94 protein-coding genes and 1 tRNA gene (1 of these 95 running past the window's edge) are annotated in these 115343 nt (G+C 60.5%); 55 read left to right on the forward strand and 40 right to left on the reverse strand.

Going from position 1 to position 115343, the window contains the following annotated elements; translation table 11 throughout:
- Window positions 1-256: 256 nt before the first annotated feature.
- The 9 genes from U1A53_RS13785 to U1A53_RS13825 all read left to right on the forward strand — a co-directional run bounded on the left by U1A53_RS13785 (window position 257) and on the right by U1A53_RS13825 (window position 14542).
- Complete coding sequence (locus U1A53_RS13785) at window positions 257-1027, forward strand: aldolase/citrate lyase family protein (RefSeq protein ID WP_322281765.1); 771 nt, start codon at window positions 257-259, stop codon at window positions 1025-1027.
- Window position 1028: 1 nt separating this feature from the next.
- Complete coding sequence (locus U1A53_RS13790) at window positions 1029-4739, forward strand: DUF1553 domain-containing protein (RefSeq protein ID WP_322281767.1); 3711 nt, start codon at window positions 1029-1031, stop codon at window positions 4737-4739.
- Window positions 4740-4771: 32 nt separating this feature from the next.
- On the forward strand, window positions 4772-6049 hold the full coding sequence (locus U1A53_RS13795; RefSeq protein WP_322281769.1) for a DUF1501 domain-containing protein: 1278 nt from the start codon (window positions 4772-4774) through the stop codon (window positions 6047-6049).
- 261 nt (window positions 6050-6310) lie between these two features.
- Window positions 6311-8764 (forward strand): DUF1592 domain-containing protein, encoded by a 2454-nt coding sequence (locus tag U1A53_RS13800; RefSeq protein WP_322281771.1) that lies wholly within the window; start codon window positions 6311-6313, stop codon window positions 8762-8764.
- A 36-nt stretch (window positions 8765-8800) separates the two neighbouring features.
- Window positions 8801-10177: a DUF1552 domain-containing protein gene (locus tag U1A53_RS13805; RefSeq protein ID WP_322281773.1), complete on the forward strand. Its 1377-nt coding sequence runs from the start codon at window positions 8801-8803 to the stop codon at window positions 10175-10177.
- A 44-nt stretch (window positions 10178-10221) separates the two neighbouring features.
- Window positions 10222-11430, forward strand: a complete 1209-nt coding sequence (locus tag U1A53_RS13810; RefSeq protein ID WP_322281775.1) for a hypothetical protein — start codon at window positions 10222-10224, stop codon at window positions 11428-11430.
- Between the two features lie 110 nt (window positions 11431-11540).
- Window positions 11541-12824 (forward strand): hypothetical protein, encoded by a 1284-nt coding sequence (locus U1A53_RS13815; protein WP_322281777.1) that lies wholly within the window; start codon window positions 11541-11543, stop codon window positions 12822-12824.
- A gap of 47 nt (window positions 12825-12871) precedes the next feature.
- Window positions 12872-13342: a hypothetical protein gene (locus U1A53_RS13820; RefSeq protein WP_322281779.1), complete on the forward strand. Its 471-nt coding sequence runs from the start codon at window positions 12872-12874 to the stop codon at window positions 13340-13342.
- A 21-nt stretch (window positions 13343-13363) separates the two neighbouring features.
- A complete protein-coding gene (locus U1A53_RS13825; protein ID WP_322281780.1) occupies window positions 13364-14542 on the forward strand; it encodes a hypothetical protein in 1179 nt (392 codons plus the stop codon).
- Between the two features lie 105 nt (window positions 14543-14647).
- On the opposite strand, the gene U1A53_RS13830 is transcribed toward U1A53_RS13825, so the two are convergent.
- The gene (locus U1A53_RS13830; RefSeq protein ID WP_322281782.1) at window positions 14648-15883 is read right to left on the reverse strand and encodes a PDDEXK nuclease domain-containing protein; all 1236 of its coding nucleotides are present in this window, start codon (window positions 15881-15883) and stop codon (window positions 14648-14650) included.
- 72 nt (window positions 15884-15955) lie between these two features.
- Between U1A53_RS13830 and U1A53_RS13835 the strand changes: the two genes are divergently transcribed.
- Window positions 15956-19642: an FAD-dependent oxidoreductase gene (locus U1A53_RS13835; RefSeq protein WP_322281784.1), complete on the forward strand. Its 3687-nt coding sequence runs from the start codon at window positions 15956-15958 to the stop codon at window positions 19640-19642.
- A gap of 4 nt (window positions 19643-19646) precedes the next feature.
- Here U1A53_RS13835 and U1A53_RS13840 read toward each other — a convergent pair.
- A tRNA-Gly gene (locus tag U1A53_RS13840) sits at window positions 19647-19720 on the reverse strand.
- 141 nt (window positions 19721-19861) lie between these two features.
- Here U1A53_RS13840 and U1A53_RS13845 point away from each other — a divergent pair.
- The 8 genes from U1A53_RS13845 to U1A53_RS13880 all read left to right on the forward strand — a co-directional run bounded on the left by U1A53_RS13845 (window position 19862) and on the right by U1A53_RS13880 (window position 35313).
- Window positions 19862-20413: a serine/threonine-protein kinase gene (locus tag U1A53_RS13845; protein ID WP_322281786.1), complete on the forward strand. Its 552-nt coding sequence runs from the start codon at window positions 19862-19864 to the stop codon at window positions 20411-20413.
- Window positions 20414-20458: 45 nt separating this feature from the next.
- The gene (locus tag U1A53_RS13850; protein WP_322281788.1) at window positions 20459-23707 is read left to right on the forward strand and encodes a hypothetical protein; all 3249 of its coding nucleotides are present in this window, start codon (window positions 20459-20461) and stop codon (window positions 23705-23707) included.
- A 78-nt stretch (window positions 23708-23785) separates the two neighbouring features.
- Window positions 23786-28252 (forward strand): protein kinase, encoded by a 4467-nt coding sequence (locus tag U1A53_RS13855; RefSeq protein WP_322281790.1) that lies wholly within the window; start codon window positions 23786-23788, stop codon window positions 28250-28252.
- 104 nt (window positions 28253-28356) lie between these two features.
- A complete protein-coding gene (locus tag U1A53_RS13860; protein ID WP_322281792.1) occupies window positions 28357-29490 on the forward strand; it encodes a tetratricopeptide repeat protein in 1134 nt (377 codons plus the stop codon).
- 173 nt (window positions 29491-29663) lie between these two features.
- Window positions 29664-31433 carry a polyprenyl synthetase family protein gene (locus U1A53_RS13865; RefSeq protein WP_322281793.1) on the forward strand — a complete coding sequence of 590 codons (1770 nt, stop codon included), beginning with the start codon at window positions 29664-29666 and terminating at the stop codon, window positions 31431-31433.
- A gap of 71 nt (window positions 31434-31504) precedes the next feature.
- Window positions 31505-32983, forward strand: coding sequence for a sulfatase (locus U1A53_RS13870; protein ID WP_322281796.1), 1479 nt, complete (start codon window positions 31505-31507; stop codon window positions 32981-32983).
- A gap of 12 nt (window positions 32984-32995) precedes the next feature.
- Complete coding sequence (locus tag U1A53_RS13875; protein ID WP_322281798.1) at window positions 32996-34078, forward strand: HAMP domain-containing sensor histidine kinase; 1083 nt, start codon at window positions 32996-32998, stop codon at window positions 34076-34078.
- Window positions 34075-35313, forward strand: coding sequence for a response regulator (locus tag U1A53_RS13880; RefSeq protein WP_322281800.1), 1239 nt, complete (start codon window positions 34075-34077; stop codon window positions 35311-35313). Before U1A53_RS13875 ends, U1A53_RS13880 begins: the two co-directional genes overlap by 4 nt.
- Before the next feature lie 234 nt (window positions 35314-35547).
- Here U1A53_RS13880 and ggt read toward each other — a convergent pair whose 3' ends face one another.
- Together ggt and U1A53_RS13890 are read right to left on the reverse strand one after the other, a co-directional pair.
- Complete coding sequence (ggt, locus tag U1A53_RS13885; protein WP_322281802.1) at window positions 35548-37209, reverse strand: gamma-glutamyltransferase; 1662 nt, start codon at window positions 37207-37209, stop codon at window positions 35548-35550.
- A gap of 74 nt (window positions 37210-37283) precedes the next feature.
- Window positions 37284-37517: a PEP-CTERM sorting domain-containing protein gene (locus tag U1A53_RS13890; RefSeq protein ID WP_322281803.1), complete on the reverse strand. Its 234-nt coding sequence runs from the start codon at window positions 37515-37517 to the stop codon at window positions 37284-37286.
- 205 nt (window positions 37518-37722) lie between these two features.
- Between U1A53_RS13890 and U1A53_RS13895 the strand changes: the two genes are divergently transcribed.
- Window positions 37723-39045 carry a homoserine dehydrogenase gene (locus U1A53_RS13895; protein WP_322281805.1) on the forward strand — a complete coding sequence of 441 codons (1323 nt, stop codon included), beginning with the start codon at window positions 37723-37725 and terminating at the stop codon, window positions 39043-39045.
- Between the two features lie 75 nt (window positions 39046-39120).
- Window positions 39121-40158 carry a UDP-3-O-(3-hydroxymyristoyl)glucosamine N-acyltransferase gene (lpxD, locus tag U1A53_RS13900; RefSeq protein WP_322281806.1) on the forward strand — a complete coding sequence of 346 codons (1038 nt, stop codon included), beginning with the start codon at window positions 39121-39123 and terminating at the stop codon, window positions 40156-40158.
- Here lpxD and U1A53_RS13905 read toward each other — a convergent pair whose 3' ends face one another.
- From U1A53_RS13905 to U1A53_RS13945, 9 genes are all read right to left on the reverse strand, one after another.
- Window positions 40159-40905: a CAAX prenyl protease-related protein gene (locus U1A53_RS13905; RefSeq protein WP_322281808.1), complete on the reverse strand. Its 747-nt coding sequence runs from the start codon at window positions 40903-40905 to the stop codon at window positions 40159-40161.
- 12 nt (window positions 40906-40917) lie between these two features.
- Window positions 40918-42207: a tryptophan 7-halogenase gene (locus tag U1A53_RS13910; protein ID WP_322281809.1), complete on the reverse strand. Its 1290-nt coding sequence runs from the start codon at window positions 42205-42207 to the stop codon at window positions 40918-40920.
- Between the two features lie 4 nt (window positions 42208-42211).
- Window positions 42212-43582 carry a class I adenylate-forming enzyme family protein gene (locus tag U1A53_RS13915; protein ID WP_322281811.1) on the reverse strand — a complete coding sequence of 457 codons (1371 nt, stop codon included), beginning with the start codon at window positions 43580-43582 and terminating at the stop codon, window positions 42212-42214.
- A complete protein-coding gene (locus U1A53_RS13920; RefSeq protein ID WP_322281812.1) occupies window positions 43579-44856 on the reverse strand; it encodes an FAD-dependent oxidoreductase in 1278 nt (425 codons plus the stop codon). The genes U1A53_RS13915 and U1A53_RS13920 overlap by 4 nt, the downstream gene beginning before the upstream one ends.
- 7 nt (window positions 44857-44863) lie before the next feature.
- Window positions 44864-46198: a hypothetical protein gene (locus tag U1A53_RS13925; protein ID WP_322281813.1), complete on the reverse strand. Its 1335-nt coding sequence runs from the start codon at window positions 46196-46198 to the stop codon at window positions 44864-44866.
- Complete coding sequence (locus U1A53_RS13930; protein WP_322281814.1) at window positions 46195-46416, reverse strand: acyl carrier protein; 222 nt, start codon at window positions 46414-46416, stop codon at window positions 46195-46197. The genes U1A53_RS13925 and U1A53_RS13930 overlap by 4 nt, the downstream gene beginning before the upstream one ends.
- 77 nt (window positions 46417-46493) lie before the next feature.
- Window positions 46494-48632, reverse strand: a complete 2139-nt coding sequence (locus tag U1A53_RS13935) for a fused MFS/spermidine synthase (protein WP_322281816.1) — start codon at window positions 48630-48632, stop codon at window positions 46494-46496.
- 4 nt (window positions 48633-48636) lie between these two features.
- On the reverse strand, window positions 48637-49479 hold the full coding sequence (locus tag U1A53_RS13940) for a sugar phosphate isomerase/epimerase (protein WP_322281818.1): 843 nt from the start codon (window positions 49477-49479) through the stop codon (window positions 48637-48639).
- A gap of 53 nt (window positions 49480-49532) precedes the next feature.
- A complete protein-coding gene (locus U1A53_RS13945; protein ID WP_322281819.1) occupies window positions 49533-50810 on the reverse strand; it encodes a transcription antitermination factor NusB in 1278 nt (425 codons plus the stop codon).
- Window positions 50811-50918: 108 nt separating this feature from the next.
- Here U1A53_RS13945 and U1A53_RS13950 point away from each other — a divergent pair, with 108 nt between their 5' ends.
- From U1A53_RS13950 to U1A53_RS13960, 3 genes are read left to right on the forward strand one after another with little or no spacing between them, the layout of a single operon-like run.
- Window positions 50919-52085: a pyridoxal phosphate-dependent aminotransferase gene (locus U1A53_RS13950; protein ID WP_322281820.1), complete on the forward strand. Its 1167-nt coding sequence runs from the start codon at window positions 50919-50921 to the stop codon at window positions 52083-52085.
- 60 nt (window positions 52086-52145) lie between these two features.
- A complete protein-coding gene (gene cysK / locus U1A53_RS13955) occupies window positions 52146-53126 on the forward strand; it encodes a cysteine synthase A (RefSeq protein ID WP_322281822.1) in 981 nt (326 codons plus the stop codon).
- A 42-nt stretch (window positions 53127-53168) separates the two neighbouring features.
- The gene (locus U1A53_RS13960) at window positions 53169-54092 is read left to right on the forward strand and encodes a tetratricopeptide repeat protein (RefSeq protein WP_322281823.1); all 924 of its coding nucleotides are present in this window, start codon (window positions 53169-53171) and stop codon (window positions 54090-54092) included.
- An 82-nt stretch (window positions 54093-54174) separates the two neighbouring features.
- On the opposite strand, the gene U1A53_RS13965 is transcribed toward U1A53_RS13960, so the two are convergent.
- The 5 genes from U1A53_RS13965 to U1A53_RS13985 form a co-directional block, all read right to left on the reverse strand.
- Window positions 54175-55359 carry a DegT/DnrJ/EryC1/StrS family aminotransferase gene (locus U1A53_RS13965; RefSeq protein ID WP_322281824.1) on the reverse strand — a complete coding sequence of 395 codons (1185 nt, stop codon included), beginning with the start codon at window positions 55357-55359 and terminating at the stop codon, window positions 54175-54177.
- Between the two features lie 161 nt (window positions 55360-55520).
- Window positions 55521-57230, reverse strand: a complete 1710-nt coding sequence (argS, locus tag U1A53_RS13970) for an arginine--tRNA ligase (RefSeq protein ID WP_322281826.1) — start codon at window positions 57228-57230, stop codon at window positions 55521-55523.
- Window positions 57231-57298: 68 nt separating this feature from the next.
- A complete protein-coding gene (locus U1A53_RS13975; RefSeq protein ID WP_322281827.1) occupies window positions 57299-60637 on the reverse strand; it encodes a protein kinase in 3339 nt (1112 codons plus the stop codon).
- A 205-nt stretch (window positions 60638-60842) separates the two neighbouring features.
- Window positions 60843-61619 (reverse strand): biotin--[acetyl-CoA-carboxylase] ligase, encoded by a 777-nt coding sequence (locus U1A53_RS13980; protein ID WP_322281830.1) that lies wholly within the window; start codon window positions 61617-61619, stop codon window positions 60843-60845.
- A 118-nt stretch (window positions 61620-61737) separates the two neighbouring features.
- Complete coding sequence (locus U1A53_RS13985) at window positions 61738-61977, reverse strand: hypothetical protein (RefSeq protein WP_322281832.1); 240 nt, start codon at window positions 61975-61977, stop codon at window positions 61738-61740.
- Between U1A53_RS13985 and U1A53_RS13990 the strand changes: the two genes are divergently transcribed.
- From U1A53_RS13990 to U1A53_RS14005, 4 genes are read left to right on the forward strand one after another with little or no spacing between them, the layout of a single operon-like run.
- Window positions 61976-64813 (forward strand): ATP-binding protein, encoded by a 2838-nt coding sequence (locus tag U1A53_RS13990; RefSeq protein WP_322281834.1) that lies wholly within the window; start codon window positions 61976-61978, stop codon window positions 64811-64813. The two genes, U1A53_RS13985 and U1A53_RS13990, sit on opposite strands and share 2 nt — an antisense overlap.
- 16 nt (window positions 64814-64829) lie before the next feature.
- The gene (locus tag U1A53_RS13995) at window positions 64830-65264 is read left to right on the forward strand and encodes a hypothetical protein (protein WP_322281836.1); all 435 of its coding nucleotides are present in this window, start codon (window positions 64830-64832) and stop codon (window positions 65262-65264) included.
- Between the two features lie 50 nt (window positions 65265-65314).
- Complete coding sequence (locus tag U1A53_RS14000) at window positions 65315-66385, forward strand: hypothetical protein (RefSeq protein ID WP_322281838.1); 1071 nt, start codon at window positions 65315-65317, stop codon at window positions 66383-66385.
- Window positions 66386-66419: 34 nt separating this feature from the next.
- Window positions 66420-67514, forward strand: a complete 1095-nt coding sequence (locus U1A53_RS14005; protein ID WP_322281840.1) for a hypothetical protein — start codon at window positions 66420-66422, stop codon at window positions 67512-67514.
- Window positions 67515-67529: 15 nt separating this feature from the next.
- Here U1A53_RS14005 and U1A53_RS14010 read toward each other — a convergent pair whose 3' ends face one another.
- From U1A53_RS14010 to U1A53_RS14035, 6 genes are all read right to left on the reverse strand, one after another.
- Entirely contained in the window at window positions 67530-68456 is a 927-nt protein-coding gene (locus U1A53_RS14010; RefSeq protein ID WP_322281842.1) for a cation diffusion facilitator family transporter, read from the reverse strand.
- A gap of 6 nt (window positions 68457-68462) precedes the next feature.
- Window positions 68463-69155, reverse strand: a complete 693-nt coding sequence (locus tag U1A53_RS14015; protein ID WP_322281844.1) for an HAD hydrolase-like protein — start codon at window positions 69153-69155, stop codon at window positions 68463-68465.
- Window positions 69156-69261: 106 nt separating this feature from the next.
- On the reverse strand, window positions 69262-69825 hold the full coding sequence (locus tag U1A53_RS14020) for a hypothetical protein (RefSeq protein WP_322281845.1): 564 nt from the start codon (window positions 69823-69825) through the stop codon (window positions 69262-69264).
- 64 nt (window positions 69826-69889) lie between these two features.
- A complete protein-coding gene (locus U1A53_RS14025; RefSeq protein ID WP_322281846.1) occupies window positions 69890-70273 on the reverse strand; it encodes a hypothetical protein in 384 nt (127 codons plus the stop codon).
- Between the two features lie 5 nt (window positions 70274-70278).
- Window positions 70279-70737 carry a thioesterase family protein gene (locus tag U1A53_RS14030; RefSeq protein ID WP_322281848.1) on the reverse strand — a complete coding sequence of 153 codons (459 nt, stop codon included), beginning with the start codon at window positions 70735-70737 and terminating at the stop codon, window positions 70279-70281.
- Window positions 70738-70768: 31 nt separating this feature from the next.
- Entirely contained in the window at window positions 70769-71938 is a 1170-nt protein-coding gene (locus tag U1A53_RS14035; protein ID WP_322281850.1) for a cysteine desulfurase family protein, read from the reverse strand.
- An 86-nt stretch (window positions 71939-72024) separates the two neighbouring features.
- On the opposite strand from U1A53_RS14035, the gene serS reads away from it, so the two are divergent.
- The 5 genes from serS (at window position 72025) to U1A53_RS14060 (ending at window position 78828) form a co-directional block, all read left to right on the forward strand.
- Complete coding sequence (gene serS, locus U1A53_RS14040) at window positions 72025-73296, forward strand: serine--tRNA ligase (RefSeq protein WP_322281852.1); 1272 nt, start codon at window positions 72025-72027, stop codon at window positions 73294-73296.
- 5 nt (window positions 73297-73301) lie between these two features.
- The gene (locus tag U1A53_RS14045) at window positions 73302-74240 is read left to right on the forward strand and encodes a serine protease (protein ID WP_322281853.1); all 939 of its coding nucleotides are present in this window, start codon (window positions 73302-73304) and stop codon (window positions 74238-74240) included.
- Window positions 74241-74283: 43 nt separating this feature from the next.
- Window positions 74284-76143 carry a prolyl oligopeptidase family serine peptidase gene (locus U1A53_RS14050; RefSeq protein ID WP_322281854.1) on the forward strand — a complete coding sequence of 620 codons (1860 nt, stop codon included), beginning with the start codon at window positions 74284-74286 and terminating at the stop codon, window positions 76141-76143.
- Between the two features lie 84 nt (window positions 76144-76227).
- Window positions 76228-77184, forward strand: a complete 957-nt coding sequence (locus U1A53_RS14055) for a hypothetical protein (RefSeq protein WP_322281856.1) — start codon at window positions 76228-76230, stop codon at window positions 77182-77184.
- Window positions 77185-77226: 42 nt separating this feature from the next.
- On the forward strand, window positions 77227-78828 hold the full coding sequence (locus tag U1A53_RS14060) for an FAD-dependent protein (RefSeq protein WP_322281857.1): 1602 nt from the start codon (window positions 77227-77229) through the stop codon (window positions 78826-78828).
- Here U1A53_RS14060 and U1A53_RS14065 read toward each other — a convergent pair.
- The gene (locus U1A53_RS14065; RefSeq protein ID WP_322281859.1) at window positions 78814-79296 is read right to left on the reverse strand and encodes a low molecular weight protein-tyrosine-phosphatase; all 483 of its coding nucleotides are present in this window, start codon (window positions 79294-79296) and stop codon (window positions 78814-78816) included. The genes U1A53_RS14060 and U1A53_RS14065 overlap by 15 nt on opposite strands.
- Window positions 79297-79468: 172 nt before the next feature.
- On the opposite strand from U1A53_RS14065, the gene U1A53_RS14070 reads away from it, so the two are divergent.
- The 6 genes from U1A53_RS14070 (at window position 79469) to U1A53_RS14095 (ending at window position 85621) form a co-directional block, all read left to right on the forward strand.
- Window positions 79469-80590: a citrate synthase gene (locus U1A53_RS14070; protein WP_322281860.1), complete on the forward strand. Its 1122-nt coding sequence runs from the start codon at window positions 79469-79471 to the stop codon at window positions 80588-80590.
- A gap of 63 nt (window positions 80591-80653) precedes the next feature.
- Complete coding sequence (locus tag U1A53_RS14075; protein WP_322281862.1) at window positions 80654-82474, forward strand: hypothetical protein; 1821 nt, start codon at window positions 80654-80656, stop codon at window positions 82472-82474.
- A gap of 56 nt (window positions 82475-82530) precedes the next feature.
- Entirely contained in the window at window positions 82531-83568 is a 1038-nt protein-coding gene (obgE, locus tag U1A53_RS14080) for a GTPase ObgE (RefSeq protein ID WP_322281864.1), read from the forward strand.
- Window positions 83569-83574: 6 nt separating this feature from the next.
- On the forward strand, window positions 83575-84357 hold the full coding sequence (locus tag U1A53_RS14085) for an ABC transporter permease (RefSeq protein WP_322281866.1): 783 nt from the start codon (window positions 83575-83577) through the stop codon (window positions 84355-84357).
- Between the two features lie 96 nt (window positions 84358-84453).
- A complete protein-coding gene (locus U1A53_RS14090) occupies window positions 84454-85095 on the forward strand; it encodes an ATP-binding cassette domain-containing protein (RefSeq protein ID WP_322281868.1) in 642 nt (213 codons plus the stop codon).
- Window positions 85096-85183: 88 nt separating this feature from the next.
- Window positions 85184-85621, forward strand: a complete 438-nt coding sequence (locus tag U1A53_RS14095) for a hypothetical protein (RefSeq protein ID WP_322281870.1) — start codon at window positions 85184-85186, stop codon at window positions 85619-85621.
- Window positions 85622-85676: 55 nt separating this feature from the next.
- On the opposite strand, the gene U1A53_RS14100 is transcribed toward U1A53_RS14095, so the two are convergent.
- Entirely contained in the window at window positions 85677-87647 is a 1971-nt protein-coding gene (locus U1A53_RS14100) for a matrixin family metalloprotease (RefSeq protein WP_322281871.1), read from the reverse strand.
- A 104-nt stretch (window positions 87648-87751) separates the two neighbouring features.
- Here U1A53_RS14100 and U1A53_RS14105 point away from each other — a divergent pair, with 104 nt between their 5' ends.
- Both U1A53_RS14105 and U1A53_RS14110 read left to right on the forward strand, forming a co-directional pair.
- Window positions 87752-89215, forward strand: coding sequence for a DUF2868 domain-containing protein (locus U1A53_RS14105; protein WP_322281875.1), 1464 nt, complete (start codon window positions 87752-87754; stop codon window positions 89213-89215).
- Between the two features lie 23 nt (window positions 89216-89238).
- Complete coding sequence (locus U1A53_RS14110; protein WP_322281876.1) at window positions 89239-90759, forward strand: GTPase domain-containing protein; 1521 nt, start codon at window positions 89239-89241, stop codon at window positions 90757-90759.
- Window positions 90760-90789: 30 nt separating this feature from the next.
- On the opposite strand, the gene U1A53_RS14115 is transcribed toward U1A53_RS14110, so the two are convergent.
- The 6 genes from U1A53_RS14115 to U1A53_RS14140 are packed head-to-tail and all read right to left on the reverse strand — an operon-like array spanning window position 90790 to window position 94053.
- The gene (locus U1A53_RS14115; protein ID WP_322281878.1) at window positions 90790-91113 is read right to left on the reverse strand and encodes a type II toxin-antitoxin system PemK/MazF family toxin; all 324 of its coding nucleotides are present in this window, start codon (window positions 91111-91113) and stop codon (window positions 90790-90792) included.
- Window positions 91110-91355, reverse strand: coding sequence for a hypothetical protein (locus U1A53_RS14120; protein WP_322281880.1), 246 nt, complete (start codon window positions 91353-91355; stop codon window positions 91110-91112). The genes U1A53_RS14115 and U1A53_RS14120 overlap by 4 nt, the downstream gene beginning before the upstream one ends.
- Window positions 91330-92139 (reverse strand): diiron oxygenase, encoded by an 810-nt coding sequence (locus U1A53_RS14125; RefSeq protein ID WP_322281881.1) that lies wholly within the window; start codon window positions 92137-92139, stop codon window positions 91330-91332. The genes U1A53_RS14120 and U1A53_RS14125 overlap by 26 nt, the downstream gene beginning before the upstream one ends.
- Window positions 92140-92151: 12 nt before the next feature.
- Window positions 92152-93048, reverse strand: coding sequence for a 4-hydroxy-3-methylbut-2-enyl diphosphate reductase (gene ispH, locus U1A53_RS14130; protein WP_322281882.1), 897 nt, complete (start codon window positions 93046-93048; stop codon window positions 92152-92154).
- 49 nt (window positions 93049-93097) lie between these two features.
- On the reverse strand, window positions 93098-93400 hold the full coding sequence (locus U1A53_RS14135) for a transcriptional regulator (protein ID WP_322281883.1): 303 nt from the start codon (window positions 93398-93400) through the stop codon (window positions 93098-93100).
- Window positions 93397-94053 carry a hypothetical protein gene (locus U1A53_RS14140; RefSeq protein WP_322281885.1) on the reverse strand — a complete coding sequence of 219 codons (657 nt, stop codon included), beginning with the start codon at window positions 94051-94053 and terminating at the stop codon, window positions 93397-93399. The genes U1A53_RS14135 and U1A53_RS14140 overlap by 4 nt, the downstream gene beginning before the upstream one ends.
- Before the next feature lie 130 nt (window positions 94054-94183).
- On the opposite strand from U1A53_RS14140, the gene U1A53_RS14145 reads away from it, so the two are divergent.
- The 12 genes from U1A53_RS14145 (at window position 94184) to U1A53_RS14200 (ending at window position 105070) form a co-directional block, all read left to right on the forward strand.
- Window positions 94184-95338 carry a CAP domain-containing protein gene (locus U1A53_RS14145; protein WP_322281887.1) on the forward strand — a complete coding sequence of 385 codons (1155 nt, stop codon included), beginning with the start codon at window positions 94184-94186 and terminating at the stop codon, window positions 95336-95338.
- A gap of 6 nt (window positions 95339-95344) precedes the next feature.
- Window positions 95345-96397: a TlpA disulfide reductase family protein gene (locus tag U1A53_RS14150; protein WP_322281889.1), complete on the forward strand. Its 1053-nt coding sequence runs from the start codon at window positions 95345-95347 to the stop codon at window positions 96395-96397.
- Window positions 96398-96536: 139 nt separating this feature from the next.
- Window positions 96537-98309, forward strand: coding sequence for a GspE/PulE family protein (locus U1A53_RS14155; RefSeq protein WP_322281891.1), 1773 nt, complete (start codon window positions 96537-96539; stop codon window positions 98307-98309).
- A 39-nt stretch (window positions 98310-98348) separates the two neighbouring features.
- Complete coding sequence (locus U1A53_RS14160; RefSeq protein ID WP_322281893.1) at window positions 98349-99587, forward strand: type II secretion system F family protein; 1239 nt, start codon at window positions 98349-98351, stop codon at window positions 99585-99587.
- A gap of 19 nt (window positions 99588-99606) precedes the next feature.
- Entirely contained in the window at window positions 99607-100044 is a 438-nt protein-coding gene (gspG, locus tag U1A53_RS14165) for a type II secretion system major pseudopilin GspG (RefSeq protein WP_322281894.1), read from the forward strand.
- A gap of 35 nt (window positions 100045-100079) precedes the next feature.
- Window positions 100080-100580 (forward strand): hypothetical protein, encoded by a 501-nt coding sequence (locus tag U1A53_RS14170; protein ID WP_322281896.1) that lies wholly within the window; start codon window positions 100080-100082, stop codon window positions 100578-100580.
- Window positions 100577-100990, forward strand: coding sequence for a hypothetical protein (locus U1A53_RS14175; protein ID WP_322281898.1), 414 nt, complete (start codon window positions 100577-100579; stop codon window positions 100988-100990). Before U1A53_RS14170 ends, U1A53_RS14175 begins: the two co-directional genes overlap by 4 nt.
- 1 nt (window position 100991) lies before the next feature.
- Complete coding sequence (locus tag U1A53_RS14180; protein ID WP_322281900.1) at window positions 100992-101705, forward strand: prepilin-type N-terminal cleavage/methylation domain-containing protein; 714 nt, start codon at window positions 100992-100994, stop codon at window positions 101703-101705.
- Between the two features lie 12 nt (window positions 101706-101717).
- Window positions 101718-102656: a type II secretion system protein GspK gene (locus U1A53_RS14185; RefSeq protein ID WP_322281902.1), complete on the forward strand. Its 939-nt coding sequence runs from the start codon at window positions 101718-101720 to the stop codon at window positions 102654-102656.
- Window positions 102640-103857: a hypothetical protein gene (locus U1A53_RS14190; RefSeq protein WP_322281904.1), complete on the forward strand. Its 1218-nt coding sequence runs from the start codon at window positions 102640-102642 to the stop codon at window positions 103855-103857. The genes U1A53_RS14185 and U1A53_RS14190 overlap by 17 nt, the downstream gene beginning before the upstream one ends.
- The gene (locus U1A53_RS14195; RefSeq protein WP_322281906.1) at window positions 103854-104435 is read left to right on the forward strand and encodes a hypothetical protein; all 582 of its coding nucleotides are present in this window, start codon (window positions 103854-103856) and stop codon (window positions 104433-104435) included. Before U1A53_RS14190 ends, U1A53_RS14195 begins: the two co-directional genes overlap by 4 nt.
- Window positions 104436-104437: 2 nt before the next feature.
- Entirely contained in the window at window positions 104438-105070 is a 633-nt protein-coding gene (locus tag U1A53_RS14200; RefSeq protein WP_322281908.1) for a hypothetical protein, read from the forward strand.
- 96 nt (window positions 105071-105166) lie between these two features.
- Here U1A53_RS14200 and U1A53_RS14205 read toward each other — a convergent pair whose 3' ends face one another.
- The 4 genes from U1A53_RS14205 to U1A53_RS14220 form a co-directional block, all read right to left on the reverse strand.
- Window positions 105167-107677, reverse strand: a complete 2511-nt coding sequence (locus tag U1A53_RS14205; RefSeq protein WP_322281910.1) for a PSD1 and planctomycete cytochrome C domain-containing protein — start codon at window positions 107675-107677, stop codon at window positions 105167-105169.
- A gap of 137 nt (window positions 107678-107814) precedes the next feature.
- A complete protein-coding gene (locus tag U1A53_RS14210; RefSeq protein WP_322281912.1) occupies window positions 107815-108168 on the reverse strand; it encodes an EF-hand domain-containing protein in 354 nt (117 codons plus the stop codon).
- Window positions 108169-108319: 151 nt separating this feature from the next.
- Window positions 108320-109786 (reverse strand): PhoH family protein, encoded by a 1467-nt coding sequence (locus tag U1A53_RS14215; RefSeq protein WP_322281914.1) that lies wholly within the window; start codon window positions 109784-109786, stop codon window positions 108320-108322.
- 332 nt (window positions 109787-110118) lie between these two features.
- A complete protein-coding gene (locus tag U1A53_RS14220) occupies window positions 110119-110562 on the reverse strand; it encodes a pyridoxamine 5'-phosphate oxidase family protein (RefSeq protein ID WP_322281916.1) in 444 nt (147 codons plus the stop codon).
- A 100-nt stretch (window positions 110563-110662) separates the two neighbouring features.
- Here U1A53_RS14220 and U1A53_RS14225 point away from each other — a divergent pair, with 100 nt between their 5' ends.
- Genes U1A53_RS14225 through crcB form a run of 3 tightly spaced genes read left to right on the forward strand, consistent with a single transcriptional unit; the run spans window position 110663 to window position 112883 of the window.
- Window positions 110663-111934 (forward strand): AI-2E family transporter, encoded by a 1272-nt coding sequence (locus U1A53_RS14225; RefSeq protein ID WP_322281918.1) that lies wholly within the window; start codon window positions 110663-110665, stop codon window positions 111932-111934.
- The gene (locus U1A53_RS14230) at window positions 111928-112503 is read left to right on the forward strand and encodes a hypothetical protein (protein WP_322281920.1); all 576 of its coding nucleotides are present in this window, start codon (window positions 111928-111930) and stop codon (window positions 112501-112503) included. Before U1A53_RS14225 ends, U1A53_RS14230 begins: the two co-directional genes overlap by 7 nt.
- A 2-nt stretch (window positions 112504-112505) precedes the next feature.
- Window positions 112506-112883 (forward strand): fluoride efflux transporter CrcB, encoded by a 378-nt coding sequence (crcB, locus tag U1A53_RS14235; protein ID WP_322281922.1) that lies wholly within the window; start codon window positions 112506-112508, stop codon window positions 112881-112883.
- A gap of 5 nt (window positions 112884-112888) precedes the next feature.
- Here crcB and U1A53_RS14240 read toward each other — a convergent pair whose 3' ends face one another.
- The 4 genes from U1A53_RS14240 to U1A53_RS14255 form a co-directional block, all read right to left on the reverse strand.
- Window positions 112889-113191: a KH domain-containing protein gene (locus U1A53_RS14240; RefSeq protein ID WP_322281923.1), complete on the reverse strand. Its 303-nt coding sequence runs from the start codon at window positions 113189-113191 to the stop codon at window positions 112889-112891.
- A 6-nt stretch (window positions 113192-113197) separates the two neighbouring features.
- Window positions 113198-113443, reverse strand: coding sequence for a 30S ribosomal protein S16 (rpsP, locus tag U1A53_RS14245; protein WP_322281925.1), 246 nt, complete (start codon window positions 113441-113443; stop codon window positions 113198-113200).
- A gap of 109 nt (window positions 113444-113552) precedes the next feature.
- Window positions 113553-115004, reverse strand: coding sequence for a DUF1501 domain-containing protein (locus tag U1A53_RS14250; protein ID WP_322281926.1), 1452 nt, complete (start codon window positions 115002-115004; stop codon window positions 113553-113555).
- 8 nt (window positions 115005-115012) lie between these two features.
- Window positions 115013-115343: the end of a DUF1553 domain-containing protein gene (locus U1A53_RS14255; protein WP_322281927.1), read on the reverse strand. It continues 3008 nt past the right edge of the window; only the last 331 of its 3339 coding nucleotides appear in the window; its start codon lies off the right edge, out of view; the stop codon is at window positions 115013-115015.

Below are 115343 nucleotides of genomic sequence, written 5' to 3' on the forward strand. Positions count from 1 at the left end.
TGCTCTTCGACTACATCGAGACCTTCTACAACCCCGTGCGGCTCCACAGCGCCCTGGGCTTCCAATCCCCTGTGGCCTTCGAACACTCCATCCAAAACAACTAACCCAACTTTCCACGTCCACGTTTTCGAAGAAAGATCAAGAATGGCGGCAGTAGAATTCACTTCATTCTACTGCCGCCATTCTACTGCCCCCATTCTACTGCCTGTTGATCCTGCCCATTTTCACAAAACGATTTAGACTCCTCTGACACCCCATGGCTCCCCCTCTTCCCAAATCTAATCTCCAACTCGGCACCTGGTTGCAGACAGGCTCCCCCATCGTCGCCGAACTTGCCGATGCGAGCGGCTTCGACTGGTTGCTCATTGATCTCGAGCACGGCTGCGGCACTGAGGCGATGGTGCTGCCGCAGATTCAGGTCATTCGCCATGCCGCCGCCATCGTGCGTGTCGGTGCGCCGCATCCCGACCTCATCGCTCGCTCGCTGGACTGGGGCGCTGCCGGCATCATGGTGCCGATGGTTTCCTCGGCGGAAAAAGCCGAAGCCTGCGTGCGTGCCATGCGCTATCCGCCGCGTGGAGATCGTGGTCTGGCCGGGATGGTGCGCGCCTTTCAATACGGACTGCATCGCGACATGCCGACTCCTGTTTTTTACGCCCAGATCGAGACCATCGAAGGCGTGGAAAACGCGCGCGCCATCGCCGCCGTTGATGGGGTCGATGTGCTCTTCATCGGCCCGATGGACTTGAAACTTCACCTTCAATCCCACCCTGAACGCACCCAGATGGATTACGCTGCCTGCCTGCGAGAAGTCGCGGCGGCGGCCAGGGCGGCGGGCAAGGCTTGTGGTCTGCTTTGTCGTCAGACCGACGATTTTGCCGAACTACAAGCGCTCGGCTTCACCCATCTGGCCATCGAGACCGACATCACGCTCCTGCGCGAGAGCTACCGCAAAGTCATTCAACCTCTCCGCGCAGACCCAGCGGTCGTCGGACTACGGGACAATCCATCCATGCCTTCGAAATAACATGACATTGAGAACCACACTCGCGCTGTCTGCCATCTTCCATGGCCTGGGTTTTGGACTTCATGCGGATGATTCCAAGCCGGTGCTGCAACTGGATTTTGGTCAGGAAGAATCGGCACCTTTGATTGCTGTTGGCAACGTGGTGCGTGATCAGGCCGGGCCGCGTCCGCCGGAGTTTCCGGATTTTGAAGCGAACAACACGGCCATTCAGTTGAAGGGGAAGGGTGCCCGTTATGAAATCAAAGATCCGGGGCCGCAGAGCCCTTTTGATTTCACGAATGGCGATGCCATCACCTTGGAGTCGTGGGTGAAGGTGGACAAACTGAGCCCCGGCCAGCCGATGTATATCGTGGGCAAGGGGCGCACCAATTCCCCGCATTTTGCCCGCAACAATCAGAACTGGTCTTTGCGGGTCATCGGTGGCAGCGCGGGTCTGGCGCATCTCAGCTTTCTCTTTGCCAGCGCTCCAGAGCCCGGCGGCGGGAACACCTGGCACATCTGGAACTCGGAGGCGTCTTTCGAGATCGCGACGGGCTGGCATCACGTGGCTTTGTCGTATGAGTTCGGCAAACCCGACACCATGCGTGGATGGATTGACGGTGTGGCCACAGCGGGGGTGTGGGGAGTGGATGGTGCCACCACGAAGGCACCCGCAGTTGATGACGACGATGTTTGGATCGGCTCGTCTCAGGGCGGCAACGCGGGCAACAGTTTTCAGGGTTTTCTTGACGGGTTGGCCATCCATCGCCGCGCGTTGACCGATGCAGACATCGCGAAACATTGTCGGAGAAAAGAGGGTCCGCAGGTGGTGTTGCCCGCTGTCGCGAAAATGCCGGATCTCGGAAAGATCGACGAAGGAAAAGTGCTCATTCAGATCAACGAAGGGCACGCCGACTCCAACCGCCGGCCCAATTCTCTGGAGACACCGCAGGAAGCGGCCCGCTGGTGGGGAGACGCCTTCCTGCTGCCGCGTGTGCCGGTGCGATACGATGACTGGGGCATCCGGTCGAGCTGGGCAGCGCCGCTTTTGCTGCGCATGGCCGCAGACGTGAAACTGCCGGAAGGATCACACCGCATTCTGCTGCGAACCCGCGGCCTGTCCCGCCTCTGGATTGATGGCGAGTTGATCGCTGAAACCAAACCGGCGGTCGGCAATGGTGAAAATGGTTTCGACCCCGTGACGCCACTGGCGCAGCCGCCTCATCCCGGAGTTCGGGTCAAAGGCTACCATCAGCAGGAAGTTTTCGGAACGGCGAAGATGTCGCCCATAAAAACGACTTCCCGCGTGGTGTTGGAGTTGATCGTCGGAGGGAAAAATATGCGCACCGATACCGGGGAGGTCTGTGTCGCCCTTGAATCGGCGGGTGGTGATGCGTTCTCCATTCTTCGTGCGACGGGCAGGCCGGATCTTCCTTTGACGGATGCCCAGGTCGAGCCGGTCCTCGCCGAAATCGAAAGCTCGCTGGCCCGTTTTGACGACGCCAATCGACGTGAGGCCTCCAAATCCCGCGATGCGTTTTGGCAGAAGCGCCATGACATCGCCAAGGCATGGGTGAAGAAAAATCCAGCGCCCAAACCTCCCCGCGCAGGCCATCCCGTGGATGCCTTCATCGATGCGAAAATCGAAACCGCCCTCGCGGCGAGTGCCGCCACTTCAGACGCGGCGAGGCTTTTCCATGGCGAGGTGCTGCCGGTCCTGCGGGAGGAGTGTTTCCGCTGTCACGGCGAGAAAGACAAGGGCGGGCTGAAGCTGAACACGCGTGAGGCTGCCTTGCGCGGTGGTGATTCGGAGGTGCCCGCGATCATTCCGGGTGATCCGGCGGCCAGTGAGTTGATTGAGCGCGTTCGCACTGACGACGAAGATTTGGTCATGCCGCCCACCGGCGAGCGCCTCAGCAAAGAGCAAATCGCCCGGCTGGAATCGTGGATTCGCGACGGTGCCAAATGGCCGTCTCCACCGGTTGATCCTGGCAAGCTCGTCAAAACATCCATCACCTCGGATGCCGCTTTTCTCCGCCGCATTTATCTCGACACCATCGGTCTGCCGCCGGCTGCGAACGAGGTGAAGGCCTTCCTCGCGGACTCCGATCCTGACAAGCGCACCAAGCTTATCGACCGGCTGCTCGCCGATGAACGCTGCGCGGATCATGCGATGAGCGAGTGGCTGGATGCTCTCGCGGAGAACCCCACTTTGATCAATGCTTCGCTCAACAGCACCGGGCCATTTCGCTGGTTTCTCCACGATGCCTTGCGCGACAACAAAGCGCTCGACCGCATGGTCACGGAGCTGCTCATGATGCGGGGAGATGCCGCTCACGGAGGCAGTGCCGGCTTTGCCCAGGCGGCGGAAAACGATGCGCCCTTCGCGGCCAAAGGCCACATCGTTGCCTCCACGTTTCTCGGCATCGAGTTGCAGTGCGCGCGCTGTCATGATTCGCCCTATCACTCCACCACGCAGCGCGATCTCTTTTCTCTGGCCGCGATGCTGGAGCGCAAGGCTGTGACGGTGCCGAAAACCAGCCGCGTCCCTGCGGCGTTTTTTGAAAAGAAAGCCCGCGAGTCATTGATCCGGGTGACGCTGAAACCTGACGAATCCGTGACGCCAGTCTGGCCGTTTGCGGCTGTGACTGGTGTGGCGGAGAATGCCGACATTGACCGGCTCATCGAAAACCCGAAGGACACTCGGGAACGGCTCGCGGCCCTGCTCACCTCGCCGGAGAATCGTCGCTTCCCCCGCGTGATGGTGAACCGGATTTGGAAACGTCTCATGGGTGCGGGTTTTGTGGAACCGGTCCAAGATTGGGAAGGGCATGATGCAAGCCACCCAGAGCTGCTGGACTGGCTCGCGGCCGAACTGCTCACCGCAGACTACGATGTCCGGCACATCATCCGGCTCATTGTCACTTCGGCGGCTTATCAGCGTGAGGCAGGCTTGGAAAATCTGGCCGTCGCCGGTGCTGTTGAGCGCTTTTTCAATGCGCCAGCGCGGCGGCGTCTCACCGCTGAGCAGGTCGTGGACTCGCTCCACGCCGCAGCCGGGGCAGCCATCGATTCCGAACCCATGACCTTCATTCACGATGGATCCAAAACCTTGCAGACGCGGCAGGATCTCGGGTTTCCGCGTCGTGCCTGGATGTTCGCCAGCCTCAACAACGAACGGGACCGGCCCAGCCTGGCGCTGCCGCGAGCACAGGCTGCTGTGAATGTGTTGGAGGCCTTTGGATGGAACGGCTCCCGTCAGAAGCCAATTTTCGCGCGTGACACCGAACCGAACATGCTCCAGCCCGGCATCCTCGAAAACGGCATCCTCACCCAGTCCTTGTCGCGAGCGTCTTGGAAATCCGAACTGGCGAATCTGGCGGTGGAAGCGAAATCACCGGAAGCCTTGCTGGAGAGTTTGTTTCTCCGGTTTCTCAGCCGCATGCCGCTGCGCTCAGAACGGGATTCATTTCTCCCTGAGTTGAAGTCCGGCTTTGAAAAACGACTCATGCCCCCGGATCAAATCACGGAACCGGCCCCGCTGGAACCGCTTCGTCTGGTGACCTGGCTCAACCATGTGACACCGGACGCCAATACCATCCAGCAGGAGAACGAAAATCGGGTCCAGCGAGGCCCCAGCCCCGATCCGCGTCTGCGACCAGAATGGCGAGAAATTTACGAGGACATCATCTGGAGCCTGATCAACGACCGCGGTTTCGTCTGGATGCCCTGACCAACCAACAATCTGCCAACACTCACCATCCCATGAAGCGAAGACATTTTCTCAGAACCGGCGCCACCCTGGGGAGCAGCCTTGCCTTGCCGCACTCGCTCATGGCTGAGCCGACTTCCAAGCTCATTCGCGGAAACGCGGAGCACGTCATTTCGATCTGGCTGGGAGGCGGCATGGCGCAAACGGATACCTTCGACCCCAAACGAGTGGGCGACCCGAAAGCAAACAAACCTGGCTCCTACTATCCGTCCATCGAAACGGCGGTCCCTGGCGTGCGGGTGTGTGAGCATCTGTCCAAGGTGGCACCCCTCATGGACCGTGTGACTGCGGTGCGGACCATTCACCACGACGTCATTGATGAGCACGCGGCTGCCACCAATCGCATGCATACCGGGCGTCCCATCAGCGGCACGATCAGCTATCCCTCCATCGGCTCCATCATCGCCCACGAGCGCGGAGCCGTGGCCGACGATGCCCCGCCCTACGTCCTGATCGGCTATCCGAATGTCACGCGCGGGCCTGGATTTCTGGGAGCCCAATCCAGCTACCTCTACCTGACGGACACCAGTCGCGGTCCGGCAGGATTATCACTGCCTCCGGGGATGACACCGAATCGTCAGGCGCGTCGCGAACGCTATCTCACCGCCCTCCAGGCGAGCGCCGGAGCGACCGAAGACCGGCAGTTGAAAAGTTACGACGCCGCCATCGCGCAAAGTCTGAAACTCAGCGGCCCGGAGTTCAATCGCGCGTTCCAACTCGACTCCGAACCGGCTGGCCTGCGCAATGAATACGGCGGTGAGTTTGGGCAGCGATGTTTGCTCAGCCGGCGGCTGGTTGAACGCGGCGTGCGCTTCATCGAAGTCTCCCACAACCTGAACTTCATCAATGGAGCGGGCTGGGATACGCATAAAGAAAGCATTCTCCAGCAGCATGGGTTGATCAGAGAACTCGACATCGCCATGGCCGCATTGATCCGTGATTTGTCCGCGAAAAAGCTGCTCGATAAAACACTCATCATGGTCACCACGGAGTTCGGCCGGCCCCCAGAGTTCGACAGTGGGGGCGGGCGCGGGCATCAGGGCAGCGCCTTCACCTGCGTGCTGGCCGGAGGAGGTCTAAAACACAGCGGTGCCTGGGGTCAAACGGGTGACCTCTCGAAAGAGATTGTCGCCAATCCCGTCAGTGTTCCCGATTTCTTCGCCACCGTCTGCGCCGCCCTGGGCGTTGATTACCACAAGAACCTTTACGACGGAGATCGTCCCGTGCCGATCACGGATCAAGGAAACCCCATCGCATCTCTCTTTGCATAGTCAGAACCGATACCTCCATCGACTGCGCGGGCTTCAATCTGGAGTGGGTAGCCGCGCCATGAGTTGTGATTTCCCGCAGATTCAGGGAGGCCCGCAGATTTTTTTGAAGCTTTTGATCCAATTCCAATCTGTGGGCCTCCTTGAATCTGCGGGAGACAAATCTGAATTCACCAAAGATGATGACGTGATGCACCCCCTAGTTTTCGGGGGGAGCGCACTGCTAAGTATGCCGCCCCCAGGGCGTATGCATCTCACCCCACCATGACTTTTTGTTTTCGCTTTCGATCCTCATTCGCCGCCGCGCTCACCGTCTGCCTTGCCCTCGCTGGTGTCGTTTGTGCTGCTGAACCGTATGACACTTTCCTGGAGAAACACTGCATCAGTTGTCATGGCCCCGAGAAGGAGAAGGGGGATTTGCGCATCGACCAGCTCTCGCGCGATTTCAAGGTGGGTGCGGACACGCATCATTGGGCGGAGGTGATAGAGCAGGTCAATTCGGGCGAGATGCCGCCGAAGAAGGAGAAGAAGCCGACTCAGGAGGAAATCGCGGCGTTTGTGACGAGTCTTGATTCGCGCATCAAAGAGGGCCGGGCAGCGCGGATGGCGGCGCGGCCGGCGGTGTCGCATTACCGGCTGAGCCGGAAGGAGTATCAAAACACGGTCTATGACCTGCTCGGCGTGCGCTATGATCCGGCCAAGCCGGGGGAGCTGAATGAGGACACGCGCTGGCATGGGTTTGAACGTATCGGGTCGGAGCTTTCGCTCTCGCCGTCGCATGTGGATCGCTATTACCGCGCGGCGGAGCTGGTGCTGGATCGTGCGTTTCCTGCTGCGGCGTCGGCGGAGACTCGCAAGGTCCGCAAGACGGCGGCGGAGATTCGTTACGGCGGCGGGAAGGACCAGCAGGCGGCGCTGGATCGTTTCGGCATCAAGCGGCCGCTGCGTTATCTCCTTTTCCCCGGCACTGTCCAAAACGCGCTCTCGCCGAACTCGCTCGGCAAGACCGGCCCGGAGCATAGCGGGCTCTACAAACTGCGCATCCAGGCCAGCGGTATCCGACCGCTCGGCGGCCAGACGGCGCACTTGAGCATCGGCAAGCGCACGGGTGAGGAGACGGTGGATGGGCTCATCGAGTTTGACATCACGGCGCCGGAGGACAAACCGCAGGTCTATGAGTTCGAGGTGTTCCTGGAGATGCCCGCGACGCTGGACTTCTGCGTGGTGGCCACGGATGTGGTGGATCGCCGAGCTGGTGCGGCCTTCCGCAATGCGATCGGCAGCAGGAGCGGCTACATTTTCACGCACAGCAGCGAGACCTTGCTCTTAAATCCGAACGCGCCACAGATGTTCGATGACAAGGGCAATGGCCTCTTCTCCACGGTGCTGCTCGATTGGATCGAGTGGGAAGGGCCGCTGGTGTCGGAGGCTGAAAAAGCACGGCGCAATGATGTGGTGCCACCCGATGACGCGACGCCCGAGGTGGTGGCCGAGCATCTGCAACGCTTTGCCGAACGCGCCTGGCGTCGTGCGGTGAAAAAGGAGGAGTTGGAGCAGTATTTGCAATCCTATCGCACCGAGCGCGACGCGGGCGAGAAGCTGGCAGACGCGTATCGTGTCGCGTTGCAGGGCGTGCTGACCTCCCGGCATTTCATCTACCTCGTCGAGGGCGACACGGTGGCCCGCGAACGGCTCACGGACACGGAACTCGCCTCGCGGCTCTCGTATTTCCTCTGGAGTTCGATGCCGGATGACGCGCTCTTCACTGCGGCAAAAAGCAGCACGCTGAATGGCGAGGGCTTGAAGAAGGAAGTTGATCGCATGCTCGCCGACAGCAAAGCCAGCCGCTTCATCGACGACTTTGCACGCCAATGGCTGCAACTGCACCGCGTGGGCATGTTCCCGCCGGACAAGAAGCTCTACCCAGCCTACGACGCGTGGCTGGAGGAAAGCATGCGCTCGGAGCCGGTGGAGTTCTTCCGCGAGATGTTCGGCAAGAACCTGCCCATCGACGGCTTCATCCATTCTGACTGGACCGTGGCAAACGCGCGGCTCTGCGATTTCTACGGACTGGCAGAGCCGAAGAATGGCGGCTTCCAGCGAGTCTCGCTGAAGCCCGAGGATCGTCGCGGCGGTCTGCTCACGATGGGCGCTGTGCTCGGCCTGACCTCGGACGGCACACGGCAACGCCCGGTGCATCGCGGTGTGTGGCTCAGCGAGGTGGTGCTCGGCAAGACACCGCCACCACCGCCCGCCAACGTCCCCGCCATCGAGCCTCCAACGCCGCAAAGCCCCAAAGCAACGCTGCGCCAAAAGATCGAAGCCCACCGCAACGACGCAAACTGCGCCGCCTGCCACGCGAAGCTCGACCCACTCGGCCTCGCCTGGGACAACTACGACGCCATCGGCCAGTGGCGCACTCACGAGAAAGTCGCGGCTGGAGTCGGTGCGGACCCGTTGGTGAATCCCGCCGGTGAAATGCCCGACGGTCGTGCCTTCAAGGATGCCAACGAGTTCAAGCAGCGCCTCCTTGAAGACCGCGACGAACTCGCCCGCGCCTTCATCGACCACCTTTGCACTTACGGCCTCCGCCGCGCCCTCAGCTTTGACGATCAAGACGACCTCAAAGCCATCCATGCCGAAGCGAAGAAGAGCGAATACCGTATCAAGGACATCGTTCGCGCCGTTGCTCTCTCCGACCTGATGAGGAAACGCTAACAGCACCATCACTCCAAAACTCCAACACTCCATTTTATGAGCAACTATCTCTCCCAATCCTGGCTACTCAATCGCCGCCACGCGCTCAAGGCACTCGGCAGTTTCATCTCGCTGCCCATGCTTGAGTGCATGGTCCCGCTCCGCGCGGCGGAGAAAGTCACTGCCACGCCGAAGCGCAGCGCGTTCATCTACCTCGCGAACGGCGTCCACTCGCTGAACTACCAGATCACCACGGAGGGCAAGGGCTACCAGTTCTCCCGGTCGCTGAAGCCTTTGGAGAAGCATCGCGATGTGATCACGCCGATCAGCGGCCTGCATCATCCGGGAAGCCTCAGTCATCACCACAACTGCATCTCCGTCTGGCTCACCGGTGGGAAGCTCGGCCCATCGGATCGCAACACCATCTCCGTGGACCAAAAGATGGCGGAAATCACCGCGCTCCAAACTCGAGTCGCTTCGATGGAGGTTGCCCTCACGCAGGAATCCCTCGCTTGGACGGCGGATGGCGTGCGGCTGCCTGCGATGCGTCGTTGCAGCGAGATTTTCGCATCGCTCTTCGAAGAACCGAAAGGCGGCAAAACAGTCCAACGGCGGGCCTTGCGCCGCAAAGGCAGTGTGCTTGACGCCAACCTCGCGGAAGTGCGTCAGCTCGAGAAGAAGATGGGCTCGGAGGACAAAGGACGCATGCAGCAATACCTCACCTCCGTCCGTGAGGCAGAGATCCGCACGCGGCGGGCCGACACATGGCTCGATACGCCATTGCCCGCCGTCTCCGACGCCGACCGCAAGCGCACCAACCGTGACATCGCCGCCACCATGGCGGGCGATTATTTCCGCACCGTTTATGACCTCATGGTGCTCGCCTTTCAGACGGATGTGACCCGCGTGGCCACCTTCAGCATGGGCGGCGAAGGGGATGCTTTTTCCATTCCTGAAATCGGTATCACCGAGTCGCGCCACCAGCTCAGCCACCACGGCGGCGATGCCGGTTACATGGAGAAGCTCACCAACTACGACACCTTCGCCATCGAGCAGTTCAGCTACTTCCTCACCCGCCTCGCGGAGACCAAGGACCTCAGCGGCAAGCCGCTCCTCGGCTCCACGATGGCGCTCTTTGGCAGCGGCATGTCCTACGGTCACAGCCATGGCAACGCCAACCTCCCGCTCGTGTTCGCCGGCGGCTCCGACCTCGGCCTGAAGCATGGCAGCCACCTCGACTTCAACAAGACGGCCGCAGGATTCCAAGGCTACGCTCTCGGCGCGGACGGAGCGCTCACCACCGCGCATTACCAGCTCTGCAGCCGCCCCGCGAACACCGACGCCCACATGAGCAACCTGCTCCTCCTCATGGCCCAGCGCATGGGCGTGGAGACCGACCAGTTCGGCGACAGCAACAAGGTCGTCGCGCTGTGATGTTCTTTGTTCGTCGTTCTTTGTTCTTTGTTCTTGGTTTGTGCATGGCACACGCCGAGGAGGACGTGTTCCGCCCCGAAGCGGGAAAGTTCCCGCCTTTGGAAGAAGCGCACGCGTATCGCGGCGAACTCGTCTTTGTCGACCACGCGAACCGTCGCGGCAGCCTACGGGTGACATCGCCGGGCATCTTTCGCACCACAGCGCCCCATCCGTTCGCGTTGCTGCCTTATGCCGTCGTGCGTTATCACGGCGCACCGGCCGACCTGCGGGACATTCCACTGGGCACCATGCTGCATGTCCGCGCGTTCCTGCCGCCCGATCCGAAAACCTCCGCCGTGCCGGTCTTGCCGGTGAACAGTCGCGAAAAAACCAAAGCTGGAAATCTCGGCACCGCGCCCGCTGAAAACCACGTCCTGCTGCTCGAAGACGAGCCCAGCCACTGCCAGCGCGAAGGGCTCGTCTGGAAACTGAAGGAGCTGGAAATCAAAAACCGCGAAGGAACGATCCTCGCCGGCCGCGAAGCCCCCAAAGACGCCCACACGAAGCCCAGCGACGAAACGCTGACCTTCGATGCCGCCACGCGCGTCTGGCGCGGGCGCGAATGCCTCCGCATCGAGCACCTCATCTCTGAGGGCACTTGGCCCGCGGAAGAAAAAAAAGCTCTCGGTAGCCAAGCGGTGCAACTCGGCATCACCTGGCGGCCCACGCCCGGCGGTGTGTTCGGGCGTTTTCATCTCTCCGACATCTGGCTCGACGACGACGCGATGCAAAACGCCGCGCAGCTTCAAACCGAACTGCACAAGGCCTTCATCCGCAGCCGTTGGATGCCCGCGTGGGTCGATGCGGTCGAGTATGGGAAGTTCGGCCGCGCCACCGTGACCGCGACCTTGTTCGGCGGCATGGACGCCACGCTCTATGCCGACTTCAAACCAGGCATCACTGCTCTCATGAATGGCGTCGAAAACACGCTGAAGCACACCGAAGGCGGCACTGCTGGTCCCACGCAGATGGCTGCACGCGGGAAGCTCATGGAAGTCATCCAACTGCCCGGAAACGCGCCGCTCGGCAGTAGCGGCATTCAGATTCGATTCGAGACTGATCTCATCACCGAAGGAATGCGCCCCACGCGCATCGTCAAAGTCCGCCCGAATAGCTGGCCGGATGTCCACCTGCCACGCGAAGAATATCTCGGCAACGGAGCCTCCAACATCGACGAGCGCTTCCCGACACCGGCCATCTTTCCGAACTACTGATCCCATCACTGTCCCTTCATTCTTTTGTCCCCATTCTGCTGTCGAAAATGATCACTCCAACACTCCACTCATGCCCAGCGCCCGCCACTGAAGCTGGTAAAATATTCCGGGTGAAAAATGAAGACAGCTTCCTGAATCTTTTACCCCAAATCTTTTACCAACTGTGCCTCGGCCTCTCGCTGCTCACGACTGCCGCCACCGCCGCTGACGAACCCTTCCGCCCCGAAGCAGGTAAGTTCCCTCCTCTCGAAAAAGCGCACGCCTACCGTGGCGAACTCGTCTTCGTGGATCATGCGAACCGCCGCGGCAGCATCCGCGTGCAGGGGTCCGGCATGTTTTTCCGCAACGACCCGCACCCCTTCGCCTTGCTCCCTTACGCCATCGTGCGTTATCACGGCGCACCGGCGGATCTGCGGGACATCCCGCTCGGCACGGTGATGCACGTCCGCGCCTTTCTCCCGCCTGACCCGAAGACCTCCTCCGTGCCGGTATTGCCCGTCGATAACAAGAAGATCGACGCGAACCACAACCGTGGCACCGGCATCGCACCCGCTGAGAACCACGTCCTCCTGCTCGAAGACGAGCCCAGTCACTGCCAGCGCGAGGGCATGGTGTGGAAGCTCAAAGAAGTGGACCTCAAAAACAACGAAGGCATGATCATCGCCACTCTCGAACCGAAGCAAGGCGGCGACGGCAAGGCCAGCGAAGAAAAGCTGACCTTCGATGCCGCCACCCGCATCTGGCGCGGACGCGAAAGCCTCAGCATCGAGGAACTCATCGCCGAAGGCGCATGGCCTGCGGCGGGGAAGAAATCCCTCGGCAACCAACCCGTCCTGCTCGGCATCACCTGGAAACCCACACCCGATGGCATCTTCACCCGCTTTCACATCTCCGACATCTGGCTCGATGACATCTCCATGCAACGTGCCGCCAAGAACCAGACCGAAACGCACAAGGCCTTCATCCGCAGCCGCTGGATGGCCGCGTGGATCGACAACGTCGAGTATGGCAAGTTCGGCCGCGCCACCGTGACCGCGACCTTGTTCGGCGGCATGGACGACTCGCTCTACGCCGATTTCAAAAAAGATGTCCCCGCCCTGATGAATGCCGTCGAGAACACCTTGAAGCACACCCACGGGGCCTACGGACCTGCGCACATGGCCTCCAAGGGGCCCATCGTAGATGTCACCAAAGCACCCGGCGCGACACCCCTCGGCAGCAGCGGCATCCAGATCCGTTTTGACACCGACCTCATCATCGAAGGCATTCGCCCCGGCAGAGTCGTCCGTGTCCGTCCCACGAGCTGGCCCCAAGTCCAAGTGCCACGCGAGGAATACCTCAACGACAACCTCGAAGAGCGCTTCCCGACCCCAGCCATTTTTCCGAAATACTGACGCTTCGCTGTTCTGTTTCTTTGTTCGTCTAACCACGCAGCGCCCATATGACGAGAGCGAAATTCGAGCAAGCACTTCGTGGAGCATCCGAAGCATCGAGGCAGTTCGCTTTGACCGTGGTTACGAACGATTTGCCGACGGATTACCGATATGTGGTTTACTTGAACCAGTCCTTTGATGAGAGCCCACTGGAAGCAGACGTGACTGTTTATCCAGATGATCCATTGGGAGTCGGCGACCTCGGTTCGCCCCTTTCTACCGTTGAGGTCGTTCAGTTGCTGTGCCGAGATGATGCGGTGCCGGAGTGGGTCGACATTTCTGCTTACAGAGTCACTGACCGCTTCACGGTCTTCTCGTTGCATTGTTGCGGACGCTTTACATCGAACATCGAGCGGCTGTATTATGGCGACAGCGATCTCTGTCCGTTCGGCATCAAGAGTCCCGTGTTTCCGCCCAGATGGAAGGAAGCGCAGGGACGCTTCGACCTGAACACCACAAGAAGCCATGAGCCTCAGTAACACCAAAGGCGAACCAAGAACATGAAACACATCCTCCTGCTCCTCCTCGCCACCGTCTCCCTCTGCAACGCCGCTGACGGCCTGCTGCTCGATCTCATCGTGCCGCCGCGTGATGGCGACCGCTTTCTGCACGCGGAGTATTCCTGCTGGATCGCGGATGCCTCGAAGCCGGTGAAAGCGGTCATCATTCACCAGCATGGCTGCACCAATGCCTCGCCGGACAAGCATCCGCCGATCACCGGCGACTGGCACTGGCGGGCCTTGGCGTGGAAGCACGACGCCGCGTTGCTGGTGCCGATGTATCAGGTGGCCAAGGGCTGCGATGAGTGGAACGACCCCGACAGCGGCTCCGAACACGCCTTGCTCACCGCGCTGGAAGACTTCGCGCAGCGCTCGAAGCGGCCTGAGCTTAAAGACGCGCCGTGGGTGTTGTGGGGTCACTCCGGCGGCTCAAGCTGGTCCGCGCAGATGATCACGCGGCATCCGAAGCGCGTGCTCGCGGCCTCGTTTCGCGGCGGATGTCATAAGCAATTCGGCGTGCCGGAGTTTCGCGCGAAATTCGGCCCCATCGCCCGCGATCTGCCGCTGCTGTTCGTCTGGGGCAAGCGCGAGTCCGTGCCCACCTCCAGCCATTTCGTTTCGTGGGAGCCGATGAACACGATGTATCGCGAATTGCGCGAGCAAGGCGGCAAAGTCTGCCGCGTCATTGATCCACGCTCCGAGCATGGTTGTGACGATTCGCGGCTGATGAGCATCAACTTCTTCGATGCCTTGCTTTCAGGCCAAGCCAGCGCCCCGCCTTCCACGGATGCATCCACGCCCTGGCAACCCAACGACACCTTCGCCGCGCTGTGGCGCGAGTTTTCCGAGCATGGCACCCTGAAGCCCAAGGCTCCGCCACTCCACGCCCCCTCGCTCACGGCCAAACGCGAAGTTAATGGCATTCATCTTTCCTGGCGCATCGTTCCAAACCTGGAAGGGGGCCTGCGTGCCATCCGCCTTCATCGCGATGGCAAGTTGTGGAAAGAGATCGGCATCGACGAAGACGCCTTCCTCGCCACCGGCCGCGATTCGACACCCGAGGAACTGCGTGCTCACAGCCTCGTGGATGAAACCAAAGACTCTCACAGCTACACCATGATCTTCCTCGACATCGGCGGCAACGAATCGCCCCCCAGCGAGGCCGTGCGCGTGCCGTAGCTCCGATTGGCAATCGAAGCCGAACGTTCCTCGGGATTCGACGGCCAGTCGAATCTACGAATCACGAAATAGCTCCTCACCTTCCTCGTCCTCGTCTCTGCCTCATCAGTCTTTGGCGCGGGAGCTGCGGGTTAGCGTCTTGATCTCCGCGCGGTCGCGCTCCAGGAAGGCTTTCAGTTGCTCCGCGCTCGGCAGCGCCTTGAGGTAGCGGGAGACGAAGAGCTTGTTGTCCATCCCTGCGGTGGCGAACTCCACCTCCGCGCCGTCGCGATCGCTGCACAGCAGGATGCCCACGGGCGGGTTGTCGCCGGGTTTGGTCATGTTCGCCTTGAACCAGTTCACATAGAAATTCATTTGTCCCGCGTCCTCTGGCTTGAAGTGCCGGATCTTCAAATCAATGAGCACATGGCAGCGCAGGATGCGGTGGTAAAACACCAGGTCCACCCGGTGATGCCGCCGTCCTTCCGTCATGCGGAACTGCCGCGCCTCGAAGCAGAAGCCCTGGCCCAGCTCCAGCAGAAACCTCTGCAAATGATCCAGCAGCGCCGCCTCCAGTTCGTCCTCCGAGTAACTGGGCATCTCCGCCAGCCCAGTGAACTCCAGGACGTAGGGATCGCGCAGCATGTCCGCGATGGTCTCGCGTGGCTCCTGCCGACGGGCGCGTTCGATGACGGCCTTCTTGTCCGTGGACAGGCCCGTGCGCTCGTAAAGCAGGCTGCCGATCTGGCGCTGGAGCTGACGTTGGGACCAGTGCCCCTTGAGCAACTCGTTCTCGTAAAAGGCTCGCTGCCACGGGTCATCAATGCGCATGAACTCAAGGAAGTGCGCCCAGGAAATGCGGGCCAGTTGCTCGGGCTTCAGCGGCGAGGGCAATTCGGCAGACACTGTCCCTGAAATTTTGCGCCTACTGGATGTGAAATTCGCCTCGACCTCCACGAGCGCCAATGGGTCAACCACGGGTTGACTTGTTTGGAGGACCGGAAGTTTGACTCCAGATTGGTCAAGCACTGCTTGACCAATTGCCGGGTAGGTCTGGAAAAACAGACGGCACATCTTGAGAGTGGTGAATCCCAGGCCCTTGATTCCTTTGGCTGTCAAATCTGCCGCCAGTGTCTCCAGCAGCCTTGCACCATACTTCGCCCGGTCCGCGCCGTTCTGTTCGAACTCGACAATGTAGGCACCCACCAGCCAGTTCCGCAGCACGAGCGCCTGATTCACAGCGGCGGCGGTGCGGGTGACCATCTCGGTGTTCACTGCAGAGATGGCCTTTACGAGGGCGGGGTATCCCGCACCGCGCTTGGTGGGCGGTGAGACGGACTTGGTTGGGCGTTTCTTGGCCATAAAGAAATACACTCTACCTCTGGTCAATCCAACAAACCACACAGAAACCGGCTGCGATCTCGTTCTCATCAAATGACCCGCCAGTCCATGACACGTCTTGTTTCACTGTTCGTCACCGTTTGCGCCAGCCTGCATCTTCATGCGCAGCCCGCAGCGTCGAAGCCCGACCTCTGCATCTACGGCGGCACGCCGGGCGGCATCGCGATGGCGGTGCGGGCGGCGAGGGAGGGCTTGAGTGTCGTGCTGGTGAATCACCATGGGCATCTCGGTGGCATTCTCTCGAACGGACTCGGCGTGTGGGACACGCTGTGGGAGGGGAAGCGTTGCCCCATTTATGATGAGGCGCGGCAGGCCATCTTTGATCACTACCGCACGACGTATGGCGAGGACTCGCGGCAGTATCGCGATGCGTTGCCGGGCAAGAGCGGGCACACGAATGGGAAGTTTGAGCCGAAGGTGGCGGAGGCGGTGCTGACGAGTTTGGTAACGCGAGAGAAGAATATCACGGTCGTGCGTGGATTTTATCCGGCGGCGGTGGAGCGTGAGGGGGCGCTGCTGAAGGCTGTGACGTTTCGTAGAACGGGTTTTCAACCCGTTCAGCCCGGAGAACGAGTTGAAAACTCGTTTTACGTTCAAGCCAAGGTCTTCGCGGATTGCAGCTATGAGGGTGATCTCGCGGCGATGGCGAAGGTGCCGTATCGAGTTGGGCGTGAGAGTCGCGATGAGTTCAAAGAACCTCATGCGGGTGTGATCTTCATGTCGCCGGTGAAGGCGGCGGCGATGCCGGAGATGGCGCGGACGGCGGAGCTGCATCACAAGCTGAAGCTTCGAAAGTTCAGCGGCTTTCAGCGCATCAAGCAGCCGGAGAGCACGGGCGAGGCGGATGGGAATGTTCAGGCGTTTAACTACCGCACGATGCTCAGTTCTGATCCGGCGAACCGGCTGCCGGTGGAGAAACCGGCGAACTACGATCCTGAGAAGCTCAAACTGCTGGAGCACGGCTCCATTGTGTCGCCGATCCCGAATGCGAAGCGTGGTTGGAATCGTCCGCAGATTGTGGGCATGCAGACGGACTATGTAGAGGCGGATTGGACGGGGCGGCAGAAGATCATGAACGCGTTTTGGGACACGACCTTGGCGCTGCTCTACTTTTTGCAGAACGATCCGTCGGTGGAGCCGAAGCGGCAGAAGTCGTGGCGTGAGTTCGGCCTGGCGAAGGATGAGTTCACCGACAATGGGCATCGTCCGCATGAGTTTTATGTGCGCGAGGCGCGACGCATCACGGGGCGCTATGTTTTCACCCAGCATGACGCGATGCTCGCCAATGGCCTGGAGCGTGCGCCAGTGCATGAGGACAGCATCGGCGTGACGGAGTGGTATCTCGACACGCACGCCTGCACGCAGCGCCACATCGAAGGCGCGCTGGAGGAAGGCAAGATGATGCTCGATGTGGAGACCTTTCCCGGACAGGTGCCGTATCGGGCGATCTTGCCTCAAGGCGTGGACAATCTTCTCGTGCCGGTGTGCCTGAGCAGCACGCACGTCGCCTGGGGCACGATCCGATTGGAGCCGACGTGGATGAACCTCTGCGAATCCGCCGGACATGCGGCGGCGCTCGCGATTCAAAACAAAGTCACGCCCGCGCAGCTCGATCCTGAACTGCTGTTGCGCAGGCTGGCCAGCAGTCATGTGATGCTGAGCTTCTTCAACGATGTGGATGTCGCGTCGGATGATCCACGAGTCGCTGCCGCACAGTATTTTGCCACGAAGGGCTTCTTTGCCGACTACAACGCCCGCCTCGACGAACCGCTCACCGAAAGCGTCCGCGCCGCCTGGGGCAAGGGACTCACCGCGATACGCGAAGGCACGCTGAAGCCGATGGAACTCGTGAAACAAGTGCATGAGGCCGAAGCAACGGCCTCAAAGCCGATGGAGCGAACACGCGGCGAGGCGCTGCTGGGCATGTGGAAGACTCTTTCGACGGCGAAGGCTGCTCCGAAGCCACGCACGAAGCTCACGGTGCGACCGGTGCGACCGGTGCGACCGGTGCGTTCCAGCACGGCGGCGGAGGTGAACGGCAAGACGTATGATCTCGTGGTCATCGGCGGCACGCCGGGCGGCATCGCGTGTTCGGTGCGTGCAGCGCGGGAAGGGCTGAGCGTGCTACTCGTGCAGCACAACAAGCACCTCGGCGGCATGTTGACGAACGGGCTGATGCAGTGGGACGCGCTCTACGGCGGGCCGAGGTCGCCGGTGTTCAACGAATACGCGAAGATGATCGAGGACTACTACCGAGAGACGTTTGGTGAGGATTCGAGGCAATACAGCGCGGCAAGCTACACGCAGACGCATTACCCGATGAGCCGGTTTGAGCCGTCGGTGGCGGAGCATCTGTTTAACAAGCTTGTTTCGGCGGAGAAGAACATCACGACGCTGCTCTCGCATTATCCCTCGGCGATCCAACGAGAAGGCGAGATGCTGAAAGCGCTGACGCTGCGTGAATATGGAACGACGAAGGACATCACCGTGACCGGAAGCACCTATGTCGATGCCACTTATGAAGGTGATCTCGCCGCGCTGGCAAAGGTGCCGTATTGCGTGGGTCGTGAGAGCCGCGATGAGTTTGGCGAGCCTCATGCGGGCAAAGTTTTCACCAACATCAGCGGAGAGAAGGGGCCGAAGGACGTGCTGGAGGGAAAACTCAACCTGCACACTTACGGACACGTTCAGGGCAGCATTGATCCGACAAGTCCCTTCACCGCCGATGGAGCGATTCAGGCATTCAATCACCGCTTCTGCCTCAGCAACGAACCGGGCAACATCCGCCTGCCAGAGAAACCACCGGGCTACAACCGCGACGAGTATGTGAACTACAATCGCAAGGGCATGAACGCAGGAGATCTTAATGGCAAGAGCACCTTCAACAGCGCCATCTTGCCCGGCGAGAACCACGCGTATCCCGACGCGACATGGCCGGAGCGCGAGAAGATCATCACTCGGCACACGAACTTCGCGCTCGGCCTGATGTGGTTCCTGCAAAACGACGAATCCGTGCCGCCCGCGAAGCGCGAAGCCTGCCGCCGCATCGGCCTGCCGCTCGATGAGTTCACGGACAACCACAACCTGCCGTATGAACTCTATGTTCGTGAGGCACGCCGCATCGTGGGCCGCCACGTCTTCACCGAGCACGACAACAGCCCAGCCAAAGATCAGACACGCACCCCGATCCACGCCGACAGCATCGCCTTCACCGATTGGTCGATGGATTCTCACGACTGCACCACCGACCGCCGTCCAGGATACGCATACGACGGCAAACTCATCCTCACTGAGGAATCACGCCCCGCGCAGATCCCGTGGCGTTGCCTGCTGCCGCAGGGAGTTGATAATTTGCTCGTTCCCGTCTGCCTTTCCGCGACACACGTCGCCTGGGGCGCTGTTCGATTGGAGCCCGTGTGGATGCAAACCGGCGAAGCCGCCGGTTTTGCGGCCGCATTGTCGAAGCAACATCAAACCACACCTGGAAAATTCGACCCCGATCTGCTGGTGCGCACGCTCGTGACGAACAAGCACTTCGTCACCTTCTTCAACGAACTGCAAACGCACGCTGATCATTCTGCGATGCCTGCGGCGCAGTATTTCGGCACGAAGGGGGATTTTCCCGGCTACGACGCGAACCTTGATGAACAGGTGAAAGACGGCGTGAATCAGGTGACACGCGGCGAGAGCCTGCGGAGACGCTTTGAACTTTTGCGCTGAGGCGTGGAGCGGGTGATCAGAATCGAACTGACGTATGATGCTTGGGAAGCACCTGCTCTACCATTGAGCTACACCCGCAGAAGCGTGACGGAGGTTGAACGATGGACCGGGAATGTCAAATGGGGCTATGGTAGGCAAAAAATTCTCGCCTCTGGCATGCAACGGGCGCTAAGATCGTTCTGAATAAGCACACAGCCATTTCCTGCCTTCGATTTAGCCATGTCTGAAGTGAATCCCTCCTCCCGCCCTGGTTCTGGTTCCAAGCCGTCCGGTATGTGGCAGCCGCCGACGCTGGAGGAAATGCAGGCGATGCTGCCGCAATATCGGTTTGAGTCGTTGCTGGGACGCGGTGGCATGGGGGCGGTTTACAAGGCGGTGCAGGTCTCGCTGGACCGTGCGGTGGCGGTCAAGGTGCTGCCCGGTGATCTGATCGACGACACGGATGCGCAGTTCGCCGAGCGCTTCAAGAACGAGGCGCGCACGATGGCGAAGATGAATCATCCGAGCATCGTCAACGTGTACGATTTTGGTGAGACGCAGACGGGACTGCTCTACATCGTGATGGAGTTCATTGACGGGACAGACGTGTCCAAAATGATCGTTTCCCAGGGCAAGCTGCCGGAAGATTACGCGCTCTCCATCACGGCGCATGTGTGTGACGCGCTGAACTACGCGCACCGCAATGGTGTGATCCACCGCGACATCAAACCGGCCAATATTTTGATCAATATGGACGGTGCGGTGAAGGTGGCGGCCGTCGGCTTGGCGTAGTAGAATGACTCGGCGCTGGGCGGCCTGACGAAGACAAACATGGCGATGGGCACGCCGGATTTTGTTGCTCCTGAAGCGCTCATCCCTGGCATTCCGCTGGATGGCCGAGCGGACTTGTATGCCATCGGCGTGATGCTCTACCAGATGCTCACGGGCGAAATTCCACGCGGGATGTGGACGATGCCGGGCATGAAGCTGGGCACTGATCCGCGTTTTGATGCGATCATCGGCAAGGCGATGCAGACGGATCGTGAGGTGCGCTATCAGAGCGCGGCAGAGCTGCGGCGTGATCTGGACACGATCCTGACCACGCCGCGTGCGATGACGCAGCCGCAACCTGCTGCGGCACCTGTGCAGCAAACAGCACAAAAACCGCCGTCGCATGGCCCCAAACCGCCGCAAGGCCAGAAAGCGGCGGACAAGCCGCCATCTGCGCCACCGCCGCCGAAACGAGCGAACTTCGGCATGATCATCGGCCTCGGCGCGACGGCGGTGTTGTTGATTGGTGGCTACGTTTTTCTCAAACCGCCCGCGCCGTCGAAGAAAACGACGGCGGCGACCCCTGCTCCTGTTGCACCGCCCAAGCCGACCCCGCAGCCGCCTGCGACACCTAAACCGGCTACCAAAGCCCCGTCGCCCGCAGTCTCACCCGCCAAGCTGAACAGCACACCCGCGCCTGTCACTGTTTCCTCTCCTCTGCTCACGCGCCCGGTCATCCAGACGCTCGACCTGCTCGCGCTGACCGATCCGGTGCTCGACCGCGTGTCGGTGCCGAACTTGATTGGCAAGAACGAATGGAAGCGCGAGGGCGGCGAACTGGTGTACCAACCGGATGGCAAGGCTGGAAAACTGGCAGTGCCGGTGGCTTTCGACTGCCAGGATTACGAGATCGAATTCAAAGCGAAGAAGCACAGCGGCAACGACCGCATCCATGTGGATGTGCCGCTGAAGAACGGACGCATCCTGCCGCTCATCCTCAACGGCCAGGGGCGCAAGGTGCTCAATGAAAAGGCCGGCCAGTCCTGGGGGCCGGCCAGTGGTGAAGTGCATGTGAGCATCCGCGTGATCGACGGCCCCGGCGCGTCGGATCGCATCTTGATTCAGCGTCAGAACGTGAAGGGCAACCCGCTGGCGGACTGGACGGGTGACCTCGACACCCTGGGCAGGACCGGCGAGGATCATCCCGGTTTTCCGAAGCAGCCGGTGACCTCGATCTATGTCGTGCGGGACAAGTATGCGGTGCAGGCATGGAAGCTGCGCGTGTTCGAGGGCGCGGCGAAGGTGCTGCGGGAAACGGTGGCGAAAACCGCCGCCGCCGCACCTGCATCCGCATTGGCGACGGCACCCGCGCCTAAACCCGTGATGCCAGCGCCCGCACCCGCGCCCGCCGTTCCAGTCACGCCGCCGCCAGCAGCGGACCCTGTTTCGCTCAAGCTGGCCGATTTGGAGACGAAATTTCAAGCCGCCTTTGATCGCGACGCGGGTGCAGCTTATAAGGCACAGATCGCCAAGCTGAACACGGGCTATGCCACCGCACTTGATCGTGCGCTGGCTGAGGCGGCGAAAGCGGGCAAGCTCGATGACGCGGTTGCGCTGCGTGAGGAGAAGGAGCGCATGACCGGCGGCAAAGGCTTGCCACCGGAGGATTTGGACACGCTGCCGGAAGCGCTGAAAAAACTGCGGTCCACCTGGCGCGGTGCGGAGTCAGGTTACGCGAAGCAGCGGAACGCGCTGGCCGCGCCGTTGTTCGATGCCTACGACAAGGCGCTGGATGCCTTCCAGACCGAACTCACGCAGCAGAACAAGATCGACGACGCGCTGCGGGTGAAGACAGCACGAGATGAACTGACGCAACGCCGCGCCAGCATCGCTCCAGCGGCAGTTGAAGCCCCTGCGCCAACAAAGGCCACGATGCCCGCGCCTGCCGCATCGACCGCCGTCGAGGCGAGCAGCTCATGGCGCAAAGCGGCGGAGTGGATTCTGGGTGTTGGCGGTGAAATCCGCATCCGTCGCAATGGCGGAGGTGAAGCCACGCTCAAAGATGCCAAAGACCTGCCTGGGGGTCGGTTTGACATTCTCAGCATCACCATCGACCCGCGAAACGGCAAGAACGCGGAGATCACGGATGACGATTTCACCCGGTTCAACGGTCTGCGCGACATCGAGACAGTGCGCATGGCCCATCTCCCGTCCGTCACCGGCAGCGGCTTCGCCGCATTCGTCGCCAGCGCTGACTCGATGAAAAACTTTGCGGTCTATAATGCGCCCTTGCAGCCGCAGCACCTGGGATTCATCACGCAGTTCAAAAACCTGCGCACTCTGGAATTGAACCGCATTCCGTCACTGCCCGCCGAGTCGCTGACCACGATTCAGGTGTTCAAGGAGCTGACCCAGTTGCGGCTGCTGGGCCAGATGAAACTGGATGACAAGGCGCTGCTGGCGCTCGCCGGATTGACGAAGCTGACGGATCTGACCATTCCCGGCACTCTAATCACGGATGAGGGTCTGGTGGCGCTCAAAGGCATGAAAGGGCTGACCTCGCTGGAACTCGCCGACGTCAAAGGCATCACGGGGTCGGGTTTCGTGCATCTGGCAGGGGCCAAGGAACTGTTGCGTCTGCTGCTTTCCCACACCGCCGTGGATGACGCGGCCCTCGCTCACCTCTCCGGCCTCACCAAGCTGCGGGATCTCGCGCTGCATCAAACCGCCGTCACGGATGCCGGGATCAGGCATCTCGCGCTGCTCAAAGATCTGCGCGTGCTCGAAATCGCTACCAAGGGCGTCACCGGGGCCACGTTGAACGAGTTGTCCGGCTGCAAGGAACTCACCCGACTGTTCTTGTATGACCGCACGAATGCGAATCACAGCGCGGTCAACGATGCCGGCCTGCAAGCCGTCGCCGCTGCGGGTTTCCCGAAGCTGGAGGATTTCGCGTATGTCCAGCGTCAGGTCACCGATGCAGGGCTGGCGCACCTCAGCGCCTTGAAGCTGAGAAAGCTGACAACGAATACCTCTCCTGGGATCGAAGGGCTGCGGCATCTCGCCGAGATCAGCACGCTGGAATCCTTGGAGTTGGGTCGCAGCAATTTGACGGACGAGGGACTGTTGATTCTCTCCAAGCTCAAATCCTTACAGCAACTCACCAGCTTCGATGCTCGAATCACCGATGAGGGATTGAAGCACCTGCAAACCATGACCGCGCTGAAAGGAGTCACCTTGACCGAGACGAAATTCACTCAGACGGGCCTGGATGCCCTGCTCAAAGCCCGTCCTGGCTTGAAGGTGACCAAGTGACCCTGGCGGCGGCTTAAAAAGTTATCGCCAAGGGCGCTGGAGTTGCGCTAGCCTTTGCCCGTTTAGCAGCATCCGCGCATGAGCACTGATTCCCGCCCCGCCTCCTCCCATGCCGGCTCCAAGCCCTCCGGCATGTGGCAGCCGCCGACGTTGGAGGAGATGCAGGCGATGCTGCCACAGTATCAGTTTGTCTCACTGCTCGGGCGTGGTGGCATGGGGGCGGTTTATAAAGCGATGCAAGTGTCGCTGGACCGCGCGGTGGCGATCAAGGTGCTGCCGGGGGATTTGATTGATGACACGGATGCGCAGTTCGCCGAGCGCTTCAAGAACGAGGCGCGCACGATGGCGAAGATGAACCATCCGGCGATTGTGAACGTGTATGACTTCGGCGAGACGCAGACCGGACTGCTGTTCATCGTCATGGAGTTCATTGATGGCACGGATGTGTCCAAAATGATCATGTCGCAGGGCAAGCTGCCGCCGGATTACGCGCTGGCGATCACGGCGCATGTGTGTGACGCGCTGAACTACGCGCACAGCCACAGCATCGTCCACCGCGACATCAAACCGGCGAACATCCTCATCAACATGGAAGGTGCGGTCAAAGTGGCCGATTTCGGCTTGGCCAAGCAGAGCGATGCCGGAGCCGGTGGCCTGACAAAAACGAACATGGCGATGGGCACGCCCGATTTCGTGGCCCCGGAGGCGCTGATTCCCGGTGTGCCGCTGGATGGCCGCGCCGACTTGTATGCCATCGGTGTGATGCTCTACCAAATGCTCACCGGGGAAATCCCGCGCGGCATGTGGACGATGCCAAGCGCGAAGCTGGGCACCGATCCGCGCTTTGACGCGATCATCGGCAAAGCGATGCAGACCGATCGCGAGGCGCGCTATCAGACGGCGGCGTCGATCCGCCGCGATCTGGATGTGATCATGACCACGCCGCCTGCCGCTGTGAAAAAACCAGCGGGGCAGGGGCCGCAAGCACCGCAGCAGCGGAGCGCGGATGCCCCCATCCGCAATCAAGCCGCAGCGAAGCCTGCGGACCGCGCTCTGGCGAGCGCAGCTACAAAGAAATCCAGCACCGGATTCTACCTTGGCGTGGCAGCAACGATCATCGTGCTCGGTGCGTTGGTGTTTCTGTTTTCAGGCGGGAAGGAGCCAGTTTCAGCACCGGAACCCGCAGGAAAAACCAAGGTGGTGGCGGAAACGCCCGCGCCCAAGCCGAAGACACCGAAGCCAGCGCCGTCTGTTCCCACTCCACGCGTGCCACTCACCGCGCCAGTGCCCACCTTGACCGCGAAGGCGGTGGATGTGCTGCCCGCTATCGTCCTGGAGCAGGATGTCGTGTACGGCGATTGGAAAATGCAGCCCGACGGTCTGAGGTATGGCGGACGCAAAGGCAAAGTGAACTCAATCATCGAACTGCCGTTCATATGCAGCGGGAGTTACGTCATCGAAGCCGAGGTCTCCACAGTGCCGACGCCCGGTGACATGGTGTTTCATCTGCCCTTCGCCAAAGAAAGCGGCACCGGACAGGACGACATTTCCTTCATGGTGGATCACGCCAAGGGACAGCGCGCAGGCTTCGCCTACTTCGAGGGAGAAAGCCTTGGCGGCAAAAGAAACCCCGCTTGGGTCGATATGGCCGTGCCGTTGGGGCAGAAAAGCCGCCTGACCGTGAAGGTTGAATTGAAGAAACCGGGCCGCATCGCTTTCAGTGCCTGGCGGGACGGCATGCCGCTCGTCGGCTGGGAGGGAGACCGCCGCCTGACCACGGGAGCCGCGCACGTGTGGCGGCCCAAGAACCAGCCGTGTTTCGCCATCGGTACCACGCTGGACGGCACCGTGTTCCACCGCATCCGCGTGGAGGCGCTCGATGGCGAAATCCAATGGCTGCGCGCTCCGGCCACCGTCGCCAAAGCCGCGTCTGCGCCGATGCCGGTCACGACTCCCGCACCCGTCGCACCCGACACTGTGGACACCGCGCCTTGGACCGGTGCGCTCCCATTGCTGCCGTTGGTGGATGTGCAGAAAGACACGGTGAAGGCAGGATGGACGCGTGAGGGTGGCGATCTGGTCTCTGGCAGCAAGCACCAGCCTGCCCTGGTGGAACTGCCGGTGATTCCGCCGGAGGAGTATGACCTGCGTCTCCGCTTCACGAGGAAGGAACTGCAAGAGAATATCTTCGTGGTGCTTTCGCGTGGAGAACATTCCGTTCTCTGGTCTGGTGGAGTTGGGCAAAACACAATTTTCGGCTTCGGCCACTATCGGGGCGGAGCGAGTCTAAAGAGTCTGATGACCGCTAATCCCAGCTTGAAAACGGTGAGATCCTGCTTCGAGGCAGACCGTGCATACACCGTGCAAATCGCTGTTCGGAAGACAGGAGTCGCCGCCTACCTCGACGGAGCAAAGGTTTCGGCCCTGCCCGCCGATCTGGCGGAAATGCAGACGCCAGATGCTTTCAAGGTGCGTACGGCGGGTGCTCTTGGCCTCGGTTCCTTCAAGACATCCTATGCCGTTCATGCCATCGAGCTGCGCGAGGTCACAGGGAAGGTGAAGTATCTGCGGGAACAGCCTGCCGCCGATCTCGTGGCCCAGCGGCTCGCGCAACTGGAGCAGCAGTTCCTCGTCGCCTACGAAAAGCAGGCGGGAGCCGCGCATAAGGTAGCGGTGGCTGATTTGAATACGAAATTCAGCGCCGCGCTGGATCGCAGCATCGCCACGGTATCGCAAGCCGGGAAGCTGGATGAGGCGCTGGCGCTGCGGAACGAGAAGACGCTCATCCAGACCAGCGGCACCGTGCCTGCGGAGGATGCGGCGGACACAGCGGCTACTTTGCAGACGCTGCGCAAGACCTACCGCGCCACGATGACCACGCTGCGCGCCACTCGTGACAAAAACACCGCGCCGCTGCACGCTGCGTATGATCGGGCGCTGGCCGTGTATCAGGAGGAACTCACCAAGGCGCAGAAACTTGATGAAGCGCTGCGCGTGAAGGCGGTGCGAGATCATGTGGGCACGCAACGTGATCCAGGAGCGGGGGCTGCCAGCCTCCAGCCTGGAAAAGCCGATCCAGGGGCCAAGATGGCCCCTCTCCTGGGGCAAGGTGCGAACGCCGCCGTTCCCACTGCTCCGATCGCCCCGCCATTGTCTGCGGACAAAGTTTTGCCACTGCCGCCCAAAGCCACGCCGGAGGAGGTGCGCGCGCTCGTGGAATGGGCGATCGGGGTGAAGAAGGGTCGCGTGTTGGTGATGGACGGCGGGGTGCCTCGGCGCTTCGATAGCCTCGATAAACTACCGAAGGGCAGGCTCACGCTGTTGGAATTCTTCATTTACGAGCTGCCGATGGATGATGAGGGGAAGAAATGGCTCGCCGTCCTTGGCCGGGTGCCAGAGTTGGAATACGTCGGCTTCAACAAGAACCCTGGCACCTTCCCGGTGGAGTTGTTGCGTGGTCTGACGAAGCTCAAGAAGTTGTGGATCACGCCCACCGCAGTGGATGATGCGGCTTTCGCACATCTCAGCGGCTTGAAAAAGCTGGAGACGCTGCACATCAATTACATGTGCAGACAATTCACCGGCATGGGCCTCGGCTACATCAACGAGAACCTGCTCGAACTGCATACAAACAGCCCGACCCTCAGCGCTGAGGGCATGGCGTATCTGCCGCGCTTCAAGAAGTTGCAACGTTTGTACCTGCCGGGTGACAGCCTTGCCGGACGCGGCGGTTCCCTCACGGACGCCATGCTCGCCGGACTCGCAGCACTGCCGGACCTGGAGGAACTGGATGTTTCGGAGAGAAATCTGGACGGCTCCTTTCTCGCGTATCTCCCCGCGAACTCGAAGCTGAAGCGGCTCAATCTTCAAGAGATCACGACGTTCAAGCCCCAGCACCTGACACACCTAGCCAGGCTCAAAAGTCTGGAAGTGCTCACGCTGCCGCCGCTGGATCCCGGTCCCACCGGCATGGCGGCCATCGCCAGCCTGGGCCTGCTGCGTGAACTCCATGTGATCGGCAACACCACATTTACTGGCGAATCCGTCAAGGGACTGAAGGGGTTCGGCAGTCTCACAAATCTGAGTCTGAACGTCTGCCCGCTCACGGATGCGGGTCTTGAAGCGATTGCGGGTGCCATGCCGGGACTGCAGCATTTGTCCATGGACATGGGCATGAACGCCAAAAACAAAGCCACGATCACGCCGGAGGGCCTTTCAAGTCATCTCGGGCGCCTGCGGGGCATGACCTCTCTTCTCCTCAATGGGGATGGCTTCTCGGATGATTGGACGCCCCACGTCGCGCAACTCAAGGGGGTGAGTTATCTCATGCTGACAGGTGCCCGGGTCACCGACCAAGGCGTTGCGCACCTGATGAAACTGCCGCTTGGCTACTTCCGCCTGGAGGGCACCCAGGTCACCGATGCGGTCATTCCCATCCTGAAAACTTGTCCCACTCTGAACAGCGTGCCGGTTGGTGGCACCCAGATGACCGACGCCGGCAAAGCGGAGCTAAAGCGCCTCCTGGATGCGAACAAGGGGAAGTGAGAGAGTCACGTCTGCGCTGTCCCCCCCTGGCAGCCTCCTGCAATTTTACAGTCCTTCTGAATTTTGATGGTTGAGAGACCTCCTGCCGGACGTAATTTGCCGTCATGAAAAACGCGCGCCACCCGCTCATCGCTTTCAGCCTCCTCGCGGTCATCCTTGTTTCATCGCCACTCCTGCTCGCGCAGCAGACCCAGCGTGTGGATGAGAAAGAACTGCGTACATGGGCAGATCGTGGTGATGCGGACGCACAGTTTGAGCTCGGTCTGCGGATGATCACCGGCGAAGGGGTGAAGAAGAATCTCGAGGAAGGTGTGAAATCTGTCGAGAAGGCGGCGAAGCAGAAGCACCTGCGCGCGCAGCATATCATGGGCACCCTTTATGAAGACGGGGTCGGTGTGAAGAAGGATCTGACCAAGGCGGCGGAGTGGTATCGCATCTCGGCCGATCTTGGCTTTGCACTCTCGCAGCACAGCCTGGCCGTCTTGTATGAGGAAGGCAAAGGGGTGAAAAAAGATACAGCCAAGGCCGCCGAATGGTTCAAAAAAGCCGCAGAGCAGGGGAATCCGCCTTCGCAGACCGCGTATGCATCGAAGCTTGAGCGTGGAGATGGCGTGTCCAAAAGCACCGCCAGGGCCGCCCTGTGGTATCTCAAGGCCGCGCAGCAGGACTTTGTGCCTGCGATGACGCGTCTCGCCAATCTGTACTACACTGGGCAGGGTGTGCCGGTGGATTATCGTCGTGCCGGAGCCTGGTATCATCGTGCGGCACGCTCCGAAGATCCGTGGGCCTCCAACAATCTTGCATGGTTCCTTGCCACCTGCCCTGAGGACAATCTTCACAACGGAGAAAATGCCGTTCTGCTCGCACGCCGGGCGCTCAAACTCGTCGCCGAGGTCGTGCAAAGTGATGAGCAGCCCTATGAAATGATCGATACCATGGCCGCCGCCCTTGCCCGCAACGGCGAGTTCAGGGAGGCTGAGCTTTGGCAGAAGCGTTGCATCACCATGCTTAACGAGGACAAGAACTTGCCTGAAGAAGACCGCAAGAAGCTTCAGGACGAATTCTCCACCCGCCTGAATCTCTACCAAAAGGCCACCCCCTTTGCCGAGCCTGATCCCAAGGGGGAGGATGGCGCCGAGCCCTTGCCGCAGGACACGATTCTTCAAGATGAGGGGCTTCCCGAGGGCAAACCGAGGCAAAAAACCACTCCCAAAGGTGGTCGTGGCACGGTGGTTTGAGATCTGGTTCCGCCACTGTTTCTAACACCGCCTGCTCCCGGCACGTTCCAAGTGACGGCGCAAGATTCGCACACTGAACCGCAATATCTGCAAGACACCCCCCCGCCACCACGGTTAAAGCGCAGATCATCCGTCGTTCGTCATTCCACCTTCGCCACTCGTCCTTTTCCCGCATGTCCACCGTCGCCGTCCGTTCTGCCGCTCTGCCGCCGCCCATTCCCGGCCTGAACCGCCGCATCCGCCAGCCGAAGAAGAATATCCCGCAGACCAAGCCGGAACGTGATCAAGTCCTCGGCTGGGTGCGCGCGTATGCGGAGGAGCAGAAACTCGTCCCGCCGGTGCCTCTGGCAGAGCTTCAGGAGCACACGGATAAAATCATGGCCATCTACGCCATCGACAAAATTCACCGCGATTACGTCGGCGTCCTGCTTGCCAATGAAACCTGGCGCGAGTCCCTCGCCACGGTGCCGTATGAAAAACGTTTGCTGCTGATGCCGAAGTGCCTCCGCGTCGAAAGCAAATGCCCCGCGCCTTTCGATGAATTTGGACTGCTCTGCAAACAGTGCGGCCTGTGCTCCATCCAGGACTTCCAAAACGAGGCCGAGAAGCTCGGTTACGCCGTTCTCGTCGCTGAAGGCAGCGCCATCGTCATGTCGCTCATCCAGACCGGCAAGATCGAGGCGATCGTTGGCATTTCGTGCCTGCCCGTGCTGGAGCGCACCTTTCCCTACATCGAAGCCGCCGCCATTCCCGCCGTCGCTGTGCCGCTGCTGCAAGACGACTGCATCGACACCCTTGTCGATATCGACTGGGTCTGGGATTACATCCATCTCACCAGCGATGACAAAACTCGCCGCCTAAACCTCAACGCGCTTCACGACGAAGTGAAGACTTGGTTCAGCCGCGAATCTCTTGATGCACTCATGGGACCGTCTCGTGGCCACAGCGACGACATCGCTCGCGACTGGCTCGCCCGTGCCGGCAAACGCTGGCGTCCCTTCCTCACCGTCGCCGCCTATCAGGCTCTGCGTGAAGACGCTGAAGGTCCGATCTCCGACACGGTTAAAAAAGCCGCCATCGCCGTTGAAATCTTCCACAAAGCCTCGCTCGTCCACGATGACATCGAAGATGGTGATGCCGAACGCTACGGCGAGACTACGCTGCACACCGAGCACGGCATCCCCGTCGCCTTGAACATCGGCGATCTGCTCATTGGCGAAGGCTATCGCCTTCTCGCCGACAACGACGCTGCCGCGCACATCCGCAGCGCCGCCATTCTCGTTGCCGCCGAAGGGCAGCGTGAGCTGTGCATCGGCCAGGGGGCCGAATTGCTCTGGACGCGTCATCCCGTGGCTCTTAGCAGCACCCAGGTGCTCGAAATCTTCCGCAGTAAGACCGCGCCTGCCTTTGAAGTTGCTTTGAAAGTCGGTGCCGCCCTCGCAGGTCAGCTTGATGAGTGCGCCGACGTTCTCCACGCCTACAGCGAGAACCTCGGCATCGCTTATCAGATCCGCGACGATCTCGACGATCTCGGTGAAGACTCCGCCGCTGGCAACGAATGGAACATGCGTCCCAGCATCGTCCTCTCCCTTCTGCGCGAGAAAGGCAAAGGCGAGGTCAAAGACCAGATGGAAGCCCTCTGGAACGGTGTCGCCGCCACCAAGCCCGACAACGCCACCATCCGCCAATGGGCGCTCGACAGCGGTGCGCATGAAAAGGCGATGACCCTCCTCGAAAGCTACAAGGAAGCCGCCATCCGTTCCCTGCAGGAAGTCGAACTCCCCAACTTGAAAGGCCTTCTGCGACGCGTCATCGGCAAAATCTTCAACGAACTCGAAATCAAAGGCTGGTGCCGCGAATTCGAGCAGAAGAACCTCAATCCCGAACTCCGTGCCGAAGCCGCCAAAGCCGCCGAGCACCTCGTGCCGAACGTCGCGGCTTAAAGTACGATGGGCACTCCTGCCCGTCTGCATCGGTGCTATTTCATCACGCTAGGCTTCGTTTGAAGCCAGCCATGAAGTTGTTCTCATTCTGCACCGCATTCCTTTTTGTATACGCGTCGATTCACGCTGCCGACTCGCGTCCGAACATCTTGTTCATCGCCATTGACGATCAAAACGACTGGATCGGCTGCATGGGCGGTCATCCACAGGTGAAAACGCCGTCGATTGATGCGCTGGCAAAGCGCGGCACGCTCTTCGCCAACGCCCACTGCCAGGCCCCGCTCTGCAATCCCTCGCGCAGTTCATTGCTGACCGGTCTGCGTCCATCGACGACGGGCATTTGCGGGCTTTCGCCGGGAATTCGGGAGGTGGAGCAGACGAAGAGTCACATCACACTGCCACAGACCTTCACCAGCGCGGGTTACTTCACCTCCAGCAGCGGCAAAATCTACCACGACGGCTCGATGCGCGGCGGTGATCAGAAGGCCGAGTTCAACGAATACGGCAATCGCGGACCGATGCCGAAGCCGAAAAAGCCTATCGCCAATCTTCCGGGCTCAGATCGTCATCCCGCGATGGATTGGGGCGTGTTCCCCGAAAAGGACGAGGACAACGCCGACTGGAAGATCGCCGACTCCGCTATCGACGCCCTGAAACGTGCGCCTGCCGACAAACCCTTCTTCATCGCCGCCGGATTCCGCCTGCCGCATGTGCCGTGCTTTGCTTCGCAGAAGTGGTTCGATCTTTATCCCGATGCCGATCTGAAAATGCCGCCCGTCAAAGAAGACGACCGTGCAGACCTGCCGAAGTTCGCCGATTTCCTCCACTGGAAGCTGCCGGAGCCGCGTCTGAGCACGTTACGTGCGATGGGAGAGTGGCGGCCACTTGTGCGTGCCTATTTGGCCTGCGTGAGTTTCATGGACAGCCAAGTGGGCCGCTTGATCGCTCAACTCGAAGCCAGCGGTCGTGCGGAAAACACCATCATCGTCCTCTGGGGTGATCACGGCTGGCATCTCGGCGAAAAACTCATGACGGGAAAAAACACGCTCTGGGACCGCAGCACCAGAGTGCCGCTCATCTTTGCTGGACCTGGTGTGAAGGCGGGTCAAGTCTGCAATCGCCCTGCTGAGCTTCTCGACATCTTCCCCACGCTCCTCGCACTCACGAAAATGCCTGCACGGAGCGATCTCGAAGGCCACAGCCTTGTCCCGCAACTTCAAGATGCCAGCGCACCGCGCGAATGGCCTGCCATTACCACGCACAACAAAGGCAACCACGGCATCCGCACCGAGGACTGGCGCTACATTCACTACGCCGACGGCAGCGAGGAGCTTTACGACATGAAAAACGATCCCAACGAGTGGACCAACCTCGCCAGCGATCCGAAACACGCGGCGAAGAAGACCGAACTCGCGAAATGGCTGCCCAAGATCGACAAAGACCCCGTTCCCGGCAGCAAGAGCCGTGTGCTGACCTACGATCCCGTCACGAAGGAGGCCGTGTGGGAAGACAAACCGATTGATAAGACCGCTCCGCTGCCTGAGCCGTAAGGCGTGTCTTCCATGATCAAATCCTGGCGCTTCGGCCTCGGCTTCCTCGCGTTTGTCGTCGCGGGATCGTTGCTGCTGCTCGCTTGGTTGCGGCAGCGGGAACGTGAGGAGTCAAATCGCCTGTTTCACGCGCTGGTGCAGGCGGATGCCGAGTTTGTGCGGCGGATGAATCTGCCGCGAAGTGAAAAGCTCGCCGGTGATTTGGAGCAATTGTTGGGCATGCGGATCAAGTTCAGTGATATGGGCAAAGGCGTGACGAAGGACGATGACACACTCGTTGTGCGCCTCGATGACAAGAACGATATGATTTTCACGCGCAAGCCCGTCGCTTCACAGCTTTCTCTGCGCGATCCCGCCACGCGGAATGCCTTCATCGCCTTCTGGCTCGTTTCCGGCATTGTGGGATGGCTGCTCGCACGTGAACGGCTCAAGCGCGCGCAGTCGGAGCGCCTGGCGATGCTGGGTCGTGTGGCGACGAGTCTGGCGCATGACATCAAGAATCCGCTCGCCTCGATCCAACTGCATGCGCAGTTGATGACGCCAAGCGATGGAGAGGACGCGAAGGCGCTGAAGATGATCGAATCCGAGTCGGAAGTGATCGCCGGGTTGGTGAATCAGTGGTTGCATCTTGCCAATCCGCTGCCACCGAAGCTGGTGAAGCTTGATGTGGCAGAGTGCATTGTTGCCGTGACTCGAAATCTGCAAGCGCAAGCGCAGCATGCCGCTGTGGACATTGAAAACGGTCTCACCAGCCCGATTTGGGTCATGGGTGATGCGCAGCGGCTTTCACAGGCGTTTCGAAACTTCCTCGTGAATGGCATTCAGGCGATGCCGCGAGGTGGAAAACTGCGAATCAGCGCCGAAAGGCATGAAAACATGATTTCCCTACGCTTTGCCGACTCCGGCCCCGGTTTCTCCGAATCGGCGCTCGCACGCGGCACCGAGTTGTTCTTCACGGAAAAGGAAGGCGGCATGGGGGTGGGCCTGAACATCGTCGCCAGCATCGTGGAGGCGCATGGTGGACGGCTTGAATTGCAGAATGACCCCAAGGGTGGCGCGGTTATCATCGTGTCGCTTCCTTCACTCGCCGCATGAACGCCAGCATCCTTATCATCGAAGACGAATACGCTCTGGCCGCCGCTCTTTCGACCGTGGTGCGGCGTCTCGATGCCACACCAGTCGTCGCGGCCAGTGGACAGGGTGGAATCGACAAACTAGGCACGCAAAACTTCGCGCTCATCATTCTCGATGTCGGATTGCCGGACATGAGCGGGCTGAAGGTATTGGAGAAGATCCAAACGCTGCCGAAACCGCCGCCCGTGCTCGTTGTCACCGCGCATGGCACGCTCGACACCGCGCTGGAGGCACAGCGGCTCGGCGCACGCGAGTATTTCCTCAAACCACTGAATCTCGTCGATCTTCAGCGCACCATTCGCGAGATCTTTACACCTGCGAAGATGGAAGCGCCCGTGCAGACGATCATGATCGGCAGCAGCGAGCCGATGCAGCGTGCGTTTGCCATCATTGCGCAGGCGTGCGGCAATGACGCGCCGGTTTTGCTTCTGGGACCGCCCGGCAGCGGCAAAAGCATCGCCGCCGAGGTGATTCACCGGCACAGCGCGCGCGCGGGTGAGCCGCTGGTCGTGTTTCGCGCCGATGAATGGCCAGCAGATCGCGTGGAGGCTGCTTTGGATGACGCCATCGCGAAAGCGGGCAACGGAGTGTTGTTTTTGGACGAGATAAGCGTGTGGTCAAAGCCACTTCAGGCCGCGCTGATGCATCGTGTTGGTGATTTGAAGGCACGGCTTTTCAGTGCATCGAGCCGCGAGATGTCCGCCGTGCGCGAAGATTTGTTTTACGCGCTGGCGGTACTGCAAGTGACACTGCCACCGCTGACGGAGCGCACAGGCGACATTCCAGCGCTGGCGGCATCCTTCCTCGGTGAGCGCTTGCTTTCTGCCGAAGCGCTGGCCGCGCTCAAGGCCTACGCATGGCCGGGCAATGTGCGTGAATTGAAGGCTGCCATGACCCACGCCGCCGCCGTGTGTGGTGGCAGCACCATTTTGCCGCATCATCTGCCTGCGAATCTGGTGAAGGCAGAGGACGCGAATCATCTCGAAGACACGATGAAGCGCAGCCTTGCCGCATGGCTCGACCAGCGCACCACCGGCCCGGATGAAACGATGCCCGCGTATGATGACCTGCTCGAAACGGTGGAGACGTCGATGCTGGAGACGCTCATGAAGCGTTTCGATGGCAAACCGACGCGACTGGCCGCTGCATTGAAGATGAACCGAGCGACGCTGAGGCGGAAGCTGCGCGAGGAATGATCCTGGAAGGATCAAAGATGGTAGCCAGGGGTCAAAGACCCCTGGTATGGGTTTTGAACGCCACATTCACCGAAGATGCATGCCGAAGGTATGCGAGAAGGGATCGAAGGTATGACGTGCGCTTCTTGCATCCCTCTGGGATGCGGCCTTGAGATAGCTGAGGCTTGTTCGAAATCCAGGAGTGGCGCTCGCTGCGCGAGCTTACCCCTGGCTAATTTCTTTGATCCCTCGGGATCATTTGCCGTCGGCCTTGCCGGGCACACGCGGATCATGCGCAGGGAAGAAGAGCTTCTTCTCCTGATCGAAGAAGATGGCCTGGCAGGCGCCGAAGGTGGTTGTCTCGGCGAGTTTGTGGCCGAGGGCCTTCACACGGCTAAGCGTGCCCTCGCCAAAGGCTTTTTCTATTTTGAGTTCGTCCGGGTTCCACTGGTGGTGGAAGCGGGGTTCGGCAAGGGCGGCGGCAGGGAGCATGTCGTCGTCGATGATGTTGCTGATCAACAGGAGCGCTTGGGTGATGATGGTGGGACCGCCGGCAGCGCCGGTGACGATGAAGGGTTTGCCGTTTTTGAGCACAATCGTGGGACTCATGCTGGAAAGCGGACGCTTGCCGGGAGCGACGGCGTTGGCTTCGGCACCGACGAGTTTGAAGGCGTTGGGGATGCCGGGTTGCACGGCAAAGTCATCCATTTCATTGTTGAGCAGGACACCGGTGCCGGGGATGACAACCTTGCTGCCGAAACCGGTGTTGATGGTTTGATTGAGAGCCACCCAATTGCCCTCAGCATCGGCGGTGCAGAGGAAGGTGGTGTGCTTGCCGAAGACATCGCCTTCCCAATGCGGTGGCATGTTGTGCGAAGGCACGGCGGAGGCGTGATCGAGGTCGATTTTCTTGGCGAGTTCGGCGGCGTAGTCAGGCGAGACCAGGCCTCGCGGGACTTTGGCGAAATCGGGATCGCCGAGCCAGTGAGCGCGATCGGCGAAGGCGAGTTTCATGGCCTCGGTGATGACGTGAATGCGGCTGCTGGCGCGGAAATGGCGGATGGGGAAGTGTTCGAGGACGTTCAGGATCTGCGCGACATGGACGCCACCGGAACTGGGCGGCGGCATGGTGATGAGGTCGTAACCACGATACTTCGAGCGGATCGCCTCGCGCTCGGGTGCTTTGTAGTTCGCGTAATCGACGGCGGTGGTGATCCCGCCGTTCGCCTTCATCCATTCCTCGGTTTTTGTTGCGAATTCGCCTTCATAAAACCAAGCGATACCTTTTTCAGCCACGGCACGGTAAGTGGCGGCGAGGTCGGTTTGGACGAGCGTCTGGCCTTTTTCGAGCGGTTTGCCGTCTTTGAGGAAAATGGCCGCAGAAGCGGGGAATTTCGCGAGTTTGGCAGCCGTGGCGGCGAGCTTGCGGGCATAGACTTCGTCGAGGGGGAAGCCTTTTTCGGCGATGTCGGCGGCGGGAAGCAGGACATCGGCGAGTTTGAGCTTGCCGTGCTTCGTTTGGGCAGCGGCACAGGCTTTGAGGTAGCCAGGCACCCCGGAGGCGAGCGCACCGGTCTTGCTGGCCTCGTCGTCGAGCTTGCCGTTGATGACATACATGTCGCGAGAAGCCTTGGCGGGGGCCATTTCTCGGCCGTCGATGCAGGTGACGGTGCCGTCAGCGGCATGGATGACGAAGAAACAACCGCCGCCGATGCCGGAGTTGTGTCCATCGACGACTCCGAGCGTCAAACCGGCTGCGATAGCCGCGTCGATGGCGTTGCCGCCTTTTTCAAAGGCCTGCATGCCTGCCTGCGTGGCGAGCGGATGTACAGTGGCGATGGCGTGCTTCGGAAATGAGGCGTCTGCGGCGTGCAGGAGACCGGTGGCGAGGACGAGCAGTGCGGAGAACGCTTTCATGCCACGAGGCTAGCGATGGGCCTCAATGCCGTCGATGAAAAAAGCCTCGCCAAAATCAGCGAGCCGCACCAAAACTACTCGGATCGCTTCCAACTCAGCCAAGCCCGGCGGTAGGTGAAGGCCATCGCCATGATCCCGGCAAACAAGAGCAGGGCGCGGCTGGGTTCTGGCACCGTTTGAACCAAGCTGGAAGCGTTTTCAGGCAGGGTGAATGACAACGTTGCAGCCATGTCCGGCTCGGCGGCACCGACCGCAATAACGGCGGTGATGCTGCAAACGAGCCAGTAGGTGATGGAGCGCAAAGTCACTGAATTAAATATATCTTTAGCCGATGAGGCCGGGGCAGGACAAGACTTTTTTGGCAACGAGATTGACGCAAGCTGTTCATTTTCAGAGCCTCGCCCGGATGAGCTTAGGAGATTGACCGGGGTGTTGGACGGCTGCCTTCCTGCTTGCGAGATCACCGCGCCTCCGCCATGACTACGGCCCCTCAACCCCGGCAACTCATCCATCATGTCCATCGTCAGTTCTGCGCGTGTCATCAACATAGGCTTGGCCGGTTTAGGCAACGTCGGGGCGGGAGTGTTCAAGAATCTCCTGGCCAATCGCTCCCTCATCAGCCAGCGCACCGGTGCTGACCTGCATATCACGCGGGTGGCGGTGCGTGACCTGACACGCGCTCGCGATGTGGCGGTGCCTGCGGAACTGCTGACGACGGACTGGCGCGAACTGGTCAATGACCCGGCCATTCCGGTGATCGTCGAGCTGATCGGCGGCACGACGACGGCCTATGAAATGGTCGCCGCAGCGCTCCGGGCCAAAAAAATCGTCGTCACCGGCAACAAGGCGCTGTTGGCGGAGCGTGGGAAGGAATTGTTCGCCCTCGCCGAGGAATGCGGCGTGCCGATCTATTTCGAGGCGGCGGTGGCGGGCGGAATTCCGATCATCCAGGTGCTGCAGGAGGGCTTGGTGGGCAACCACATCCGCTCCATACACGGGATCATCAACGGTACCTGCAATTACATCCTCACCCGCATGTCACAGGCCGGTTTGAGCTATGCGGATGCCTTGCGAGAGGCCCAGGAAAAAGGCTACGCGGAGGCCGACCCGACGCTCGACGTCAGCGGCTGGGACGCGGCGCACAAGGCGATCATTCTGGCGTCTCTGAGCTACGGCTTCTGGATTCCGCAGGACAAGGTGCATGTGGAAGGTGTGGATCGTGTGAACATCACCGACTTCAAGTTTGCGGCCCGACTCGGCTACACGATCAAGCTGCTTTCTGTGATCCGTGCGGATGAAAACGGCCTCGTCGAAGTGCGCACGCAACCGACGCTGGTGCCGCTGTCGCATGTGCTGGCGAGCGTGAGCGGTGCGTTCAATGCGGTGCTGGTGAATGGAGACATCGTGGGAGAAACGCTGTTCTACGGGCGTGGTGCCGGCCAGGATCCGACGAGCAGCAGCGTGATCAGCGACCTATGTGAGGCTGCCGCAGTGCTGATGCACGGGGCGCGTCACAGCGGTTTTGTACCGCATGGCCTCTACGGCAAATCAAAGCCCATTGATGATACGGTGTCGCGCTACTATCTGCGGCTGACCGTGGATGACGTTCCAGGCGTGCTCGCCCAAGTCGCCACCGTGCTTGGTGAGCGTGGCATTGGCATTTCCTCGATGATCCAGCCGGAAGATCTCGAAGACACCAGCGGCGAGACCTCGCTGGTGCTGATGATCCACGACGCACGCCTCGGCGACATGAAGACTGCACTGGCCGCCATCCAGCAACTGCCCTGCGTCCGAGGCGAGCCGGGCTGGATGCGCGTGGAGACGTTGCAAGGCTAGCCACCCTTTGTGGCAAACATTACTTCGAGCAAAAATGAAATGGCAGGCATCTCGAAAGATGAGATCATGCGAGCCATGAAAATTGCTGTTGCCGATCTCGCCACCCTAGTCGGGGGAACCCTTCTGTGTGGAGATCCAGCGGAACAAATCACCGGTTTTGCCTCGCTCAAAGAAGCCATCAGCGGCGACCTCAGTTTTTTCCATGACACACGCTACAACGAGCGGCTGGCAAACACGAAGGCCACGGCGGTGCTTGTGCCGTTGGGGTTTACGGAACTGCCCGCGCATGCGTCGTGCGTTGCGGTGGCGGATCCCTCGCGTTCATTCGAGCTGATCGTGGAAACCTACGGCTTCCAGCCAGACCCTTTCACGGCTGGCGTGCATGCCTCGGCGGTCGTTGCCGCCTCGGTTCAGTTTGATCCGGCGTGTGTTTGCATCGGTGCGAATGCCGTGATCGAAGCCGGCGTTGAACTGGGAGGAGAAGTCGAGATTGGAGCCGGGTGTTACGTCGGGCGCAATGCCCGCATTGGCAAGGGGTCGCGCTTGTTTGCCAACGCCACCGTTCATGCCGAGTGCATTCTGGGAGAGGGTGTTTTTCTGCACTCGGGTGTCGTGATTGGCGCAGATGGTTTTGGCTATGAATTCAGCCAGGGACGTCACCGCAAGGTGCGGCAGGCTGGCATCGTGCAGATCGACAACGATGTGGAAATCGGCGCGGGAACGACCGTGGACCGTGCTCGATTTGGCCGCACTTGGATCGGCGAGGGCACCAAGATCGATAATCTCGTGCAAATCGGCCATAACGTGGTGATTGGGAAGCACTGCGTCATCGTCGCCTGCACGGCCATCGCTGGCAGTGCCATGATTGGTGATTACGTTGTTGTCGCAGCGCAGGTGGGCATCGCCGGACACGTTACCATCGGCTCACAGGCGACTCTGGCTGCACGCTGCGGCGTCACGCGCGATCTGCCTGCCGGGCAGACTTATCTTGGGTTTCCAGCGATTCCAGCATCCGAGGAAAAGCGCCGGCTTGCCAGTATCAACCGGTTGCCGCAACTGCTGGCCCGTGTGAAGGAACTGGAGACAAAGGTCGGCGGTGGCGGCGCAGTCTGATCACCAGAAGCCCCACTGCTGCGTTTTCATGACGTAGAGACCGAGGGCCAGATTGCCGACGGCATGCATGAACACGCACGCGCCCAGGCTTTTGGTGCGCACGGCCAGGTAGTACATCAGCGATCCCCACACGAAGGCACCGGCATAGTCTTCCGTGTTATGAATCAACATCACGCCGAGTGTCACAATCCAGAAAACTTTCCAACCATGTGTACCGAACGCGATGCGCTCAAACTGTCCATCCTCCGTGAGCAGAAAACGCATCAAAAAGCCGCGCCAGAAGAGCTCCTCGACGAGTGGCACCACCAGCACCATGCGCGCAAAGCGCAGCCCCACGACGACGCTGAACCACAGTGGTGAATCCTGCGCGATCATCGGATCAAAGCCTTCATTGCGCTCCGCGAGTCCGAGCCAGTCCCACCAAGGCGCTGGCTGCATGCCACGCTCGACCAAGTGCTCCCGCAGCATTGACGGCGTGATCCAGCAGACGATTCCAATGATTCCGAGCACGAAAGCGAGGTGCAGCCCGCGCCAGGGAGCCAGCGTGTAATGTTTGCGAAACAGCACGAGCACCACAGCGCAAACAACGGTCTGCAACGGATAAACCCAGTGCTCCGGTGCGCGCACATGCCAGGGCAGCTCAGAGTTTTCGACGCGGAAGAGCCCGGGAATTGAGTTTAGAAGTGTGAAGAGCACCAACGGCAGCACATAAGCGGCGGTTGGGGATGAAAGCAGTCGCACAAGCATTGTTCGTGGCGGTTACGGCAGCGCCAGTTCCTTCGCGCGTTCGCGATTCAGCAGCCATTTCGAGCAGCTCCGCAGATAGCCACGGTTCCAGGCGGACAGCGTCGAGGCTCCGGTCGCCATCAGGGCAAGAGTGCGGTTGGAAACAGATTCCATCGTGTTGCTGAACCAGCCGGGGTAGTCCGCCTTCAACTGCATGCCGCGCTCATAGAACGCCACGATGCGCCCGTCGTAGAAATACGCGATCAACTCATGCCAAGCCTCGTGCCAGGCACGCTGGCGCTTCTCATAGCGGCCAAGTTCCTTCATCAAACGTTCGGGCGAATCGAGAAGTTTTTCACCATGCTTGGCAAACATTGCGTTCAGCGTTTCCGCCGCATCCAGTGCAAGAAACACACCTGGCGAGAGCATCGGATCGACAAACCCAAACGCATCTCCGGCGGAGACCCAGCCCGGGCCATGCGCTCGATCCGAGATGAGCTGATAGTTCGTGTAGGTGTAAACTTCGCTGATGCGCTGGCGGTTTTGCGTGAGCGGTGAAAGCACACTGTCCGTTGCCAGTACCTTGTCGAGACGTTCTTCTCCGTTGGCTCCGAAGTCCGGCAGCGATTTGGGATTCATCACGATGCCGAAAGACAAGCGGCCTGGCAGCGGAATGCGCCAGCTCCAGCCCCAGGGGTGATAGGTGATCGCGATCTGTCCCGGCTCATACGGATGTTCGATGCCGGTGAAATGCGCGAAGTGCGCGGTGTCCTTGCGCACGCCTGTCTCGGCCTTGATGCCGAGCAGTTTGGCGGAGGAGCGTGAGCGACCGCTGCAATCGACGATAAGGTCTGGTTTTTCACCGTTGCGCCAGCCGCCTGCTTCGAGAGACGCCGCATCCAGCTCCAGTTCCGGCCTGCCTCCCGGATGCGCTACGAGTCCGGCGCGATGCTTCACAAACCGCACGCCCAGCTCTTTGGCGTAATCCTTGATCACATCGTCAAAGGCAGGACGTGGCACGTTGTAGGCATACGGCGGCAGGCGGCCTGCCACCGATTTGAAATTGAAGTGCATCTGCGTGCCACGGTGATGGATGAAACTGGCGCCGGGCTTGAACTGAGAGATGGCTGCCACGCGGTCCTCGATGCCCATGCGCTGCAAAATCGCGACAATGGCGGGGATCAGCGACTCGCCCACAAGCAGTTGCGGACGCTTTTCATCATCAAAGACGAGTGGCTGGATGCCCTGACGCGCGAGCAGTGCGGCGAGTGCGCTGCCCGCCGGGCCGGCGCCGAGGATGGCGATGCGTGGAGGACGGTTCATGTTTTTAATAGCGGCGGAGTTTGCCGCTGGCGGTCAGGGGCAGCTCGGAGACGAATGTGTAGAACAGCGGCACTTTGTAGGCGGAGAGACGCTCCTGGCAAAGCTTTCTCAATTCAATCACCGGCGGCGGCGCTTCGGCATCCACGGCAATGATCTCCGCCACTGGCATGGCTCCGAGTGCCGGATGTGCCCGTGCGGTGATACGCACGGCTTTCACGCCAGGATGACCGCGCAAAACTGCCTCCACCTCTTCGGGGAAGCATTTCAACCCGCCGACATTGATCACGCTGCGCACCCGGCCGCGCAGATAAAGACAACCGTCTTCATCCACCTCCGCGATGTCACCCGTGGCGAACCAGCCATCACGCAAGATGGCCTCACGCGGCTGCCACGGCGCCAGATAAGCATCGAAAACGCCCGGACCGCGCAACAGCAGCTCGCCGTCGTCCAGTTTGATTTCAAAGGCGGGCAGCGGCTTGCCGATCGAGGTCGGTTTGTCCTTCGCATGTTCCAGATTCAAGATTGGAAGTCCGGCTTCGATGATGCCCATGCCCTGTGTCAGATGCAGGCCTGTCTTGCTGGCGAAAAGATCGGCCACTTCGTTCGTCAACGCGAAGGCCGTGGAAACCGCGAGGCGAAGCGAGCCGAGCACTGCCGCGTCCGGCTGGCCGGAGAGCATCGTGTAATGGTAGGGCGAGCCGTACATCACGGTCGCTTCATGCTCACGCATCATCGCGAGCATCACCTTCGGGTCGCTCGCCGGGGCGAGGATCGTGGTGGCGCCGTGGTAGAGGTAAAGAATGATCGAGACGGCGAAGTGATGCGCCATCGGCAGCACCCACAGCACGCGATCTTGCGGCCCGATGCGTAAACCCTCGTTCGCTGCGGTAATTCGGCCAAGCAGCGTCTCGTGCGAGATCACAATGCCCTTCGATGTGCCCGTCGTGCCGCTGCTGAAGCGGATGAAGGCCGGATTCAGTGCTTCTAGGGCTGACTCATCGAATGCAGGAGGCGAATCATGTGTCACCGCCTCGATGCGCCAGTCTTCCGCGTTCTTGGCAAATACGATGACATCCAGCGCTGTCGATTTTGCGAGCTGCGCTCGCTCACTGGCCGTCAGCTCAGCCGGAATCGGCACAAAGCATGCGTTCTGCTTCAGGATCGCCAGTGCCAGCACGATGTAATCGGCTCCGTTCGGCGCACCGAGGCCAATGCGCGGGCGAATTTTCCCCGGCCAGGCCGGATCGGCGTTCATGCGCTGCGCACAGGCGTTCATGCGGCTCTGCAACTCGCCAAACGTGAGCTGCAGCTCCGGGCTGACGACGGCGGGATGCGCGGCGGTGCTGCGTTCAAAGATGAGATCGACGATGTTCACTGTGCTGGCTCCAGTTTGCGCAAAACCGCGCGCACCTGCTGTGCGAGGGTTGCGGTATCTTGTTCATCCGATGCGGCGGCGATGCCCGCCGCCTGTCCCGTCGCTAAAGCCGTGCCCATGACACGAATGCTGGCTTGCGCCCGATGTGTGGCGGAAAGGCAGCGTCCGGCGACGAATACGTTTTGCAAATCGCGGGCGCGCAAGGCCCCCAGCGGAATGCCACAGGCTTTCGGTTCATGCGGATATAGCAGCCGCGGCCCGCGGGCCGTTTCACGCAGTTCCAACGGCCAGGTGGCGTTTGCGACTGCCTGATCACCGCTGCGGCTTGCAAGGATGTCTTCCTCAGTCAAAACGGCTTCAGCGATCCAGCGCCGGCTTTCGCGAATGCCCGCGCGCACCGGCAATGTGGTGACGCGCGCCTTGGCAAAGCCTTCCAGCGATGAACGCAGATGATCGACGATGGCAAAGGTCACTTCGCGGCCCTGCATCTCGATCCACGTCAGACTGCGCGGATCAGTGGCATCAAACGGGCATTCTGGCGAATCGCCCGGCAGGTCGAGTGTGAGGAAAACTTCGTTCAAAGCGCCGCTGGCGCGAAAATGCGCGCCTGCGGCCTCAGAAGGCAGTTTTTTCTCCTGAATTGCCTTCGCGAGGCATCCGGCGATTTTCAACGGACCATCGCCTGTGAGTGCGGCAGCATCGACCTCGCCAAGACCGACGATGTAGGCGGGACGTTGCAGTTCCTGCGCCGGAGTCTTGTCCCACGGATGATTTGCGAGTGTCGCCAGCACTGCATCGCCGCTGGCATCGACGATGGTGCGCGGACGCAGCTTCCAGGATGTACCACGGCAGTGCAGAGTCACTTCGCTGATGCGATTGCCTTCAACAGCGGCGTGAATGACCTCGGTGTGCAGCAGCATCTTCAAGTTCGACTGCTTGGCGCACCATTGATCGTAAAACAGGGCGAGTTGCTGCGGCTGATGCATCAGCACATCGACCTTGCCCATGCGCAGCGGCCCGTGCGCGATGCCTTGGGCGAGCAATGCGCGTTCAAGCTCGGCAGGGATGCCAGGATTCGCGACTTTCGGTGCGGTATCTGGCGTTGGCGGCAGGTCATACAGGCCGCAAAACGAATGCACGAGCGAAGCGGTACCCGCACCACCGAAGAAGCCGTGTCGCTCGACAAGCAGCGTGTTCGCGCCCTGACGTGCGGCCGCCAGAGCTGCCGCCACGCCTGCGCTGCCACCGCCGATGATGAGAACGTCGGGATTCATGGCGGCATCATTCCCCAAGAAGATCGGAACGCCAGCGTTCACGCATCATCTCGGTTTCTGTTTCGCTGAGGCAGGTGTCGAGATAGCTCACTGTGACGGTGAGCTGGTCCTGGCATTCGGACACAAACAAGCCGCTGCCGGGCGGCGCGTTCACCGTGGGCATGTGGATGGCGTTCACGATCTCACCACCGCAGAACGCGGTCATGCCTTCACCGAAACTGCCGGTGTAGGCATGGTAGAACGAGGCGATCTCCCCCCGCTGTGCGAGACGCACCATGTTGAGCATCGTTTTGCCCGGCATGCGCCGCATGAGAAGCTGCAAGGAGTTGAAGGACAGGTGCCGCTTCAGTTTGAGATGCTCCAGGTGCTGCTTCATGAGCACCTTGCTCGCCATGGCGAGGTCCGTGAGGTCGGCGTCCTTCAAAATGAAGAAGAACATCGACATGTGGTTCTGGAAGATCGCCATGCGGCCGGTGTTGTCCTTTGGCCGCTGTTGCACGGGCATGGTCACGGCATACGAGAGGTCTGCATGGCCGCGTGATTGAAACACGGCCTGATGGCAACGCGCGGCCAGTCCAGCGTAGAAAAACGTGCGCATCATGTCGCCGCCGATTTTGCCGAGCGTGAGTTTGATCTTCGCCGTTTCTTCCTTGGAAAACGTCTCCCACAGGCAGCATCGACGTCCGCTGACGACCTTGCCCTGGCTCACGGACACAAACGGCTCCGCGCCCAGGCTCATGAGGTGCTTGCCACACGTCTCGCTTTCCTGAAACAGCTTCCACCAAGGCTTGTCATTCCGCACCACTGGCTGCTGCGGTGAAGCGGTCTGTGGATCGTGCCACAGCTCGTTCATGTGCTTGAACAGCAACTCCACGCCCGTGCCGTCGAGCAGCAGGTGTGACCAGTTCATCAGGATGGACCACGTTTGATCGCTCGTGCGCACCACATCAAAACGGATGTGCGGTGGGCCGAGCGATGAGCGCTCTCGGCCTTGCATACGCAGTCGGCGCAACGTCGAGACAGACTCAATCACGGAGGTTTCCGGCCCGGTCACGCTGCTGACGCGATGAAACTCGATAGGAACCGCCACAGCATCCCCCGAGCATTCCCAATACGGCACGCCAAACCAACCGTCTTTGCGCAGCGTGGCATGCAGCAGCGGCATGCGCTTCGGCAGTTCCGCCGCCAGCCAGCGCAGGCGGGTTTCATCCGGCTGTCCGCTGACTTGAATCTCACTCAAGGCATCCAATCCACGACCGTCGGTAGATCGTGCGAGATAATCGAGCGCGACGACGAATCCATCCGTGCCGGTGATCGGGAATTGCAGAACGGCAGTGCTCATGCGGCTTGTCCATTCACCAGGGCGGCTAGCGCGTTTCCGCTGCGGAAATTGGCCCTGCTCAGTTCAGCCGGTTCCACTTTCTTGCTGAAACGCTCTTCCAAATACATGACCAGTTGCATCACTCCCATCGAGTCGAGTCCGGCTTCAAAAAAATCGGCCTCGGCGCTGAACTCAGCGGGCAGATCAGTCAGGACGGTTTCGCGCACGAGTTCGATCATCGTGTTAGGCGTGTGTTCGAGAGCGGCGGGCATGCACTTTGTTTAGGCAAGGAGCGCTGGAGATGCAAATGCAACGCTCAGGGATACTCGTGGCCTAGATTGTCATCAGTGATGATCTTGGCGTCGTCCCAGGCGTTTTGCATGGCCTCACGGCGGCACCAACGGGACATGTGGCCGGGGACGGGCAGGGCTTCATGGTTGAGGAAATCGAGGATGCCGTCGATTTGATCGGCGAGGATGACGGGCTGGCCGTCGATGTGGTAATCGGCGAGGGTTTTCTGCCAGCGGTCGCGGTTTGGTTCCAGGGGCGCGTTGCTGGCGAGGCAGTGGTTCATAACCATCATCGTGTGCGGAAAGACCTCCATGCCGGTGCGGGCGGCGCGTGGCGACTCGGTGCAGTTCCAGAAGGCGATGCCGTCGGGTGTGAGGTGGGCTTTGACCTCGGTCAAAAATTCGCGGGAGAGCAAGGCGGAAGCGAACTCGCGCCAGTGATGAGTCGTGTTCATCACGATGGCGTCGAAGCGTGCGTCGGGATGCTGGCGCAGCCAGCGGCGGCCGTCGTCGATGACGAGCGTGAATTTGGGATTGGTGAGCAGGCTGGCAACTTCGGGACGCGCGCGGATGAGATCGAGGTAGCCGTGGCTGAGTTCGATGGCGGTGACGTGCTTCACCTGCGGATGATTGACGAGGATCTGCGTCCACGAACCACCGGCGACGCCGATGACGAGCACGTTTTCGATGCGGTCCCGCACAGCGGAGAGGAAGTAAGGCCGTACGAGCCAGGATTTTGACTCCAGCTTCGTGCCGATCATGCCGTCATAGGCACCGTTGCCATAAACCGCGTTGCTGGTGTCTACCGTGACGACGCCATGGCGCGATTCGATGATCTGCGCGAAGCGCATGCCGGGTTTGAACTCGTGCTTGTATTGCAGGCGCTCGTAGAAGCTTTGAAACGGACTGAGCGTGATGAGGATCATGAACAGCGGCTGAAAGCGCAGTTTGGCGGGCAGTTGAAAACGGGCGATGCCTTCGACCCAGAGCCAGGAAATGGCGAGCAGCAGCCAGCTCAGAACCTGAAGGCTCATCCATTCCATGAACACAAAACCGGTGAGCAGACTGCCTGTGCCAGAGCCAATGATATTGGCAAGGTAGAGCCGCGAAAGCTGGCTGCCGGTGTCTTTGCCGGGTGGAATGGCCGCATGGCAGAGCAGTGGGAAGGTGATACCGAGCAATGTGCCGGCGGCGATGACAAACAGGTAACCGCATTCCCAGAAAGCATACACAGCGACGATGCCAGTGAAGGGCGCGACGAGAAAGCCAGCGACGCTCGATAGCAGCACCCAGCGAGCGAGCTTATGGCGAAGATCGTAGCCGGTTTGCTTCAACAAACGTGGACTGAGGAGTGATCCGAGCGCGAGTCCGAGCAGGTAGCTGCCGAGCAGGTAGCCGAATACGGGCGCTCGGGAGGCGCTGGCGAAGTTGAAGACGCGTGACCAGACGATTTCCCAGGAGAGGGCGAGAAAACCGGAGAGCGCAGACCACAACAATGCGGTGCGGAAGGGGATTTGAAATTGGAGATTTGAAATTTCAGATGCGGAGCTTTCGGCCTCGTCGGGGGCTTTGCGTGAGGTGAGCAGCACGATGAAAGCCGCCAGCGCATTCAAACTGGCCGCGATGCGCGTGGTGCCGCTCATGCCGAAGCTGCCGAGCAGCCAGTGTGCGGCGATGAAGGCTCCAAGCGCGGCGCCGAGCGTGTTGACGAAGTAGAGTCGGCTCACGCTCTGGCCGACGTGCGCCGTGTCGCGCACCTGATGCGCGACGAGCATCGGCAGCGTGGCTCCCATGAGCAGTGTTGGAAGAAACACGAGCAGGAAGACCAACGCGCCGGTGGTGAGGCCGTGGGCTTGCGCGGAAGTGATGGTACCGACGGCGTCGAACAATTTCAGCGAGATGAGGCCGTAGGCACCGACACCGAGTTCGGCGAGGCCGAACAGCAGCACGAGCGGCGCACGCGTTGATTTGGAAATCCAGCCACCTGCGAGACTGCCGATGCCTAGACCGGCTAGAAACGCCGCCACGACCATCGCCACGGATTCGACGTTGCTGCCGTAGATCGTGAGCAGCGCACGCTGCCACACGAGCTGGTAGATCAGCGCCGAGATGCCGGAGAGGATGAAAACGCCATGCAGGATGATGGCGTGGAGGCGGCGTGACATGGGATCACTCGAAGCCGTTCGCGCGCAGGAATTTCAGGCTCGCAGGGATCTGATCCATGGAGGTGGGGGATTCGTCCTCGATGAAGTAGTGCTGGATGCCGTTCTTGCGGGCGGCGGCGAAAATGGAGACCCAGTCCATCTGGCCGGAGCCGAGGACGACATCGTTGGCGACGTCGGTTTTGCCGGTGAGGGACCCGGTGGCGACGCCTTTTTTCAAATCCTTGAGGTGCATGAGCTTCCAGCGGCCGCTGTATTTCTCCAGCAGCTTTGCCGGGTCCTGGCCGGGGAAGACGATCCACAGCACGTCCATCTGCACAGAGACAAACTCGGGCTTGGTCTCCTGCATGAAGAGATCAAAGAGCGTGCCATCACCGTGCGGCTCAAACTCGAAGCCATGGGCGTGGTAGAACATGGTGATGCCTTCTTTGGCGAGCGCCTCGCCTGCTTTGTTGAAGACGGCGGCGGCTTCGCGGCACTCGGCCTCGTCGAAGCTGTCCTTGTGGTTGATCCAGGCGCAGCCGGCGAACTTGATGCCGAGCGTCTTGGAGTCCTTCACCACGTTGTCGAGGTCGTTCTTGTAGCGGTCATACGGGAAGTGGCTGCTGATGGCCTTGAGGCCGCGTTGTTCGAGTTCGGCTTTGAACTGCTCGGCGCTGAGGTTGTAGGTGCCGGCGAGTTCGACCTCTTTGATGCCGAACTCCTTCACGCGGTCGAGAGTCCACGGCACGCCACGCAGCGTGAACTGGCTACGCAGGCTGTAGAGCTGCAATCCGGCGGCGTTCGGCGCGTCAGCGGCCTGGATTTGGAAGGCGAGACCGATGGCGAGGAGAAGTGACGTGAGTTTCATGGTGGAAGGAACGGATTGTTGAAGAATGCGGCGTGGAATGTCACGCCCGAAGTTTAATGACGTCGGATCGCGGCGGCGAAAGCGCCGTCCATTTGATCGTCGGGCGGGAAGCTGTGGCGGAGTTTGACGGGCTCGTAGCCGGGCGTGGATTCGAGGACGCTGGCGACGAGTTGCTCGTTTTCGGCGGGTTCGATGCTGCAGGTGCTGTAAACGAGGATGCCTCCGGGTTTGAGGACGCGGAGGCAGTTGCGCAGGAGCTGTGTTTGGGTTTGCGTCTGTGCCGTGATGTCTTCGGCGGTGAGCCTCCAGCGCACATCGACACGGCGGCGCATGACGCCGGTGTTCGAGCAAGGAACGTCGAGCAGGATGCGGTCGAAGCCGGGCTTGGCGAAGGCGGGGATTTGCGGGTCTGACCAGTCGTGCTCCTCGATGTGGGCGTTGGTGACGTGGAGGCGGTTTAGATTGCCGTCGAGACGACGCAGACGACCGGGGGAGACATCGCAGGCAATGATTTCGCCCTGGTTTTCCATGAGCTGGGCGAGCAGGGCGGTTTTGCCGCCGGGCGCGGCGCACGCATCGAGAACTCGGTGGCCCGGCTGGGGAGCAAGCAGGCGCGGGGCGATGGCGGTGCTGGGGTCCTGCATGTACACTTTGCCCACGCTCAATTCTTCACGCGGGAGGTGGTCGCAGACGATGAAATCTTCCTGCGGCGCATCCAGGTGCGGGTAGAGGCGATTGATGCGAGCGCAGATCGGGGCGGGGACTTGATTCCACTCGCAGAGAGCAGTGGTTTTGGCTTCGCCAAAGAGGCCGAGCCAGTGCTCGATGAGCCACTTGGGGTGCGAGGTGCGGGTTTCGAGCGGCAGGCCGTCAACCATGGCCAAAAGCTCGGTGGATTCGCGGCAGGCACGACGCAGGACGGCATTGATCAGGCTGCGGGCGCGACCGGTGGCGGCCACGGTTTCGTTCACGGCGGCGTATTCGGAGACTTTGAGGATCAAAACCTGGCACAGGCCGATGCGCAGGCCCCAGCGGCTGCGGTGGTCGAGGTGCTTGTCCTCGGTGATCACGGCGATCCAATGGTCGAGCAGGGAGAGATTCCGCAGGGTGGTGAGGACGATGTCGCGCAGGAAGGCGGCGTCAGGCAGGCTGAGGCCGTTGTCGCGCTGGATGTGATCCATGAGGTCGGCGGCGAAGCGCTCCCCGCCGGACCACTCGCCGAGGACATCCAGCGCCATGCCGCGGATGGGAACGGTCGGCTGGCGGGGACGGGAAGAGGGCGGCTGGCGGTCGGGAATCATGTCCTGCATGACTAAGTCGGGGTGGCGCATGGCACAAGCCACGCTTCGTCTGTGGCGGGAGGATTGATTGACAAACTTCCCGCGCCCTCCTTTATAGGCGGCCCCCTGTTTTTTCACCCGCCCAACCTTCCCCAGACCATGGATTTTATCGCCAAAAACATCGCCGAAGTCGCACCTTCAATGACCCTGTCCATCACCAGCCAGGCGAAGGCGCTCAAGAAGCAGGGTGTGGACGTGCTGAGCTTTGGAGCCGGTGAGCCTGATTTCGACACGCCCGCCCCGATCATCGCCGCTGCCATTGAAGCCCTGAATTCCGGCAAAACCCGCTATACCGAAAGCGCCGGCATCCTCGAACTGCGCGAGGCCATCGCCGCGAAGCTCATGGTGGATAACAACGTGCAGTATGAGGCTTCGCAGATCAGCGTGAACTGCGGCGCCAAGCACTCCTGCTACAACGCCATCCTCGCCTGCGTGAATCCGGGTGACGAAGTGATCATCCCGGCCCCTTACTGGACCAGCTACCCGGAAATGGTGCGCCTGGTCGGCGGCATCCCGGTCATCGTTGAAACGAAGCGTGAAAACGGCTGGAAGCTCACCCCGGATGAGTTCGAGGACGCCATGTCCCCGATGACCAAAATGATCATCCTGAACACCCCCGGCAACCCGACCGGCTCCGTGTACACCAAGGCGGAACTCACTGCGCTGGCCGAAATCGCCGTGGGCGAGGGCATCGTGATCCTGTCCGACGAAATCTACGAAAAGCTCGTCTATGCCGGCCATGAGCACGTCAGCATCGCCTCCTTGAGCAAGGAAATCTACGACCACACCATCACCATCAACGGCTTCTCGAAGGCCTATGCGATGACCGGCTGGCGTCTCGGCTACACCGCCGCGCCGAAGAAGATCGCTGACGCCATCGACACCATCCAGAGCCACACCACCAGCAATCCGACTACCTTTGCCCAATACGGCGCTCTGGCCGCCTTGCAGATGGATCAGCAGATCGTCAGCGACATGCGCGATGAATTCGATGTGCGCCGCCAGTACATGCTCGGTCGCCTCGGCAACATCAAGAACGTCCGCGTCGTCGAGCCGATGGGCGCCTTCTACTTCCTCGTTGATATCGAGCCGATGCAGATCAAGAGCGTGAACTTCTGTGAGAAGCTGCTCAGCAAGCAGAAGGTCTCCGTCGTTCCGGGCCTGGCCTTCGGTGCCGAGAACACCATCCGTTTCAGCTACGCCACCGGCCTCGATGTCATCAACGCCGGCATGGACCGCTTCGAAGAGTTCTGCTCCCAGCATTGATTTCGGAACCACCGTCAACAACGGCAAGCCATCGTCATCAACCGTCAACCGCACAAGAACATGGGCATCTACAACAACATCGTCGAAACCGTCGGCAAAACACCGCTGGTCAAACTCAACAAAGTCACCGCCGGTCTCAACGCCACGATTGCTCTGAAGTGTGAGTTCTTCAATCCGCTCGGCAGCGTGAAGGATCGTATCGGCATGGCCATGATCGAGGACGCTGAGAAGCGTGGCATCTTGAAGGCTGACACCGTCATCATCGAACCCACCAGCGGCAACACCGGTATCGCCCTCGCGTTTGTCGCCGCCGCCAAGGGCTACAAGCTCATCCTGACGATGCCTGAAACAATGTCGATGGAGCGCCGCACGCTGCTCGCACTGCTCGGCGCTGAACTCGTTCTCACTCCTGGTGCGCAGGGCATGAAAGGTGCCATTGCGAAGGCCACCGAACTCGTCGCCAGCACGCCAAACGCCTGGATGCCGCAGCAGTTTGAAAATCCCGCGAATCCTGCCATTCACGCCAAGACCACCGCTGAAGAACTCTGGTCCGACACCGACGGCAAGATCGACATCCTTGTCGCCGCCGTCGGCACGGGAGGCACGATCACCGGCTGCGTCGAAGTCATCAAGCCGCGCAAACCGTCCTTCACTGCCATCGCCGTCGAGCCAGAAGCCTCCCCGGTCATCAATCAGACCCTCGCCGGCCAGCCCGTGCAGCCCGGTCCGCACAAAATCCAGGGCACTGGCGCTGGTTTCGTCCCCGCCAACCTGCATTTGAAGGATAACGCCGGACATCCGCAGATCACCGAGTGCATCAAGGTCAGCAATGACGATGCCTTCGCCATGGCACGTCGTCTTGCCAAGGAGGAGGGCATCCTCGTCGGCATCAGCACCGGCGCGAACGTCTGCGCCGCCATCGAGGTCGCCAAGCGTCCCGAAAACAAGGGCAAACTCATCGTCACCATCGCCTGTTCCACCGGCGAGCGTTACCTCTCCACCGCTCTGGCCGACGAAGCTCGCGCCAAAGTGGGCGCTTAAACTGTCCCGCACTCTTCTTCACGTTTCAAAGCTCCCCACCGCATGTCAGCACACGATTCGCTCTCGCAGGAAGTCCCGGCCACCGGCATGGAAAAGTTCTTGGAGGACAACTTCCGCAAGCTCGTCTGGCTCTTCATCATCGCGGTGGTCGCGATCATTGCCTACGGCCTCATCCACCATCAGAGCACCCTCAAGGCCGCTGAGGCCGCCGAGGCGTTCACCGGTGCCAAAACTGTGGAGGACTGCGACCTCGTCATCTCGCGTTATGCCAGCACGAACGCCGCCGCCAACGCGCTGCTGCTGAAGTCGGACTTGCTCTGGGAGCAGAACAAAAAAACCTCCGCCGTCGAGGTGTTGAAGGAATTCACCAGCAAGCACAGCTCGCATCCTTTGTTCGTTCACACGCTTCTCGGGCTCGGCACCAAGCTCGACTCCATGGGCGACCGCAAGGAGGCGCAGGCCATCTTTGAGCGCATCGTGAACGAATTCGCCTCCAGCGAGACCGCTCCGCTCGCCCAAGTCCGCCTTGGCGATCTCCTCTGGGCCGACGGCAAGGCTGACGAAGCCAAAAAGGCTTACGAAGACCTCGCCGTGAAGTTTCCGGACCTCCCTGAGTTCCAGACCATCAGCCAGAATCGTCTTGGCTGGATCGCCGCCTCACTACCGACCAAGGAAGTCGATCCGCCACCGGCTCCGAAAGTGGAGGTCAAGCCTGTCCCCCCTGTTGGTGCCGCCATTCCGAAGCTCAACCTGAATGCTGCTCCTGGCGGCCTTACTCCCACTATCACGCCTCCCGGCGCTCCTGCTGTCACAACACCTGCGGTACCTGTCGTTCCTGCGCCTCAGCCTGCAACACCGGCCCCGCGCGCTCCAACTGCGCCAGCGCCAAGCGCTCCTCCAGCCGCAGCGATTCCTGCAGCACCTGCGCCAGCGCCGGCTGCTCCTGCAGCTCCGTCGAAGCCGTGATAAGTACGACGGACACTCTTGTCCGTCGGTTTGGGAGCGGGCGAACGCCATACATCGACGGACAAGAGTGCCCGTCGCACTTTTAGGCCAGCCACTCCGCAATCGCCGCGATCACTTCCTGCCGCTGAGCTTCGTTCAGCTCACCATAAATCGGAATGCTCAGCACCTCGCCCGCAACACGGTGCGAGACCTCGCAGCCGCTGAGTGAGCTTGCGGGCAGGTTCGCAAAGCACTTCTGCTGATCGAGCGTGACAGGGTAGTAGATGTCACAGCCGATCTTCTTCGTCACGAGGTGATCACGCAGCGAGTCGCGTTTGCCGTCGAGCACGCGCAGCGTGAACTGGTTCCAGATGTGTGAATTGTGCGCGTAGGCGACGGGCAGCACGATCTTCGCGTTCTGCGCGGCCAGCCACGTTTCCTGGGTACTCACGCACTTGCAATGCGCCGGATCGGCCTGCACCACGCCGGGCAGTTTGGAAAGTTCGGTGATGTAGTGCGCTGCGTTGCGTTGCCGGTCGGCCGTGTATTGCGCGTAGCGCTTCACTTTCACGCTCAGCAGGGCGCATTGCAGCGTGTCCATGCGGAAATTCGCGCCGACGTAGTGATGGTAGTACTTCGGCTTGCCGCCATGCACGCGCAGCACGCGGGCGTACTCGGCCAGCGCGTCGTCATTCGTCACCAGCATGCCGCCGTCGCCGAATCCGCCGAGGTTCTTGCTCGGGAAGAAGCTGTAGGTGCCGAAGTCGCCCATGGTGCCGCTGTCACGGCCTTTGTACTTCGCGCCGATCGACTGCGCCGCGTCCTCGACCACCTTGAGGCCGTGTTCCTTCGCCAAGGCGAGGATCGGGTCCATGTCCGCGCACTGGCCGAACAGATGCACCGGGATGATCGCCTTCGTTTTGGCGGTGATCTTCTTCCGCGCGTCATTCACGTCCAGGTTGAAGCAGATCGGGCAGATGTCGGTGAAGACCGGCACAGCTCCCAGGCGCGAAACCGCGCCCGCCGTGGCGAAAAAGGTGAACGCGGGGCACAGCACCTCATCGCCCGGCTTGATGTCCAGCGCCATGAGCGCTAGCAGCAGCGCGTCCGTGCCGGAGGAAACCGACAGCGCATGCTTCACACCGACCATCGCCGCGATCTCCGCCTCAAACGTCTCCAGCTCCGGCCCCATGATGAACCGGCCATGCTTCAGCACCTGCGTGAAGGCGGCCTGGAGTTCGGATTCGAGCGGGTGGTTCTGGGCGTTGACGTCGAGGAGAGGGACCATGGGGAATGACGAATGAATGAATGACGAATGCCGAATGTGCCAGCGCAAGCTGTGGAAACTTCTCGCGTCAGGTGATGGTCAAGGCTGCGCCGTCAAGGAAGGTCAAGATCGTCAAGGCGTGCGCTCCTGGACCGCTTGACCATGCTTGAAGCCTTGACGGACTACATCCGCTCCGTCGTCTGGATGCCCAGCAAGCCGAGTCCTGTCTTCAACACGCGGCTGGTGGCTTCGCAGAGCGTGAGACGCGTGTTGCGCACGGCTCCTTCGGCACGCAGCACGTTGCAGGCCTCGTAGAAGCTGTGGTAGGTGTCCGCCAGCTCGTAAAGGTAGCTGGCAAGAAGGTTCGGGCGGAAGTCGAGCAGCACGTCGTGCGTGATTTCGGCGAGCTGGGCCAGTTTGAGGGCCAGGGCGCGCTCGGCAGGCTCCGTGATCGTTAATTCAGGCGTGAGGGCGATCTCACCATCCAGCTTGCGGAAGATGCTCTTGGTGCGGACGTAGGCGTTGATGAGATAGGGCGCGGTGTTGCCTTGCAGCGCGAGCATTTTGTCCCAACTGAATTTGTAGTCGGTCATGCGATGCTGGCTCAGCTCAGCGTATTTCACGGCTCCAGTGCCGATGACTTCGGCGATCTGGATTTTCTCCAAATCGGTAAGCCCCTCGCGTTCGGCGACAACGGCGGCGGCGCGTTCGATGGCCTCGTCGAGCACTTCGAGCAGGCCCACGCTTTCGCCTGACCGGGTTTTGAACATCTTGCCGTCCTGGCCGAGGATGCTGCCAAAGGCGACGTGCTGCATGCGCGTGGTCTGGCCACGTTTTTTGGCGACCTGGAAAAGCTGGCGGAAGTGCAACTCCTGCGGCGCACCGACGACATACCAGATTTCATCGGCCTTCCACTCGTCGATGCGGTGATCAATCGTCGCGAGGTCGGTGGTGGCATACAAGAAGCCGCCGTCGCTCTTGCGGATGAGGCAGGGCTTGTCGGCGAGTTCTGGTACGTCGCGGAAGAACACGCAGGTGGCACCATCGCTGATCTCGGCGATGCCGCTGGTGAGCAGATGCTCGACAAGCGGCGCGAGCTTGTCGTTGTAGGCGCTCTCACCGAGGTAGTGGTCGAAGTGAATGTCGAGCTTGCCGTAAATCTGGCGCAACTGCTCCAGCGACAGCGCCACGCAGCGCGTCCAGATCTCCATGTTGTCGGGATCGCCCTGCTGGAGTTTTACCAACTCGGTGCGGCAAGTGGTCAGCACGGCCTCGTCGGCTTTCGTCTGCGCATTCACGTTCTTATAAACCCGCACGAGTTCTTGGATCGGGTCTTTGTCGAGCGCCTCATGATTGAGGATGGTCTTCCAGCCATGCAGGATCATGCCAAACTGCGTGCCCCAGTCACCGATATGGTTGTCGGTGATAACGTGGTGGCCGATGAAGCGGGCAATGCGTGCCAGCGAGTCGCCGATGAAGGTGCTGCGAATGTGGCCGACATGCATCGGCTTGGCGATGTTCGGCGCGGAGAAGTCCACGACGATAGTCTTCGATTTTTCGACCTGCGGCACGCCGACATTGTCATCCTTGACGATCACGGCAAGCCGTTGCGCCAGCGCCGCTGCGCTGAGCGTGAAATTGAGGAAACCGGGGCCGTCCACGGTGATTTTCTCACACAGATCATCCACCTGAAGCGCCGCTTTGATCTGCTCGGCGAGAGCACGGGGATTGGTTTTGAGCTGCTTGGCCAGCGTCATCGCCGCATTGCTCTGGTAGTCGCCGTAGCGGGTATCAGAAGCAATAACGACAGAGACGGCAAAACCTTCCGGAAGCTGGATGCCAGCGGCGGTGAAGGCGGCTTGGAGACGGGACGTGAGCAGGGCGCGGAACATGGAGAAACGCGCCCATAGTATGAAGTGGTGATCAGTTCAATGACGAACACCACATCGTGCTGTCAGGCTCAGAAGCGCAATTCAGGCTCAGCCACAGGCTTGAGTTTCTTGTCGTAGCATTGTTCGGCTTTCAGGCCCTGAACCTGCTCCGGCATCTTTTCCAAGGTTGGCGAGGTGGACTTGGTATGGACGATCTGTCCATTGAGGTCGGTGATTTGAATCACCCAGCCATCATACTTGAAGCCGAATTTGGCTCCAGTTGTGTCGTATTGAGTGGTGACGCTTGGAGGTTTGTTTTCGATAAACTGACGGATGGGAATGGAGACTGGAAACTCCTCACGCTGCAGCACCTTCATGACTTTGATGTCAACCGCGCTTTCTCCGATCAGGAGAAAGGTGGCCTTGAAACCGTCATAAGACTGGGTGGTCGAAGTGTTGGTCAGTTTGATCTTCGGCTCCATCACCTGCATCTTGTCATCAAAATCGCCTCCTTTGATCTTGGAAGGGCGGCCAATCGCGACTTCGATTTTGACTCCGTTGGCGAAGGGAACTTTTGTCGCTGACGCGCTGACAGGCACTGTGGCAGCGGGTGGAAGTGCGAGAGGGGCAGTGGCGGGAGCTGTCGATGGAGTGGCCGACGCGAGGACTGGCGCTGCAGGTGGCGCTGAAGTGGCAGAGGAGACGAATGCGGATGCCACGATGGCATTGAATGGCTTGAGATCACCCAGGCTGGCGAGGAGTGCACCACAGCGTGCAGTTCCGAGACGATCATTGGCTTGTTGGCGTTTGGCGGCGAGTGTTTGGACACTGGCATCGATGCTCTGGCGAAGCGCGCTGGCAGACACTTGCCGACGCGTTTCGAGCTCGGCGAGTTGCTGGCGGTAGATGCCACGAAAGCGCTTGTGATCACCAGAGGTGGCGGCGTCTGTGGCGGGATCTGGCACAGGAGTGCCTTTGGCGATGGCATCAGCCTCGGCGTTCATGGAGATCTGATCTTTGGGAGAGGCGGTGACGGCGGAGCGCTTCAAGGCGGCTCCGTATTTGTTGGTGAGATCGCGGACTTGGGCACGAAGTTGGTCATCGTTGGTGACGGCGTCGGGCGGGGAAGCCTGGGAACGCAGAGCGGCGAGTTCAGGATCGAAACTTTCGAGCCTTGAAACCTGGCGTGTGGCGAGGGCGAGGAAACCATTGTCAGAGCCGAGCTTGTTCAGGTCTGGAAGACGGATGACGAGGGCGTCATAGTCTTCGGCTTTTGGTTTTTTGATGTCGATAGGGAAGCCGGAAACAAGCATCCAGCCTTCGTCTTGTGAGATGCTGACCGCGTTGGTGCGCAAGCCGATGTCGAGACTGGCGAGTTCCGCTCCTGTCTCAGCCTCGCGGATGAGGAGGCTGCCATTGGCGTAGCCGCAGACGATGAGCCGTCCCGAACCTGCCCAGGTGGTGCTCGAACAACTGACGTTTGACGGCGCATCCATGCTGAACCGTGTGGTGAGCGCGGGGACATCAAGAAGGTAAACGGTACCGAGGCCGCCGACGATCGTGCTGCCATCCGGCGAGAGGGAAAGACGATTGCGGATGTTGGTGTAATCCGGCAGATGGCGGATGAGGCGGTGGTCGGGCACGGAAAAAAGCGATGCCCAGGCTTTGTCGCTGATGAGGTTTTGTGTCGAGTCGGGGCCTTGATTGGGGTTTGGCTTCATGGTGGTGCCGATCACGAGCACCTGGGGTGTGTCCTCCGGCTTGGTTGCAGGCAGCGGGAAGATATGATAGGCCGCACGTGTCCAATCGGAGAACTGCTGGAGCACGGCACCCTTGGAAGGATCCCAGTAGTAAACTCCGCCATTGGCGTCATTGCAGAGCAGATAGACGCTTTTTTGGTCGGCGGCCCAGGCTGCGAGAGACAGCCGGTTTGTTGGGGCTTTGATGCTGGAGATCGTCCTGCCCTGCTCGATGTCGAAGATGGCGACTTGATCGCTGCGAAACGACCATAGCAGGATGCTTTTGCCATCAGAGGCGGCCTGTATGCCGTGAATGTCACCGACGGGAGAGGGGAAGCTCTTCAGCTCCGAACCCGTGGTGATGTCCCAGAGCTTGAGCGTGTCATCGTGGCCGCCGGAGACAGCACGGCGTTGGTCGGAGAGGATGGCGTTGGCGTAAACGAGTTCATTGTGGCCTTTGAGGCGCTTGAGGATGGCAAAATCACCAGGATCGGGTTTGAAGGGACCGGACGGAGCATTACTGATGACGGTGGCTGCTGGAACCGTGGCATTCGCCTTTTGAGGTGTGGCTTCTGTCCCGGCTTTTGAAGCAGTTGGAGATGCCTGATCGGTCGTGGCGGCAATTTTTTTCGCCTGGGCGTTTTGTTTGGATTGGGAGCCTGTGTCCGGATTGCGTTGATGTTGGATGAACCAGCCACTGATCATCAGCAAAAAGATGCACGCGGCGGCCCAGAGCCACTTGCCAGGTCCTTCAGACTCCTGCGGTCTGGCGATGATCTTCTGACCCTGGCGTACTTTGGCCTGCAAATGAGGAGGGGGCGGGCGGTGCGCGGGGGGGGCGGTGGCTGCGGCGCTCGGGATGGTTGCGGCGCTGAGGAAGCTTTTGATTTCACTGCATTTTTGGAAGCGGCGCGCAGGGTCCACCATCATGCAGCGGCTGACGATGCTGGCGAATTCAGCAGGCAAGTCCTTGCCCGCAGCGGCCCCGGCGGCTTGCGGCGTGAGCTTGGTGAACATCTCGTGGATGACGATGCCGAGGGAGTAGATGTCGGCCCGGTGATCCACTGGGGCGCCTGCCTGGAGACGTTCTGGTGCGACGTAGTCCGGCGTGCCGTACTCGGTTTCACCGGAGGAATCAGCGTTCTTGTCGCGGGCGAGGCCGAAATCGACGATCTTCGCCTGCCAATTCTCGGTGATGAGGATGTTGGCGGGCTTGATGTCGCGGTGAATGACGCCGTGATCGTGGGCGTATTGTAGCGCATCACAAAGCTGCAGGACGAGGCTGCGGATGTGGGCGTGCGTAAGTTCGCCGCGATGAATGAGGCGGTGCAGATCCAGACCGTTGACGTGCTCCATCACGAGATAAAGATGGCCCTGGCCAGTCTGGCCGAAGTCATGCACGGCGGCGATGTGAGCATGCGTGAGCCTGGCCATGGAGCGCGCCTCGGCGATGAAGCGGCTGGCGTCGTCCTCATTAAGAGAAGCGGACGCTGGCAGCAGCTTGATGGCCACCCAGCGGTCCAGCGCAGCCTGTCTGGCGAGGTACACCGCACCCATGCCACCGACACCCAGTATGTCGTGGAACTCGTACTGCGGCAGCAGTGCCGCCATCTCCTCCAAGGTGGGGAAGGTGGAGCCTTCCGTGGCTTCTTCCGTAGGATAGACCGGGGGTTCGAGTTCGTCGCTCATGGGGAAATGAGGTGATTTAGGGTTAAGCGAATCTTAAATCGGGCGGGTTGAAATACTCAAGCAAAGAGTTGAGGTGATGGGAATCCTTGACGGCTTAAAGCGCCTGTGGAGCAGGACATGCGGCCCGCAGTCACATAGAAGTGGGATTTGCTGGCTTGGAAAAGTGGGGTTTGAACCGCGTTTCGGATGGCAAGTCGCGCTTCAATCACGCTTTCACATCGCGAACCTCGTCGGCGCTGGTCAGGGCATGGGTGCTGCCATCGGCAAATTCAAGGATGAGGTGGCCTTCTTCATTCAAATCAAGTACGCGGCCAAAAACTTCTCCTTGGGGTGCTTGGGCACGGATTTGACGGCCGAGGAGCCAGCTTCGCATGCGCACTTCGGCGACGGCGCTGGAGAAATCGTTCTCGAGGCGCTGCAATTCTTCGTGAAGGGCGGCAAGCAGGCGCTGGGCGAGGGAATTGCGGTCGAGTTCGGGCAGGGCGGGGGAGTTCAGTTCTTTGAGCAGGGAGGTGGCGGCGAGGCCGGGCGCAAATTCACGAGTGTTGACGTTCAAACCGATGCCGAGGACGAGAAACAGGCCGCCGCGTGTCGAAACGGTCTCAGCGAGCAGGCCACTGACTTTGTGATCGTTCAAATACACATCATTGGGCCACTTGATGCGCGGCTGCAGCGGCAGTTCGGCCTCGATGGCCTTGCAGATGGCCAGGGCGGCCAGCGTGGTGATGCGGGGCCATTTTTCGAGTGTTGCGGCGGGTTGCAGCAGCAGCGAAAACATCAAATCCTTGCCACGCGGGGCGATCCAGCGGTTGTCGCGGCGTCCGCGGCCTGCGGTTTGCGATTCGGTGAAGACGACGGTGCCGACGGGCAGTTCGGCGGCGCGTTGTTTGAGCCAGTCACTGGTGGAAGCGACTTCCTCCAGCACCGTGACGTGCCACGGCAGCGTGGGATCGTTCAGGGCGGTGACGTCGAGTGGGATCATGTGGGCAAGATGAATGGAGGACAGAACAAAGCCACGCCGGTCAATTTTTTTCTGCCAGAAGGGAGCCTGAAACTCCTTGCCAAAGAACGGGTGAATCAGGTATTTAGCAAAAAAGCCCTCAGAGAAGATTAATTCGATGACGGTGCGCTGGCGGTTTCACCGGCCTGAATACAATTTCATCACCGCCAAAATCACTACCCTCACCACCCATCGCAAAGAAATCCAGCTCGCGACCGACCATGCCTGGGGCCTGGCGCAAAGACAACATCGAATCCATCCGCAAAGCCTTTCTGCTGCCCGTGGACCGGCCTTTGAGTGATTGATCCGCAGCGTAATCTGCCGTATCTGCCTGCATCATGTCGGAACCAGTTCCAGCACCTCCGTCAGCCCGCAGATTCAAGGTGGCGTTTGAAACCGTTACTTGGGGCCAGCGGATTGATGACCTGGACTACATGTGCCAAGTCCTCCAGGCCTGCGGCTACAAAGGCATCGAAATCGCGCAGAATCCGCAAAACATCTTTATCCGGGAAGATGGGAAATTAAAAGAAATAGGCCCTATCGATACCTTGGTGGAGAGGTGCGCGCGCTACGATATTGAGGTCATCGGGCTCGTCGGCGGCACCTTGGAAGAGCGCGTAGCGTATCTTGGCAAGCGGCGTGACATTTACCTTTACCTCGATTCATGGCCAGAGGATGCGTGGAAGTATCTTGTTCAGGAGAAACCCATCACGCTGGTGATTCACCCGCATTGGCTCATGCCCATCCGCAGGCGCAGCCAAGTGGAGGAACTCTTCGAGAAGGTGCATAAGGAAGTCTGTGAGCACTTCATGCGCATTTCGAAGAAGAAGCAATCTTCAGAGATGGAGGCTATTCAGGACGCTCTAGAGAAAACCACGGAGGCATGCGAAAATTTGCGTTTGATTGTGGACACGGCTCATGCCGTCATCGCGGAGGACAATCCGGTGGCGTTTGTTAAAGACTGCTTGTGTGATCAAGCAGAGGTGACCGGCATCAAAAGCCCGCTGTTTGGGAAATTACAAAACGTGCATCTGAAAGGGTGGATACCTGACTACGGACGCTGGTCACACCGTTACCCCAAAGGGTTTTGTGTGCCGAGTCATGGAATCGTGCCCGTTAAGGAGGTGATGCAGGCATTGGTGGAGAGTTCCTTTGCCGGATGGATTGTGCTTGAACAGGATCACTTTGAGAACTCCAGGGAGGAGACAGCTTTGACCTGCGTTGAATGGATCATGGAGAGTCGAGATGAGTGGTCCGTGGAGATCGAACTGAACAAAAGCGCCTGGAAATCATTAGCGGAAAATCACCCACCAAATCCATTCGGTGCGCAAGCCAGTACGGTGGGTCTTAAAGAGCTGGTGATAGCCTTTGACGCGAGGCCCGCCAACAGTCCGGAGGCATTTTATCGCAGTGCGGTGACGACGCTCAATCGGCTGTTGAAGCCAGAATATGTTAAACTATTCAGCTACAATCCCAGCACAGAAAAGTTCTACTTGCTTGATGCCATAGGCCGGGACGGTGGTCTCATAGACGGTGATAAAAGCATCAGTCAACACGGCACCTTGGCAGGCAGGGTCGCGGCAACTTCTAGAGTTCTGTTTCGCGATCTCACGGACGAAAAGGTGCGCGAAAAGTTTTTGAACAAGGGATTTCTATCCCATGTGATGTCGAGGTGGCTGGTCTGTGTGCCTATTTTCGACACGGCCAATGCGCATCATCTGCGCGGCATGTTTGCCATCTTTACAGATCAAGATTTACGCAAGGAAAAGCACATGCTTGAATGGCTGGCTCATCTGATCGCGATGTGGGCGGACTATGTTGGTGGTGAATCCTGTGCGGCAGCCGCAGGTGCGACCAATTATATCTGTGGAAATGCTAAATCCGGCGTGGTACCGTTTATCGATGATTTGCGCGATCATCTGCTTGAAGCGTTCCACTGTGAGGCAGTGTCCATTTTCTTGCGTGATGCTTCCCGTACGCGTTTGGAGCCTGTGGGGAAGTGCATCCAAAAGATTGAGTGGAATAAAGAACTGCCGCCTACAGAGCATCACTACAAGCTCGGGGAGGGGTTGACGGGACGCTGCTGGAAGGAGCGTGAGATGTTGTTTGCCGACCATGCGCCAAGGGCCCCTGGTCACAAGGGCAAGTCGAAAGACCTTCCGCTGACTGACAGGGAAGAGGTGCTATTTGCCCCCCTTGCCCGACTAGGTGGGGAAGTGTTAGGTGTCATCCGCCTACGCAATAAAGATTTCAAACCTGACTCGCCTGCCTCAACCATGTTCACGGATGAGGATGCGGGTAAGTTGGATGCCATCATTCAATCGGCACTGCCTTACCTTGAACTTCTCCTGACGCAAAAAGATCAGGCTCAGTCCCTGGTGCGCCTGAATCACGAGTTGCAAAACCCCCTGATGGGCATCACCGGAGCGGTGGAATTTCTCCAGGAGGCGCTCAAGAAAAGGGGCATCTCTGATCTGAAGCAGGAGTTTGGCGCGGATTTTCTGGATGATGTGCTGAGCTACAAAGATCTGATGAGTCGCCTGGCGCTCAATGCAAAGCTGTTCGGGGACTCGTTTGACAGCCTGAAACCTAATTTTGAGCATTGCGATCTTGCCACTACGGTCGTGGAGCCGGTGGCCCGCCAGCTCCGCCCTCTGCTGCGCCGCTACAAGCTCCCTGATGGCCGGATTAGCATCGAAAAATTTCAAGGAACCATCCCTTGGCTGTGGGTGGACAAGCTGATGATGCAGCAGGTGTTCTTCAATCTGCTGGTCAATGCCATTAAATACCGTGACAATGCCCAGAACTTTGAAATCAAGGTTCAAGTCCATTGCCACTCGATGAACGGACTGCCGGTGGAATACTGGATCGATGTGGTGGACTTTGGCGTGGGGTTGGATGATGACGCCGAGGCGGCGGAGCGCATGTTTTTGTCCGGCGTTCGGGGTGTGACCTCTTCCACCCACAAAGATGTCAGTGGGACCGGTATCGGGCTGTCGGTGGTCCGGGAGGTGATGCGGAAGCATGACGGGAGGGTGTTTTTCGTTCCAAATGAACCCCCAATTCGTGGGGGTTTTGGTGGCCCACCCAAGGATTTCAACCCATACCGCAAACCGACCCGTGTGCGGCTCTGCTTCCCTGCGAGCTTGCGCTTGGGCAAACCACGGACTAATTAGGCCGTCCCTACCTGCTATGGCGATCCCTGACGAATGCTATGATGTGATTCTGATCGATGACGATCACGGGCCCATGGACTTCTATGTCGCCGCCATGGAATTGAAGGGATTGAAGGTGCGCCACATCGACAATGTAGATGATGCATGGCTCTACTTTGAAGAAAAAAGCTCCCCAAACCCGCCCAGGTTGTTTGTCATCGACATGATGATGCCTCCGGGGCTTTATCTGACTATGGAGGAGACCAATGGAGGCATGGAAACTGGACTGCATGTGATTGCAAAGTGCCGGAAGAAGTTTCCCTCGGTTCCAGTTATCTGCCTTTCAAATGCCATGTGCAAAGAATCGGTGGCGCCTCTAAAGGGGGTTTTGCATGAAGCAAAGTACCATCGTACGCCGCTTAATTTTGCGAGCATTGTTCTCGATGAGCTATCCCAATCAGGCAAATTATGAGAGGTCATCCATTACATTATAGAACCAATGGTGAGCCTGTTTCTCAGCATGTGATCCAGAAGAGCAAAAATGCTTTGAAAGCATGCCGTGGCGATACCATGGACCAGCTTCCGGAGTTCAACCGTTATAAACAGGAGCATTCACTCGATAGAAGAATCCATGCGAATGCGAAGGATGACAGTTGGGAGCAGGCCCAGAGACGGGCGTTTGTTGGGAATTTAGTTCATCGTGTGATCGACCTCGGGGCGAGCGAGATACTGAGGTACAGAAAGCAACTCGAAGAGTCATTCCAAGATCAGGGAGGCCGCACGCCTGTGATGGATGGTAACCGGCTTGAAACAGCTTCATTCCCAGATGCAGTTCAGCCCCCCGACTTTCTGTCGGCAACATCAGCTCAAGAAGAACTCGAAGATGACACACAGGGGCCGAGCCAAGGTAGGGTGGAAATGTATTTCAGCAAGAGGCCCATCCCGCTGGGACAACAAGTTCTCTTGGAGGCGAAGGATTATGCTGATTATTATGAGATAAAGATCGAAATCGCATACAACCTGTGGGTGGACGCGGGAGAACCTGATGCCATTGAGGCTTGTGCGGCAGAGATCACTCACTTGATACGGAATCTCGCGGATCACCCGCATTTTAGCGAAAAACACAAGGTATCGCTGCTGGAGGCATGGGGGGCAAAGGATGAGCGGATCAAGGAGGCGGCAAAAAAGGCCTTGTTACACCTATACAAGCTTAAAGGCCGCGTGGTGACTCCCGCCACAGTCGAATGGACAGACGGTGATCAGGTGATTTGCCGCTTTGAGCATCCGCAGAGGGAGCGGTATGGCTGGGTGGAGCGGGAGTTTCGCCGAGATGAGCTGCCGGAGGGGAGTGAGGAGGGAGCGGGGTTTGATTTGGAGATCGATCTAGATGCGGACGGCAGGCCGGTGGAGTACCGCCCGCTGAAAAACGGCCCAAAGCGACCGGCTGAACCGGATGCTCTGGAGGCTGCGGCAGCGTCATTGCCGAGCAACCTGACGGACCAGCAGGGAGTAGCTGGATTTGAGCAGAAAGAATGGTCGCGCCTAGAGGAGCAAAAGCAGGCGGCGGAACCTTACCGGGCCGCCGCTCGTTAGAAAAAAACCAACCACTGGATGGGAGAATGTAACGATGGCGCTCGACCTTTGGATTTACGGCCCTGGCTTCGGTGAGACGAATGTGCTGGTCTGGGACAGCCCCTGTGATGCTGCGGATGCACCTGCGAAGAGAGCCGCCGTCGTGGACAATCATGGGGGCAAGACGGACGCACTGCAGCCTGCGCTGCAATGCCTGAAGGCGCAGGGCTGCCCGCCAGTCGAGCTGGTGGCGGCGACACATCCGCACCTGGATCACCTGAGAAATTTTGACCGACTGCTCAACCGCCCGGAACTCGAGCCGGAGACGGTGTTCTGGTGGGGCGGGCAGGATGACACGATGCACGAGAAGTGGTACCTGAAGCTGGCAGAGCACCCGGATATACGCGGCAGGGAACCTGGGAAGGCCGCGCTGATGAGCGGCAGGTTCATCCAGGTGGCCAGAAAACTGGCCGGACACGATGGTCTGGGCGGCAAAGCCCGCCTTTGTACGCCGATGGGAGGGGACGGGGCGGTGTTTGAACTCAAGGGCATGACCGTCTCTGCGATCAGCCCCTGGGAAAAACCGAAGCAGGATTTTTGCAACGACTTCAGGAACCAGTTTGAGGAGGTCAATGGTGAGACAGTTGCCAGGCCGGTGAAGGTGGCGAGCAACCGTGTCAGCCTGGGGCTGGTCTTTGAGCATCAGAGCAAGCAAGTCCTGCTGGGCGGGGATATGGAAGAGGCAAACTGGCTGGCCTGGCGGCGCTGGCAGAAAAAGCATGGGGTGGCTTTGCGTCCTGCGGTGATCAAAGTCAGCCATCATGGTTCAGAGACGGGAACACTGCCGGACATGTGGGAGAATGGTTTTTTTGAATCGCTGAAGGAGGCAGCAGAAGCTGGTGAGCCGCCGCTGTGTGTGATCACGCCATGGCGAGTGGGAGGCAGGCGTCTGCCGGTGGAGGAGGTGGTCACCAGCATCCGCAAAGCTGGGTGCCGGGTCATTTTGACCGGGACTCCAGAAGGGGCCAAAGGGCTGGAACTCAAAAACCGTTATCCTGAGTCCTTCGCGCATATTCGCATCGAAGATGATGGCACAACGCGATATTGCGAGGACAGCAAGCTCTGCACAGACCTGGAGCCTCTGATCTGAAGGCATCGAGCGGGATCATGCGCGCTTGCTGTTCGGATCGCTGGCCTCGCCGTGCTGGTGGAGTTCATCGTGATCGCCCTGGCATTCGAGATGGGTGGTGATGAGCACGGGGCGGTCCACGCTGGCCTGCACGGCGTGCTCGATCTCGGTGGCGGTGCGGTGGGCGTCGCGCAGCATGATGTCGTCCTGGAACAGCAGATGCACTTCGACGTAGTGCATTTCTCCAGCATCGCGATGACGCAGGGCATGGAATTGGAGGCCGTGCATTTCGGTTTCGCGGCGGAGGGAGGCGTCGAGCGCGGCATCGAGCTTGGGGTCCGCACTGTCCATCAAGCCGCCGACGCTTTGGCGCATGAGGCCGTAGCCGGTCCAGATGATGTTCGCGGCCATGAGAAGGCCGCAGATCGGGTCCCAGCCATGCCAGCCGGTCAAGGCGACGAGTCCGAGGCCCACAAGCGCACCGAGACTGGTCCACACATCGGTGAGCACATGCTTGCCATTCGATTCGAGGATCAATGAACTGCCACGCTTGCCGGTGCGAATGAGATACGTGCCGAGCGCGGCATTGATGGCGATGCTGAGCGCGGTAAGGGCCAGGCCTTCATCCAAGTTGGCCGGCGGCAGGTGCAGGAACCAGCGGCGCACGGATTCATAGATGATGAACAACGCCGCCACGACGATGAGGCCGCCCTCGATGCCGGCGGAGAAGAAGGCGATCTTGCTGTGGCCGTAGGGATGGTCGGAATCGGCGGGTTTTTGCAGCAGGCCGAGGCTGAAGGTCGCAAACATCACGGCGGCGACATGCACGACGGATTCCGCCGCATCGCCGAGGATCGCAGCGGAACCGGTGAGGACATACGCGCTCACCTTGAGCACGAGCATGAGAAATCCCACGGCAAGCGAGAGCCGCATGGCGCGGGTGGCATCAGTGGAGTGGCTCATGACGGATCAGTCTCGCAGCAGCAAATCGACCATCGCGGACACATCGGCAAATGAATCGACACAGCGCCAAGGATTCAGGGCGCCCAGCTCAGCGCTGGAGTACTGACCGGTGGCCACGGCGAGGCATTTCGCGCCGAAGGCCTCGGCGCAGCGGATGTCCTTCGGCGTGTCGCCGATGACGATGACATCGGCGAGATCAAAGCGCGTTCCGGTGGCGTCCTGCATGCGTTGCAGGGCCACGGGACCGAGCTGGTTGCGGTCGTGATGATCGCTGCCGAAACCGCCATCGATGAAATGCTCGTAGATGCCATGGCGCGAGAGTTTGATCACCGCACCACGGCGCACATTGCCGGTCAGCAGGCCGAGATGAGCCGAGCTTTCGGCACGCAGAGCTTCGAGCAAGGTCACCACGCCCGGAAGCGTGTAGCCGCTGAAGTCGGTGGCTTGAAGCCGGCGTTGAAGATGGGCGAGATAGCGGTCGAGGAATGCGGTGACTTCCTCGGGCGAGTGCTGGCGGTTCACATGTTGAAACACATCCATCGCAATCGCCGGATCAGTCGCTCCGGCGAGTTGCAGCGGCGGCAAAGCATCGCGTTGGATGCCGAAGTGTTCCTCCGCAGCATCAAGGATCGCCGCGCCGCCAGCGCCATTGCTGTCGATCAGGGTTCCGTCGATGTCGAAGAGGAGCAGGCGGGGCATGGGAGGAAGGCAGAGGTCAAGGCTTCGCCGTCAAGAAGTGGTCAAGAAGTGCGTGCTTGATCCGCTTGACGACACTTGACCTGCCTTGACGGCATGGCTGGCTCCATCAATGCGGTTTGGCCACAGCGCCAGGCTTGGCACCGCCAGTGTTGGAAGGAGCGTATTTGGCGACCATGACAGCACCTGCGGCGGCCATGAGGCAGCCGAGGATGAACGGGAGTGGCAGCGACTTGAGGCCGCCTTCCGGTGGATGCAGCAGCATGGCGGTGATGGCGTTGATCATGGGCGCGCCACCGAAGACGATGGGCATCACGGCCGCCGCCGCAGCGGTGCCTTTGAGCGGAGTTGCTGCGCCGAGCGCGAGCACGAGGGTGAAAGCGCCCAAAGCACCCGCGACACCAGCGATGAAGCTCCAGGTGATGCCGCTGCCGGTGAAGCTCCAGTTCGAGCCGCGCAGCTTGATGAGCACGGCGGCGGCGATGCCGATCACGGCATAGGCGACGCAGACGAGCAGGAAGGCTTTCAGGCTGGCATGCGGCGCCTCCGGTCCCATCGGCATGTAGCCGCGGCCTTTGTGCAGAATGACGCCATACACGCCCCAGGAGAGCACGGTGAGCAGGGCAAAGATGATCCAGGTTTCCATTTTCTTGCTTTTGGGTTGGGAGTTCACGGTGGGTGGGAGTGGAAGGCCGGTTCTTCGGCGATGAAGTGGCGAAATGCAAGGATACCTCCTGCTATTGAGCGCGGATCACAGCGCTGACGACCACGGCATCGTCCGAGTTGTCGTCGAAGCGCAGTTCGAGCCAATCGCTGTTGATACTGAGAAACGAACCATGCTCTCGACCCAAGGCGTAGGCAAAAAGTGCTCCCGCATCACCGCCACCCAGCATTTCGGATACTTGTGTTTTGGTTCTGCCGATCAGCAGGTTTCGATCAATTAAAAAATTTGCCATGTAGTAGCGCTGATCTGGAGATGCTTTTTTCCATGCGGCAGGAGCGAAGCTGTAGAAGCGCAGTTGGTCTATCAAGTTTTCACCCGTGAAGAAGCTCCGCGCCAACGTGAACAGCACCGTGACAGTCAAGCAGTAGACCAACAAATGCCGAAGAAGAATCTTCATGTGGTTCACTTTTTCTCCGGCCTTTTCAGCAACTCATGCGGTGCCGCCTCGATCTTGTCGCGGAAGCGCTGGGGGATCTCGATGGCCTTGAATTTGCCGGTGACGGGGTCTTTGCGGACACAGGCGGCGGTGATGCGGCCTTCGGCGGCGAGGACACCGTCGCTTTTCCAGAAGCGGATGAGGTGGCGGATGACCTTGTGGCGCACTTCCTCGACCAGCAGCTCGCATTCAAACTCTTCCTCGAAACGCAGCGGGGCCATGTAGTCGCACGCGGCATGCACGCGGGGCCAGCCGACACGCTCGTCACCGTGCTCCGGCGGATCGACGATGGAGAATCCGAGGCTGCGGAAGAACGCGTGCTCGACGCGCTCCATGTAGCGGAAGAAGTTGGCGAAATGGACGATGCCGGCCATGTCGGTGTCGGAGAAGTGGACGCGGTCGGAGCAGATGAAGCGGTGGGCCATGGCGGCTGGGTCGGGAGTTGAGGGTGATGGGTTATGAAGAGATCACCATGCTGTCATCGCCGCGTTCGGCACGCATTTTGTGCGCGGCGTCGATCACGGCATGGGCGGCGGTTTCGGCCTCGGCCTTGGTGTTGAAGCGGTGGAAGGAAAAACGCAGGGTGCAGGCGGCGTCGCGGGCGCTGATGCCCATCACCTCAAGAACATGGGAGGGATGCAATGCCCCGGTGTGGCAGGCGGCACCGGCGGAGCAGGCGATGCCGGCTGCTTCCAGCAGGATGAGCATGCCTGCGGAGTCGATCTCGGGCAGGCAGAACGAGCTCGTCGTGTGCAAACGGTGCGTGCGGCAGCCGTGAATGCGCATGTCCGACAAAGCGGCATGGACAAGGTGCTCAAAGCGGTCGCGCATGGAGTGGAGGCGGGTCTTGGTGCCGTCGTCGAGATGGTGGCGGGCGAGTTCGGCGGCTTTGCCGAGGGCGACGATGCCGGGGACATTTTCCGTGCCGCTGCGGCGCTCGTTTTCTTGCCCGCCGCCGATGATCAACGGCTCAAAACGCACACGCTGGCTGACGTAAAGCGCGCCGACACCTTTTGGCGCATACATCTTATGTCCGCTGAGGCTGAGAAAATCGACAGACACCGTTCGGACATCGAGGTGAATTTTTCCTGCGGCCTGCACAGCGTCCGTATGCACCAGCGCGCCAGCGGCATGTGCAATGCCGACGATTTCGCTCATCGGAGCGATGACACCCGTCTCGTTGTTCACCCACATGATAGAAACGAGCGCAGTGATGCCGGGGCGGACGAGCGCACGCAGCGCGTCGAGATCAACGCGACCGTCGTGATGCACGGGCACGCGGACGACCTTGCCGCCATGCGCCTCCCAGCGGCGGGCGGATTCAATCACAGCGGGATGCTCCGTGCCGGTGATGACGAGTTCCGGCTTTCCCGGCCACAGAGAGCGCACCGAGGCATGCACGGCACTGATCGACTCTGTGCCGCCGCTGGTGAAGATGATCTCCGCCGGTCCAGCGCCGAGAAGGGCCGCCACCTCGTTGCGTGCCTGCTCGATGGCCCGGCGCACGACGCGCCCGCCGGAGTAGCCGGCAGAGGGATTGGCAAAGTGCTCGCGCAAAAACGGCAACATCGCCTCCAGCACGGCTGGATCGACGGGCGTGGTGGCGTTGGCGTCGAGGTAGATCACGGCGTGATGTTCGGGCTGCCACCCCTGCTGTCAATGCTCCTTCCCGCACTCGACAAGCCGCACACTCCCGCTAACCTCCGCCGCCTATGCTCGACATCCGCCTCATTCGCGACAATCCAGATTCGGTCAAACAGCGCCTCGCCAATCGCAGCGGCGATTTTGCGTCCCTGGTCGATGAAGTGCTGGCGATCGACACACAGCGGCGCGCGGCGGAGACGGAACGGCAGAAATTGCAGAGCGACCGCAACCGCATCAGCAAGGAGATCGGCATCGCGAAGAAGAACGGCCAGGACACCAGCGCCATTGAGGCGGAGGTGCGCGGGATTGGCAGCCGCATCGAGGAGATCGGTCGCGAGGCCGATGTGGCGGATGCGCTTCAGCGTGATCTGCTGTTGAGCATTCCCAATTTGCCGCATGAGGCTTGTCCGGTTGGCAGCACTGCGGAGGAGAATCCCGAAGTGCGCGTGTGGGGTGTGAAGCCGTCGCATGCGTTTCAGCCGAAGGATCACACGGTGCTCGGTGCCGCGCTGGGCATCCTCGATTTCGAAGCCGGCGCGAAGATCACGGGCAGTGCGTTTGTGGTGTATCGCGGTGCTGGCGCTCGTTTGGAACGCGCCTTGATCAGCTTCCTGCTCGATCTGCACACGACGCAGCACGGCTATCTTGAAATCAGTCCGCCGCTGCTGGTGAAGGCGGAGTGCCTTGTCGGCACCGGTCAGTTGCCGAAGTTTGGCGATCAGGTCTATCACAGCGCGGAAGACGATCTGTATCTCATTCCGACCGCCGAAGTGCCAGTGACGAATCTGCATCGTGATGAAATCCTGCCGCTGGAGAAGCTGCCGATCAATTACGCGGCCTACACACCTTGCTTCCGTCGTGAGGCTGGCAGCGCCGGTCTCGGCACGCGCGGTTTGATTCGCATGCATCAGTTCGACAAGGTGGAGCTGGTGAAAATCACCACGCCGGAGACGAGCATGGCCGAATTGGAGAGTCTGACGGGCAATGCCGAAAAGGTGCTGCAGCTTCTCGGCCTGCATTATCGCGTGATCGAGCTTTGCACCGGCGACATCGGCTTTGGTTCGGCCAAGACCTACGACATCGAGGTCTGGGCGCCGGGGCAGGGAACGTACCTCGAAGTTTCGAGCTGCTCGAACTTCGGCGACTACCAGGCCCGCCGCATGAACCTGCGCTACAAGGACGAAAACGGCAAAAACCGCATCCCGCACACGCTGAACGGCTCCGGCACGGCCCTGGCACGTTTGTTCGTGGCGTTGGTCGAAACGTATCAGCAGGCGGATGGAACGATTTTGATTCCTGAAGTCCTGCGTGGTCACTTTGGCTCCGAGAAGATCGGCTGATCGTCATGAAAATCGTCTGCATGCTCACCTTCATGCTGGTTTCGGCCGGCATTGCTGGAGCACAGGCTCCAGGGGTGCCGGTGTATGCCGAAGGGCGTGGATCGCGACCCAACGCGGTCCTGATGGAGCAGGCGAAGAAGTTGCAGGGCGAATCTGCCTTGCTCTCGCTCACGAAAGTGACGGAGCAGTCAAAACAAACGACTTGTTCTCTCAATTTGCCTGCCGCGGACACGCAGCCGCTCGCGCCGCGCGAGCGCTGGCAGCGCGCAAGGATGTCGCACATCCGCGTCGGCGCGTTTTTCCTGTGCTCGAAGTGCGAACGCTGGCATCTCGATCTCGCGGGCGGTTACGCCATCACTGCGGACGGTGCTGTAGCGACGTGCGCGCATGTCATCGCGCCGCCGCCGAACTTGAAGGAAGGCTGGCTCGTGGCAGTCACGGAGGACGATGTGCTGCTACCTGTCACCGAAGTGCTCGCCTGCAACAACGGCACCGACTGCGCCATCATCCGCGTGAAGTCAGACAAGCCGCTCACACCGCTGCCGCTGGGCTTTGATGTGAGTCCAGGGGATCCGGTGTGGTGCTTCAGTGATCCGAGCGGCAAACGCGGCTATTTCAGCGAGGGCATCGTGAGCCGTTTTGTGAAGCGGCCCTTCATGCGGAAAAAAGAGGCGGAGAAACTGCCCGAAGGTGCGGAAATGCCGACTCCCGTATGGCTGGAGACCACGACGGATTGGGCGCCGGGATCGAGTGGGTCGGCGGTGATCGACCAATTTGGCAACTGCGTCGGCCACGTCTCTGAAATCCAGTCCGTGCTCGAAGATCCGCTGCCGGTGCGCAAAAAAGGCGTGAACAGCACCGCCAGCCAGCAACGCGGCACGCTGATCATTTTCCATCAGGCCATCGCGGCTGGGGAGATCAAGGCGCTGGTGAGAAAACCTTGAGCTGTCCGCGCAACTTTCGCGTGCTGCGGACATTCACTCGGCCATGAGACTCGTGCCCATCGCCATCGTTCTTTGCTATGTCGCTTCCGCCTTTGCCCAGACTGCGGGCGTGAAATCGCATCGCGACTTGGTTTACGTCGAGGGCGGGCACGAACGGCACAAACTTGATCTCTACTTGCCTGAGAAAGCAGTCGGGCCGCTGCCGCTCATCATCTGGGTGCATGGCGGCGGCTGGCAAAACGGCAGCAAGGATGGCTGCCCGCCGCTGCGTGGCGGTTACCTTGAGCGCGGTTATGCGGTGGCGAGCATCAATTATCGCCTCAGTGGCCACGCGGTGTTTCCGGCGCAGATCGAGGACTGCAAGGCGGCGATTCGTTGGCTGCGTGCGCATGCGAAGGAATATGGTCTCGACACGAAGCGCTTCGGCGTGTGGGGCAGTTCGGCAGGCGGGCATCTCGTGGCGCTGATCGGCACAAGCGGCGATGTGAAGGAGTTCGACGTGGGCGCGAATCTGGATCAATCCAGCCGCGTGCAGGCGGTGTGCGATTACTTTGGACCGACGGACTTCACTGTGTTCGTCACCACGCCGGGTTATGAGAGCCATGCGACAGATTCCTCTCCCGAAGCGAAACTCATCGGCGGCGCGGTGATGCAGAACAAGGACAAGGCCGCCCGCGTGAACTCGATCACCTATGTCAGCAAAGACGATCCGCCTTTTCTTATCGTGCATGGCGACAAAGATCCCACCGTGCCCATCAATCAAAGCCAGCTCTTGTTTGAGGCGCTCAAGAAGTCGGAGGTGAGCGCGCATTTTCACACGATTCATGGCGCAGGCCACGGCGGGCCGGGTTTCGCGGGCCAGGATATCGACGAGATGGTCAGCACGTTCTTTGACCAGAAACTCAAGAGCAGTGATACCAAGACCGAAGCGCTCAGGACAGAGAACACGACTGATGCGGCGATGAAGGAACGCGATCCGCGCAAGGGGATGCCGCCCGCCGGTGCGCGACGCGGCATTCCCTGGGAAGCGATCTCCAGCCGAGATGACAAGAACAAGGACGGCAAGGTCAGCCAGGACGAGTTCAGCGGTCCGCCGCCGCTTTTTCAACGCCTCGACAAAAATGGTGATGGCATGCTGACACGTGAAGAACATGAAGGCATTCAAGCATCACCGCAGGCTCCAGCACCAGATGTGAGCAAACCAAATGCCGCGATGAAAGGCTTTCAACTCGACGGCGAGCGCTGGACCTATCGCGATGGCGATTTCGCCATGGATGGCATCTTGTTGAAACCGGAGGGCAGGGGGCCGTTTCCAGCGGTGCTCATCAGCCATGGCATGGGCGGCAATGCGCAGAGCTTTGGGATGATGAAGGCGCGTGACATGGTGAAATGGGGCATGGTGTGCATCGCGCCGAATTACACGCATGCCGGTGCCGGAGGAGACCGCGCAAAGTTCGGTGCGAGCGCTGAAAACATCCTCCGTGCGAGCACCTGTCTCGATATTTTGCGCACGATGCCCGAAGTCGATGCCACGCGCCTCGCCGCCTACGGGCACAGCATGGGCGGCTTCGTCACCATCGGCCTCGCATCGACGAAAGTGGATGCGGTGAAGGCCGCTGCGATCACCGGCAGCGGCATTTCTCCACAAGCGGGCTATGCGGCTCCTGCCACCGATGCAGCGGCGAAAATTCGCGTGCCGTTTCTCATGCTGCATGGCAGCAATGACACCACCGTGCGCCCAGAGCAGTCCGCAGCACTCAAGCAGGTGCTCGACAAGAACAAGGTGGCCAACGACCGCCTCGTCGCCGACGGGCAGGGACATCCCATCGATCAGACCATGCGCGACGAGGTCTTCCGGCTCATCCGCGAGTGGTTCACGAAGCATGGCGTGCTCAAGCCATGAAGCCTTTTGGGCTGCCTGACGGGTCGAGATTTAGCTTCCCAAGCGATTTTTGAACCGTTAACATGGCTGAACTTCCAACAGACCATGCACCAGCCACGAATCTCTCTCGTCACGGTTGCTCTTATGAGCACGGTCATTTCCGCGAAACTTCACGCTGAAGGCGATTGGAGCGTGAAAAGCGCGGAACGGCCCAAGGTCGCGATCTACGCCGAGGATGTGACGGTGGACGGCACGCGGCGGCCTGACCTGGGCCGGGCGCTGGCGGACAGCCTCAGCACGACCTTGCTGCGCCGCGGTCAGGTGCGCGTATTCAATCTCACCACTGAGGAAACGAAGTCTGGCACGCAAACGCTTGCGACAACAAAGGACGCAGAGCGCAAGGAGCCTGTGCTGGACAAGGACATCGATTACCTGCTGACCTTCAATCTGTTCTCGAGCACCAACGAGCATCGCCTCACGATCAAGAAGACACACGTCGCGTCGTCCGAACTGATCGACTCCCACCAGTTCTTCACCTATGGCCGCGTGAGCGATGTGTTCTCGATGGTAAGCAAGATCGCTGATCGTGTCGATCCGCTGCCTGTGCGCTACGCGTTTCCGGCCACGCAGTCGCCTGCAGCCATCCGTGCGGCGCAGCCTGATCCGCTGCCTAAACAAACGTTCTGGGCCGGAGATTATACCAACCCGGCCAGCCCGGCCTATGACCCCTGGCGTGCCAACTTGGCGGTGCAGTATGATCTCAAGAATGTACCGAAGGCGCTGATCTACCGCGAGCTTGGTTCCATCCAGCACATCGACAACATCTGGAAGTTCACCATCGTGCAACCGGTCAAGGGCGTGCAACTGCGCACCAATGATCCACTTCACGTGCTCTACGATGAAGGCGATGTGTACGCGAACCTCCGTGTCGGCACGGTTGAAAAAAACGGTGCCGTCGCCGATTACGGTGGCAGAACGCCGGAACATCATCCGCTGTTCAAGGGCGACAAGGTCTTCGGCTGGCACACGCCGCCGTCAGAGAAGGCGGAGAACGCGAAGTAGGGTTGTAATGCCGTTGGTGCGGGCTATGAGCACTGCCGCATCATGCTGCAGCTCTCCCAGGTTCTCCTTCCCGTCGATCATCGCGATGATGATCTGCGTGCTGCGGTGCTGAAACTGCTCGGTGTGCGCGATGACGAGGTGATCAGCCTCAAGGTGAAGCAGCGGGCGATTGATGCGCGGCGTGGTCATGTCGAGTTCAGCTTCACGCTGCTGGTCGAAGTGAAGGACGAGGTGCGGGTGCTGAAGCGCATCGGCAACAGTCCGCGCATCGGCCTGGCTGCCGATGAAACGTATCGCGAGATTGCCCGGCAGGTGGCGCATTCGCCGTCGTTACGGCCGGTGATCGTCGGCACCGGGCCGTGCGGCTTGTTTTGCGGCCTGCTGCTGGCGCGTGCGGGCCTCAAACCACTGCTGCTGGAGCGTGGCAAGGCGGCGGGCGATCGTGCGCGCGATGTGACCGGCTTTTGGCGACGTGGCTGGGATTTTAACGCCGAATCGAACGTGCAGTTTGGCGAAGGCGGTGCCGGAACCTTCTCGGATGGCAAGCTCTACACGCAGATTCGTGACCGCGAGCACCGCATCCCCTGGTTGCTGCGTGAAATGGTCGCCGCAGGCGCTCCCGAAGATATTTTGATCAAAAGCAGGCCGCACATCGGCACGGACCGGCTCATCAAGGTCGTGCGGCATGTGCGTGAGGAAATCATCGCCCTCGGTGGCGAGGTGCGTTTCGGCGCACGCGTGGCGGATGTGGTGATCGAGGACGGCGTGATGCGTGCCGTGACGCTGGCGGATGGCGCAACCATCGAAGGTTCGCGTTTCATCTTCGGCATCGGCCACAGCTCGCGAGACACGTTTTACATGCTGCACCGGCATGGCGTGCCGTTTGAGGCGAAACCGTTCTCCATCGGTGTGCGCATCGAGCACCCGCAGCGTTTGATCGACCGTACGCTCTACGGCAAATGGGCCGGGGATGCGCGGCTTGGCTCCGCGCCCTACAAGTTTGTGGCGCACTGCGGTACGGGCCGCGCGGCCTATAGCTTCTGCATGTGTCCCGGTGGTCTCGTCGTCGCCGCCTCGTCCGAGCCGGGCATGATCGTGACCAACGGCATGAGCAGCTATGCGCGGGAGGAGGCGAACGCGAACAGCGGCTTCATGGTCGATGTGCGGCCCGCAGACATGCCGGCGGGTGATGTGCTGGCGGGGATCGAGTTTCAGCGCAGCATCGAGCGCCGTGCCTTCGTGCTCGGCGGCGGGAACTACCACGCGCCGGCGCAACTGCTGGGCGATTTGATGGCAGGACGTGCCTCCACCGGCCCAGGAACAGTCGCACCCTCCTATCAGCCCGGCGTGGTATGGACGGATCTACGCGAGTGTTTGCCCGAATACACGATTGAAACCATCCATGAGGCGATTCCGCGCATCAACAAGAGTCTGCCCGGCTTTGCGCTCGAAGATGCCGTGCTCACCGGCGTCGAAACCCGCAGTTCTTCTCCGGCACGCATTCCGCGTGATCCGCAGACGCTCGAATGCATCAGCGTGAAGCATTTTTATCCTGCGGGTGAAGGCGCGGGCTATGCCGGCGGCATCATTTCCGCCGCCGCAGACGGCATGCGCGTGGCCGAGGCGATTTTACGCGAGGGCTGAGCGGATGTGCTGCAAAACGCCGCGGCAGCCGTCTTCGAGCAGATTGAGCACGTCTTCGAAGCCCTGCTCGCCGCCATAATAGGGATCGGGGACTTCGCTGGTATCGTGATCGGTGCAGAACTCGCAGAACAGGCGGATTTTGGAACCGAATTGCGATTCGCAGTCAAAGGACCGGATTTCGCGCTGGTTCTGCTGATCCATGACGAGCACGAGGTCGTGCTCGCGCAGATCTTCTTCGCTGACCTGCCTGGCACGACTGCTGAGGTCGTAGCCCCGGTTTTGCGCGGCGCTGCGCATCCGCTGATCCGGCAGTTTGCCCGCATGCCAGCCGCCGGTGCCGGCGGAGCGGATGGCGACACGATCCGCCAGTCCCTCGGATTCAACCAAGGCACGCATGACGCCTTCTGCCGCAGGAGAGCGGCAGATGTTGCCCAGGCAGACAAAGAGAAGACGGAAAGGCTCGGCCATGCTTCGAGCTAGGCCAGTGATGACCGTTTCACAAGCCGAAAACCGCCCCGTCCACCGGGGATGCCGGGCATCCCCGGTGGAAGATTTCTTTGCCTGTAACTGACTCTTTGGTTGAGCCGTAGTTTGTGCACGCTATCTGCTCTGAAACACCCAAACCCACGCCCCCACCGCCATGTCTGTTGTCTCCAAAGGTCTCGAAGGTATTGTTGCTGCTGAAACCCGTCTCGGCGAGGTGAAGGGAGCAGAGGGCGTGCTGTTTTACTGCGGTTACGACATCAACGAACTCGTCAAGGTCAGCTACGAGGAGGTCGTCCACCTGCTCTACTACAACAAGCTGCCGAACCGGGCCGAACTCGACAAGCTCACCACCGCGCTGCGTGCTGAACGTGAACTGCCGCAGGGCGTGATCGACTTCCTCAAGACTGCCCCCAAGACCGCCCGCCCGATTGACATCATGCGCACCGCTGTCTCCATGCTCGGCTGCTACGATCTGAAGCGCCACGACATCGATGTGAGTGAAAATCTCGCCACAGCCATCCGCCTGACCTCGCAGATCGGCGTCATCGCCGCCTACTTCCATCGTGCGCGTCAGGGCCTCGAACTTCCTCCAGTGCGCAAGGATCTCAGCGAAGCCGCTCACTTCCTTTATCTGATCAATGGTGAAGCGCCGAGCAAGGAAGCCGAGAAGACCCTCGACATCGCCTACATCCTGCATGCCGAGCACGGCTTTAACGCCAGCACCTTCACCGCACGTGTCGTCGCTTCGACGCTCAGCGACATGTATTCCGCCATCAGCGCCGCCATTGGTGCGCTCAAAGGCCCGCTGCACGGCGGTGCGAATGAAGGCGTCATCCACATGCTCGAAGAGATTGGCTCGCCTGACAAAGTGGACGCCTGGGTCGAAGACGCCCTCGCACAGAAGAAAAAGATCATGGGCATCGGCCATCGTGTTTACAAAGTGCTCGATCCACGTGCGCCGCATCTGCGCGAGATGGCGATCCAGCTCACCGCCCAACTTGGTGAGTCGAAGTGGATTCAGATGTCTGAGCGCATCGCTGAAATCATGCGCGAGCGCAAAGGCCTCAATGCGAACGTCGATTTCTACAGCGCCACGGTTTATTACAGCCTCGGCATTCCGACCGATCTGTTCACGCCGATCTTCGCCATCGCCCGCATGAGCGGCTGGACGGCTCATGTGCTCGAACAGTGGAGCGAAAACCGCCTTTTCCGTCCGCTGAGCGAATACGTCGGCAAACCTTACGGCCAGAAGGTCGTGCCGATCGACGAGCGCTGAAGCACGGCTTAGGGGCTTCTAAATGTGGCGCAGAATCGCTCTTGCCCGTAACGTAGGTGCTTGATGCGTCTCCTCCCAACCATTGGAGCCGTCACTATGATGCTTGGCACACAGGTGATGGCGCAACCCGGCACACGGCTCGTGTGGCAGCCGGTGCAGGAGTATTTCATTCACCGCGATGAAACGCAGCAGGTGCAGGCCGGCACGAAACGGCTGAATTCCTTCACCGCCTACACGCACATCGGCACCGACTTTGGCTTCCATGGGCAGGCGGAACATGAGATGGACTGGCTCACGGATGAAATCGTGGTGCATTTGAGCCAGCAGCCCGACGCCTGGGCAGGCATGTGGCACAGCCTGGCCGGGCAGGCACGGAATGCGAACCGCGTGATGGATTTCACGCGTGCCTATCCCGAACCGATCACCGCCAAACATCAGCCGCGGGTGAGCGCGGTCATGATCGAGGCCGCCGGGCGCGGCAAGATCAAACTGGAGATCAAATCGCCCGTGCAGGAGCTGCGCTGGTCACAGATGATCGAGTTGAACGAGCCGCAGTACCGCATGTTCGTGTATCCAGTGGCCTCGGAGGCGGTGCGCGATGCGAAGACACTTGTGTGGACGGCGGAACCAGGATCGGAGGTGAAAGTCTCCGGCCTGTTCCTCGGTGTGGAGCTGCCGCAGTTGCCATGGGATGCGTATGCGTTCCTGGCTTCGTTTGCCAAGATTGCGCGCTCGTATTCCATCGACACCGGCTTTGTCCGCGACCGTGCGCACATCGAGGAAGGAGCGTTCGAATCCGTCTCCGCCACCGGCATGTATGTGCTCGCTTCTGCTGCCGCAGCGCAGGAGTCTGTCGGCGTGGTGACGCCGGATTATGCCCGCTGGGTGCTCGCCCGCACGCATGAGGCGGTGAAGAAGCTCCAAACAGCACGTGGCCTGCTGCCGCATTTCGTGCATCGCCGGGACAACGCCTACCGCATCCATCCAAACACCGAATACAGCACGGTGGACACCGCGATCTACGCGCAGTCGATGCTGCTTGCGGCCACGATGCTGGGTGTGCCTGCCGTGGCGGAGGACATGATCCTGCAGATGCAACGCATCGAGTACGACCTGCTGCGCCTGCCGGACGGGCACCTCTCGCACGGCCTCGCGGACGATGGCGTCACGTTGCTGCCGCATGGCTGGCAGGACTGGGGCGGTGAGACAGCGCTCGTCATGCTCATGGAGGGCATCGCCAATCCGCAGCAGCGCCCGCCGCCGATGCGCACGCCCGGCAAGGCCTGGCAGGGCACCGGTTTCATCACCGAGGTGCAGAGCCTGTTTCATCCTGACTTCGACAGTGACGCGCCCGACGCCCATGACGGCGTGCGCTGGCTCAGCGTGCGCCGCGCCATGTTCGGTGCGCAGCGGGCCTACCTTCCCAAACGCTGGCCGCAGTCGCAGGCCGCCCGGCATGGCATCTACGGCCTGTCCGCCGGTGAAAATCAAGCCGGCAACAGCTACCACGTCGGCGGCGTTGACCTGCCGGACCAGAAGCTCGTCCACCCGCACTACGTTCTCATGTCCGCCACGCTGCACACACAGCCGGCGGAGATTTACGAGCTGCTCGAGCGCATGGAGAAGGCCGGTTACTTCCCGCCGTGGGGCATGGTCGAGAATCTCGATGTCGATGGCCGCAGCTACCTGCCGATGGAAGGTGCCCTCAACGCCGGCTTTGAAGCCCTCAGCGCCTACCATCTCCTCGCCAAACACCGCCAGATCCCTGACGCCATTCATCAGGCCAGCCAGAACAGCCCGCAGATTCGCCGTGCCATGCAGTTGTTCTACCCGCAGGCACCTTCAGACGACTCTGCGGCGGTGGAGGCGGCGGCGGGGCGATAACCGGGCCGGCAAGCTAAGCTCTTGCCCCTGCGCGCATCACCAGCTATGTCGCGGCCATGTTTGTCGATCAGATCAAAGTCCATGCGCGTGCCGGAAAGGGCGGCGATGGCAGTGCGCACTTCCATCGCGGTAAATTTCGTCCCAAAGGCGGTCCTGACGGAGGCGATGGCGGCAACGGTGGCAGTTTGATCCTGCTCGTCGATCCCAGCACCGACAGCCTGCGCAATTATGTCTTCAACAACCGCCTCCTCGCCGAAGACGGCGCCAAAGGCGGTGCCACGCAGTGCACGGGCCGCAGCGGCAGGGACGTGACGTACAAGGTGCCGCCCGGCACGCTCGTCAGCCGCATCACCCAGGAATACGACAACGCGACTAATGAGCTCGTCACGCGCTACGAGCCCGTGGCCGATCTCACCGAGACCAACGCCACCTACGTCCTCTGCAAAGGCGGCAAAGGCGGGAAGGGGAACGTGCATTTCAAAACCTCCACGCATCAGGCCCCACGCGAATTCACCCCCGGCACTCCCGGAGAGGAAGGCGACTTCCACTTTGAACTCCGCAGCATCGCCGATGCCGGTTTCGTCGGCGCTCCGAATGCGGGCAAATCCACGCTGCTCTCCAAACTGAGCGCCGCCAAGCCCAAGATCGCGAACTACCCCTTCACCACGCTGCAACCCATGGTCGGCGTCATCGAGTTCGGCCCCTCGCGTCGGGGCACGCTGGCGGACATCCCCGGCTTGATCGAGGGCGCGCACCAAAACATCGGCCTCGGCCATGATTTCCTGCGCCACATCATGCGCTGCCGCGTGCTGCTCTTCGTTGTCGATACCGCCGGCACCGAAGGCCGCGATCCCGTCTCCGACCTCGAAATCGTCCGCAAAGAGGTCTCGCTCTACTCCGACGAACTCGCCAAACGCCCCTGGTGCATCCTCGCCAACAAGATCGACCTCCCCGAGAGCGCGGAAAACCTCGTCCACTTCAAGGAGCGCTTCAAACGCATCAAAATCCACCCCGTCTCCGCCGAAACCGGCGAAGGCCTCGACAAGCTCCGCAAGTGGCTCGACGAGAAGATCGGGCAGGACATCGTGTGGTGATCCATTATGCGCCTCAACCGTTCCAATCTCTGCTGGCTGGCCCTGGCGTTGATCACGGCGGGCTACCTGCTCTTTTGGGCGTTCCTGCTCGGTGCCACGGCGACTTACAGCACGCCGGACTCGTGGCTGAAGGTGCTGATGTCGCCGGAAATCCGGCATGCGACGTGGCTGAGTCTGGTGACGTGCTCGCTGGCGGCGGGGTTTGCGCTGCTGCTGGCGGTGCCGGTGGGGTATTTGATGTCACGGCGGGAGTTTCGCGGCAAATCGTGGCTGGATGCGGCGCTGGACATCCCGATCATCCTGCCGCCGCTGGTGGTGGGACTGTGTTTGCTGATCTTTTTCCAGACGAAGATCGGCAAGGTGATCGAGATGGCGATTCCCTTCACCTATCAAGTCAGCGGTGTGGTGCTCGCGCAGTTCGTCGTGGCCGCTGCGTTCGCGATCCGCACGATGCGCGGGACGTTTCAGCATCTCTCGGCGCGGCCGGAGGACGTGGCGCTGACGCTGGGCTGCACGCGGTTTCAGGCGCTGTGGCATGTGGCGCTGCCAGCGGCACGACGCGGCATGGTGGCGGCGTTTTGCATCGCCTGGGCGCGGAGTTTGGGCGAGTTCGGGCCGATCCTCGTCTTTGCCGGGGCCACGCGCATGAAGACCGAAGTGCTGCCGACGACCGTCTGGCTCGAACTCAGCGTGGGAAATCTCGAAGCCGCCGTGGCGGTGAGTTTGTTCATGGTGGCGCTGGCCGTGCTGGTGCTGGTGGTGGTGCGTGCGACGGGGGAAAAAGTATGAACCTTGGTTGATAGCGGTTGGTTGATAGTTGATGGCCTGCCGCGAACCGAATCCGACTCTCAACAATCCACTTTAAACCATCAACTCCGCTGCCGAATGATTCAGCTCGAACAACTCACCTGGAAGGTCGCGGGCCGCATGATCCTGGAGGACGTGACGGTTGCCATTCCGGCCAACACTTACGCCGTGCTGATGGGTTCGACCGGTTGTGGCAAAACCACGCTGCTGGAGATTCTCTGCGGTCTGAGAAAGCCGACTTCAGGCCGCGTGCTGTTGGATGGCGTCGATGTCACGCATTTGGAGCCGCGTGAGCGCGGCATCGGCTACGTGCCGCAGGATCTGGCGCTGTTTCCCGGATTGCGCGTGCGGGAGCAGATCGGTTTCGCCCCGAAACTGCGCGGCGTGCCGCCTGAGGAACTGAATCAACGTGTGAATCGTCTCGCGGAGCAGTTTGGCATCACTTCGCTGCTGGATCGCCTGCCCGACATGCTTTCCGGCGGCGAGAAGCAGCGCGTGGCCCTCGCCCGTGCGCTCGCGGCGCAACCCAAGCTGCTGCTGCTGGATGAACCGCTCTCCGCGCTCGACGAAAGCATGCGTGCCGAGGCCGTTTCCCTTCTCCAGCGGGTGCAATCCGAGCATGCGCTCACCGTCTTGCACGTCACCCACTCCAGCAGCGAGGCCGCAGCTCTTGGACATCTGCATTTGCGCATGACGGGCGGACGGCTGGCGGTTGGATGAGGGCTGTTGCGCAGCGGCAATGATGGGCCGTTGCCCGTGCCATTTTTTGATTTGCCAAACACCTCATGGAGGTCAAGCTGGCAAAGCCATGAACTCCAAACGTCTTCTCATCCTCGTTTTGTCCATTCCGGCGGTGGCCCTCGCCGGGTTCAAACTGCCCTCGAAGATTTTTGAGGTGGGTGACCTCGAAAAAGCGCAGGTGGAGGCGGCAGCCAAAGGCAAGCCGATCGCCTTTCTTTTTTCCAACAAGGATTCCACCTGCCCGTTGTGCAGCGATGCCAGTTCCACCATGATCCGGGAACTGGGATCCAAAACGGTGATGGTTTATGTGCGCAACGTCACCGGACTCCCGCAGTCAGTGATCAAGGCGCTGACGCCAGGCCAATACATCCCCAAGATCGCCGTCCTTGACGACAGGCTGGAAACCACCTTGGGCACCGTCACTTACGAAGCGGTCAAAAGCGATTCTCGTGCCGCGTTTCGTGAGGTCGAGAAAGCCATTCGGGATTACAAAAAAGCGGAGTAGCGGCAGGGAAGACGCGCAGGGCCAGTCGATCCGCTGGTGGAGGCCGAACCGTGGCCTAAGGCGCGAACTGCACGCGATAAAACTTCCGTGCGGTGGCTGCTGGAATGAAACTGCCGGCGGACTGACCGGTGCTGGTGATGGGCAGGGCGGGATTGCCGAAGCGTGTCCAGGTGAGCAGATCGGTCGAGGATTCGACGGTGTAGAGCAAATACGGCGTGGCAGACCATTGCAGGGAGGCGGAATCAAACGACAGCGTCTTGAGCCGCGATGCGGCATCCACCGGACTGGTGCCAAGGCGGAACTCGGTGAGGTTGCTCAGGCCGTCGCCGTCTTTGTCATCGCCGGCTCGGCTGAGGGTGCCGGCGCTGGGAATGATGAAGCCGAAGTAAGTGTTCATCCAACTGTCCGGCAGGCCGTCTTCCGCACCGGAGGGACCTGTGTCCTCGAAGATGGCGGTGATGCGCACTTGTTTCCACGGAGAGCAGTTCACTCCATCGGACCAGCGCACCCATTTCCGTAAGAAGGCGGAGTTGGTGGCTGGATCGACGCTGGCGTCACCAAAGTAGCCCGCCTGGGTCACCTTCATCGTATTGCCGGTGAAACTCAGCGCTCCTGCCGAGCCTGATGAGGGGCCGGTGGTGACGAGCGTCAGCGTGGCGGAGGCCGTCTGCAGATCGCATCCAAAGAGCTGGATTTCATTGATGCCGGCCACCGTGGTGATGGCTGAAGGTGCCGAGACCAAGGGCATGATGCGGTCATAGGAATAGGGCGGTGTGTCCAGCGGCGGATGTACTTTCTGGATCATCGTGCCGTCGTAGCTGCCCAGCGCCGCGCCACGGCCATCGGCATGGACTTGGAAGTACATCACGGCCTGCTTCAAGGTGGTATCGGGTTCCCCGGCGTTCTCACTGGAGTGTCCCAAGCCGAGCGCATGGCCGATTTCATGGCAGAGCACCTCGGTAAAAGTGCTCAGCGTCTGCATCGAGGCGGCGCTGTGTTTGAGCACGACGTAACCGCGGGTCGTCTTGTGAAACTCGAGGCCGTTCACCTGCCCGCCACCCCCTCCGGTGGTGGCGAAATCATTGCTGACGTTGATGGTCGAACTCCCGCCGACGCCAAGCGTGCTGCCGCCCGTGATCTCGCCAAACAGATCGTGCAGTTGGATGCGCAGCCGCTCGTCCGAAGTGCTCACAGCCGCTGCGGACATGCCGAAATTTTGCAATCCGTCATAGCGAAAGGTGACGCCCGTCACCGCGCCCCATGCCGTGAGCGCCTGGCTCACCGCCGTGAGCGCCTGCTCCTGCGTGATGCCGGTAGGCAAAGCCTGGGCATCGACGAGATAGCCGATCGGATCGCCGCGATCAGGCACCACCAGCCGTGCCGGAATGCCGCTGCCATCCACAAGAAGTCCCGTGGCGTTCGACGGCGTGCCGGAGTTTGCCTGCTGGCTGCCCGTTTCGCTGCTAAAATCGTTGCCAGTGATCGGCGTGGTCGTTGAAGCACCCGCGCTTGCGGCAAGCTGACGGACGCGGCGCAGTTTCTGCTCGCTGGCAAAGCGTCTTCCCTTGGGTGCGCTGCCAATGGCCTCGGCTCCGGCGAAACCACGCAAAAGCTCCAGCGAACCATCCGTGCGCCGGATCACATGAAACAACCGCTCGTCACCCACGACAAAAGCACCCGCCAGGCCGTTGGATTCACCTTCACCATCGATCACTCCGCCGCGCTGGATCACCGTGAAGGTGGCAGGGAAGGCGCCTTTGATCGCTTCGAGCAAGGTGATCTGCACACGGGTGAAAATCCCGCCGCGCTGTGGATGCCGAAAGGCTTCGATGCGCATGATTCGCCCCCGGCAGATGCCCAGAGCCGCATGGACGTCCTGCGCCTCCGAAGTTGGTGCAAGCGAGGAAGCCCAGGTGTCTGATGCGGAGAACAGCAGCGCCGTCAGTAAAACAAGTCTGAAAACCTGGGCGGCATGACGGCGGATGAACATGCGTGAAGCCTGTAACAGCAGTCGTGTGGCTGACAAGGCGGCAAAGGTGAAAATTCAAGATGCGCCGAATCCCTGCGAAAATGCACCGTGTGCTTGGAATCCGCCGCAAGCCGCGTTTAGTGTGCGCAAAATAACCCCGCATGGATTGGAATGAATGGCAGCGCGTGCTGAAATGGCGCGCACTCGAAGAAGGCGATGCCGATGGCGTTCTCGTCAACGCGGAGCGTCGTCGTGAGGCCACGGCGCACACGCGGGCCGGGCTGGCGTCCGAGGAGATCAAGGGAGACACGCTGGACGAGCGCTCCGAGTCGTTTCTGGACAAACGGGCCGAGTGGCTGGAGCACGAGGCCGTGGGCTGGCGTGGTGAATTGATCCGCGTGCTGGCGCTGCTGCGCGTGCCGCAGGGGCGCTGGTCCTGGGCTCTCATGGGTTGGGCGCTGGTACTGATCACGGGCTACTGGCTCTCCGACTTGGGCCAATCGAGCGAGTTCAACCTGCTGGCACTGCCATTGGTCGGTTTGCTGGCCTGGAACGCAGTGGTGATCGTGCTGGGCGTGTTTTTTGAGCTGATGCCTGCCTCGCCGTTGGCAGGGCATGGCGGCTGGCTGGCGGAGTTTCTGGCGAATGGCATCTCGCGAGCCGGCAAGGCCTCCAAAGAGGTCGAAACAGGTGTTGCCGCTGCCGTGCGCACACGTTTTGAAGAACTTGCGTGGCCGCTGGCCTGGCGGCGTTTGCAAATGCGGCTGCGCATGTGGCTGCATGTAGCGGCGGCAATGCTGGCGATCGGCGGTGCGGTGGCGCTGTATGCGCGTGGCTGGTCGCGTGAGTATCGCGCGGTGTGGGAAAGCACGCTGCTGAGCGAGAATCAGGCGAGCGCGTTCTTTGAAACGCTGTTCAAGCCCGCGGCCAAAGTGCTACGCACGCCGGTGCCACTGGATCAGATTCCCGGCATGCATCGCACGGCGGGCAAGGCCGTGAAATCGGCCCCGGCGCTGCCGTGGATTCATCTGTATGCGGGGACGATGCTGGTGCTGATCGTGGTGCCGCGCTTGTTGCTGGCCGGCATCGGTGCGGCACGTTGCGGGCGGGGCATCACACGCAGCGCTCGTTCATTGAGCTGGGGCAATTATTTGCGCGGCCTGATTCGTGCGGTCGAGGGCGGCGATGAGCGCATTCAGGTGCTGGTGCATGCGATGGAGGCGACGTCGAGCCATCGCGAGGTGTGGGATCGTGGTGTGCGCGAGCGTTTTGGCGGCATGGCACGGGCGGAGTATGTGCGCATTCCCGCAGGGGATGAGGATGAGTTTGCCGCTGCGTGGCAGCCGGCTTCCGCGAATCTGGTGATGCTCTTCAGCATGGCTACCACGCCGGAGGCCGAGGTGCAACGGCGTCTGGTCTCCGATGTGCGACAGCGTCTGCTCACGAAGCATGCGGAGCCGGAATTGATCGTGCTGCTCGACGGTACCAGCCTCGCCGGACGCTGGTCGCCGGAAAAAATCGCCGGACGCGAGCAGTTGTGGTCGCAGATGGTCGAAGGCCTCGCGTCTGAAGTGATTGTGGCCGTGCGCAAAGAATCCGCACGCGCGAACCCACCGATGTCGTAATGTTTTCCAAGTTTCTGTCTCTCGTGCCTGCTCTCTTCTCCAGAACCCAAGCCGCCAGTCCTCCTGACAAGCAGGGTGGAGAGCTGAACGTGCGTGATGCGTCCGACATCATCACGCTGAGCCTGATCTCGCACACGAATGCCGGCAAGACGACGCTCGCACGCACACTGCTGCGTCAGGACGTGGGCGAGGTGCGCGACGCGGCGCATGTGACGCTGTTCAACGAATCGCACACGCTGCTGGAGTCCGGCGGCTTCATGCTGCGGCTGTGGGACACGCCTGGGTTTGGTGACAGCGCACGATTGATGAAGCGCCTGAAACGCGAACGCAGCCCGGTGCTGTGGTTTTTGTCGCAGACCTGGGATCGCATCACCGACAAGCCTTTGTGGTGCAGCCAGCAGGCCTTGAAAAATGTGCGCGATGAAGCAGACGTGGTGCTTTACCTCGTCAACGCCGCCGAGCCCCCCGAGGTGGCGGGTTACATCGGTCCAGAGATGGAAATTCTCGGCTGGGTGGAGAAGCCGGTCGTCGTGCTGCTGAATCAAACTGGTACGCAGGGCAGTCCAGCGCTGGAAGCGGCGGAATTGGAGTCATGGCGCGAGCATTTGAAGCAGTTTGAGATCGTGCGTGATGTGCTGACGCTGGATGCCTTCGCCCGCTGCTGGGTGCAGGAGGACAAGCTCATGGAATCGCTGGCTCCACTGATGCAGGGGTCCAAAATCCCAAGTTTCCAGCAGATCAAACGTGCCTGGACGCAGCGGAACGTGAGCGTGTTTCAAACTTCCGTGCGCCTGATCTCCGAGCAGCTCACCGCCGCGCTATTTGACGGCGTGGATGTGCGTTCCGAGACACTGTTGGAGCGCGTGGGCTGGCAGCGCGATGAGTTGAACCGCGAGTACAATGATGCGCGGCAGAAACTTGCTACACAGCTCGCGGATCGCATCGAGCAGACGACGAACAATCTCATCGAAGCGCATGGGTTGAAGGGCGAGGCAGAACACGAACTCAGTCAGGTCGCCCGTGAGCATTTTCATCTGCCGCAGGCCGTTTCGGAGAACATCTGGGGCGTGCTGGGCAGTTTCGCTGGTGGTGCGATGGGCGGACTCATCGCCGACCTCAAACTAGGCGGCATGACCTTCGGTGGCGGCGCGTTGCTGGGCGGCATTGCTTCCGGCATCGGGGCCTATGCGTTGATTCGCAGCTACAATCTCGTGCGTGGCAGTGATCAGCGGCTGCGCTGGTCACGCGAGCATTTCCGCGAGCAGGTGAAGCTGGCGTTTCTGACCTACCTCGCTGTATGCCATTTCGGACGCGGTCGTGGTGAGTGGAAAGAAAGCGAGCAGCCGCAGCATTGGCGCGAGACTGTTGATGCCGTGACCGACCAGCACGCGGATGCGCTGGATCATCTGTGGAAATCCGGTGTGCAAAAAGACACGCAGCCCGCCGCCCTTTCCCGCCAGGCCCATCATCTGACCGGCGACTGCATGGTGGCGCTGCTGGAGCGGCTGTATCCGGGCGTGGATGCAGCTTCGTGGCGTGCTTGAGATGGCTGGCTGTGATCGCCACCTTGAGCATCAGTCTGCCAGATAGTTTGCGACAGCACGCTCGATCTTGGCGAGGTCCGCTGCTGTGAGTGCAGCGATGGCGTTCAGCAGCCGCGCCTTGGACACTTGGCGGAGTCCGGGAATGACAGCAAAGCTCGGTTTTCGGCCACCCGCCGTGACTTTGACGCGCAGCGGCCAGATTTCGCCGGGTTGGGTGGAGAGCGGCACCACCACAAGAGTGTTGAGGCTGCCATTCAAAACGCTGTTGGAGAGCACCACAGCGGGCCGCACCTTGTCCATCTCAGGTGGGCGGGCATCGCTCAGATTGACCCACACGACTGTTCCGCGTTTCATGCTTTGCGGCGTTTGGGGGCAGCGGCCAGCGGTGCAGACTCCCATTCCAGAAGCCAGGCAGCTTCATCGTGGTGTGCTGCCATCAATGCGGTGTAGGCCGTGGCCGCAGACTCCAGCGCACGGCGTTTTTCCTCACCGGCGATCAGTTCCCGCACAAAACCTGTCAGCGTCTGCTCGCGTGCCTTCAGCCTGCGGATGGAGGAGTGCAGTTTGGGGTCAACCTTGATGGTGGTGGCCTGCATAATGCCGGAAGGTAGGAGCAGTGTTGTTCGAGTCAACTACGGCGTGGCGTGCTTGAGTCTCGGATTCATGCAATCGGCGTTCGAGTCGTGACTGAAAACTCTGCCAGCTTCGCTGCGCACGAGCGCGGAAGTCGGCAGGTGTCACATCAAGGCTGCGCAGGCAGTCACGATGATCCCAGGAGACGACGGCGGCAGTGGCGAGGTGGATGGCTTGGAATTGCCAGCGCCAGAGGCGTTGCATGGCGGGGGTGAGTGTCTTCAAGCGCTCGAACAAGAAGTCGCGCTGGAAGGAGAGGTGGCCGATTTCATCGCGCAGGAGTTTTTTGGCGACGGTTTGGACAACGGGATCGCTGCAACGCAGGGCGAGCAGGCCGAAATAGACTTCGGCGATGAGTTCGGCGGTGAGAAGCACCTGAATGTTGAACTCGAGATTCACGAGATCGCGCAACCAGCGGAAGATGGAGTTCGTCCATTGTTTCTGAAGCAAGGTGCCGCGCAAATGAGTGACGGTGCGCGCGAGCAGGGCGGCGTGGCTCTGTTCCTCGGCGACGAAGAGATCGACGGCACGTTGGTAGCCCTTCAGATTTTCCAAGGAGGCGATGCTGCGGGTGTAGCGGCGCAGACGTGTGCCGCCGCCGCTTTCGCCGAGTTGAAACGTGGCGATGGAGCGTGCGAGAGCTGCGCGAACGTTTTCAGGAAGCACGCAAGGCGCCTCCGGGAGTTGAAGTTCGCGATTGAGACGGGTGTTGGCTTCGAAATGGTTGATCCAGTGTTGCGTGTTCATTTTGATGTTGGGTTAGGCTGCTTGAAGCATGGTGCGGAGAAATTCGTGAGCGGGTGTGGTGCGTAGTTCGGCGGCGATCTGGCGCAGGCGCTGCATGACGGCGTCCACGGTTTCATCGAGCGTGGAGGTGCCGGCGGTGACGCCGACATTGCGGGCGTCGCTGAACCAGGCGGGATCGAGTTCTTCGGGGCGTTCGATTTGCAGCGTGCGCAGGCCGTGGGAGAGGGCTTTTTGGGCAAGTTGGCGCGTGTTGTTGCTGTTGCGTCCGCCGATGACGACGATGTGGTCGCAATCGCGAATCAAGTCGTCCATGGCGGTCTGTCGCTGCTTCGTGGGATGGCAGATCGTGTCGATGAAGCGCACTTCGGAACTGCGGTGGAGGCGTTTGATGGAATCGACGAGTCGCAGCGCGATTTCGATGGGTTGTGTGGTCTGCGAGACGATACCGAGCTTTGGATGCGACGGGATTTGCATGAGGTCGGATTCATTGAGCACGACGACGGCTTGAGGAAAATCGCCGACGAGGCCGCGAACTTCGACGTGCTGGCTTTGACCAATGACGACGGGCTGGTAGCCATCGCTGACGAGGGTGGCGAGGGCGTGGTGCGCTTTTTTGACGAGCGGGCAGGTGGTGTCGATGACGGTGTGACCGGCGCTTTGCCACGCGTGGCGATGTTTGTCGGAAGCGCCGTGGGCGGTGATGGCGACTTGCTGAGTCGATGAACTGTTGAGGTCGTCGAGATCGCCGCGTTGAGCGCCGACAGCGGCGAGATGACGATCGACGAGCGGATTGTGGACGAGCTGGCCGAGGATGGTCAGCGGAGCGCGTTGGGCGGCGGTGTGGGTGGTGCGCAGGGCGTCGCGGACGCCGAAGCACATGCCGTGATGTTGAGCGAGGATGATGTTCATGGTGTTGTTGACTTTGTGTGGCAAAGTGAATGGGGAAAAAGAAGCGGGTTTAGGTCTGCTGGGCGGCTTTGACGATCTCGCCGAGGACTTCGACGTAGTCTTTGAAGGCTTTGCGTCCGGCGGCGGTGAGTTCGTAGCTGGTGCGCGGGCGGGTGCCGGACTCGTCGCGGGTTTCCTTGAGATAACCTGCGGTGCCGAGTGTGCGGAGGTGGGAGATGAGATTGCCATCACTCATGCCGAGTTCGGTTTTGAGATCTTGGAAGGCCCATTCGCCCCGCGTGGAGAGCAGCGTCATGATGGAGAGGCGGCCCTTTTCGTGGATGAGCTTGTCGATTTGATCGAAGTCGATCATTTCGGCTGCACCTCCACGAGTTTCGGACTGAAGAAGACGGCGAGGGCATAAATGACATGCAGCAGACCGAAGGTGAGGCCCATGGCGAGCGATGCGGGGGCGAGGTCGCTGGAAAGCAGGTCCACGTCTCGGTTCGCTGCCCAGGCGAAGAACAGCAGAATCCCGGTGATGACAAAGGCCCAGCCAAGGCGGGGCAGGGAACGCGGCGAGAAGCTGGCGGTGCTGAGCAGGGCGAGACCGTAGCAGAGAATCCAGATCAGGGCGGCGAGCGTGAGATTGTGCAGGAACACGATCAGGCCAATGCCAACGCAACCGCCGACGAGCATCGGCGGTGCAAAGGCCCGCAGTGCCATGCGCATGCCTTCAGAGACAAAGGGCTGACTGCGACGCGCGGCTTCTTTGGCGAGCAGGACGACGTTCAAGACGGAAGCGATGCCGAGAATGACGAGCCAAGTGGCAAGGAAACACTTTTCACACATCACGGCCTCACCGTTTTTTGCCAGCGCGTGTTGCACCGGCCAAGCGGACGCTACGAGGGCCATCACACCACCGACTAGTGCCGCCGGAGCGGAAACGGCTCGATAGATGTGCGCCTTTTCCATCAGGGAGCGGATGATGCGGAGGTTCTCCAAGGCGGCTTCGGTCGTGCTCATGCATGTTACTTTGCGCGCCAAAGTGAAGTGTGCAAGAGAAACTTTGTGACGCAAAGTGATGGGTTGTTTCGCTGCCGGAGGCATGAAACAGGCTTGGCAGAGTTATATAATTACCATAAGTTAAGTGATCATGCTCTGCGCAGCTTCTGCTTCGACTGCCTTCTCCACGCTTCGGTGGCGGCAGTGCTGTGGCTATGTGTTGGGGTCGATGTTGCTACTACTGGCTCCGGGAAATGTGCATGGGGCAGACCCAACAGCAGAGCAGCAGTATTGGCTCGAACTGACAAATCGCTTCCGCAGTGATCCACAGGCAGAGCTGGAGAAGTTGGTGAACTTTTCAGCGCCGGGCGTGTGGGGTTTGCCGAAGTCGGATGATTCGGGCATCGCCTACGCGCTGAACTTTTTCGGCACGAGCGCCACGGATCTAGTCACGCAGTTTTCCAGTCTCGTGGCGGCACCGCCGGTGGCTTGGAACAGTGCGCTGAACGTGTCTACCACGACGTATTCGAATCTCATGGTCAGCAACGACCAGCAAACACACACGCTGGACGGTCTTGCCCTGGATCAGCGCATCCAGAACGGCGGCTATAGCACAAACTGGCTCGAGGTGGGCGAGAACCTGTTCGCCTCGACGCAGACGATTACGCACGGCCACGGCGGCTTTGTGATCGACTGGGGCGATGGCAATGGCGCATCACCGGGTTTTGGCAACGGCATTCAAAGTCCGGCCGGCCATCGTAATGTGCTGGTGGATTCGGCCTTCAAGGAAATAGGCATTGGTTTTCAAAGCATCGCGATCCCCGGCAGCAACGTGGCGGCCATCGGCCCCTATGTAGTGACGCAGCATTTCGCCACGCAGTTCCGGTTTGATGGGGCGAGTTATTTCTCGGACGCGATCCTCACCGGCTCCGTGTATCAGGACACCATCGCTGCGGACGCTTTTTACACGCCGGGCGAAGGGCTTGCGGGCGTGGCGGTCAATGTTTACAACGACACCACCGGCATTCTGGTCGCGAGTGGCTTCAGCAACAACGCCGGCGGCTTCAATGTCTCGCTCGCCGGGCTTACGGACGGCGTTGTTTATCGAGTGGAAGCGCCTGACACCGCTTTGCCTGCGCAGACATTCTCGCTCACGGCGCACACTGAAGACTATGGCGCACCGGTGATCTTCTATGACAATGTCTATTCGTCCTTCATGATGGTCCCCGAGCCTGGCAGCCTGTTGCTTTGCCTTGGCGCAGGCTTGTTGATGCTTCGCACTCGTTCACGCCGTCCTCTTTGCTGATCCGCCATGAAATCACTCGTCTTGTTTCTCCTGTCCGTTGTTTCTCTCTTTGCCCAGGCCCCAGCATCGCCGCTCGCTACCGAGATTCGCGCGATCATCGACGAGTACGAAAACTCCGTGCGTGCCAACACGCAGAAGCTCATCGCCGCCGCCACAGAGGAGGAGAAAAACAAGTTTCGCGCCAGCATTCCCAGCGCCGGGCCTTACGCGACGAAGATGATGAAGCTGGTGCAGGCCAACCTGGATCAACCGGATGTCGTGAAAGGCGTGAACTGGCTCGTGACCGGCGCTGCGAGTTTTCCTGAGGGCCAGGAAGCGTTGAAGATGCTCGGAACCACCTTCGCAGGCAGCAAGGGCATCGCCGAGTCGGTGAAGCAGCTAGAATACCACGGCCTGCCTGCTGAGCCGGTGCTCAAGGCCGTGATCGAGAAGAACAAGAATCGCGAGGAAAAGGCCGCCGCGCTCTACGCGCTCGGCGCGATCCATTTCAAAAACTTCGACGCCTCTGCCGATCGTGTTTCCGGCGAGGCCTCGAAGGAGAAGGCGCTCGAGTGCTTCCAGCAGCTCAATGCCGATTATGCCGATGTCACGATCCAAGGCTTCAAGCTCTCCGACTTCACCGCGAAGATGCTCTTTGAGATGATGAATCTGCAAGTCGGCTGCGAAGCGCCGGAGATCGAGGGCATGGACGCCGACGGTGTCAGCTTCAAGCTCAGCGATTACCGTGGCAAACACGTCATCGTCATCTTCTGGGGCGGCTGGTGCCATGCCTGTCACGGCATCCTGCCGCTTATGAACCAAACGGCGGCCCAGCTCAAAGATAAAAATGCTGTGGTGATCGGTGTGAACACCGACATCGAGACCGAGGCCAAAAAAGCGCTCGCCGACTACCAGGTCAGCTTCCGCAACATCCTCGACAACACCAGCAGCGGTCCCAACACCACGCTCTACAACTTGCGCAATTTTCCGACGCTCTATCTCATCGACCCCAAGGGCGTAATCGCGATCAAGAATGGGGCGTTGGAGGCGATGGTGAGCCACATCAACGCGGCCAAATAGTCCGGCATCGCTTGGTTTGAGGACCGGGTCTGTGGTTCTTTTCAGCTTCCCAAATGGTTTAGATGTATTAAAAACTTGCCATTTCTATGAAAAACCATAATTATATGGCATTGTGAGGCTGGTTTCGGCCTCTTTTCACATGCTGCCCCTTATAGACCAAATTCTTGCAGATTCCGGCTGCGCCGATCTTCCTGCCGTGCGGCAGGCGGTGGAGGAGGCTTGCTTCAATCAGACGTCGTTCGTCGATGCCGTGCTGGATTGCGAAGGCGTGCGTGAACGTGATTTTCTGACGGCTCTCGCGAAGACTCTCGGCTTGCCATGGTGGGAGCCGAAGGATGAAGACCTGCCGGCCGAGCAAGGGATGCGCCGCATGCTTCCCGCTGAGATCGCGCTGCGTCATCGTTTGTTGCCGATTTTCACCGAGGAAACTCAAAGTGACGACGGCACCGAACCTGACCGCACGCTGCACATCGCCACGTTTGATCCTTTGAGCCTCATTGCGCATCAACGCGTGGCCGCCAGCCTCGCGATGCCGGTCGTCTGGCATGTCGGCCAGCGCACGCGCATCGTTGAGGGCCTGCAAAAGCTCTACGGGCTCGGTGCCGACACATTTGAGAAGATTCTGCGTGGTCGGGCCGACTGGGGCGCGGAAGATTTGCGTGATGAAGTCACCGTGCTCGATGAACCCGAGGACGAAGAAGCTTCCGTCGTGCGCTTCGTGAATCAAATCATCCGCCGCGGCCTCGAACAACGAGCCACCGACATTCACGTTGAGCCTCAGCAGGATCGCCTGCGCATTCGCTACCGGATTGATGGCCGTCTCGAAGAACTGCCCGTGCCGGAGAACATCAAATCGCTGCAAGCCTCCGTGATCGCCCGCCTCAAGATCATGGCGCGGCTCGACATCGCCGAAAAGCGTCTGCCACAAGACGGTCGCATCAATCTCGAACTCGATGGTCTCGCCATCGACGTGCGTGTTGCCACGATTCCGTCCGTCGAAGGCGAAAGCATCAGCCTGCGTCTCCTCTCGCAGCAGCAGGTCACGGTGAACCGCCTTGGCCTCACCGACAACATCCGACCTGTCGTCGATGAACTGCTCAAGCTGCCCAACGGCATCATTCTCATCACCGGACCCACCGGCAGCGGAAAATCGACCACGCTTTACGCCTTCCTCACCGATCTCAATCAAACACACCGTCGCATCGTCACCATCGAAGATCCGGTCGAATACAAGATGCCAGGCATCGTGCAGATCGCCGTGAAGCCCGAGATCGGCCTCACTTTCGGTGCTGGTCTGCGCAGCATTCTGCGTGGCGATCCAAACGTCGTCATGATCGGAGAAATGCGCGACCTCGAAACCACCGAGATCGCCGTGCGCGCCGCACTCACCGGCCACTTGGTATTCAGCACGCTGCACACCAATGACGCCATCGGCGGCATCACGCGCCTCATCGACATGGGCGTCGAGCCCTTCCTTGTCTCCAGCGCCGTTCGTGCGTTCTTCGCGCAGAGGCTGGTGCGCAAGCTCTGCCCGCTGTGCAAAGTGCCCACGCAGGTGGAGGAGAGCTACTTAAAGTCCATCGGCTTCCCCTCGCATCTGCCCGGCAAAATCATGCGCGCCGTCGGCTGCGAAGCCTGCCGCAGCAGCGGCTTTCAGGGGCGTCTCTCCATTTACGAAGTCTGCCTCGTTACCCACGCCTTGCAGCATCTCATCAACAGCCGCGCACATCCTGCTGAGTTTCACAAGCAGGCCATCAAAGACGGTTACATCCCGATGCGCGGCTACGGCTTCCAGAAAGTGCTCAGCGGTGAAACCACCATCGAAGAAGTGCTTTCCGTCACCGCCGCTTCGGATCGCCAGCACAATCCGCAAACCACCACCATCGCCGCTCCCACTCGCCTGGCCGCTTAAGCATTCGTCATTCGACATTCTGATTTCGTCATTCTCCCCATGCCCACCTTCGTTTATAGCGCTCAAGGCCCCGCCGGTCTCATTACCGGCGAACTCGCCGCGTCGGATCGCAGCGAGGCCTTTGCACTGTTGGGCAAAAAGAAAATCCAGCCCATCAAGCTCGAAGCTGCTGGTGAAACCAAGTCAGCCGCAAAAACAAAACAAGCGGCTGCGACCACCGAAACAATCACCGGTCCCATCAAGCTCAAGCTCGCGCAGGTCGTCCTGTTCATCGAAGAACTCGCCGATCTCGTCGGCGCTGGCATCCAGCTTGAGCCCGCGCTCGCGACGATGGAGCGGCGTCGTGAACTCTCCGGCATCAAAACGCTCGCCAGCGTCCTGCGTGGCAAAGTGCGCGATGGCATGGCTTTCTCCAAGGCCGTCGCCGCCACCAGTCCTAGTTTCGGCAAACTCTTCTGTGCTCTCGTTTCCGCAGGTGAGGCCAGTGGCTCGCTCAGCACCATTTTGAAGCGCCAGGCGCAATACATGCGCTCTTTGCAGGCTCTGAAGTCCAAGGTTCTTTCCGCGTTGCTCTACCCCGCTTTTCTTGTCGTCGCGGCGGTTTCGGTCACGCTGCTGTTCGTTGTCTATCTCATCCCGAAGCTCACCGAGATGCTCGATTCCACTGGTGGATCGCTGCCGCTCACCGCGCAGATCATCCTGAAGATCAGCGATACCTTCAAAGCCACTTGGTGGATGGTCATTCTCGGTGGCATCGTCGCTTTCATTCTCGGCAAGGCATGGCTTGCCCGTCCCGAGTCCGCCATCCCGTGGGCGCGTTTCAAACTGCGCATCCCGCTCTTCGGCGGCATCTTCCGCGCCCGCTTCTACGTCCAGTTTCTTGAAACGATGGCCAACCTGCTCGGCAACGGCCTCACCATGGTGCAGGCCATGCAGCTCACGCATCAGGCCATCGACAATCCTTATCTACGCCAGGAGTTTGAAAGCGTCATGCGCAACGTCGGCGAGGGCGTGGCACTCTCCCGTGCGCTCGACCGCTGCGCGCAGTTTCCGCCGCTGCTCATCGACATGGTCAACATCGGCGAGCAGACCGGCGACATGTCTGCCGCGCTCACCCGCGCCGCCGAGCGCTTCGACCGCGAACTCAGCAAAAAGATCGACACCCTCGCCGCACTCATCCAGCCCCTCATCGTCTGCCTCATGGCCGGCATGGTCGGCATCATGGCCTACCTCATGATGACCACCATCTTCCAGACCATCTCCAGCATGAACAAGTGACTCAACCCACCCACATCCCATGAAACACACCAGAACCCAACAACGCCATTCGTCTTCCGGCTTCACCCTCGTCGAAATGGTCCTCGTCCTCGGCATCGTCGCCCTCCTCGTCGGCGCGGGCATCGTCTCGCTCACCGGCGTGCTCGATTCCGGCAAAAAAACCCGCGTCAAAGGCGACCTCACCACGCTCACCTCCGCGCTGCGCAGCTACGAGACCGACAACATGTTCCTGCCCACCACCGAGCAGGGGATCTCGGCGCTCCTTGAAAAACCCGGTTCGCGTCCTGCCCCGCAGAACTGGACCCCCAAGCTCAAGAAGAATATTCTCGATCCCTGGGGCAACCCCTACCACTACCGCCGTCCCGGCACCAAAGACAAAGGCGGCTTCGATGTCTATTCCGCCGGTCCCGATGGACTCGCCGACAATGGCGATGACATCGGCAACTGGGATCTGTGACCGACGATGCCGAAATGAAGAATGACGAATTCTGAATGACGAACTGCCAATCCATCAAGAATCCACCGCAAGCCTCGCTGACTCCACAGCGCGGCTTTGCCGTCATTCGTCATTCCGCTTTCACGCTGATCGAACTCTGCCTCGCCATGACGATCACCATTCTTGTCATTGGTGTGGCAGTGTTGAGCATTTCCGGAGTGCGTGCCGAGGACAAGCTTCGTCGTGCAGCCGCGATCATCGAGACCACGGCGCGTCAAAATCTGCTTCGCGCGCTCAATAGCCAGCAAACGGTGCGCATGGAACTTTCCAGTGGGGCCTTCGGCGTCAGCGAAGAATTCAGTGGCATGTTGCAGGTGCGTCGTGTTGGAGAAATTGCGTTCCGTGCTCCAAAACGCGGTGAATCTTGGGAGTTCAGCCCCACGGGCATCTGCGAACCCATTGAAGTCCGTCTCAGTGGAGAGGCGGGTCAGATCGAGATCGGCTTCGATCCGCTCACCGCATGCGCGAAACGCAAAAGCATTCAGGTCAAAGGATGAAACACACCCGCACAGCATCGAACGCGTCTGGTTTCGCCCTTCTCGAAATCATCCTCGCCCTTGCGCTCTTCTCGCTCGTCGCAGTCGGCATGACGCGTGCGGTGGAAGCCATCGCCAAGACCTCCACTTCGGCCCGTCAGGAGGCCCAGGTGCTCCGCGTGCTTGAGTCCGTGCTCGCCGAAGTCGCGCACCAGCCTGAGTTCAAGGCCACCAGCTTCAATTTTCCTCCCACGGGTGATGGCATTGATGCCAGCGCCACGATTGAGAAGGTCAAACTCATCACCAAGGACAAGGTCGAGCTCGACCACATGTTTCGCATCCGCGCCGAAGCATGGATCACCGACGGGCGCACGCGGCGCATGAAACGCAGCTTGGAAACCTATGTGTATTCGCCCAACAGCCCGATTTGACGTGAAACAGCCTGCCAGGCTGTTCCGCAAGCAGGCTGGCAGCCTGCATCACGCCGCGTTCACCCTGCTCGAAGTCATCCTCGCGATGGCGCTCGTCTCACTGGTGCTCGGAGGAGTCTATGGCATCGCCAATGGCGTCATGTCACTCGGCAAGTCGATGAACAACGCCCGCGTGGCCGAGACGCGCATCAGCAACTTCGTCACGCAGTGGCGTGATTATCTCGAAACCATGCCTCCTGGCATCCAGCTCACGGCGGGAGCCGAAAAAGTCGCACGTGGCGCCTCCGGCAACCTGTTCATCCTCGGCGGCAAAATGCCATTCACCTGGAATCGTGCGCTCAAGCTCGCCGACGCCGTCGAATTCGGCCTCGTGCGCAACAAGGACTCCAAAGACCTCAGCCTCGTTGTCCGACATCTCAAACTCTCCGAGAAGGCCGGCACGCCGGACCAGCTCGACACCATCGCTGAACTGCCGATTCTCGACGGCCTCAAGCAGATGCAGTGGCAGTTCTATGAACCCGAGGAGAAAAAATGGTTCACGAGCTGGGATCCCAAGAAGCGTCCGCAGCCGCCGCTCTTCATGAAGCTGAAGTTCGCCTTCACCACCGATCCCCGCGAGCACGAATACACCTTCTGGATCGCGAATGATCTTTCCCAAGTCACCGCGCCTCAGGTTCCGCCTCCCTCCGCTCCCGCAACACCTCCACGCATCTAATTGGATTCATTCATGTTTCACCTTCGTCCCAGAACCTTCAACAACCACGGCTCCGCGCTCATCGCGGTGTTCTGGATGATTGCGGTGCTGGGCATGGTCATGTTTGCGGGTGCCAAAGCCCTTCAGGCCGACACGGAGTTCACGCGCATGATGCGCGGACGCATCTTTGCCAAGCGCTATGCGGAGATGGGCATTGAGGTGGCCCGTCATCCGGCGATTCAGCAGGATGATCCGCTGCTGCACTTCACGTCGGGCGATGGCGGCGGATACAACGTGACGCTCGTCTCCGAAGAGGCCCGGCTGAACATCAATCATCTCATCCAAACGGGCGACAAGGTGCTGCTGCGCCGTTTGTTCACCCGCTGGGGCTTCAAGCCGGAGTTTGTCGCCGCTTTGTGCGATGCGCTGAAGGACTGGGCCGATGCGGATGAGAACGTCAGCCTCAACGGCGCTGAGAAGCGCGAGTATGAGAAGATGGGTTTCGAAGGCATGCCGTTCAATCGTCCCTTCAAGGAGGTCGAGGAGATGCTGCACGTGCGCGGCATGGAAATCGTCAACGCTGAGCGGCCTGACTGGCGCGAGTGGTTCACCATCTTTGGTGATGGCCGCGTGGACATCAATGACGCCCGCCCCGAACTCATCTCCCTGCTGGCCGATGTGCCGATGGAGCGTGTGCAGCCGCTGCTCACCTTCCGCGCCGGACGCGATGGCGCGTTGCGCACGCAGGATGATCAGCGTCTCGCCAGCGTGCCGCAGGTGGCGCAGATGCTCGGTGTGTTTCATCCGCAGATCGTCGCGCAACTGACGCAATGGATTCAATTCGCCGGACCGATCCGCCGCATCGAGAGCGTCGGCTCGCTCGGACCGCTGCAACGCAAACTCATCCTCATCACGCAAGGTGGCCAGGCCATCTGGCGCGGTGAGATTCCCGCCCATGGCAAAGACACGTAAACCACCCTGCGAGCTTCTGCTCCCTTCGACGCACACCTGGCAGAGCTGGGCGGGTGCGGAGGGCGCGTCGTGCCAGTTCAGCGGTGAACAGACCGCTGAGGGAGCCGTTTTCGGCAAAGACGCGCAGCGTCGCGTGCTGGCGCTGCCTGCCACTCATTTCTGGGTGCTGCCCGCCTGGCTCAAAGGCCAGCCGGAGCACCTTCGCAGCATGGCGCTGCTGCATCTCGAGCGCATGGGCATCAAAGCTGACGACGATGAGGCCAGTGTGCAGGTGCGCAACATCCAGGGCAAGGAGGGCGCGTATCTCACGCGCATCCTCGCGCTGAAGGACCAGCCCGTGCCGCTGCGGGACTCCACACGCCTGCCGGACGAGGTGACGCTGCATGCGCTGTGTTATCCGTTGGTGCAAAACAGCATCACGATCTTCCGCGAGCTCGAGCGTCTCGTGGTCGCCATCACCAGTGGCGCGCAGCTTATCTACTGCACACCGCTTTCCGCCAACAAGCTCGATGGCAATGCGCTCGCCGAATTGAACAACATCTGTCTTCAGCTTGGCTTCCAGGGCGTGCTCGGCCGTCTCGAAAGCATCGTGCTGTGGATTGATGAGGGCGACATCACGCAAATCCAGCGCGTCACCGGTTTGACGGCCTACCGTTGCGACATGCCCGCGCCGACGATGCCGGCGCGCGGTTCCAGCCTGCTCATGCCGCAGGACGTGATCGCCGCCCGTCAAAGCCAGTCACGTCGGGCAAAGACACGCTTCATGGCGCTCACCGTCGGTGCGGTGATCGCCGCTGCGATTGCACTCGTCGCCACGCTCACCTCGCTCGCCTTGCAGGAGCGCAACATGCTGCGTGAGAAAGTCGCTGAACTCACGCCACGCTCTTCACGTGTGATGGATCACAAGAAGGCCTGGCAGGAGGCCGCGCCTGCGGTCGATCCCACGACATGGCCGCAGCAGATGCTGCTGCACTGCATGGAGCCGGAGTCGTCGAAGGAAGCCTCCATCACGCATTGGGAATGGACACCGGACCGCCTGAGCATCCGTGGCCGCATGCCGAATGCCTCGCTTGCCTTGCAATACACCAAGGAAGCCTCCGAGATCGAGGCGCTTGGCGTCTTCGGCTGGGAAATCCCCGCGCCGGTCATCGCCAGCGACAACAGCGCCACCTTTGAAATGAAAGGAGCCCGCGGCGAATGAAGAAGAGCGAAAAAGTGCTGCTCGGCGTCTTTGCCTTCCTGTTCCTCGCTCTCGTGGGCGGCGGCGGGCTCACGTTTGCGTTCAAGAATTACATGGCCATCCGCGAGGAGAACGAATCGCTGCGTGATCGTCTCGCGGACATGAACCTTGCTGTCTCGCAAGGCGCGGACTGGGCCGACAAATACGGCTGGCTCGAAGAAACCGTGCCCGGCTTCACCAGCCGTCAGGAAGCCTCCGCCAAGCTGCTCGAAGCCATCACCGGCGAGGCCGAAAAACTCGGACTCAGCATCGGCGGCAAGGAATTCCTCGAAGAGGCGAGAGCTCTCGGTCCTGACGGCCTGCCGCTGGATGAAAACCTTGGCTACTTCGACCAGGCCGCCGTGAAAATCACACTCACCGGCGTGCCGGAGAAGGCCTTCTTTGCGTGGTTGCATGCCTTGCAGCAGCCGAAGTCCTTCCTCGGCATCACCCGCCTTCAGATCAATCCCTCCGGCACGAACAAGACGGTGAACTGCGAGGTCGAGTTCACGCAGTTCTACCGCGAGAAAACCGTGCCCAAGGTCACCAAGACGAACTAATCATGAATGTTCCTCGTTCCCAGTTCCTCGTTCTTGGTTGGTTGCTGTTTAGCAACACGGACACCTTCGCCCAGGAGGCGAAGAAAGACGCCGCGCCCATGCCGTTTCCGAAGCTGGAGCACTTCGCGGCGTTGTGGGAGCGCTCCATCTTCACCACCAAGGATCTGCCCTCGCCGGATGCGCCCGCCGGGCCGAACTTTGCCGACAATCTGAGCCTCTCCGGCATCTATGAGATCGACGGCGGTGTCGTCGCCGTGCTGGTGGATCGTACCACCTCGCAGGTGATGGAGGCGCGCATCGGCTCCGAGAATGAAATGGGCATCAAGATTCGCAAAGTCACCCCCGGTGAGACGGTGGACAAGACCCGCATCCAATTGCAGAAGGGCGACCAGGCCGGCTGGGTCAGCTTCGCCGATCCTTCCGCCTCACAGCCCGCCGAGGTGATCCAGCGCGCGGTGATTCCCACGCAGGCTCCCGGCAAGGCCGCTTCCACAGCAGCAGCCCCCAATCCCATCCTGCCGCAACGCCGGACGCTGAACACCGCTCCCGCTCTGCCGAACAATCCCCTCCTGCCACCGCCTTCCATGCCGATTCCCACCACTCCCGTGAACGACGTGCCGCTGCCGCCGCCGTGAGGTTGTGGAAGGGGACTTTGATTCCAAGTCACAAGGGGATCGACGGACCGGAGAGCCGAGGCTCTGCGAGACAGGCGAAGCCAATCCGTCGTACTTTCACTCGCGGGTGATGGTTTCGTCGAGGTTGAGCAGGACGCGGGCGAGGGACTGCCAGGCCTGGGGCTCGGGGGAGCCTGAAGCGCGTTCGGCGCGAAGCAGCCGGGTCAGCGATTGGCTTTCGCGGTCGTTGGGAGGACGAGAAAGGCAGAGCTGGAAGGCCTGGGTGATGCGGGTGTCGTCGGTCTTGGCTTCCTTGAGCAAACGTGTGGCGAGGGCTTGGGCGAATTCGACGTAGGCGGTGTCGTTGAGCAGGGTGAGGGCCTGGAGCGGGGTGTTGCTGCGGATGCGGCGGGTGCAGGTGCTGAAGCCGTCGGGGGCGTCGAACACGCTGAGCGCAGGCGGCGGGGTGGCGCGGAAGATGAAGGTGTAGAGACCCCGGCGATAGCGGTCGGCCCCTTTGCTCACGGGCCAGGCGCGTTTGACCTGCCCCAAGGACATGACGCCTTCGGGAATCGGTGGATAGACGGGCGGGCCGCCGGTTTTGGGCGAGAGCAGGCCGCTGGTGGCGAGGCAGACATCGCGCACGACTTCGGCATCAAGGCGGAGGCGGTTTTGACGCCAGAGGAGGTCGTTGTTGGGGTCGAGCATCGAAGGCGAAGGGCGAAGAGCGGAGGGCGTAGAGTCAGAGAGCTGAGGGCTGAGGGCGGAGGGCGTAGAGTCGGAGGTCTGGTGCTCTTTGCTCTTCGCTCTTTGCTCTTCGCTGCTGCTGCTGCTTTGCTGATACGTGGCGCTGGTGACGATGAGCTGGTGGAGGTGCTTGAGGCTCCAGCGGTGCTCCATGAAATCGACGGCGAGCCAGTCGAGCAGTTCGGGGTGAGTGGGGAGGCGGCCCATGGTGCCGAAGTCGTTTTCGGTCTCGACGAGGCCGCGGCCGAAGTACTGCTGCCAGACGCGGTTGACGAGGACGCGGGCGGTGAGCGGGTTGCGGCGGTCGATGAGCCATTGCGCGAGGGCGAGGCGGTCGCGTTTCGTGTTTTCGGGCAGGGGATGGAGAACGGCGGGGACGGCGGGCTGCACTTCATCGGCGGGGCGGGTGAAGTCGCCTTTGATGAAGAGGGTGGTTTTGCGCGGCTGCGGCAGCTCCTTCATCACGAGGGTGGTGGTGCCGTTTTTGAGGGTGTTGTCGAGTTCGAGGTGGCGGTCGTAGAGCGGATTGAAGACGGGGTCCGCCGTGCCGGTCATGGCTTTGAAGAGGAGGCGGTGATCGGCGGCAGCGCGTTTGGCGGCGGGTTTGGCGAGGGATTTGAGCGCATCGGCGGGGAGGAGTTTTTTGGATGGCTCACCGAGGGTGGTCTCCCACTCTTGCAGCACGGCCATGCGCTCCTTGATGTGGGCGTCGATCTGTTTGAGCAGTTGCAGGTGGTCGGCCTTGAGCTTGTCGAGATTTTGACCGGGATTGGGAACGGGCAGGGTGGGTTCGTCCTGGTTGTTGAGGAAGGCGAAGAGCTGGTAGTATTCGCGCTGGCTGATGGCGTCGAACTTGTGATCGTGGCACTGCGCACAGCCGATGGTGAGGCCGAGCCAGACGGTGCCGGTGGTGGCGACGCGGTCGAAGACGCTTTCGATACGGAACTGCTCTTTGTCGATGCCGCCCTCCTGATTGATCTGCGTGTTGCGATGGAAGCCGGTGGCGATGAGCTGCTCGCGGCTGGGTGTGGGGAGCATGTCGCCGGCGATTTGTTCGAGGGTGAACTGGTCGAAGGGTTTGTCGGCATTCAGAGCGTTGACGACATAATCGCGATAGGGCCACATGCTGCGCGGGGCGTCGATGCTGTAGCCGTTGCTGTCGCCGTAACGCGCCTGATCGAGCCACCAGCGGCCCCAGCGTTCGCCGTAGTGGGGGGATTTGAGGAGACTGGCTGCCAGATCCTGGATGCTGGCGGCTGGATTCTTGATGAAGGCGGCGACTTCAGTGGGAGTGGGCGGCAGGCCGGTGAGATCGAGGTGGAGACGGCGGATGAGAGTTTCGCGAGCGGCGGGAGGGGAGGGTTTGAGCCCGGCTTTGGCGAGGCGAGCGTGAATGAAGGCGTCGATGGGGTGGGGCGAAGAGCGAAGGGCAGAGGGCGTAGAGTCAGAGGCTCCGGCTCTTTGCTCTTTGCCCTTGGCTCTTAGCTCTGGCAACGGTGCCTTCACAGGCTTGATGTAGGCCCAGTGGCGGTCGTCGCTGGGTTGCTCATCGGCGGGAGCTTTGGCTCCTTCGGCGATCCATTGCTGAATGAGGGCGATCTGGGCGGAGTCGAGCGGTCCACGCTTGTAGGGCATCTGCGGGATCTCGTCATGCGTGCCGCTGATGACCTGAATGAGAAGATCGGGCAATGCGGAGCCGCGAGAGCCGCCGGTTCGTGCGGCGGCGGCGGTGTCGAGCTTGAGTTTGGACTTCTGCGTGGTGGCACCGTGGCATTTGACGCAATGCTGCTGCAGCAGGGGCTTGATCTGCGTGGTGTAATCCACGGCTGCGGCGGCGCCGGTGGCGAGAGTCAGGCTGAGTGTGATGATGCGGAGAGGCATGCGATGAGAAGAGAACACGCTAAAGCGTGAACAACGTACGGACGGCGGGGTGCCGGGGCTTTCGAGATTGGCAAGAAAAACGCCGCACTCGCGCGGGGCGGGTGCGGCGTGGGTGACCTTAAGTCAGAGCGGCGAGATTACTTCGCGTCCTTCTTCGGCTTCGGGGTCAGCTCTTCCTTGGAGAGGGAGCCGTTTTTGTCCTTGTCCATTTTGCCGAAACGCTCCTCAGCCTTGGCAGAATCTTTCTTGGCCTGTGGGGAGGCGAGGTACTCTTCCTTGGAGAGGGAACCGTTGCCGTCCTTGTCGAGCTTCTTGATCAATTCTTCGGCGCTCGGGGCCTTCTTCTTGCCACCTTCGGCGGCGGGTTTCTTGGCATCGCCTTCAGCGGCGGGTTTCTTCGGAGCATCGCCTTCGGGCTTCTTGTCGCCTTCGGCGGCGTTGAGGGTGGCGGCGAGGGCGAGAATGGAGAGGATCGAGGTGATCGCTTTCATGTGTGTTTTCTGTGTTGGTTTGGTTTGATTGAAAGCGCAGATCTGGGTGGCCATGACCTGCGCGAGGCGTGTTAAACGAGGGGATGACGATTCCGTTTCAAAAAATCGCGGATGATTTTTTGCGGACGTGAATTACCACAACAAACGCAGCTCATAGCAAGCGTGCCGCCGCTTCGGCCAGGGCGCTGCGCTCACCTTTCACCAGCGGCACATGGGCGGCGAAGGGCTGGCCGCGCATGCGCTGGCGAGTGTACACGAGGCCGTTGCTGCGGCTGTCCACGTAGGGATTGTCGATCTGCGCCGGATCGCCGACGAGGACGAGTTTGGAGCCACGGGACATGCGGGTGACGATGGTTTTGGCCTCCAGCGGGGTGAGTTGCTGGGCTTCATCGAGTACGAAGAAGCGGTCCGGGATGCTGCGGCCACGAATGTAGCACAGCGCCTCGATTTCGATGATGCCCTGCTGGATGAGCGGATCGTACGGCGCGGCAGGCGCGGTGATCTGCTGCGGTTCGGGCATGAAACGGTTCTTTTTGCGTGCCGGGCCCTGCTGGGTGCCTTCCATCGGGCGCATGAGGAGATCGAGCGCGTCATACACGGGCTGCAGCCAAGGACGCATCTTTTCCTGCAACGAACCGGGCAGGAAACCGACGGTCTGACCCATGGCGACGATGGGACGGCTGACGGTGAGGCCATGATAGGTGCGGTTAAACACCTGCTGCAAAGCGGCGGCGACGGCGAGCAGCGTCTTGCCGGTGCCGGCCTGGCCGTAGCAGGTGACGAGGCTGATCTCGGGATCGAGCAGCGCATCAAGGAAACAGGCCTGGCCGAGGTTCATCGGTTTGATGGCGCGGCCCTGGCCGACCTTGATGGACTCGGGCGTGTGATGCAGCCGCACGAACTCGCCCTGCACACTCAGCTTCGCGGGCATGGTGGCTTTCTCACCAGCGGAGAGCAGCGCATAATCATTCACGACCATGCCGGCGGTGCGGTTCTCCGGCACGGTGAGGCAACCGCTGCTGGCAAAGCGTTGGAGTTCATGCGGACTGACTTCGACGCGGGCGATATCGAAGTTCGCCACCTCGCGCGGCTCGACTTTGTCGTGCAGATAGTCCTCGCACTCGATGCCCACGGCACGGGCCTTGAGCTGCATGTTGAGGTCTTTGCTGACGAGAATGACCGGCGGCGAGACCTGTTCCCGCAGCCAGAGCGTGCAGGCGAGGATGCGGTGGTCGGCTTTTTCCAACGCGGGGAAGATGCGCTGGAATTCCAGCACGCTGGGTACTTCGCAGGCGACATCAGGGTCATAAACGACGACGCGGATGCTGCCGCCGCCGTCGGTGGGAACGCCCGTGGTCACAGAGGCGCCCTTGGCGGAAAAGATTTTCATCAGCGCCCGATGCACTTCGCGTGCATTCGCGCCGCGCTCGGTCATTTCGTTTTTGAAGCGGTCCAGCTCGCTGAGTACATCCACCGGGATGCAGATGTGATGCTCGGCAAAGCGATGAATGCAGGCCGGGTCGTGAAGGAGGACGTTGGTGTCGAGAACAAAGGTCTTGGTGCCTACAGGAGTGGCGGGGCGGCGGCGGCGGGCGGGGGTGGAAGCGGTGGAATTCACAGAAGAGGGACCAGAATCAGACGTGCGGGTAGAAATGAGGGTTTGAGCTACGGATGCAGGATGGTCGTCGCGGTCCATGGTGGTTCAGTGGGTATGGTGTTTAACTGCCTTGAAATGGCGGGGACGGCTGTTCTTTGGCGCATGGGAAGTGCCAAGCCTACCGATCCCTGAATGTGATTTTTTGAATGAATCACGGTAATTGCCAAAGAGTGTCAGAGCGTCGAGATGCTGGCAAGAAATTATTCACATTGCTGAAGTTTATTCACAATTTGCAGTGCGCTTGAACACTGAGAACGTTCAAACTCGTGTGCAATGGGGCTTTATGAATGTCCCTAAACAGGCACCTCAAAGTATTCCAGCGCCCATTCGCGCATGTAGCGCACCCGGCTGGGAACGAAGCGGTAGATGATGAGTTCGGGATTGTCGATGCTGCCGAGGTAGGCACGCAGAAGCGGGCTGGCGGCCCAGATTTCCTCCAGCAAAGGACGCTCGGTGACGATCTCGGCCTGAGCGGTGATGCGCACTTGGTGGTGGTCGTCATCGGTGTAGCAGAGTTCGGCCTTCGGGTTCACCTCCAACTCGCGCGTTTTACCGTAGCGGCGCAGGTTGGCGACATAGACGGTGAATCCATCCGTCTTTACGGGTGAAACGGGGCGCAGACGCGGCTGGTCGCCATCCACGGTGGCGAGCATGGGGAACTTGGCGGCACGCATGGTGGTGCGGGCAAGTTCCGGGAGTTCGGCGGGATCAACGGGCTGGGGCTGCGGTCTGGACATGACCAGGAGGATACGCGGTGTCGGGGCGGCGTCGATCACCCTCTCATTTTGCAGTTCCCAAAGCGTCCTAATCCGCTAGGATGCGCGCCACTTCCTCCCGATGAAGAATCTGCCAACCGCCTTCCAGCGCAATGCGCTGTGGACTGCCGTGACCGCCTTGTCGATCACGGTCATCGGTGCGCTGGTGATCGGGCTGATCTATCTGCTGACGCAGGTAATCGCCTTTTTGCAGCCGATTTTGGTGCCCTTCGCAGTGGCCGGCGTGCTGGCCTACCTGCTGGAGCCCGGCGTGGAATGGCTGGAGCGCCGCGGATTGAACCGGCATCGTTCGGTGTTGCTGGCGTTCGCCGTGTTCATGCTCGCCATCGGCGGTCTCGGCTGGTGGATGGTGGTGAAACTGGACGATCCGACACGACACCTCGCCGAGCGTGTGCCGGTTTACTACACGAAGGCGAGGCTGGCAGTGATCGACTTCTCCGCCAAGATCGAAAAAGACTACGGTATCACGCTTCCCATCCACGCGGCTGCTGCTGAATCCACCGCCACGCCTGAAACACCAGCCCCCAGTGCAAAAGAGGGCGCTGACGGCTTCGATTTCGACATTCAGGCATTTTTGAGAGGCGACTGGGTGAAGACCACGCTGCCCAAACTTCCCGGCATGGCGTGGTCGTTCGTCAAATCGAGCGTGGGCGGCTTTCTGGGCGTGTTTGGCTTCCTGCTCTCGTTCATCATCGTGCCGCTGTATTTGTATTACTTCCTGATCGAGAGCGCGAAGATCCAGGAATCATGGTCGGACTACCTGCCGCTGCGCGCCTCCGTGTTCAAGGATGAGGTCGTGAGCTGCTTGAACGAGATCAACAGCTACCTCGTCGCCTTCTTTCGCGGCCAGCTTTTCGTCAGCGTGATCAACGGCATCGCCACCGGCATTGGTTTGGTCGTTGTGGGGCTCGATTTCGGCCTGCTCATCGGCCTGGCGCTGTGTGTGGCGGGCATCATCCCGTATCTTGGCATCGCCCTGTGCTGGATTCCTGCGGTGGTCATTGCCGCCGTCCAGGGGGGCAGTGCTCTCGTGCCGGGGGATCCGTGGTGGATCATGCCGCTCGTCGTGACCGGCGTGTTCGCCGTGGTGCAGCAGATCGACGCGCTCTTCATCACGCCGCGCATCGTCGGAGAAGCCGTGGGCCTGCATCCGATGACAGTGATCGCTTCCGTGCTGGTGTGGGCGCTGCTGCTCGGGGGATTGCTTGGCGCGATCCTGGCAGTGCCGCTCACCGCCTCGGTGAAGGTTCTTTTTCAACGCTACATCTGGCGTGCGCGCATCGCGCCTCAGACCATCGGCGGAGCCAGAAAAGGGGAGGCTCCCGCATGCTGACGACCTCGCGCAATCCCGGCGTGGTTCATGCCGGATACCATACGTACAAGCCTTTCCATGGAGTGCTGGGCTTCATGATGTCCTGTGTCGCCAGCGTGATCATGCTCCGAGTGCTGCTGCACCTGTTTAAAGAGGAAGAGATTTCGGAGCAAAACATGCAGATCGCCGCGGGCCTTTCGGTGGTGGGCTGCCTGCTCTTCTACCTGGGCACGACTTGGTTCTTCTCGTTCATTACCGGCTATTCACGCAAGCTTTCGGTCAGTGAGGGCGGCATTCGTTATGGCGTGGCGTATTTTTCGTGGCCACAGGTGGCGGTGATTGGAGTGTGCATGAAACGGGGTTGTTTCCAGGTCCATGTCGTCCTGAAGCGTGGCTGGTTCGCCAACCGCAGGCTTGTCACCGATGACGGCATGAGCCGGGAAATGGCGGAAGAGTTCATCGCGGAATTGAGGAGGCAGATCCTGCCGCATTTTCCTCACCTTGTGATCGCCAGGCTGCCATCACTCCCACAGGCTCTTGCCGTCACCGAACCTGTTGGCATGTCAGATGCTGAACCCGCTCCTGAGTGAACATGCGCAATGTCCTTCTGGTCTTTCTCGGCGGCGGCATCGGTTCGGTGCTGCGTTACTTCACCGTCATCGGCGCAGCCCGGCTGTTGCCTCGTTCAGTGTTCCCCTGGGGTGTCTTTACCGCCAACATTTTTGGCAGCTTCATTTTGGGCTTTCTGTTTGCGCTGCCTGCCATGAAGGAAAAAGGCAGCGGCCCCTGGCTGTTTGCAGCTACAGGAGTTCTCGGGGGGTATACCACCTTTTCCACACTCTCGAACGATTCCTGGCTGCTGCTGGTGAACCAGCATTCCTGGCTCGCACTGCTCAATGCCTTCGGCAGCATCCTCCTGGGTGTCACTGCCGCTGCGCTGGGGTGGTGGGCGGGCAGCAAGTGCGCGTGATCAGTTCACGCCTGACTGTCTGGTGTTGGGGTGCCGGCTTCCGCGTCTTCTTCGCGTGCTGAACCCACCTTGAGGGAAATCTTGACCCCGTGTTTTGCCGCCGCCGTGTTCAGCAGGGAGCGGACAGCACTGATGGTCATGCCATTTTTGCCAATCACATGTCGCACGTCGTCCTGTGCTAGCTGCACTCGATACGTGACGGCACCGTTCACATTGGTGCCAATGGCAATGGCCGCCTGCTGCGGGTGGTCGATCAGATTCGCCACCACATACGAAAGGAACTCGCGGAGGGCTTCCGGCGCGTCCATGGCGGTTTAGGCCGTGACCGGAGCGTGCTTGATGATGCTTGCGACCGTGTCGGAGGGCTTGGCCCCCTGCGCGATCCACGCGTTGACGCGATCAAGCTTCAAGGTGGCGCCTTTGATGCCCTTTTGAGGATCGTAGGTGCCGAGGATTTCGAGGAAACGGCCTTCTTTGGGGAAGCGCTTGTCAGCCGCAACAATACGGAAGACAGGGCGGCCTTTGGCGCCCTCTTGACGGAGACGGATAACAACTGCCATGATTCAGGTACGGGATAGGGTCAGGTTTTGGGGAGGCGCATAGTGGAGACTCCGAAATGGAAATCAACCGCTTTTTCCCCCTCTTTCTCGGGTCTGCATGCTCCGGGGATCACGCCAGCACGTCTTTGATGACATGCCCGTGCACGTCCGTCAGGCGGCGTTCGATGCCGTTGTTGTAGTAGCTCAGGCGCTCGTGGTCGATGCCCAGCAGGTGCAAAATCGTGGCATGCAGGTCGTAAATCGTGCTCACTCGCTCCGCCGCCTGGTAGCCAAATTCATCCGTGGTCCCATAGCTGAAGGCCTTTTTCACCCCAGCTCCGGCCAGCCAGACGGTGAATCCCTTCGGATTGTGATCCCGGCCGTTCGCGCCCTTCTGGAAGGTTGGCATACGGCCAAACTCGGTTACAAAGGCCACCAGCGTGTCCTGGAGCAGCCCCCGGGCCTTCAGGTCCTTCAGCAGCCCCGCCACCGGCTGGTCGAGGATCGGCCCATGCACCGAGTACTGCTGCTCTATGGTCTTGTGCCCGTCCCAGTTGCCCACGCCCTCGCCCATCGCGTAGGAACCGTTGAAAAGCTGCACAAAGCGCACGCCGCGCTCGATCAAGCGCCGCGCCAGCAGGCAGTTCTTGGCAAAACCGGCCTTGTTCTCATTGCTGTCGTTCACACCATACAAATCCAGCGTCGCCTTGCTCTCGCCCGCCATGTTGCCGACCTCGGACGCCGCGATCTGCATCCGTGCCGCCAATTCGTACGAGGAAATGCGCGCCGCCAGGTCGCTGTCCGCCGGATGCTCTTCTGCCTGGCGTTGATTCAAAAGATTCACCAGCTTGCGCGTGTCACGATCCGCCGATTCGCTCACGCTCGTAGGTCGCAGCAGATTCGGGATCGGCTTGCTCGCGTTGAACGCCGTCCCTTGAAACACCGCTGGCAAAAACGCCGAGTTCCAGTGCCGCGAGCCGATCTGCGGCACGCCACGCGGATCAGGAATCGCCACGAAGGCCGGCATGTCATCGCATTCCGAGCCCAGCGCATACGTCACCCACGAGCCGATGCCGGGGAAGCCGTCGAGGATGTAGCCTGTGCTCATCTGGTTCTCCGCCGGGCCATGCGTGTTCGACTTTGCCGTCATCGAGTGGATGAAGCACATGTCGTCCGCGAACTCCGCGATTTTCGGCACCAAGTCGCTGATCATCTTCCCGCTCTGCCCGCGCGGTTTGAACTCCCACAGCGGCTTCACCAGATTCCCCTGCGCTCCTTGAAAGGTGATCAAATCCGCCGCGCCCGGCAGCGGCATGCCGTGGCGCTTCACCAGCTCCGGCTTGTAATCAAAGGTATCGACATGGCTGATCGCCCCCGAGCAGAAAATCATGAGCACATTCTTCGCTCTCGGCTCAAAATGCGGCGGCCTCGGTGCATACGGGCGTGACGGATCAATCAGCGGACGAATCGGATCATTCGCCAGCAGGCCCTTCTGCGCCAGAAGTGAGGTCAAAGCGATGCTGCCCAGCCCGCTGACGCTTTGATTCAGGAAAGTGCGACGTGAGAGAAGATGATTTTGCATGGCAGGAATCAATAAAGGGTCATGAACTCGCTCGTGTTGAACAGCGCCCGGCAGAACATCGCCAACCCGTGGTCGGCAATCAGTTTCACTGATGCGCCCAGCTCATCCGCGCGCGGATCACGCTGGTAGGCCAGTTGAAACGCCCGTTTCACCTGCGCATCGGCTGCTTTACCCGCGTCTTTTTCGAGCCGTGCGGCAAACAAACCGGCCTGCTGCATCGCAAAGGTGCTGTTGAGGAAATTCAGCGCCTGCAGCGGTGTGGTGCTTGAAGTGCGCCTCGGAGCGATCTGACCCGCGTCTGGCACATCGAAGGCACCAAACGTATCATCAAGCTGCACG

The sequence above is a fragment of the Prosthecobacter sp. genome (assembly GCF_034366625.1).
In the GTDB taxonomy this organism is placed as follows: Bacteria; Verrucomicrobiota; Verrucomicrobiia; order Verrucomicrobiales; family Verrucomicrobiaceae; genus Prosthecobacter.

Coding starts and splice junctions, on each gene's coding strand:
- U1A53_RS13975 (WP_322281827.1), bottom strand. CDS start 60,637: ATGAGCGACGAACTCGAACCCCCGGTCTATCCTACGGAAGAAGCCACG.
- U1A53_RS13950 (WP_322281820.1), top strand. CDS start 50,919: ATGGATTTTATCGCCAAAAACATCGCCGAAGTCGCACCTTCAATGACC.
- U1A53_RS13785 (WP_322281765.1), top strand. CDS start 257: ATGGCTCCCCCTCTTCCCAAATCTAATCTCCAACTCGGCACCTGGTTG.
- U1A53_RS14155 (WP_322281891.1), top strand. CDS start 96,537: ATGCTGCCCCTTATAGACCAAATTCTTGCAGATTCCGGCTGCGCCGAT.
- U1A53_RS13790 (WP_322281767.1), top strand. CDS start 1,029: ATGACATTGAGAACCACACTCGCGCTGTCTGCCATCTTCCATGGCCTG.
- U1A53_RS14055 (WP_322281856.1), top strand. CDS start 76,228: ATGCACCAGCCACGAATCTCTCTCGTCACGGTTGCTCTTATGAGCACG.
- U1A53_RS14120 (WP_322281880.1), bottom strand. CDS start 91,355: ATGCAGGCCACCACCATCAAGGTTGACCCCAAACTGCACTCCTCCATC.
- U1A53_RS14075 (WP_322281862.1), top strand. CDS start 80,654: ATGCGTCTCCTCCCAACCATTGGAGCCGTCACTATGATGCTTGGCACA.
- U1A53_RS13910 (WP_322281809.1), bottom strand. CDS start 42,207: ATGAACCGTCCTCCACGCATCGCCATCCTCGGCGCCGGCCCGGCGGGC.
- U1A53_RS14050 (WP_322281854.1), top strand. CDS start 74,284: ATGAGACTCGTGCCCATCGCCATCGTTCTTTGCTATGTCGCTTCCGCC.
- lpxD (WP_322281806.1), top strand. CDS start 39,121: ATGAAAATTGCTGTTGCCGATCTCGCCACCCTAGTCGGGGGAACCCTT.
- U1A53_RS13835 (WP_322281784.1), top strand. CDS start 15,956: ATGACCCGCCAGTCCATGACACGTCTTGTTTCACTGTTCGTCACCGTT.
- U1A53_RS14200 (WP_322281908.1), top strand. CDS start 104,438: ATGAATGTTCCTCGTTCCCAGTTCCTCGTTCTTGGTTGGTTGCTGTTT.
- U1A53_RS13855 (WP_322281790.1), top strand. CDS start 23,786: ATGAGCACTGATTCCCGCCCCGCCTCCTCCCATGCCGGCTCCAAGCCC.
- U1A53_RS14175 (WP_322281898.1), top strand. CDS start 100,577: ATGAAACACACCCGCACAGCATCGAACGCGTCTGGTTTCGCCCTTCTC.
- U1A53_RS14240 (WP_322281923.1), bottom strand. CDS start 113,191: ATGGACGCGCCGGAAGCCCTCCGCGAGTTCCTTTCGTATGTGGTGGCG.
- U1A53_RS14220 (WP_322281916.1), bottom strand. CDS start 110,562: ATGTCCAGACCGCAGCCCCAGCCCGTTGATCCCGCCGAACTCCCGGAA.
- U1A53_RS13850 (WP_322281788.1), top strand. CDS start 20,459: ATGGGCACGCCGGATTTTGTTGCTCCTGAAGCGCTCATCCCTGGCATT.
- U1A53_RS14230 (WP_322281920.1), top strand. CDS start 111,928: ATGCTGACGACCTCGCGCAATCCCGGCGTGGTTCATGCCGGATACCAT.
- U1A53_RS13845 (WP_322281786.1), top strand. CDS start 19,862: ATGTCTGAAGTGAATCCCTCCTCCCGCCCTGGTTCTGGTTCCAAGCCG.
- ispH (WP_322281882.1), bottom strand. CDS start 93,048: ATGAACATCATCCTCGCTCAACATCACGGCATGTGCTTCGGCGTCCGC.
- U1A53_RS14010 (WP_322281842.1), bottom strand. CDS start 68,456: ATGAGCCACTCCACTGATGCCACCCGCGCCATGCGGCTCTCGCTTGCC.
- U1A53_RS14125 (WP_322281881.1), bottom strand. CDS start 92,139: ATGAACACGCAACACTGGATCAACCATTTCGAAGCCAACACCCGTCTC.
- U1A53_RS13795 (WP_322281769.1), top strand. CDS start 4,772: ATGAAGCGAAGACATTTTCTCAGAACCGGCGCCACCCTGGGGAGCAGC.
- U1A53_RS13860 (WP_322281792.1), top strand. CDS start 28,357: ATGAAAAACGCGCGCCACCCGCTCATCGCTTTCAGCCTCCTCGCGGTC.
- U1A53_RS14160 (WP_322281893.1), top strand. CDS start 98,349: ATGCCCACCTTCGTTTATAGCGCTCAAGGCCCCGCCGGTCTCATTACC.
- U1A53_RS13945 (WP_322281819.1), bottom strand. CDS start 50,810: ATGCGCCACCCCGACTTAGTCATGCAGGACATGATTCCCGACCGCCAG.
- U1A53_RS13875 (WP_322281798.1), top strand. CDS start 32,996: ATGATCAAATCCTGGCGCTTCGGCCTCGGCTTCCTCGCGTTTGTCGTC.
- U1A53_RS14135 (WP_322281883.1), bottom strand. CDS start 93,400: ATGATCGACTTCGATCAAATCGACAAGCTCATCCACGAAAAGGGCCGC.
- U1A53_RS14025 (WP_322281846.1), bottom strand. CDS start 70,273: ATGAAGATTCTTCTTCGGCATTTGTTGGTCTACTGCTTGACTGTCACG.
- U1A53_RS14225 (WP_322281918.1), top strand. CDS start 110,663: ATGAAGAATCTGCCAACCGCCTTCCAGCGCAATGCGCTGTGGACTGCC.
- gspG (WP_322281894.1), top strand. CDS start 99,607: ATGAAACACACCAGAACCCAACAACGCCATTCGTCTTCCGGCTTCACC.
- U1A53_RS14065 (WP_322281859.1), bottom strand. CDS start 79,296: ATGGCCGAGCCTTTCCGTCTTCTCTTTGTCTGCCTGGGCAACATCTGC.
- U1A53_RS13905 (WP_322281808.1), bottom strand. CDS start 40,905: ATGCTTGTGCGACTGCTTTCATCCCCAACCGCCGCTTATGTGCTGCCG.
- U1A53_RS14185 (WP_322281902.1), top strand. CDS start 101,718: ATGTTTCACCTTCGTCCCAGAACCTTCAACAACCACGGCTCCGCGCTC.
- serS (WP_322281852.1), top strand. CDS start 72,025: ATGCTCGACATCCGCCTCATTCGCGACAATCCAGATTCGGTCAAACAG.
- U1A53_RS14195 (WP_322281906.1), top strand. CDS start 103,854: ATGAAGAAGAGCGAAAAAGTGCTGCTCGGCGTCTTTGCCTTCCTGTTC.
- U1A53_RS14145 (WP_322281887.1), top strand. CDS start 94,184: ATGCTCTGCGCAGCTTCTGCTTCGACTGCCTTCTCCACGCTTCGGTGG.
- cysK (WP_322281822.1), top strand. CDS start 52,146: ATGGGCATCTACAACAACATCGTCGAAACCGTCGGCAAAACACCGCTG.
- U1A53_RS14095 (WP_322281870.1), top strand. CDS start 85,184: ATGAACTCCAAACGTCTTCTCATCCTCGTTTTGTCCATTCCGGCGGTG.
- rpsP (WP_322281925.1), bottom strand. CDS start 113,443: ATGGCAGTTGTTATCCGTCTCCGTCAAGAGGGCGCCAAAGGCCGCCCT.
- U1A53_RS13995 (WP_322281836.1), top strand. CDS start 64,830: ATGGCGATCCCTGACGAATGCTATGATGTGATTCTGATCGATGACGAT.
- U1A53_RS13920 (WP_322281812.1), bottom strand. CDS start 44,856: ATGAATCCCGACGTTCTCATCATCGGCGGTGGCAGCGCAGGCGTGGCG.
- U1A53_RS14070 (WP_322281860.1), top strand. CDS start 79,469: ATGTCTGTTGTCTCCAAAGGTCTCGAAGGTATTGTTGCTGCTGAAACC.
- U1A53_RS14190 (WP_322281904.1), top strand. CDS start 102,640: ATGGCAAAGACACGTAAACCACCCTGCGAGCTTCTGCTCCCTTCGACG.
- obgE (WP_322281864.1), top strand. CDS start 82,531: ATGTTTGTCGATCAGATCAAAGTCCATGCGCGTGCCGGAAAGGGCGGC.
- U1A53_RS13980 (WP_322281830.1), bottom strand. CDS start 61,619: ATGATCCCACTCGACGTCACCGCCCTGAACGATCCCACGCTGCCGTGG.
- U1A53_RS14115 (WP_322281878.1), bottom strand. CDS start 91,113: ATGAAACGCGGAACAGTCGTGTGGGTCAATCTGAGCGATGCCCGCCCA.
- U1A53_RS13810 (WP_322281775.1), top strand. CDS start 10,222: ATGGCACACGCCGAGGAGGACGTGTTCCGCCCCGAAGCGGGAAAGTTC.
- U1A53_RS14210 (WP_322281912.1), bottom strand. CDS start 108,168: ATGAAAGCGATCACCTCGATCCTCTCCATTCTCGCCCTCGCCGCCACC.
- U1A53_RS13990 (WP_322281834.1), top strand. CDS start 61,976: ATGTCGGAACCAGTTCCAGCACCTCCGTCAGCCCGCAGATTCAAGGTG.
- U1A53_RS14140 (WP_322281885.1), bottom strand. CDS start 94,053: ATGAGCACGACCGAAGCCGCCTTGGAGAACCTCCGCATCATCCGCTCC.
- U1A53_RS13935 (WP_322281816.1), bottom strand. CDS start 48,632: ATGTCACGCCGCCTCCACGCCATCATCCTGCATGGCGTTTTCATCCTC.
- ggt (WP_322281802.1), bottom strand. CDS start 37,209: ATGAAAGCGTTCTCCGCACTGCTCGTCCTCGCCACCGGTCTCCTGCAC.
- U1A53_RS13820 (WP_322281779.1), top strand. CDS start 12,872: ATGACGAGAGCGAAATTCGAGCAAGCACTTCGTGGAGCATCCGAAGCA.
- argS (WP_322281826.1), bottom strand. CDS start 57,230: ATGTTCCGCGCCCTGCTCACGTCCCGTCTCCAAGCCGCCTTCACCGCC.
- U1A53_RS13865 (WP_322281793.1), top strand. CDS start 29,664: ATGTCCACCGTCGCCGTCCGTTCTGCCGCTCTGCCGCCGCCCATTCCC.
- U1A53_RS14060 (WP_322281857.1), top strand. CDS start 77,227: ATGCTGCAGCTCTCCCAGGTTCTCCTTCCCGTCGATCATCGCGATGAT.
- U1A53_RS13940 (WP_322281818.1), bottom strand. CDS start 49,479: ATGAAACTCACGTCACTTCTCCTCGCCATCGGTCTCGCCTTCCAAATC.
- crcB (WP_322281922.1), top strand. CDS start 112,506: ATGCGCAATGTCCTTCTGGTCTTTCTCGGCGGCGGCATCGGTTCGGTG.
- U1A53_RS14005 (WP_322281840.1), top strand. CDS start 66,420: ATGGCGCTCGACCTTTGGATTTACGGCCCTGGCTTCGGTGAGACGAAT.
- U1A53_RS13825 (WP_322281780.1), top strand. CDS start 13,364: ATGAAACACATCCTCCTGCTCCTCCTCGCCACCGTCTCCCTCTGCAAC.
- U1A53_RS14150 (WP_322281889.1), top strand. CDS start 95,345: ATGAAATCACTCGTCTTGTTTCTCCTGTCCGTTGTTTCTCTCTTTGCC.
- U1A53_RS13880 (WP_322281800.1), top strand. CDS start 34,075: ATGAACGCCAGCATCCTTATCATCGAAGACGAATACGCTCTGGCCGCC.
- U1A53_RS13800 (WP_322281771.1), top strand. CDS start 6,311: ATGACTTTTTGTTTTCGCTTTCGATCCTCATTCGCCGCCGCGCTCACC.
- U1A53_RS14170 (WP_322281896.1), top strand. CDS start 100,080: ATGACGAACTGCCAATCCATCAAGAATCCACCGCAAGCCTCGCTGACT.
- U1A53_RS14015 (WP_322281844.1), bottom strand. CDS start 69,155: ATGCCCCGCCTGCTCCTCTTCGACATCGACGGAACCCTGATCGACAGC.
- U1A53_RS14090 (WP_322281868.1), top strand. CDS start 84,454: ATGATTCAGCTCGAACAACTCACCTGGAAGGTCGCGGGCCGCATGATC.
- U1A53_RS13965 (WP_322281824.1), bottom strand. CDS start 55,359: ATGGTCCCTCTCCTCGACGTCAACGCCCAGAACCACCCGCTCGAATCC.
- U1A53_RS14105 (WP_322281875.1), top strand. CDS start 87,752: ATGGATTGGAATGAATGGCAGCGCGTGCTGAAATGGCGCGCACTCGAA.
- U1A53_RS14250 (WP_322281926.1), bottom strand. CDS start 115,004: ATGCAAAATCATCTTCTCTCACGTCGCACTTTCCTGAATCAAAGCGTC.
- U1A53_RS14030 (WP_322281848.1), bottom strand. CDS start 70,737: ATGGCCCACCGCTTCATCTGCTCCGACCGCGTCCACTTCTCCGACACC.
- U1A53_RS13895 (WP_322281805.1), top strand. CDS start 37,723: ATGTCCATCGTCAGTTCTGCGCGTGTCATCAACATAGGCTTGGCCGGT.
- U1A53_RS13925 (WP_322281813.1), bottom strand. CDS start 46,198: ATGAGCACTGCCGTTCTGCAATTCCCGATCACCGGCACGGATGGATTC.
- U1A53_RS13960 (WP_322281823.1), top strand. CDS start 53,169: ATGTCAGCACACGATTCGCTCTCGCAGGAAGTCCCGGCCACCGGCATG.
- U1A53_RS14045 (WP_322281853.1), top strand. CDS start 73,302: ATGAAAATCGTCTGCATGCTCACCTTCATGCTGGTTTCGGCCGGCATT.
- U1A53_RS14085 (WP_322281866.1), top strand. CDS start 83,575: ATGCGCCTCAACCGTTCCAATCTCTGCTGGCTGGCCCTGGCGTTGATC.
- U1A53_RS13985 (WP_322281832.1), bottom strand. CDS start 61,977: ATGATGCAGGCAGATACGGCAGATTACGCTGCGGATCAATCACTCAAA.
- U1A53_RS14205 (WP_322281910.1), bottom strand. CDS start 107,677: ATGCCTCTCCGCATCATCACACTCAGCCTGACTCTCGCCACCGGCGCC.
- U1A53_RS13930 (WP_322281814.1), bottom strand. CDS start 46,416: ATGATCGAACTCGTGCGCGAAACCGTCCTGACTGATCTGCCCGCTGAG.
- U1A53_RS13805 (WP_322281773.1), top strand. CDS start 8,801: ATGAGCAACTATCTCTCCCAATCCTGGCTACTCAATCGCCGCCACGCG.
- U1A53_RS13870 (WP_322281796.1), top strand. CDS start 31,505: ATGAAGTTGTTCTCATTCTGCACCGCATTCCTTTTTGTATACGCGTCG.
- U1A53_RS13830 (WP_322281782.1), bottom strand. CDS start 15,883: ATGGCCAAGAAACGCCCAACCAAGTCCGTCTCACCGCCCACCAAGCGC.